General features: G+C 67.3%; 108 protein-coding genes, 4 tRNA genes and 2 rRNA genes (2 of these 114 only partly in view). 56 read left to right on the top strand and 58 right to left on the bottom strand.

Annotated features, from left to right (window positions below; genetic code table 11):
• Both K8P63_RS09995 and K8P63_RS09990 read right to left on the bottom strand, forming a co-directional pair.
• Positions 1-917: the 5' portion of an MdtA/MuxA family multidrug efflux RND transporter periplasmic adaptor subunit gene (locus tag K8P63_RS09995; protein ID WP_223799645.1), read on the bottom strand. 454 nt of this gene lie to the left of the window's left edge; the window shows 917 of its 1,371 coding nt (coding positions 1-917); its start codon is at positions 915-917; its stop codon lies beyond the left edge, outside the window.
• A 174-nt stretch (positions 918-1,091) separates the two neighbouring features.
• Positions 1,092-2,513, bottom strand: a complete 1,422-nt coding sequence (locus K8P63_RS09990; protein ID WP_223799644.1) for a DNA recombination protein RmuC — start codon at positions 2,511-2,513, stop codon at positions 1,092-1,094.
• Positions 2,514-2,634: 121 nt separating this feature from the next.
• On the opposite strand from K8P63_RS09990, the gene K8P63_RS09985 reads away from it, so the two are divergent.
• Both K8P63_RS09985 and K8P63_RS09980 read left to right on the top strand, forming a co-directional pair.
• On the top strand, positions 2,635-3,024 hold the full coding sequence (locus K8P63_RS09985; RefSeq protein WP_223799643.1) for a four-helix bundle copper-binding protein: 390 nt from the start codon (positions 2,635-2,637) through the stop codon (positions 3,022-3,024).
• Between the two features lie 98 nt (positions 3,025-3,122).
• Positions 3,123-3,773, top strand: coding sequence for a PEPxxWA-CTERM sorting domain-containing protein (locus tag K8P63_RS09980; RefSeq protein ID WP_223799642.1), 651 nt, complete (start codon positions 3,123-3,125; stop codon positions 3,771-3,773).
• Positions 3,774-3,830: 57 nt separating this feature from the next.
• On the opposite strand, the gene def is transcribed toward K8P63_RS09980, so the two are convergent.
• The 3 genes from def to recR all read right to left on the bottom strand — a co-directional run bounded on the left by def (position 3,831) and on the right by recR (position 5,441).
• Complete coding sequence (gene def, locus K8P63_RS09975; RefSeq protein WP_223799641.1) at positions 3,831-4,364, bottom strand: peptide deformylase; 534 nt, start codon at positions 4,362-4,364, stop codon at positions 3,831-3,833.
• A gap of 89 nt (positions 4,365-4,453) precedes the next feature.
• Complete coding sequence (locus K8P63_RS09970; RefSeq protein WP_223799640.1) at positions 4,454-4,834, bottom strand: VOC family protein; 381 nt, start codon at positions 4,832-4,834, stop codon at positions 4,454-4,456.
• A gap of 10 nt (positions 4,835-4,844) precedes the next feature.
• Complete coding sequence (recR, locus tag K8P63_RS09965; RefSeq protein ID WP_223799639.1) at positions 4,845-5,441, bottom strand: recombination mediator RecR; 597 nt, start codon at positions 5,439-5,441, stop codon at positions 4,845-4,847.
• Between the two features lie 167 nt (positions 5,442-5,608).
• Here recR and murI point away from each other — a divergent pair, with 167 nt between their 5' ends.
• The 3 genes from murI (at position 5,609) to mscL (ending at position 8,155) form a co-directional block, all read left to right on the top strand.
• Positions 5,609-6,406 carry a glutamate racemase gene (murI, locus tag K8P63_RS09960; protein WP_223799638.1) on the top strand — a complete coding sequence of 266 codons (798 nt, stop codon included), beginning with the start codon at positions 5,609-5,611 and terminating at the stop codon, positions 6,404-6,406.
• 78 nt (positions 6,407-6,484) lie between these two features.
• Complete coding sequence (gene hemA, locus K8P63_RS09955; RefSeq protein WP_223799637.1) at positions 6,485-7,699, top strand: 5-aminolevulinate synthase; 1,215 nt, start codon at positions 6,485-6,487, stop codon at positions 7,697-7,699.
• Positions 7,700-7,714: 15 nt separating this feature from the next.
• Entirely contained in the window at positions 7,715-8,155 is a 441-nt protein-coding gene (mscL, locus tag K8P63_RS09950) for a large conductance mechanosensitive channel protein MscL (RefSeq protein ID WP_223799636.1), read from the top strand.
• A 72-nt stretch (positions 8,156-8,227) separates the two neighbouring features.
• On the opposite strand, the gene K8P63_RS09945 is transcribed toward mscL, so the two are convergent.
• From K8P63_RS09945 to K8P63_RS09925, 5 genes are all read right to left on the bottom strand, one after another.
• Entirely contained in the window at positions 8,228-9,127 is a 900-nt protein-coding gene (locus tag K8P63_RS09945) for a CsgG/HfaB family protein (RefSeq protein ID WP_398288879.1), read from the bottom strand.
• Positions 9,128-9,373: 246 nt separating this feature from the next.
• On the bottom strand, positions 9,374-9,820 hold the full coding sequence (locus K8P63_RS09940) for a DUF1178 family protein (protein WP_223799635.1): 447 nt from the start codon (positions 9,818-9,820) through the stop codon (positions 9,374-9,376).
• Positions 9,817-10,647 carry a carbon-nitrogen hydrolase family protein gene (locus tag K8P63_RS09935; protein ID WP_223799634.1) on the bottom strand — a complete coding sequence of 277 codons (831 nt, stop codon included), beginning with the start codon at positions 10,645-10,647 and terminating at the stop codon, positions 9,817-9,819. The genes K8P63_RS09940 and K8P63_RS09935 overlap by 4 nt, the downstream gene beginning before the upstream one ends.
• The gene (grxC, locus tag K8P63_RS09930) at positions 10,648-10,905 is read right to left on the bottom strand and encodes a glutaredoxin 3 (protein ID WP_223799633.1); all 258 of its coding nucleotides are present in this window, start codon (positions 10,903-10,905) and stop codon (positions 10,648-10,650) included.
• Positions 10,906-10,949: 44 nt separating this feature from the next.
• A complete protein-coding gene (locus K8P63_RS09925; RefSeq protein WP_223799632.1) occupies positions 10,950-11,720 on the bottom strand; it encodes a ComF family protein in 771 nt (256 codons plus the stop codon).
• A gap of 45 nt (positions 11,721-11,765) precedes the next feature.
• Here K8P63_RS09925 and K8P63_RS09920 point away from each other — a divergent pair, with 45 nt between their 5' ends.
• Entirely contained in the window at positions 11,766-12,599 is an 834-nt protein-coding gene (locus K8P63_RS09920; RefSeq protein WP_223799631.1) for a methyltransferase domain-containing protein, read from the top strand.
• Here the strand turns inward: K8P63_RS09920 and K8P63_RS09915 are convergent.
• On the bottom strand, positions 12,579-12,899 hold the full coding sequence (locus tag K8P63_RS09915; RefSeq protein WP_223799630.1) for a hypothetical protein: 321 nt from the start codon (positions 12,897-12,899) through the stop codon (positions 12,579-12,581). The genes K8P63_RS09920 and K8P63_RS09915 overlap by 21 nt on opposite strands.
• A 1-nt stretch (position 12,900) precedes the next feature.
• Between K8P63_RS09915 and K8P63_RS09910 the strand changes: the two genes are divergently transcribed.
• A tRNA-Gly gene (locus K8P63_RS09910) sits at positions 12,901-12,974 on the top strand.
• A gap of 14 nt (positions 12,975-12,988) precedes the next feature.
• Entirely contained in the window at positions 12,989-13,696 is a 708-nt protein-coding gene (locus K8P63_RS09905) for an SDR family NAD(P)-dependent oxidoreductase (protein WP_223799629.1), read from the top strand.
• Positions 13,697-13,706: 10 nt separating this feature from the next.
• Here K8P63_RS09905 and K8P63_RS09900 read toward each other — a convergent pair whose 3' ends face one another.
• The 9 genes from K8P63_RS09900 to K8P63_RS09860 form a co-directional block, all read right to left on the bottom strand.
• Positions 13,707-14,471 (bottom strand): Crp/Fnr family transcriptional regulator, encoded by a 765-nt coding sequence (locus tag K8P63_RS09900; RefSeq protein ID WP_223799628.1) that lies wholly within the window; start codon positions 14,469-14,471, stop codon positions 13,707-13,709.
• A 103-nt stretch (positions 14,472-14,574) separates the two neighbouring features.
• Entirely contained in the window at positions 14,575-15,198 is a 624-nt protein-coding gene (locus K8P63_RS09895) for a tetratricopeptide repeat protein (protein WP_223799627.1), read from the bottom strand.
• On the bottom strand, positions 15,195-15,605 hold the full coding sequence (locus K8P63_RS09890; RefSeq protein ID WP_223799626.1) for a cytochrome c-type biogenesis protein: 411 nt from the start codon (positions 15,603-15,605) through the stop codon (positions 15,195-15,197). The genes K8P63_RS09895 and K8P63_RS09890 overlap by 4 nt, the downstream gene beginning before the upstream one ends.
• Positions 15,602-16,132 (bottom strand): redoxin family protein, encoded by a 531-nt coding sequence (locus tag K8P63_RS09885; RefSeq protein WP_223799625.1) that lies wholly within the window; start codon positions 16,130-16,132, stop codon positions 15,602-15,604. Before K8P63_RS09885 ends, K8P63_RS09890 begins: the two co-directional genes overlap by 4 nt.
• Positions 16,129-18,180, bottom strand: a complete 2,052-nt coding sequence (locus K8P63_RS09880) for a heme lyase CcmF/NrfE family subunit (RefSeq protein WP_223799624.1) — start codon at positions 18,178-18,180, stop codon at positions 16,129-16,131. The genes K8P63_RS09885 and K8P63_RS09880 overlap by 4 nt, the downstream gene beginning before the upstream one ends.
• Positions 18,177-18,611, bottom strand: coding sequence for a cytochrome c maturation protein CcmE (gene ccmE / locus K8P63_RS09875; RefSeq protein ID WP_223799623.1), 435 nt, complete (start codon positions 18,609-18,611; stop codon positions 18,177-18,179). The genes K8P63_RS09880 and ccmE overlap by 4 nt, the downstream gene beginning before the upstream one ends.
• Before the next feature lie 2 nt (positions 18,612-18,613).
• On the bottom strand, positions 18,614-18,763 hold the full coding sequence (locus tag K8P63_RS09870; RefSeq protein WP_223799622.1) for a hypothetical protein: 150 nt from the start codon (positions 18,761-18,763) through the stop codon (positions 18,614-18,616).
• Positions 18,760-19,476: a heme ABC transporter permease CcmC gene (gene ccmC / locus K8P63_RS09865; protein ID WP_223799621.1), complete on the bottom strand. Its 717-nt coding sequence runs from the start codon at positions 19,474-19,476 to the stop codon at positions 18,760-18,762. The genes K8P63_RS09870 and ccmC overlap by 4 nt, the downstream gene beginning before the upstream one ends.
• Before the next feature lie 45 nt (positions 19,477-19,521).
• Positions 19,522-19,598, bottom strand: a tRNA-His gene (locus K8P63_RS09860).
• A 199-nt stretch (positions 19,599-19,797) separates the two neighbouring features.
• Here K8P63_RS09860 and cysT point away from each other — a divergent pair.
• The 3 genes from cysT to K8P63_RS09845 are packed head-to-tail and all read left to right on the top strand — an operon-like array spanning position 19,798 to position 22,570.
• Complete coding sequence (cysT, locus tag K8P63_RS09855; protein ID WP_223799620.1) at positions 19,798-20,616, top strand: sulfate ABC transporter permease subunit CysT; 819 nt, start codon at positions 19,798-19,800, stop codon at positions 20,614-20,616.
• A complete protein-coding gene (gene cysW / locus K8P63_RS09850; RefSeq protein ID WP_223799619.1) occupies positions 20,613-21,539 on the top strand; it encodes a sulfate ABC transporter permease subunit CysW in 927 nt (308 codons plus the stop codon). The genes cysT and cysW overlap by 4 nt, the downstream gene beginning before the upstream one ends.
• Complete coding sequence (locus K8P63_RS09845; RefSeq protein ID WP_223799618.1) at positions 21,536-22,570, top strand: sulfate/molybdate ABC transporter ATP-binding protein; 1,035 nt, start codon at positions 21,536-21,538, stop codon at positions 22,568-22,570. Before cysW ends, K8P63_RS09845 begins: the two co-directional genes overlap by 4 nt.
• A gap of 6 nt (positions 22,571-22,576) precedes the next feature.
• Here the strand turns inward: K8P63_RS09845 and K8P63_RS09840 are convergent, their stop codons facing one another.
• A complete protein-coding gene (locus K8P63_RS09840) occupies positions 22,577-23,155 on the bottom strand; it encodes a PEP-CTERM sorting domain-containing protein (RefSeq protein ID WP_223799617.1) in 579 nt (192 codons plus the stop codon).
• 99 nt (positions 23,156-23,254) lie between these two features.
• The gene (locus K8P63_RS09835) at positions 23,255-24,949 is read right to left on the bottom strand and encodes a thiamine pyrophosphate-binding protein (RefSeq protein ID WP_223799616.1); all 1,695 of its coding nucleotides are present in this window, start codon (positions 24,947-24,949) and stop codon (positions 23,255-23,257) included.
• A gap of 122 nt (positions 24,950-25,071) precedes the next feature.
• Here K8P63_RS09835 and lepB point away from each other — a divergent pair, with 122 nt between their 5' ends.
• From lepB to era, 3 genes are read left to right on the top strand one after another with little or no spacing between them, the layout of a single operon-like run.
• The gene (gene lepB / locus K8P63_RS09830) at positions 25,072-25,839 is read left to right on the top strand and encodes a signal peptidase I (protein WP_223799615.1); all 768 of its coding nucleotides are present in this window, start codon (positions 25,072-25,074) and stop codon (positions 25,837-25,839) included.
• Positions 25,836-26,516, top strand: coding sequence for a ribonuclease III (gene rnc, locus K8P63_RS09825; protein WP_223799614.1), 681 nt, complete (start codon positions 25,836-25,838; stop codon positions 26,514-26,516). The genes lepB and rnc overlap by 4 nt, the downstream gene beginning before the upstream one ends.
• The gene (gene era, locus K8P63_RS09820; protein WP_223799613.1) at positions 26,513-27,406 is read left to right on the top strand and encodes a GTPase Era; all 894 of its coding nucleotides are present in this window, start codon (positions 26,513-26,515) and stop codon (positions 27,404-27,406) included. Before rnc ends, era begins: the two co-directional genes overlap by 4 nt.
• A 115-nt stretch (positions 27,407-27,521) precedes the next feature.
• On the opposite strand, the gene K8P63_RS09815 is transcribed toward era, so the two are convergent.
• The 3 genes from K8P63_RS09815 to K8P63_RS09805 form a co-directional block, all read right to left on the bottom strand.
• The gene (locus tag K8P63_RS09815) at positions 27,522-29,021 is read right to left on the bottom strand and encodes a replicative DNA helicase (protein WP_223799612.1); all 1,500 of its coding nucleotides are present in this window, start codon (positions 29,019-29,021) and stop codon (positions 27,522-27,524) included.
• A 185-nt stretch (positions 29,022-29,206) separates the two neighbouring features.
• Positions 29,207-29,512 (bottom strand): hypothetical protein, encoded by a 306-nt coding sequence (locus tag K8P63_RS09810; protein WP_223799611.1) that lies wholly within the window; start codon positions 29,510-29,512, stop codon positions 29,207-29,209.
• Positions 29,509-30,618 (bottom strand): anhydro-N-acetylmuramic acid kinase, encoded by a 1,110-nt coding sequence (locus K8P63_RS09805; RefSeq protein WP_223799610.1) that lies wholly within the window; start codon positions 30,616-30,618, stop codon positions 29,509-29,511. The genes K8P63_RS09810 and K8P63_RS09805 overlap by 4 nt, the downstream gene beginning before the upstream one ends.
• A 59-nt stretch (positions 30,619-30,677) precedes the next feature.
• Here K8P63_RS09805 and tyrS point away from each other — a divergent pair, with 59 nt between their 5' ends.
• Complete coding sequence (tyrS, locus tag K8P63_RS09800) at positions 30,678-31,907, top strand: tyrosine--tRNA ligase (protein WP_223799609.1); 1,230 nt, start codon at positions 30,678-30,680, stop codon at positions 31,905-31,907.
• A gap of 112 nt (positions 31,908-32,019) precedes the next feature.
• A complete protein-coding gene (locus K8P63_RS09795; protein ID WP_223799608.1) occupies positions 32,020-32,340 on the top strand; it encodes a glycine zipper 2TM domain-containing protein in 321 nt (106 codons plus the stop codon).
• A 5-nt stretch (positions 32,341-32,345) separates the two neighbouring features.
• Here the strand turns inward: K8P63_RS09795 and K8P63_RS09790 are convergent, their stop codons facing one another.
• On the bottom strand, positions 32,346-33,221 hold the full coding sequence (locus tag K8P63_RS09790; protein ID WP_223799607.1) for a PEP-CTERM sorting domain-containing protein: 876 nt from the start codon (positions 33,219-33,221) through the stop codon (positions 32,346-32,348).
• Positions 33,222-33,427: 206 nt separating this feature from the next.
• On the opposite strand from K8P63_RS09790, the gene K8P63_RS09785 reads away from it, so the two are divergent.
• The gene (locus K8P63_RS09785; RefSeq protein WP_223799606.1) at positions 33,428-34,021 is read left to right on the top strand and encodes a DUF2076 domain-containing protein; all 594 of its coding nucleotides are present in this window, start codon (positions 33,428-33,430) and stop codon (positions 34,019-34,021) included.
• A 16-nt stretch (positions 34,022-34,037) separates the two neighbouring features.
• On the opposite strand, the gene K8P63_RS09780 is transcribed toward K8P63_RS09785, so the two are convergent.
• From K8P63_RS09780 to K8P63_RS09760, 5 genes are read right to left on the bottom strand one after another with little or no spacing between them, the layout of a single operon-like run.
• Positions 34,038-35,186, bottom strand: coding sequence for a patatin-like phospholipase family protein (locus tag K8P63_RS09780; protein WP_223799605.1), 1,149 nt, complete (start codon positions 35,184-35,186; stop codon positions 34,038-34,040).
• A gap of 18 nt (positions 35,187-35,204) precedes the next feature.
• A complete protein-coding gene (locus K8P63_RS09775) occupies positions 35,205-35,900 on the bottom strand; it encodes a peptidoglycan recognition protein family protein (protein WP_223799604.1) in 696 nt (231 codons plus the stop codon).
• 12 nt (positions 35,901-35,912) lie between these two features.
• Entirely contained in the window at positions 35,913-36,722 is an 810-nt protein-coding gene (locus K8P63_RS09770) for a hypothetical protein (RefSeq protein ID WP_223799603.1), read from the bottom strand.
• A 23-nt stretch (positions 36,723-36,745) separates the two neighbouring features.
• Positions 36,746-38,428: an MBL fold metallo-hydrolase gene (locus K8P63_RS09765; protein ID WP_223799602.1), complete on the bottom strand. Its 1,683-nt coding sequence runs from the start codon at positions 38,426-38,428 to the stop codon at positions 36,746-36,748.
• Complete coding sequence (locus tag K8P63_RS09760; protein WP_223799601.1) at positions 38,425-40,575, bottom strand: gluzincin family metallopeptidase; 2,151 nt, start codon at positions 40,573-40,575, stop codon at positions 38,425-38,427. Before K8P63_RS09760 ends, K8P63_RS09765 begins: the two co-directional genes overlap by 4 nt.
• 272 nt (positions 40,576-40,847) lie before the next feature.
• On the opposite strand from K8P63_RS09760, the gene K8P63_RS09755 reads away from it, so the two are divergent.
• The 5 genes from K8P63_RS09755 (at position 40,848) to K8P63_RS09735 (ending at position 47,467) form a co-directional block, all read left to right on the top strand.
• Positions 40,848-43,235: a membrane-bound PQQ-dependent dehydrogenase, glucose/quinate/shikimate family gene (locus K8P63_RS09755; protein ID WP_223799600.1), complete on the top strand. Its 2,388-nt coding sequence runs from the start codon at positions 40,848-40,850 to the stop codon at positions 43,233-43,235.
• An 85-nt stretch (positions 43,236-43,320) separates the two neighbouring features.
• Positions 43,321-44,418: an NAD(P)-dependent alcohol dehydrogenase gene (locus K8P63_RS09750; RefSeq protein ID WP_223799599.1), complete on the top strand. Its 1,098-nt coding sequence runs from the start codon at positions 43,321-43,323 to the stop codon at positions 44,416-44,418.
• Positions 44,419-44,421: 3 nt separating this feature from the next.
• Positions 44,422-45,156: an SDR family oxidoreductase gene (locus K8P63_RS09745; RefSeq protein WP_223799598.1), complete on the top strand. Its 735-nt coding sequence runs from the start codon at positions 44,422-44,424 to the stop codon at positions 45,154-45,156.
• A gap of 130 nt (positions 45,157-45,286) precedes the next feature.
• Positions 45,287-46,690 (top strand): aldehyde dehydrogenase family protein, encoded by a 1,404-nt coding sequence (locus K8P63_RS09740; RefSeq protein ID WP_223799597.1) that lies wholly within the window; start codon positions 45,287-45,289, stop codon positions 46,688-46,690.
• A gap of 27 nt (positions 46,691-46,717) precedes the next feature.
• Positions 46,718-47,467: an SDR family NAD(P)-dependent oxidoreductase gene (locus tag K8P63_RS09735; RefSeq protein WP_223799596.1), complete on the top strand. Its 750-nt coding sequence runs from the start codon at positions 46,718-46,720 to the stop codon at positions 47,465-47,467.
• 95 nt (positions 47,468-47,562) lie between these two features.
• Here K8P63_RS09735 and ald read toward each other — a convergent pair whose 3' ends face one another.
• The 4 genes from ald to K8P63_RS09715 all read right to left on the bottom strand — a co-directional run bounded on the left by ald (position 47,563) and on the right by K8P63_RS09715 (position 52,703).
• Positions 47,563-48,678 carry an alanine dehydrogenase gene (gene ald, locus K8P63_RS09730; protein ID WP_223799595.1) on the bottom strand — a complete coding sequence of 372 codons (1,116 nt, stop codon included), beginning with the start codon at positions 48,676-48,678 and terminating at the stop codon, positions 47,563-47,565.
• Positions 48,679-48,785: 107 nt separating this feature from the next.
• Positions 48,786-49,808 (bottom strand): serine hydrolase, encoded by a 1,023-nt coding sequence (locus K8P63_RS09725; protein WP_223799594.1) that lies wholly within the window; start codon positions 49,806-49,808, stop codon positions 48,786-48,788.
• Between the two features lie 106 nt (positions 49,809-49,914).
• Entirely contained in the window at positions 49,915-50,346 is a 432-nt protein-coding gene (locus K8P63_RS09720) for a chemotaxis protein CheW (protein WP_223799593.1), read from the bottom strand.
• Positions 50,343-52,703: a chemotaxis protein CheA gene (locus K8P63_RS09715; protein WP_223799592.1), complete on the bottom strand. Its 2,361-nt coding sequence runs from the start codon at positions 52,701-52,703 to the stop codon at positions 50,343-50,345. The genes K8P63_RS09720 and K8P63_RS09715 overlap by 4 nt, the downstream gene beginning before the upstream one ends.
• Before the next feature lie 257 nt (positions 52,704-52,960).
• Between K8P63_RS09715 and K8P63_RS09710 the strand changes: the two genes are divergently transcribed.
• From K8P63_RS09710 to K8P63_RS09695, 4 genes are read left to right on the top strand one after another with little or no spacing between them, the layout of a single operon-like run.
• Positions 52,961-54,127, top strand: a complete 1,167-nt coding sequence (locus K8P63_RS09710; RefSeq protein WP_223799591.1) for an acyltransferase family protein — start codon at positions 52,961-52,963, stop codon at positions 54,125-54,127.
• Between the two features lie 32 nt (positions 54,128-54,159).
• Positions 54,160-55,080, top strand: coding sequence for an isoaspartyl peptidase/L-asparaginase family protein (locus tag K8P63_RS09705; protein ID WP_223799590.1), 921 nt, complete (start codon positions 54,160-54,162; stop codon positions 55,078-55,080).
• 2 nt (positions 55,081-55,082) lie between these two features.
• Entirely contained in the window at positions 55,083-56,027 is a 945-nt protein-coding gene (locus K8P63_RS09700) for a S1/P1 nuclease (RefSeq protein ID WP_223799589.1), read from the top strand.
• Positions 56,027-56,479 (top strand): hypothetical protein, encoded by a 453-nt coding sequence (locus K8P63_RS09695; RefSeq protein ID WP_223799588.1) that lies wholly within the window; start codon positions 56,027-56,029, stop codon positions 56,477-56,479. Before K8P63_RS09700 ends, K8P63_RS09695 begins: the two co-directional genes overlap by 1 nt.
• 154 nt (positions 56,480-56,633) lie before the next feature.
• On the opposite strand, the gene pal is transcribed toward K8P63_RS09695, so the two are convergent.
• From pal to K8P63_RS09665, 6 genes are read right to left on the bottom strand one after another with little or no spacing between them, the layout of a single operon-like run.
• Positions 56,634-57,158, bottom strand: coding sequence for a peptidoglycan-associated lipoprotein Pal (pal, locus tag K8P63_RS09690; RefSeq protein WP_223799587.1), 525 nt, complete (start codon positions 57,156-57,158; stop codon positions 56,634-56,636).
• 44 nt (positions 57,159-57,202) lie between these two features.
• Positions 57,203-58,534, bottom strand: coding sequence for a Tol-Pal system beta propeller repeat protein TolB (tolB, locus tag K8P63_RS09685; RefSeq protein ID WP_398288877.1), 1,332 nt, complete (start codon positions 58,532-58,534; stop codon positions 57,203-57,205).
• A 44-nt stretch (positions 58,535-58,578) separates the two neighbouring features.
• Positions 58,579-59,472, bottom strand: coding sequence for a hypothetical protein (locus K8P63_RS09680; RefSeq protein ID WP_223799586.1), 894 nt, complete (start codon positions 59,470-59,472; stop codon positions 58,579-58,581).
• A 27-nt stretch (positions 59,473-59,499) separates the two neighbouring features.
• The gene (gene tolR, locus K8P63_RS09675) at positions 59,500-59,943 is read right to left on the bottom strand and encodes a protein TolR (protein ID WP_223799585.1); all 444 of its coding nucleotides are present in this window, start codon (positions 59,941-59,943) and stop codon (positions 59,500-59,502) included.
• A 3-nt stretch (positions 59,944-59,946) separates the two neighbouring features.
• A complete protein-coding gene (gene tolQ, locus K8P63_RS09670) occupies positions 59,947-60,642 on the bottom strand; it encodes a protein TolQ (protein ID WP_223799584.1) in 696 nt (231 codons plus the stop codon).
• A complete protein-coding gene (locus tag K8P63_RS09665) occupies positions 60,639-61,103 on the bottom strand; it encodes a YbgC/FadM family acyl-CoA thioesterase (RefSeq protein WP_223799583.1) in 465 nt (154 codons plus the stop codon). The genes tolQ and K8P63_RS09665 overlap by 4 nt, the downstream gene beginning before the upstream one ends.
• A gap of 252 nt (positions 61,104-61,355) precedes the next feature.
• On the opposite strand from K8P63_RS09665, the gene K8P63_RS09660 reads away from it, so the two are divergent.
• Positions 61,356-64,259: a TonB-dependent receptor plug domain-containing protein gene (locus tag K8P63_RS09660; protein ID WP_223799582.1), complete on the top strand. Its 2,904-nt coding sequence runs from the start codon at positions 61,356-61,358 to the stop codon at positions 64,257-64,259.
• Positions 64,260-64,355: 96 nt separating this feature from the next.
• Here K8P63_RS09660 and clpB read toward each other — a convergent pair whose 3' ends face one another.
• Positions 64,356-66,935 (bottom strand): ATP-dependent chaperone ClpB, encoded by a 2,580-nt coding sequence (gene clpB / locus K8P63_RS09655; protein WP_223799581.1) that lies wholly within the window; start codon positions 66,933-66,935, stop codon positions 64,356-64,358.
• A gap of 120 nt (positions 66,936-67,055) precedes the next feature.
• Here clpB and K8P63_RS09650 point away from each other — a divergent pair, with 120 nt between their 5' ends.
• Entirely contained in the window at positions 67,056-67,358 is a 303-nt protein-coding gene (locus tag K8P63_RS09650) for a hypothetical protein (protein WP_223799580.1), read from the top strand.
• Positions 67,359-67,379: 21 nt separating this feature from the next.
• On the opposite strand, the gene K8P63_RS09645 is transcribed toward K8P63_RS09650, so the two are convergent.
• The 6 genes from K8P63_RS09645 to K8P63_RS09620 all read right to left on the bottom strand — a co-directional run bounded on the left by K8P63_RS09645 (position 67,380) and on the right by K8P63_RS09620 (position 71,876).
• Positions 67,380-68,435 carry a 5-(carboxyamino)imidazole ribonucleotide synthase gene (locus tag K8P63_RS09645; RefSeq protein ID WP_223799579.1) on the bottom strand — a complete coding sequence of 352 codons (1,056 nt, stop codon included), beginning with the start codon at positions 68,433-68,435 and terminating at the stop codon, positions 67,380-67,382.
• Positions 68,432-68,926, bottom strand: a complete 495-nt coding sequence (gene purE / locus K8P63_RS09640; RefSeq protein ID WP_223799578.1) for a 5-(carboxyamino)imidazole ribonucleotide mutase — start codon at positions 68,924-68,926, stop codon at positions 68,432-68,434. The genes K8P63_RS09645 and purE overlap by 4 nt, the downstream gene beginning before the upstream one ends.
• 4 nt (positions 68,927-68,930) lie before the next feature.
• Positions 68,931-69,200 (bottom strand): SWEET family sugar transporter, encoded by a 270-nt coding sequence (locus tag K8P63_RS09635; protein WP_223799577.1) that lies wholly within the window; start codon positions 69,198-69,200, stop codon positions 68,931-68,933.
• A gap of 5 nt (positions 69,201-69,205) precedes the next feature.
• The gene (gpmA, locus tag K8P63_RS09630; protein WP_223799576.1) at positions 69,206-69,892 is read right to left on the bottom strand and encodes a 2,3-diphosphoglycerate-dependent phosphoglycerate mutase; all 687 of its coding nucleotides are present in this window, start codon (positions 69,890-69,892) and stop codon (positions 69,206-69,208) included.
• 159 nt (positions 69,893-70,051) lie between these two features.
• Positions 70,052-71,074, bottom strand: coding sequence for a PEP-CTERM sorting domain-containing protein (locus K8P63_RS09625; protein WP_223799575.1), 1,023 nt, complete (start codon positions 71,072-71,074; stop codon positions 70,052-70,054).
• Positions 71,075-71,249: 175 nt separating this feature from the next.
• On the bottom strand, positions 71,250-71,876 hold the full coding sequence (locus K8P63_RS09620) for a TetR/AcrR family transcriptional regulator (RefSeq protein ID WP_223799574.1): 627 nt from the start codon (positions 71,874-71,876) through the stop codon (positions 71,250-71,252).
• A 48-nt stretch (positions 71,877-71,924) separates the two neighbouring features.
• On the opposite strand from K8P63_RS09620, the gene K8P63_RS09615 reads away from it, so the two are divergent.
• From K8P63_RS09615 to K8P63_RS09595, 5 genes are all read left to right on the top strand, one after another.
• Positions 71,925-72,770, top strand: coding sequence for an oxidoreductase (locus tag K8P63_RS09615; protein ID WP_223799573.1), 846 nt, complete (start codon positions 71,925-71,927; stop codon positions 72,768-72,770).
• Positions 72,771-73,094: 324 nt separating this feature from the next.
• On the top strand, positions 73,095-75,347 hold the full coding sequence (locus K8P63_RS09610) for a transferrin receptor-like dimerization domain-containing protein (RefSeq protein WP_223799572.1): 2,253 nt from the start codon (positions 73,095-73,097) through the stop codon (positions 75,345-75,347).
• A 57-nt stretch (positions 75,348-75,404) separates the two neighbouring features.
• Entirely contained in the window at positions 75,405-75,635 is a 231-nt protein-coding gene (purS, locus tag K8P63_RS09605; RefSeq protein WP_223799571.1) for a phosphoribosylformylglycinamidine synthase subunit PurS, read from the top strand.
• 4 nt (positions 75,636-75,639) lie between these two features.
• Positions 75,640-76,305 carry a phosphoribosylformylglycinamidine synthase subunit PurQ gene (gene purQ, locus K8P63_RS09600; RefSeq protein ID WP_223799570.1) on the top strand — a complete coding sequence of 222 codons (666 nt, stop codon included), beginning with the start codon at positions 75,640-75,642 and terminating at the stop codon, positions 76,303-76,305.
• A complete protein-coding gene (locus tag K8P63_RS09595; protein ID WP_223799569.1) occupies positions 76,302-76,724 on the top strand; it encodes a GFA family protein in 423 nt (140 codons plus the stop codon). The genes purQ and K8P63_RS09595 overlap by 4 nt, the downstream gene beginning before the upstream one ends.
• Positions 76,725-76,733: 9 nt before the next feature.
• Here K8P63_RS09595 and K8P63_RS09590 read toward each other — a convergent pair whose 3' ends face one another.
• Complete coding sequence (locus K8P63_RS09590; protein ID WP_223799568.1) at positions 76,734-77,483, bottom strand: queuosine precursor transporter; 750 nt, start codon at positions 77,481-77,483, stop codon at positions 76,734-76,736.
• A 57-nt stretch (positions 77,484-77,540) separates the two neighbouring features.
• Between K8P63_RS09590 and K8P63_RS09585 the strand changes: the two genes are divergently transcribed.
• The 14 genes from K8P63_RS09585 to K8P63_RS09520 all read left to right on the top strand — a co-directional run bounded on the left by K8P63_RS09585 (position 77,541) and on the right by K8P63_RS09520 (position 89,588).
• A tRNA-Arg gene (locus tag K8P63_RS09585) sits at positions 77,541-77,617 on the top strand.
• A gap of 144 nt (positions 77,618-77,761) precedes the next feature.
• Entirely contained in the window at positions 77,762-77,992 is a 231-nt protein-coding gene (locus K8P63_RS09580) for a hypothetical protein (protein WP_223799567.1), read from the top strand.
• A gap of 103 nt (positions 77,993-78,095) precedes the next feature.
• Positions 78,096-78,566 carry a DUF2721 domain-containing protein gene (locus K8P63_RS09575; protein ID WP_223799566.1) on the top strand — a complete coding sequence of 157 codons (471 nt, stop codon included), beginning with the start codon at positions 78,096-78,098 and terminating at the stop codon, positions 78,564-78,566.
• Positions 78,553-79,167, top strand: a complete 615-nt coding sequence (locus tag K8P63_RS09570; protein ID WP_223799565.1) for a ParB-like protein — start codon at positions 78,553-78,555, stop codon at positions 79,165-79,167. Before K8P63_RS09575 ends, K8P63_RS09570 begins: the two co-directional genes overlap by 14 nt.
• 94 nt (positions 79,168-79,261) lie before the next feature.
• Positions 79,262-80,107, top strand: a complete 846-nt coding sequence (locus K8P63_RS09565) for a LysR substrate-binding domain-containing protein (protein ID WP_223799564.1) — start codon at positions 79,262-79,264, stop codon at positions 80,105-80,107.
• An 86-nt stretch (positions 80,108-80,193) separates the two neighbouring features.
• Positions 80,194-80,877 (top strand): peroxiredoxin-like family protein, encoded by a 684-nt coding sequence (locus K8P63_RS09560; RefSeq protein WP_223799563.1) that lies wholly within the window; start codon positions 80,194-80,196, stop codon positions 80,875-80,877.
• Complete coding sequence (locus K8P63_RS09555; RefSeq protein WP_223799562.1) at positions 80,874-81,809, top strand: ABC transporter substrate-binding protein; 936 nt, start codon at positions 80,874-80,876, stop codon at positions 81,807-81,809. Before K8P63_RS09560 ends, K8P63_RS09555 begins: the two co-directional genes overlap by 4 nt.
• A 186-nt stretch (positions 81,810-81,995) precedes the next feature.
• Positions 81,996-84,329, top strand: coding sequence for a TonB-dependent receptor (locus tag K8P63_RS09550; RefSeq protein ID WP_223799561.1), 2,334 nt, complete (start codon positions 81,996-81,998; stop codon positions 84,327-84,329).
• Between the two features lie 27 nt (positions 84,330-84,356).
• A complete protein-coding gene (locus K8P63_RS09545; protein WP_223799560.1) occupies positions 84,357-85,745 on the top strand; it encodes an LLM class flavin-dependent oxidoreductase in 1,389 nt (462 codons plus the stop codon).
• A gap of 53 nt (positions 85,746-85,798) precedes the next feature.
• Positions 85,799-86,569 carry an ABC transporter permease gene (locus tag K8P63_RS09540; protein ID WP_223799559.1) on the top strand — a complete coding sequence of 257 codons (771 nt, stop codon included), beginning with the start codon at positions 85,799-85,801 and terminating at the stop codon, positions 86,567-86,569.
• 1 nt (position 86,570) lies between these two features.
• A complete protein-coding gene (locus tag K8P63_RS09535; RefSeq protein ID WP_223799558.1) occupies positions 86,571-87,341 on the top strand; it encodes an ABC transporter ATP-binding protein in 771 nt (256 codons plus the stop codon).
• Positions 87,338-87,940 (top strand): cysteine dioxygenase family protein, encoded by a 603-nt coding sequence (locus tag K8P63_RS09530; RefSeq protein ID WP_223799557.1) that lies wholly within the window; start codon positions 87,338-87,340, stop codon positions 87,938-87,940. The genes K8P63_RS09535 and K8P63_RS09530 overlap by 4 nt, the downstream gene beginning before the upstream one ends.
• A 10-nt stretch (positions 87,941-87,950) precedes the next feature.
• Entirely contained in the window at positions 87,951-89,189 is a 1,239-nt protein-coding gene (locus K8P63_RS09525) for a rhodanese-like domain-containing protein (protein ID WP_223799556.1), read from the top strand.
• 117 nt (positions 89,190-89,306) lie between these two features.
• Positions 89,307-89,588 carry a hypothetical protein gene (locus K8P63_RS09520; RefSeq protein WP_223799555.1) on the top strand — a complete coding sequence of 94 codons (282 nt, stop codon included), beginning with the start codon at positions 89,307-89,309 and terminating at the stop codon, positions 89,586-89,588.
• Positions 89,589-89,802: 214 nt separating this feature from the next.
• Here the strand turns inward: K8P63_RS09520 and K8P63_RS09515 are convergent, their stop codons facing one another.
• The 4 genes from K8P63_RS09515 to K8P63_RS09500 form a co-directional block, all read right to left on the bottom strand.
• Positions 89,803-90,696, bottom strand: coding sequence for a 3-hydroxyacyl-CoA dehydrogenase family protein (locus K8P63_RS09515; protein WP_223799554.1), 894 nt, complete (start codon positions 90,694-90,696; stop codon positions 89,803-89,805).
• A gap of 186 nt (positions 90,697-90,882) precedes the next feature.
• Positions 90,883-91,527: an OmpW/AlkL family protein gene (locus K8P63_RS09510; protein ID WP_223799553.1), complete on the bottom strand. Its 645-nt coding sequence runs from the start codon at positions 91,525-91,527 to the stop codon at positions 90,883-90,885.
• A gap of 49 nt (positions 91,528-91,576) precedes the next feature.
• Entirely contained in the window at positions 91,577-92,491 is a 915-nt protein-coding gene (locus tag K8P63_RS09505; protein ID WP_223799552.1) for a hypothetical protein, read from the bottom strand.
• On the bottom strand, positions 92,488-93,459 hold the full coding sequence (locus K8P63_RS09500; RefSeq protein WP_223799551.1) for a 3-hydroxyacyl-CoA dehydrogenase NAD-binding domain-containing protein: 972 nt from the start codon (positions 93,457-93,459) through the stop codon (positions 92,488-92,490). The genes K8P63_RS09505 and K8P63_RS09500 overlap by 4 nt, the downstream gene beginning before the upstream one ends.
• On the opposite strand from K8P63_RS09500, the gene K8P63_RS09495 reads away from it, so the two are divergent.
• From K8P63_RS09495 to K8P63_RS09480, 4 genes are all read left to right on the top strand, one after another.
• The gene (locus K8P63_RS09495) at positions 93,460-95,337 is read left to right on the top strand and encodes an MFS transporter (protein ID WP_223799550.1); all 1,878 of its coding nucleotides are present in this window, start codon (positions 93,460-93,462) and stop codon (positions 95,335-95,337) included. It begins immediately after the preceding gene.
• Positions 95,334-96,452 (top strand): HlyD family secretion protein, encoded by a 1,119-nt coding sequence (locus K8P63_RS09490; protein ID WP_223799549.1) that lies wholly within the window; start codon positions 95,334-95,336, stop codon positions 96,450-96,452. Before K8P63_RS09495 ends, K8P63_RS09490 begins: the two co-directional genes overlap by 4 nt.
• Positions 96,449-97,822 carry an efflux transporter outer membrane subunit gene (locus K8P63_RS09485; RefSeq protein WP_223799548.1) on the top strand — a complete coding sequence of 458 codons (1,374 nt, stop codon included), beginning with the start codon at positions 96,449-96,451 and terminating at the stop codon, positions 97,820-97,822. The genes K8P63_RS09490 and K8P63_RS09485 overlap by 4 nt, the downstream gene beginning before the upstream one ends.
• Positions 97,823-98,079: 257 nt before the next feature.
• Positions 98,080-98,985: an HWE histidine kinase domain-containing protein gene (locus tag K8P63_RS09480; protein WP_223799547.1), complete on the top strand. Its 906-nt coding sequence runs from the start codon at positions 98,080-98,082 to the stop codon at positions 98,983-98,985.
• A gap of 68 nt (positions 98,986-99,053) precedes the next feature.
• On the opposite strand, the gene K8P63_RS09475 is transcribed toward K8P63_RS09480, so the two are convergent.
• Positions 99,054-99,689, bottom strand: coding sequence for a response regulator (locus K8P63_RS09475; RefSeq protein WP_223799546.1), 636 nt, complete (start codon positions 99,687-99,689; stop codon positions 99,054-99,056).
• A complete protein-coding gene (locus tag K8P63_RS09470) occupies positions 99,686-102,691 on the bottom strand; it encodes a sensor histidine kinase (RefSeq protein ID WP_223799545.1) in 3,006 nt (1,001 codons plus the stop codon). The genes K8P63_RS09475 and K8P63_RS09470 overlap by 4 nt, the downstream gene beginning before the upstream one ends.
• A 430-nt stretch (positions 102,692-103,121) precedes the next feature.
• On the opposite strand from K8P63_RS09470, the gene K8P63_RS09465 reads away from it, so the two are divergent.
• From K8P63_RS09465 to K8P63_RS09445, 5 genes are all read left to right on the top strand, one after another.
• A complete protein-coding gene (locus K8P63_RS09465) occupies positions 103,122-104,081 on the top strand; it encodes a helix-turn-helix domain-containing protein (RefSeq protein ID WP_223799544.1) in 960 nt (319 codons plus the stop codon).
• 197 nt (positions 104,082-104,278) lie between these two features.
• The gene (locus K8P63_RS09460) at positions 104,279-105,007 is read left to right on the top strand and encodes an alpha/beta fold hydrolase (protein ID WP_223799543.1); all 729 of its coding nucleotides are present in this window, start codon (positions 104,279-104,281) and stop codon (positions 105,005-105,007) included.
• 75 nt (positions 105,008-105,082) lie between these two features.
• Positions 105,083-105,907 (top strand): enoyl-CoA hydratase/isomerase family protein, encoded by an 825-nt coding sequence (locus tag K8P63_RS09455; protein WP_223799542.1) that lies wholly within the window; start codon positions 105,083-105,085, stop codon positions 105,905-105,907.
• Positions 105,908-106,498: 591 nt separating this feature from the next.
• Positions 106,499-108,964 carry a TonB-dependent receptor gene (locus tag K8P63_RS09450; protein ID WP_223799541.1) on the top strand — a complete coding sequence of 822 codons (2,466 nt, stop codon included), beginning with the start codon at positions 106,499-106,501 and terminating at the stop codon, positions 108,962-108,964.
• Between the two features lie 48 nt (positions 108,965-109,012).
• A complete protein-coding gene (locus K8P63_RS09445; RefSeq protein WP_223799540.1) occupies positions 109,013-109,858 on the top strand; it encodes a tyrosine-protein phosphatase in 846 nt (281 codons plus the stop codon).
• A gap of 143 nt (positions 109,859-110,001) precedes the next feature.
• On the opposite strand, the gene K8P63_RS09440 is transcribed toward K8P63_RS09445, so the two are convergent.
• The 3 genes from K8P63_RS09440 to K8P63_RS09430 all read right to left on the bottom strand — a co-directional run.
• Positions 110,002-110,078 (bottom strand) — tRNA-Met (locus K8P63_RS09440).
• Positions 110,079-110,246: 168 nt separating this feature from the next.
• Positions 110,247-110,361, bottom strand: a 5S ribosomal RNA gene (gene rrf / locus K8P63_RS09435).
• 122 nt (positions 110,362-110,483) lie between these two features.
• Positions 110,484-113,024: ribosomal RNA gene (locus tag K8P63_RS09430) — 23S ribosomal RNA — on the bottom strand (it continues 253 nt past the right edge of the window).

Below are 113,024 nucleotides of genomic sequence, written 5' to 3'. Positions count from 1 at the left end.
TCCGGGTTGGGGAAGCGCGCCTTGGCCTTCACCGTGCCGGTGGTCGCGTCGATCTGGTTGTCGAAGGTGAGGAAGCGGCCCTCGGCCAGAGTGGTGGTGCCGGCCTGATCGGTCGCGGTCACGGCGAGCGTGTCGCCCGCGCGGCGCCGCGCGAGCACGGTCGGCAGGTTGACCTGCGGCAGCGCGAAGGTCACGTCGATCGGCGTCGTCTGGGTGATGACGACGATGCCGGTCGTGTCGCCCGGCGTGACGTAATTGCCGATATCGACCTGGCGCAGGCCGACGCGGCCGGAAACCGGCGAGGTGATCGACGTATATTGCAGGTTGAGCTTCGCGGTGCCGATCGCCGCTTGATCGGCCGCGACCGTGCCCTCGTCCTGCTTGACCGTCGCCGCCTGCGTCTGGACCTGCTGGCGCGCGATCGAATCCTGCGCGAGCAGCGTCTGGTAGCGCTGCAGGTCGACATGCGCGAGATTCAGCACCGCCTGATCGCGCGCCAGATTGGCCTGCGCCTGCGCGAGCGCGAGGCGATAGGGGCGCGGATCGATCTGCGCGAGCAGCTGGCCCTTCGCGACGACCTGGCCCTCGGTGAAGTTGATCGTGAAGATATTGCCCGAAAGCTGCGGGCGGACGGTGGCGGTGACGATCGGCTGCACCGTGCCGATCGCCGACAGCGACACCGGCATGTCGCCCGACACCACCTTGGCGATGCCGACCGTGGCGGAGGGTCGGTTACGACGACCCGTCGCGCCGCCGGCGCCGTCCGCGCTCGAGCTGGAATGCGTGATCGCCCAAAGCAGGGCGAACACCACCACCAGCGCGATGCCCACCAGCAGCGCGTTGCGGCGCGACCGGGGCGAACGCGCGGGCAGCGCTTCCGCGTCCGATACGGTGGGGGCATGATAATGGTCGTTCACGCGCATTCCTCGCCGGAAAGATCCGCTGCTCGGGTATAGCCGACGGCCGACAGACGGCCCAGCTTGCTCCCACATCGGATGCGACGCTTACCGCAGAATGTCAGCGCTGCAATCCGAATGCTGCGCTGCGCAACCGTAATTCGCCGCCGCGCGGCGGCCGATCCTCGCGGTCGGCTATTCGGCGGCCTGCGACAGCAACGGTTCGCCTGCTTCGTCCACCGGCAGCGCGGGCGTGTCGTGGTAGCGCGCAAGTGCTTCGACCGGCGCCACTTCCTCGATCTCGCGGCCGCCAGCCTCGATATTGAGGTCGCGGAACTTGCGCGCGGTAACGAGCGCACGGCTCTCGAAACTGCTCACGAACGCATTGTAGCTGTTGACCGCTGTCGTCAGCCCCCCGCCCACGCGGCGCATCCGCTCGGCCGCGGTCGACAGCCGCTCGTACAATTCCTTGCCCAGCGCGCCGATCTGCGCGGCTTCCTTGGCGAGCTTCTCCTGCCGCCATACCGCGGCGACCGTCCGCGCGATCGCGATCAGGTTGGTCGGCGTCGCCAGCAGCACGCGCTTGTCGAATGCGAAATCCCACAGCGTCGGATCCTGCTCCAGCGCGGCGGCGAGGAAATGCTCGCCCGGCACGAACATCACGACATAATCGGCGCTGTCGGCGAAGCGCGCCTGATAGGCCTTGCCGCCCAGCGTGTTGACGTGCGCGCGCATCGCCGCGGCATGCGCCGCCAGATGCACCGCGCGCTCGCCTTCGTCGATGGCGCCGAACGCATCCTGATAGGCGTTGAGCGACACCTTCGCGTCGATCACCAAAGTGCGCCCGCCGGGTACGCGCACCACCACGTCGGGCCGCAGCCGCCCCTCGTCGCCCTCGACCGACACCTCGGTCCGGAAATCGGCATGATCGGACAGGCCACACGTCTCCAGCACGTTGCGGAGCTGCTGCTCGCCCCAGCGGCCGCGCGCCTTGGGCGCGTTGCGCAGGGCGTTGACCAGCTTGGCAGCCTCGCCCGAAACGCGCTCCTGCCCCTCGCGCATCGACTGGATGAGCCCGGTCAGCGCGCCGAACGAATCGCGGCGCTCGGCCTCGACCTTCGCCACGCCTTCCTCGTAGCGCTTCAACCGCTCGTCGACCGGCTGCAGCAGGGCACCGAGCCGCTCGCCCGACAGCCGCTCCGATTCGGTGAAGCGCTGGTCGGCGCGCTCGAGGAACTGGCGCTGCGCATCGGCCAGCAATTTGCCGCCAATCTCGCTGAACTGCGCCGACAGCGCTTCCTTCTGCTCGACCAGCTCGCGCTGGCGGGCGGTGAAATGGCGTTCGCGCTCCTCTTGCCGGCCGGTAAATTCGCGCAAGGCGGCCTGCGCCTCGTCGCGCTCGCGCGTCACCGCCTCCAGCGTCCGCGTCAGCAGATCGGCCCGCGCCGCCCCCGCCTGCGCCGCCGCGCACGCCGTCTCTGCTGCGCGCGAGCGTTCGTCCAGCCGGTCGCGTTCGCCGCGCAGCAGCGCCGCCGGTCGGCCGCCGAGGATCCAGCCCACGATCAGGCCGACGATCGCCGCCACCAGTGCCATCGCCACTGCCATGCCCGCCGCCATGTCACCTCCCGCCTGAACGAAACAGGAACATAACACGCGAAGCGCATAAGCTCAAGGCCGGATCGCGCGGGAACCGCGCGGCCCGCGCCCCGTTCCGTCGGAAACGATAAAGGAGGATGCCATGCCGATCCGCAAGATGATCGCCGCCCACCCGGACGCGAACGGCCATATCAACGAGCCGCTGGCCGAAGCCATTCGCAGCGCGACCGACTGCGCCGTCACCTGTACCGCCTGCGCCGACGCCTGCCTCGCCGAGCCGATGGACATGCGCCAGTGCATCCGCATGTGTCTCGACTGCGCCGACGTCTGCACCGCCGCGGCCCGCCTCGCCACGCGCCAGACCGGCGACAATCGCGCGGTGTTGGCGACCATCCTGCGCGCCTGCATCGAGGCGTGCGACGCCTGCGCCGCGGAATGCGAGAAGCATGATCACCGCCACTGCCGGCTCTGCGCCGCCGCCTGCCGCACGTGCGCCGACGATTGCCGCGAGGCGCTCGCCGGGCTCGGCTGATACCGAACACCAACGTTAATTTTCGTTAACAATTGTCATCGCAATGACTTGCGCGGCTTCTAGCTCCAACGGCGGTTCAACCATCGTGGAGCTTACCCATGCTGTCCATTCGCCTCGCCGCCGCGGCCGGCCTCGCACTCGCCGCGCTGCCCGCCTCCGCCGCGACCGTCTACGAAAGCGCCAGCTACACCGGCGACGACACCGGCGAATATATCCTGTTCCCGGACGGCACCGACATCATCGGCGCGGTGTTCACGCTGGCCGACCGCACCGACGTGACCGCGATCGGCGCGCAGTTCGGCGGCTATCCGTCGGGCACGATCTTCGGCGCGATCGTCTCGGTCGATCCGACCACCGGCCTGCCGGCCGGCTCGTCGCAGAACCTCGCCGCCACCGCGCTCGGCTCGACGCTCTTCGAAGTGACCGGCGGCACGCACGATCAGGCGGCCGACCTCGCGCTGACGCTCGACGCCGGCACCTATGCGGTGGTGTTCGGCTCCAATCAGTTCGGCGCGACCGGCTATGCCGGCCTCGGCGATCTCAACACGCCGACCGGCGACGGCACGCTCGTCCGCTCCTTCTTCTCGGACGGCTGGGATCTGTTCGATGATAGCGGCGTGCGCGTCTTCGTCGAGGGCAATGCCGTTGCCGCCGTGCCCGAGCCGTCGAGCTGGGCGCTGATGATCGCCGGCTTTGGCCTCGCCGGCGTGGCGCTGCGCCGCCGTCGCGTCACCGTCCGCTTCGCCTGATAAGCAAACGCCGCCGGGGGCGATGCTCCCGGCGGCGTCCGTATCGCTTACCGACGCTCAGGCCGCGTTGCGGGCCCGGCGCGCTTTCTCGAGCTTCTTCAGCACCATCTCGCGCTTCAGCCGCGACAGATGATCGATGAAGAGGATGCCTTCGAGATGGTCCATCTCGTGCTGCAGGCAGGTGGCGAGCATGCCGTCGATCGGCTCGTCATGCGCGACGCCCTGCTCGTCCAGCCAGCGGGCGTGCGTGGTCGCCGGCCGCTCAACCTCGGCAAACTGCTCGGGCACCGACAGGCAGCCCTCATTATAGACCGACAATTCGGTCGACGGCTCGTACAATTCGGGGTTGATGAACACGCGCGGGTTGCGCACCGGCTGGCCGTCCGGCCCCTCGATATCCTGCAAGTCGATCACCAGCAGCCGCTTCGGCACGCCCACCTGGATCGCGGCGAGGCCGATGCCGGGCGCATCGTACATCGTCTCGAACATGTCGGCGATCAGCGTGCGCAGAGCGTCATCCACCGTCTCGACGGGAGTGGACTTCACACGCAGCCGGGGATCCGGCGCCTCGATGATCGAAAGAATGGCCATCGCGCCGATTTAATCGCCGCGGCCCGCCGCTTCAAGCGGAGTGCGTCGATGACAAAGATCGAGCGGACCGGCCTGCCGTCCGCATGCGCTCACACCGCGTCGGCATCATCCTCGTCCTCGGGATCGGGCTCCCACAATTCGAGCGGGTTGCCCTCGGGATCGTGGATACGGGCGAAGCGCCCTACCCCCGGCATGTCCCAATCCGGATTGGTGACGATCTCGATGTCCGCCGCGCGCAGCCGCTCCAACAGGCCGTCGAGATCGTCGACGCGCAGGTTCAGCATCCACTGGCGGTCGGCGGGGAAATAATCGGTATCGGCCTTGAACGGCGCGAAGACCGACGATCCCGCCTCGGTCGCCCAGCGGCCATACTCGCCCGCGCCGACGCCGAGATGCTCGGCATACCAGCGCGCCAGCGCCTCCGGATCGCGCGCACGGAAGAAGAAGCCGCCGATGCCGTTCACGCCCATGTTAGCCCCCTCAGCCGACCGGCCGCCGCGCGCGCAACGCCTGCGCCAACGTGCCCTCGTCGAGATAATCCAGTTCGCCGCCGACGGGAAGGCCGTGGGCAAGCTGCGTCACGCGCACCGGGAAGCGCTCGATCCGCTCGGCGATGTAATGGGCGGTGGTCTGGCCCTCCAACGTGGCATTCATCGCCAGCACGACCTCGTCGATCCCGCCACGCTCGATCCGGCCGACCAGCGCATCGATCGTCAGATCCTCCGGCCGCACGCCTTCGAGTGCCGCGAGCCGCCCCCCGAGCACGTGGAAGCGGCCGGGGAACAGCCGGGTGCGATCCAGCGCCCACAGGTCGGCCACCTCTTCCACCACGCACAGCATCCGTTGGTCGCGGCGCGCATCGGCGCAGATCGCGCACGGATCGCACGTGTCGACATTGCCGCAGGTCGAGCAGGTCGCCAGCCGCTCGCTCACCGCCTCCAGCGCGCGCAGCAGCGGACCGAGCGCCGCCTCGCGCTTCTTGAGGAGGTGCAGCACCGCGCGCCGCGCCGAACGCGGGCCGAGACCGGGAAGGCGGGCGAGCGCCTGCGTCAGCGCATCGATTTCGGGAGAAGCCATTGCATGTCAGATAGGGGTGCTGCGCACGCGCGTCACCCCGGACTCGTTCCGGGGTCCACCGGCCGGCAGGAGCCGGAGGCGGCGGCCCGGACGCTCCGTGGCCCCCGGAACGAGTCCGGGGTGACGGTGCGTTGCGGGTCAGGGCGGCACGCTCTATCGCGACGGCGATGCCCGACGCCCGCCCGCTGCTGCTGTTCGATTCCGGCGTCGGCGGCCTCTCGGTGCTGGCGGAGGTGCGGCAGCGGCTGCCGCAGGCATCGATCGTCTACGTCGCCGACAATGGCGGCTTCCCCTATGGCACGAAGAGCGAGGCCGAGATCGCCGCGCGCGTGCCGGCTTTGCTCGGCCGGCTGGTCGAGCGCTATCGCCCCCGCCTCGTCACGATCGCGTGCAACACCGCCTCGACCATCGCACTGGCGGCGGTGCGCGCGGCGCTCGACCTGCCGATCGTGGGGACGGTGCCGGCGATCAAGCCCGCCGCCGAACGATCGGTCACCCGCGCCATCGGCGTGCTCGGCACCGACGCGACCGTACGCCAGCCCTATGTCGACGATCTGTCGGCGCGCTTCGCCAGCGACTGCCTCGTCGTCCGCCACGGTTCGGCGGCATTGGTCGAGCTGGCCGAGGCGCGCCTGCGCGGACAGCCGACGCCCGACCGCGCCTATTCCGACGTGCTGGACGGCCTGCTCGGCCAGCCGGGCGGCGAGCGGATCGACACGGTCGTGCTCGCCTGCACCCATTTCCCGTTGGTGGCGGACCGGCTGGCCGCGGTGAGCCCGCGCCCGCTCGCCTTCGTCGACGGCGCCGCCGGCATCGCTCGACGCATCGCCTACCTGACCGAGGGGCAGGACTGGCCGGCCGAGTCCCCGCCCGGCCGCGCCGTCTTCACCGCGCCGTTCGATCCACCCCCGGCGCTGCGCGATGCGCTTGCCGCACGCGGGCTGCCGCAGATCGAGTGGCTCTGACGTGCGATGCTTGCCACTGGCCTTTGCCGCCGGGCTTGGCTAAGAAACCGCATTGTTCGAAGCCGAGGTTCGGGGCTCTTGGATTACAACCGTGTGTTCACCGCCGCGATCGATCGGGTCCATGCCGAGGGTCGCTACCGGGTCTTCATCGATATCCTGCGCAACAAGGGCATGTTCCCGAACGCGCGCTGCTTCGCCGGGCATAACGGGCCGAAGCCGATCACGGTGTGGTGCTCGAACGATTATCTGGCGATGGGGCAGAACCCCAAGGTGATCACCGCGATGGAAGAGGCGCTGCACGATGTCGGCGCGGGCTCGGGCGGAACGCGCAACATCGGCGGCAACACGCATTATCACGTCGATCTGGAGGCGGAACTCGCCGACCTCCACGGCAAGGAAGGCGCGCTGCTCTTCACCTCGGGCTACGTCTCGAACGATGCGACCCTGTCGACCCTGGCCAAGGTGCTGCCGGGCTGCGTGATCTTCTCGGACGAGCTGAACCATGCCTCGATGATCGCGGGCATCCGCAATTCGGGCTGCGAGAAGCGCATCTTCCGCCACAACGATCTCGAGCATCTGGAAGACTTGCTGGCGGCCGAGGATATCGACACGCCCAAGCTGATCGCGTTCGAGAGCGTCTATTCGATGGACGGCGACGTCGCGCCGCTCCACGCCATCTGCGACCTTGCCGACAAGTACAAGGCGCTGACCTATTGCGACGAGGTCCACGCCGTCGGCATGTACGGCCCGCGCGGCGGCGGTATCTCCGATCGTGACGACGCGGCCGATCGCATCACCATCATCGAAGGCACGCTCGGCAAGGCGTTCGGCGTGATGGGCGGCTATATCGCGGCCGACCGCACGATCATCGACGTGATCCGCAGCTATGCGCCGGGCTTCATCTTCACCACCTCGCTCTCGCCGGTGCTGGTCGCGGGCGCGCTGGCGAGCGTGCGCCATCTCAAGGCGTCGGCGGTCGAGCGCGAGGGGCAGCAGGCGGCGGCGGCGATGCTCAAGGCGCTGATGGCCGATGCCGGATTGCCGGTGATGCCGTCGACCACGCATATCGTGCCGCTGATGGTCGGCGATCCGGTCAAGGCGAAGCGCGCGAGCGATATCCTGCTCGCCGAATATGGCGTCTACGTGCAGCCGATCAATTATCCGACCGTGCCGCGTGGCACCGAGCGGCTGCGCTTCACGCCGGGCCCGAGCCACAGCGAGCCGATGATGCGCGAGCTGGTGGCCGCCCTGGTCGAAATCTGGAGCCGCATGGAGATGCGGCGCGCGGCATAACAGGAGGAGACGCCGATGCTGAGCGAATTCAAGGCATTCATCGCGCGGGGCAATGTCCTCGATCTGGCGGTGGCGGTCATCATCGGCGCGGCGTTCAACAAGATCGTCACTTCGCTGACCGAAGACATCATCATGCCGATCATCGGCAAGATCTTCGGCGGCCTCGATTTCTCGGGCTATTTCGTCCGGCTCGGCGCGATCCCGGCAGGCTATAGTGGCTCGCCCGACGATTATGCCGCGCTCAAGAAGGCCGGCGTGGCTTTGTTCGGCTATGGCGAGTTCCTGACGCAGGTCGTCAACTTCCTGATCGTCGCCTTCATCATCTTCCTGCTGGTCCGCGCCGTGAACCGCGCCGTCCCGAAGCAGGAGGCGCCGAAGGCCGAACCCGTCACGCCCGAGGACGTGCTGCTGCTCCGCGAGATCCGTGATCAGCTGAAGGCCGGCCCACGCGCCTGAGGCGCGCGCGACGACGCTCACTGAGCCCGTCATCCCGGACTTGATCCGGCATGACGGGCTTAGCTTCCCGCCTCACTGCGTCGGCGCGAGCTTCGTGTTGAGCACCCAGCCGACATTGTCGTTCTCGTCGGCGACCTCCCACCACAGGCCATCCTTCTTGCCGGTCGGGTAGACGATCGCGCCCGGCGGCAACGTGCGCAGGACGGCGCCGGTCGCCGCGGCGGTCTTGCGCATCGCCACCGGCGCGGTCGCGGTGAAGGTCTTGGTCGGCGATGCCTCGGCCGTGCCGGTCGAGCCCGGCTGGAGCAGGCCGAGGTCGGTCACCATCTTCGCATAGGCCTGGATGAAGGCCATCGTCACGATCTTGCCGATGTCGGTATTGTCGTAGCCGCCACCGACCGCGCCGATGCCGCCGCCGAAGAAGCCCGCGCCGCCGCCAGCACCGAACGACAGGCTATTCTTGACGGCATAGCCCTCCTCGGTCTGCACGGTCTCGGTCGTGCGGACGTTGGTGAGCGAGAGGACGGTGTTGGCCTCCATCTTGCGGCTGCCGACGCCGCCCGCCAGCGCGCCGAAGCGGCCGCCGACCAGCCCGCCGAGCGCGCCGCCGACCGCGCTGCCACTGGCATTGCGGTTGGCGGCCTGCACCTCGGCCACCAGCACATAATCCGCCGCCTTGATCTGGCCGACGCCGACATTCGATCCGCGCTGCAGGCCGAGGCCGCCGCCGATATTGCGCTCAAGCTCGGCCGCATGCAGCCCGGTGCCGCGATCGACCAAATTGAAGCAGCCCGACCGCTGGATCAGCACCTTCAACAGCTTCGACGGCGGCGCGAGGCTGAACTGCGTCCAGCCCGACGGGTTGTCGCCATCGGCCACCGAGACGGTGCCCAGCTTACGCGCACAATGCGGCACGTCATTCTCAGCCGCGACCTGCGCCTTCTGCGCGCCCGAGGGCTGCGCTGCCGACAAGGATGCTTCGGGCGCGATCGATAACGCGCCGATAACGAGCAAAGACAGATGATGCTTCACGATCGCCCTCCCCAATCGCGTCGCCTCGGCGTTATTTGCACCGATGCGGCCCCCGCGCATCGAGTATCAGCCGCCGCCTGATCCGCCAAGCCGGATGATCGACAATCACCCCGAAGTCATCACCCAGGCGTCACTTTGATCGCCGCGCGGATCAACTTGGATCATCTTGCCGATAATCCAGCGTTATCAGTGACTCACGTCGGGTGGGACGATCGGCAGCGGCAAAGGCGCGACCGGCACGCCGTCTTCCACCAGCGCCTTGGCTTCGGCGAGTGTCGCCTGGCCGTGGATCGCGCGTTCGGGCGTCTCGCCATCGTGCATCGCGCGCGCTTCCTCGGCGAAGCGGCCGCCGACATGCTCGGATCCCTCGAGCGCCTTGGCCTGCGCCCGCGCGAGCGCCGCCAGCATCGCCTTCATCTCGGCAGGGGCCGGCGCGCCCTTCGCCATCGGTACGGGCCGCGCATTGCTTTTGGCCGGGACGGCGGGCGCCATCGCCGCCTTGCGCACGTCGGCATCGCCGCAGATCGGGCACGAGACGAGCCCGCGCTCGCGCTGCTTGTCATAATCCGCGGTCGAGCCGAACCACGCCTCGAACACATGCTCCTGCGTGCAGGCGAGATCGAACACGATCATGACGTGATCTCGACCGCGCCGATCGGGCGGCGATGCGCGAGGACGGGAATCCGCGTGCGGACCTGATCGATACGCGCCGGATCGAGCGCGACCACCGCCACGCCGGGCGCATCGCCCATGTCGAGCAGCACCTCGCCCCACGGATCGACTGCGAGCGAATGGCCATAGGTCTCGCGCCCATCGGCATGATGTCCGCCCTGCGCCGCGGCGACGACGAACGCCCCCGCCTCGATCGCGCGGGCGCGCAACAGCACGTGCCAGTGCGCCTGGCCGGTCGGCACGGTGAAGGCGGCGGGCAGCGCGAGGATGGTCGCGCCCGCATCGCTCAGCGCGCGAAACAGATCGGGGAAACGCAAATCGTAGCAGATGGCGAGCCCCAGCCGCCCCCACGGCGTATCCACCGCCACCGCGCCCGACCCGCGCACATAGCTCGCCGATTCACGCCAGCTTTCGCCCGTCGGCAGATCGACGTCGAACAGGTGCATCTTGTCGTAGCGCGCGCGGATCGCGCCATCAGCGTCGATCACGAAACCCCGATTGACATAGGGCGCGCCGGCGCCGTCGGCGCGGAGCGCGAGGCTGCCGACATGGACCCACAGGCCGTGGCGCGCCGCCGCCTCGCGCACCGCCGCCAGCGTGACGTCCTCCGCCTCGATCACGATCGCCGCGGCCGCCCGCGCTCGATCGCGATCGAGCAGGTTGCTCATCTCGGGTGTGAACAGCATGTCGGCGCCCTCGCCCGCCGCGCGCTCGACCGCCTCGACCAGCGTGCGCGCGCCGAGCAGCGGATCAGTGCCGGTGCAGGCCTGGAGGATCGCGGCGCGCATTCAGGCGGCGAGCATCGGATCGAGCTTGCCCGCCCGTTCCAACGCCGCCAGATCGTCCGATCCGCCGACATGGGTGTCGCCGATGAAGATCTGCGGCACGGTGGTGCGGCCGTTAACGCGGCCCAGCATCTCGGCACGCTTAGGTCCGCCCATACTGATGTCGTGCTCGACATAGTCGACACCCTTGCCGTCGAGCAGGCGCTTGGCGCGCACGCAATAGGGGCACAGCATCTTGGTGTAGATCTCGACGGTCGGCATGGTCTGCTCCTTCGCGTCTGATCTGTGATCGGCGCATGCCCCTGTCAACGCGGCTCTTCTTCGTCGCGCATTACCCGCGCCCAGCACAGGATGGCGACATGCGCCGCGCCGGCCCGCCGCAGCACGCGCGCGCACGCCTTCACCGTCGCCCCGGTGGTATAGACATCGTCGACCAGCACGACCCGCCGCCCCTTCACCCGCGCGCGCCAGGCAGGGTCCAGCGCGAAGGCGCCGCTCACCGTGCGCGCGCGTGCCGACCGGCCCAATCCGCGCAACGGCGGGGTCGCGCGGGTGCGGCGCAGCAGATCGGGCGCGATCTCTCCCCCGCCTTCGCGCACCAAGGCGCGCGCGATCAGGGCCGCCTGGTTGTAGCCGCGCGACCATAGCCGGCGACGATGGAGCGGCACCGGCGCCACCAGCGTGTCCGGCTCGATCAGATCCGCCGCGCGCCGCCGCATCGCGCGCGCCATCGTCACCGCGACGCCCGGCCGCCGGCCATATTTGAGCTTGAGCGCGAGCGCCCGCGCGATCGGCCCATAGGCGACCGCCGCACGCAGCAGGTCGAACGGTGGCGGATCGGCGAGGCAGGCGCCGCACCGCGCCTCGTCGCCCCACGCTGTCGCCAGCGGCTCGGCGCACTGGCCGCAGGCGGGGCCGCCGAGGAAATCGAGCGACTGCCAGCAGCCGAGGCAGAAGACGTGATCCGCATCGGTGATCGCCCCGCACCCGGCGCAGCGCGGCGGCAGCGCATAGTCGATCGCCGCGCGCAGCGGCCGCGCGGCAAACCGGAGGATTGGGGCGAGCGCGAGCGCCATCGCCCCTTGTCCCTGCGGGTGCGAGCGGGCACAAGCCCGGCGGCGATGGCCACCTCCGAAATCTTCGACCGGCACCTGCGCCGGCTGCGCCGCGACCGCGCCGCGCCGCGCTTCGCCGACCATGCCTTCCTGCGCGATGCGATGATCGAGGGGCTGCTCGACCGGCTTGATCTCGTCACGTGGCCGTTCGCCACCGCGCTCGACCTCGGCTGCGCCGACGGCGCGCTGACGCGGGCGTTGCAGGCGCGCGGGCTCGACGTCGTCGCGTGCGATGCCGGCGCGCGCTTCGCCGAGGCGATCGGCGGCGTCCAGTGCGACGAGGATCGGCTGCCGTTCGAGGAGGGCTCGTTCGACCTGATCGTCTCGGCCGGCGTGCTCGACAGCGTCAACGACCTGCCCGGCGCACTGATCCAGTGCCGCCGCGCGCTGAAGCCCGACGGGCTGTTCCTCGCCGCCTTCACCGGCGCGGGCAGCCTCGCCCGGTTCAAGGCGGCTTTGCTGGCGGCCGATGCCGGCGCGGGCGGCGGCGTACCGCAGCGCGTCCATCCGCAGATCGACGTGCGCGCGGCGGGCGACCTGCTGCTGCGCGCGGGCTTCGTGCTGACCGTGGCGGACAGCGAGACGCTCGACGTGGGCTATCCCGATCCGTTCCGGCTGATGGCCGATCTGCGCGGCATGGCCGGCACGAACCTGCTGTCGGGACAGGCACCCCCATGGCTCGGCCGCCGCCGTCTCGCCGCCTTGGCCGAAGCGTTCGCGACGAACGCCGATGCCGATGGACGGGTGCGCGAACGGTTCGAGATGATGTTCATGACCGGCTGGGCACCTGGCCCACGCGCGCCGGAGAAGCGGACCGTCTCAAACCCCCGCTTCGGTTAGCCGGCGCTCCACCTCGCCCTGATATTCCTTCACGTCCTGATGCTCGCCATTGCGGAACGATATCCGCGTGCCGATGGCGAGCGCCCCTTTCTGCGCGCCATCAGCCGGCACGGGATAGAATTTCAGGATCTCGCGCACGTTGATCGCCACCGGCGCATCGTCGGGGCGGGTGAAGGACACGAACGGCATCGACATCTCCTCTGCGATCACGCGCAACGTACAAGCAAGCGGATCGGGGGCAGACCATGCGCCATTGCCCATGTTGATCGCCGCCGCGAAAGCCGCTACGCGGCGGGCCAAGGCGGGTGTAGCTCAATGGTAGAGCTTTTGCTTCCCAAGCAAGTGACGAGGGTTCGATTCCCTTCACCCGCTCCATAAGGCAGGCCGCATTGTCCTCCATTCCATCCGATCCAGCCATCCTCATCGTCGGCGCGTCGCGCGGGCTTGGCCATGCCATGGCGGCCGAGTTCGTCGCGCGCGGCTGGCATGTGACCGGCACCGTTCGGGGCAGCACCCCAACGCCGCTGCACAATCTGGCCCAGCAGCACCCAGCGCGGGTGGCGATCGAGACGCTCGATATCGACATGCCCGAGCAGATCGCGGCCTTGCGCGATCGTATGTCCGGGCGGTCGTTCGACATGCTGTTCGTCAATGCCGGCACCACCACGCATGACGAGCATGTGCGGATCGGCACCGTCACCACCGACGAGTTCGTGCGGGTGATGACGACCAACGCGCTCGGGCCGATGCGCGTGATCGAGGCGCTGCAGCAGCTGGTCCCCGCAGGCGGACTGATCGGCGCGATGTCGTCGGGCCAGGGCAGCGTCGCCAATAACGAGACCGGGCTGCGCGAGGTCTATCGCGGCAGCAAGGCGGCGCTGAACATGTTCATGCGCAGCTTCGCCGCGCGCGACGCCGCGCCGAAGCGCGCGATGGTGCTGATGGCGCCGGGCTGGATCCGCACCGATCTCGGCGGCGACAAGGCGCCGTACACCATGGAGGAGGCGGTGCCGCAGGTGGTCGACGTGCTGCTTGCCGCACGCGCGATGCCGGGGCTGCGTTATCTGGATCGCTTCGGGCGGACCGTGCCCTGGTAGGAACGCGCACCTAACGCGGGATGCGCTCCGCGTAGAGATAGGTCGGGTCGAACCGGGCGAAGGCGCGCAGATGCGCGACGTCGGGCACCGAGACATAGCCGGCACGGACGATCACCAGCCCGCTCTCGCGCAGCTTGCGCAGCGTGCGGTTGACGTGGATGCCGGTCAGCCCGGTCATGTCGCCGATATCGGCCTGGGTGAGCGCCAGCGGAAAGCCCTGGTCGCTGCCGCCCCCGACGATCGTCAGCCGCATCTGCAGCTCGCACAGCAGATGCGCCACGCGCACCGCCGCCGAATGGCCGAGCCGCCCGGTCCACTCGCGATGCACCGCGGCGTCGATCACGGTCAGCAGCCACAGCAAGCGGGCGAGGTGCGGTTCCTTCTCGGTGATGCGGCGCAGCGCGGCGTGGGGAAACAAAGCGACCTTGACGTCGCTCAGCGCGACCACGTCGTGATCGAGCCGCTTGAGCAGCAGGCTGTGCAGATCGACGAAATCGCCGGCCACGTGCGCCGCGACGATCTGGCGCTTGTCTTCGCCAAGGTAGAATTGCCGGCTGAGCATGCCCTCGAGCAGCAACGTGCTCGATTCGGTGAGCGCCCCGGCGCGGATCAGGACGTCGCCGGGCGGATGAACGCGGACGTCGCCCACTGCCGCCGCCAGCGCGGCACGTTCGCGGGCCGAGACGTCGTCGCGCCGCTCCAGCGCGCGGACGAGCGTGTCGATCGGTTCTTCGGCATCCGTCTGCTCGGCGCGGACATAAAGCGGTGGGGTCATCCGCCGCGAAGCCTTGAATAATCGGGATCTTTCATCGTCTACCCCCGCTACGCCACCGCGACGTGCAGCTTCGCGGAAGATCGCGCGGCGTCAAGTATGCGGATCAACCGGCGGCCCTGATCCGGGCGAGGATGGCAAGCTTCTGCGCCACCAGCGGCCGCCACGGCGCGTCGGCTGGCGAGCGCGCGAGCAGCGCGCGCCACTGCGCCTCGGCCGCGTCGAGATCACCCGACTGGGCATATTCGAGCCCGAGCAGATAGGCCGGCGCGGGGTGACGGGGCGCGATCGCGGCCGCACGATCGAAGGCGTAGCGCGCGGGCGGCGTCACCGAACCGTCGGCATAAGCGACGAGCGCGTTGCCGAGGCCGATCCACAGGGTCATGTTCTGCGGCGCGTGCGCCAGACCGGCGCGCAGCACGGCGATCGCATAGGCGGCATCGCCGTGCCCGATCAGCCCGTCGGCGGCGTCGAGCGCCTGTCCGTCCGGCCCGACCCGATCGAGCCAGGCCCGCCGCTCGGCCGCGAACAGCACGTCGGAGGTGGGATGGTTCGCGCGCGGCGGCGTCGGCCGCCCCGGCAGCGCGGGGCTGCCCTGCCACGCATAGCCCGCCATCGCGAGCAGCAACGCCGCTGCCACCAGCTCGAGGCCGCCGCGCCCCGGCCGCGCGACGAACAGCAGGCCGGCGAGCGTCCCGGCGGCGAGCAGGAAGACGAGCGCCCACGTCATCGGCGGCGACGCCTGCGCAGGCCGGTGCGCGCCACCGCCACGCCGATGGCGAGGAACGCCAGCGGCGCGATCCACAGCGGCCACGTCACCGGCGTCAACGCCGGGCTATAGCTCACCCACGCGCCATAACGCCGCACCAGCCACGCACGGATCGCCTCGGGGCGCTCGCCTGCCGCGATGCGCTGCCGGATCAGGCTGCGCATGTCGCCGGCGAGCTCGGCATTGCTGTCGGCGATCGACTGGCCCTGGCAGACGAGGCAGCGGATCGTCTCCATCAGCGCCGTCGCCGCCGCCTCCTGCCGCGCGTCGGCAAGCTGGACGTCGGCCAGCGGCGCGGCGGGCATATTGCTGTCGGCCAGCACCGGCGTGGCGAACGCGAGCAGCGCGAGGATCAGCGCGCGCCTCATCGTGCTGCCTGCACCGCGGCGATGGTGTCGGCCACGTCCTGCGGGTTGATCGGGCCGATCGTCTGGCGGCGGATCATGCCGCGGCCGTCGACGACGAACGTCTCGGGCACGCCCGACGAGCCGAGCGCCATCTGCACCTGGCTGGCATTGTCCGAGCCAATGCGCGCATAGGGGTTGCCGTAGCGGTGCAGGAAATCGGCCAACGCCTCCGGCCGGTCGCGCACGGCGATGCCGACGATCGGCACGCCCGCGTCGGCAATGGCGCGCAACTGCGGCGCCTCGGCTGCGCACGGCACGCACCAGCTCGCAAAGATGTTGACGAGATGCGGCTTGCCGGCGGCGAGGTCGGCGCTCGCGAGCCCCGGCATGCCCGGCGTGGCGGGCGGCAGGCGGAACGGGGGCACCGCCGCGCCGACCATCTTCGAGGTGATGTTGGTGTCGTCGGGCTTGGCGAGGCCGTAGGTGAGGAAGGCCGCGAGCAGGATGAAGGCGACCAGCGGCGCCCACAGAATCGGGCGGCCGCTCATGCGAACGCCGCCTCGCGCCGCCGCGCGCGGACGTCGCGGGCGACGCGGCCGACCAGGGCCAGCGCCCCGCCCAGCGCGACCAGCGCGCCGCCGAACCAGATCAGCGTCACGAACGGCTTCCACCACAAACGCAGCTGCCAGCGCCCGTCATCGGCCTGCTTGCCGAGCACGGTGTAGAGCTGCCCGTCGAGCACGGTGCGGATCGCACTCTCGCTCGTCTCGGTCGGCGGCGACCAATAGGCACGCGCCTGCGGGCGGAGGAAGGCCGGGTCACCCTGCCCGCGCCGCACCTCGAGCGTCGCCTCCATCGCCTCGTAATTCTCGCCGAAGCTGGGGTCGACGCCAGCGAAGCGGACGCTGTACGGGCCGACCGTCACGGTCTGGCCGACCGATGCCGCGACCAGCCGTTCAACGGTGAAGGCACTGTCGCACGCCATGCCGGCGAGCGCGACGGCGATGCCGAGATGCGCGACCACCATGCCCCAGGTGAAGAGCGGGGTGCGCAGCAGGTTGCGGCGCCAGAGCGGCGCGACGCTCGCCACCGCCGTCCCCGCCGCCACGGCAAGACCGAGCAACGGCAGCAGGCCGATCGACGGCACCAGCAGCCGCAGCGCGACCAGCACCGCCACCAGCAACGCGGCGGCGGGCGCGAGGCGGCGGAGCAAAGGCGCGACATCCTCGCGCCGCCAGCGCATCAGCGGCCCCGCCCCCATCACGATCACCAATAGCAAGGCGAGCGGCCCGACGGCGGCGTTGAAATAAGGCGGCCCGACCGACAGCTTGGTGCCCGACACCGCCTCGACGATCAGCGGATAGAGCGTGCCGACGAGCACGATCCCCAGCACCGCCGTCAGCAGCAGATTGTTGACCACCAGCGCGCCCTCGCGGCTGACCGCATCGAAGCGGTTGCCCTCGCGCACCGTCCCGACGCGCAGCGCGAACAGGGCGAGCGCGCCGCCGATGTAGATCAGCAGCAGCGCCAGCAGGAAGCTGCCGCGCCGCGGATCGACCGCGAAGGCGTGCACGCTCGTCAGGATGCCCGAGCGGACGAGGAAGGTGCCGACCATGCTCATCGAGAAGGCGACCACCGCCAGCATGATCGTCCACGCGCGCAGGCCGTCGCGCGTCGCCAGCACCGTCACCGAATGGAGCAACGCGGTCGCGGCGAGCCACGGCATCAGCGACGCATTCTCGACCGGATCCCAGAACCACCAGCCGCCCCAGCCGAGCTCGTAATAGGCCCAATAGCTGCCCGCCGTGATGCCGAGCGTCAGGAAGATCCACGCCCCCAGCACCCATGGCCGCATCGCGCGGGCGAAGGCGGGACCGACCTCGCGCGTCACGAGCGCGCCGATCGCGAAGGAGAAGGCGACCGATAGCCCGACATAGCCGAGGTAGAGCGTCGGCGGGTGGAAGGCGAGGCCGGGATCCTGCAGCAGCGGGTTCAGCCCCCTGCCCTCCGGCGGCGCCGGATCGAGCCGCGCGAACGGGTTCGAAGCGAACAGCAGGAAAGCGTAGAAGCCGAGCCCGATCGCCGCCTGCCCCCCCAGCGTCGCGATCAGCATGCGCGGCACGAGCCGGCGCTCCAGCAGCGCGACCGCCGCACCGGCGAGGCCGAGGATCGTCACCCACATCAGCATCGAGCCTTCGTGGTTCCCCCACGCGCCGGCGAAGCGGTAGAGCAACGGCTTCTCGCTATTGTCGTTCTCGGCGACGAGAAGCACCGACAGGTCGACGCGCACGAACAGCGCGATCAATGCGGCGAACGCCAGGGCGGTCAGCACCGCCTGCGCCACCGCCACCGGCTGCACGAGCCGGGCGAGGCCCACCTCCTCGACCCCTTCGTCATCCCAGCGCACGCTGGGATCTCGTGAGGAGAGCGCCGCGCCCGCCGCGGGAGATCCCAGCGTGCGCTTGGATGACGGGGATGTGCTGGATGACGGTGAGTTGCGGGATGACGGCCCAAGCACCGCCACCGCCAGCACCAGCTGCAGCGCGCACAGCATCGCCCCCAGCCACAGAGCGGCAAGGCCGGCTTCGGCGATCACTTCTTCAGGCTTTCGGACTTGTGCATCGCGCCGGCGATCTCGGGCGGCATGTAGCGCTCGTCATGCTTGGCGAGGATCGTGTCGGCCACGAACAGCCCGCCCGATTGGAAGCGTCCGTCGGCGACCACGCCCGATCCTTCGCGGAACAAGGCCGGCACGATGCCGGAGAAGCGCACCGGCACGCTCGCAGCACCGTCGGTGACGACGAAGTCGATCGTCACCCCGTCGGCGGCGCGGCGCAGCGACCCCTTGGTCACCATTCCGCCCAGCCGCACCGCGGCGCCGGGCGCGACATGATCCTTCATCACGTCGCTCGGTGTATAGAAATAGGCCGCCTGTTCCTTGAGCGCCGACATGGCGAGCAAGCCGGCGCCGACGATCGCCGCCACGGCCAGCAGCGCCAGCGTCAGGCGCTGATTCTTGGGCTTCATGCTCAGCTTTTTTGACGGCGGTCGAGCGCGTCGGCGCGGGCCTCGGCCCGGCGCAGCGCGGCATAGGCCCAGACGACGAGCGCGACGCTACCACCGATCGCGACGGCATAGGCCGCGGCGACGAACGCCCAGGCGTGCGGGATCGCGCTCATGCCGCCGCCAGTCGCTTCAGCCGCGCCTCGACCTTCGCCTCGGCCAGCAAGGCACGCATCCGCATCAGCACGACACTGCCGAACAGCAAGGAGAAGCCCAGCACCGCCAGCGGCACCGGCCACAGCAGGCTGCGGTCGATCGAGGAGCCGGTCAAACCGATGCTCTCGCCCTGATGCAGCGTCCGCCACCACAGCACCGAGAAGTGGATCACCGGGAGGTTGACCGCGCCCACCAGCCCGAAGATTGCCGAAAGCCGGTCGCCGCCGCTCTGCCGTGCACCGGCATTGGCGAGCGCGATATAAGCGAGATAGAGGAAGAACAGGACCAGCATCGACGTCAGCCGCCCGTCCCACTCCCACCACGTGCCCCAGGTCGGTCGGCCCCAGATCGATCCGGTCAGCAGGCAGATCGCCGCATAGGTCGCGCCGGCCGGCGCGATCGCACGCGCCGCGACCGCGGCCAGCGGATGCCGCCACACCAGCTGCGCGAAGCTCGCCGCGGCGATCCCGCCCCAGCCGGCCATGCCCAGCCACGCGGCGGGAATGTGGATGTAGATGATGCGGACGGTCTCGCCCTGCAGATAATCGGGCGGTGTGACCAGCAGGCCGCCCGCGAGCGCCACCACGACCAGCAGCGCGCCCGACCAGCCGAACCAGGCGGTCAGCGGCCGCGCGAGACGCAGGAAACGGGCGGGGTTGGCGAAACGATGCATGCTCTCCAGCCCCAAATAGTCTATCTGGTAACGGCTGGGAAGCGATGGGGCGATCGACGGGGATTGAACCCGCAACCTCCGGTACCACAAACCGGCGCTCTAACCAATTGAGCTACGATCGCCACATGCGCGCCGCAGGGCGGCTGGCTCCATAGGGGCGGAGCGCACCCCTGGTCAAGGCGTTGCCGGCGCAACGACAAGCGCTGCTTCATCCATCCCAAGCGAAACTGGGCGGCATGCGGGCCGGAACCGGCTAAGGGAGCGAGGACGGGGCCGGAGCGTTGCTTGCCGGCCCCTTGGCTTGTGCGTGGCGGAGACCGGATGCGGAGACGATCGATCCTTCCCGGTTTCGGCCTTACGCTGGGCGTGTCGCTTTTCTATCTGTCGCTGATCGTGCTGGTGCCGCTCTCCACCGTCTTCGCCAAGAGCGCGGGCATGGGCCCAGAGGCGTTCGCCCGCGCCGCGTTCGCGCCGCGCACGCTCGCGGCCTATCGGCTGAGCTTCGGCGCGGCGGCGGCTGCGGCGGCGATCGACATGGCGGCCGGGCTGCTCGTCGCATGGGTATTGGTGCGTTATCGCTTTCCGGGGCGACGGCTCGTCTCGGCGATGGTCGACCTGCCGTTCGCGCTGCCGACCGCGGTCGCCGGCATCGCGCTCACCGCGCTCTATTCGGATACGGGCTGGGTCGGGCGCTGGCTGGCGCCACTCGGCATCAAGGTCGCCTACACCCCGCTCGGCGTGATCGTCGCATTGATCTTCATCGGCCTGCCGTTCATCGTCCGCTCGGTCGAGCCGGTGCTGGCCGATCTCGGCCATGACGTCGAGGAGGCGTCGGCCTCGCTCGGCGCCGGCCGCTTCACCACCTTCCGCCGCGTGATCCTGCCGGCGATCGCCCCGGCCCTTCTCACCGGCTTCGCGCTCGCCTTCGCGCGCGGCATCGGCGAATATGGCTCTGTGATCTTCATCGCCGGCAACATGCCGTTCCACAGCGAGATTGCGCCGCTGCGCATCGTCTCGCAGCTCGAATCGTTCGATTATGCCGGGGCGACCGCGATCGCGGTGGTGATGCTCGCCGTCTCGTTCGGGATGCTGCTGGTCATCAACCTGATCCAGATCTGGTCGCGCGGACGGATGGCATGAACGATCGCGCGATCGGCGAGAGCGGGACGACGCGACGGCTGCTGATCGCCGCCGCCTTGCTGTTCCTGCTGTTCTTCCTGTTGCTGCCCTTGCTCAGCGTCTTCGTGCAGGCGCTGCCGGCTTTGGTCGAGGGGATCGCGCTCGCAAGCGCGCGGCTGGCGCACGGCGCGGTCGGCGATGCGGGCCGCGCGCTCGGCACGGGTTGGCGCGACGCGTGGCGCCTCTATGCCGCCGCGATCACGGCGCCCGATGCGCGCGCGGCGATCCGGCTGACCTTGCTCACCGCCGCCATCGCCGTGCCGCTCAACGTGGTGTTCGGGGTGGCCGCCTCGTGGGCGATCACCAAGTTCGACTTCCGCGGCAAGGGACTGCTCGTCACCCTGATCGATCTGCCGCTGTCGGTGTCGCCGGTGGTGGCGGGCCTGATTTATATATTGATGTTCGGCGCAAACGGCTGGTTCGGCCCCTGGCTGATCCGGCACGATCTGCAGATCGTATTCGCCGTGCCGGGCATCGTGCTGGCCACCACGTTCGTCACCTTCCCGTTCGTCGCGCGCGAATTGATCCCGCTGATGACCGAACAGGGCCGCGATGACGAGGAGGCGGCGCGCGCATTGGGTGCCAGCGGCTGGCAGACCTTCTGGCACGTGACCTTGCCCAATATCCGTTGGGGGCTGCTCTACGGCGTGCTCCTGTGCAATGCCCGCGCCATGGGTGAATTCGGCGCGGTGTCGGTCGTGTCCGGCCACATCAGGGGCGAAACCGACACCATGCCGCTGGAGATCGAGATCCTGTACAACGAATATAACTTCGTCGCGGCCTTCACCATCGCCTCGCTGCTGGCCGCACTGGCGCTGGTGACCTTGGTGCTCAAGAGCCTGCTCGAATGGCGCTACGGCAATGCCGGGGGGGCACGGCATTGACCGCGATCGCCGTCCAGAACGTCGCGCGCCGCTTCGGCCGCTTCGCCGCCTTGACCGGGGTCGATCTCGATATCCGGTCGGGCGAGTTTTTGGCGCTGCTCGGGCCGTCGGGATCGGGCAAGACCACGCTGCTGCGCATCCTCGCCGGCCTCGACTTCGCCGACGAGGGCGCGGTGCTGTTCGACGGCGAGGACGTGTCCGACGTGCCGATCGCCCAGCGCAAGGTGGGCTTCGTCTTCCAGCAATATGCCTTGTTCCGGCACATGACCGTCGCCGACAACATCGCGTTCGGGCTGACCGTGCGCAAGCGGCGCGAGCGCCCGTCCAAGCCCGAGATTCGCGCGCGGGTGGACGAGCTGCTGCGGCTGGTCCAGCTCGAGGGACTGGGCGGGCGCTTTCCGGCGCAATTGTCGGGCGGCCAGCGACAGCGCGTGGCGCTCGCCCGCGCGCTCGCGGTCGAGCCGCGCATCCTGCTGCTCGACGAGCCGTTCGGCGCGCTCGACGCCAAGGTGCGCAAGGATCTGCGCCGCTGGCTGCGCGAGCTGCACGATCGCGTCGGCCTCACCTCGATCTTCGTGACGCACGATCAGGAAGAGGCGATCGAGCTCGCCGACCGCGTGGTGGTGGTCAATCACGGCCGGATCGAACAGGTCGCGACGCCGCAGACGCTCTACGCCGAGCCAGCCTCGGCCTTCGTCTACGATTTCGTTGGCGAATCGAACCAGTTCGCCGTGCAGGTCGAGGGCGGCGGCGTGCTGCGCGACGGCCGCCGCCTGCCGCTGAACGCCGGTACAACCCCGAACGGGGCGGCACGTTTGTTCTTTCGCCCGCACGACGTGCGCGTCGTCGAGGACGGCACCGGCATCTCCGGGCGCGTCACCCACGTCCGCCCGCTCGGCGCGATGCAACGGGTCGAAGCCGAGGTGGCGGGCACCGATCGGCCGCTCGAGCTCGACCTCGCCGACGCCGCGATCCAGCCCGGCGCGGCGATCAGCGTGCTGCCCACCCGCTTCGCTTTGTTCCCCGGCTGAGACGCGTCAGGCGCCGACCGTCGCCAGCCGTGCCCGTCGACGGCTGGCGACCCCGATCAGCCCGAAACCGAGCAACGCCGAAATCCACGATGCCGGCTCCGGAATCGAACCGACGTGTGCGAGCGCAAGCGTCGAAACCGCGCCGGTATAGGCCGCGCCCGGCCCTGCGTCGTAATTCATCTCCAGCGTGCCATAGATAAGCCGCTCAGTGTTGATCATCTGCGTGAGATCCGAACTTTCGAGAGTATCGTCCGGAAAAGCGAGGAAGAGCTGTCCGTCGAATTGCAGGCCGGCGTCCGGCGCCTCCGGCGGATTGTAGGCGTAGATGTAGATCTGCCAGAAATCGCCGGCGTAATCGTCATACGACCAGAGCGTCATGTCGACCGGCTGCGTGGCCGAAGCGATCGTATAGCTCGGCAGGGTCAACAGCAGATCGGAAACCCGGCCGGTCACCGGGTCGAGCGCGAGTGAACCACTGAAGCCGCCCGCGGCCGAAGCACCGGAGAAAGTAAGATCGTAAGGGCTTGCCGTCGCCGGCTGGATGAAGGTGAGCCCGGCCAGCAACGCAACGAGCCACTTCCCCACAAGATATTCTCCCTTTCCCGACCGACACTTGTCGCAGTCGCCGAAGAATAGACGAGAAGTGGAAATTTTAACAAGTGCGGCCAGGCGATCGAGCGACGATCAGCCCCCGGTCAGCTCCAGCATTTTCTCCTTCACCTTGGCGATGCCGAAGCGCCATGCTTGGCCGATCTCGATATGCGGCATGGTCGGGATTTCGGCGGGATCGACCACGGCATGGAGGATCGCCGGCCCCGGCGCGGCGAGGAAGGCGCGCACCGTATCGGCCAGCGTCTCGGGCTGGCGCGCGGTGAAGCCCTCGGCCCCGCAAGCGCGCGCGAAGGCGGCGAAGTCGAGATTGGGGAACATCGCGCCCGGCGCCGCGGGCACGCCCGCCCCCTCCATCTCGAGATGGACGAGGCCCCAGCCGCCATTGTCGTAGACCACGACCTTCACCGGCAATTTATGCTCGACCGTCGTCATGAACTCGCCGAGCAGCATGGTGAAGCCGCCGTCGCCGGCATGGAGCACAACCTGCCGCGTGCGATCGAGCGCCTGGATGCCGTTGGCGATGCCAAGGCCTGTGCCGACCGCGGCATTGTTGAACGATCCGCAATGGCGCTGCGTACCGCGCTGGCGTGTCCAGTTGGCCGCCCACAACGTCACCTCGCCCGTATCGGTGACGATCACCGCGTCGCTGCTCGCATGATCGCTCACCAGCCGCGCGACCGCCTGCGGATGGATCTTGTCGCCGCTGCGCGCGGGATCGGCCTTCTTGTCGAGCATCGCATCCCACGCCGCGCGATCCTTCGCCACGCGATCGAAGAAGCTGCGGTCGGCGCGCTGCGGCAGGCCGTCTAGCAGCATCCGCAACGCCGGTGCGACCGAGCCGACCACGCCCAGTGCGATCGGCGTCCGCCGCCCAAGCGCGTTGGCGCGCTCGTCGATCTGGACCACCTTGCCCTTCTTCGGCAGGAATTCGGAATAGGGATAATCGGTGCCGAGCATCAGCATCAGATCGGCATCGTGGAGCGCATCGACGCCCGGCCGCCCTCCGATCAGCCCGACGCCGCCCATCCAGCGCGGATCGTCATACGGCATGATATCCTTGCCGCGATAGGTGTGGGTCAGCGGCGCGTGCAGCCGGTCGGACAATGCCGCCAGCTCCGCCGCGGCGCCGTGGCAGCCATGGCCGCAGAACACCGCGATCGTCTTCGCCTCGGCGATCATCGCCTGCGCGGTGCCGATGTCGGCGGGCGACGGCGCGATCTCCGGGCGCGGACGCAGGGTGGCAAGGCTCGGCACCGGCCCCGGCGCCTTGGCCGCGAACACGTCGGGCGGCACCGAGAGGTGCGCGACGCCGCGCTCGCCATAAGCGGCGGCGATCGCCTGCTGGAACACCGCCGGCGCCTGCTCGGCGGCGGCGACGAGCTGCGAATAGACCGCGACATCGGCGAATAGGCCGACCGGATCGTCCTCCTGTAGATAATCGGTGCCGCGCTTGGCGGTGGGCACGTGGCCCGAAATGGCGAGCACCGGCGCATGATCCTTGCGCGCCTCGTAGAGGCCGGCGACGAGATGGTTGGCGCCCGGCCCGGTGGTGCCGCAACAGACGCCGAGTTGGCCGGTCAGCTTCGCCTGCCCCGCTGCCGCCAGCGCCGCGCCCTCCTCGTGCCGCACACCGATCCACTGGATGCGCCCGTCGCGGCGCAGCGCATCGGTGAAGGGGTTGAGCGCATCGCCGACGATGCCGAAGATCTGGCGGACGCCGATCCGCGCAAGCGTATCGACCAGCAATTCGGCGACATTCTGGGACATGGATGCGGTTCCTTGTGGGGTGGACGTGCAACGCCCATCCGCCCCGGCGGCTCCGCGCCGGCCGGTGCAGGCAGGCACGCGGCGATTGACGTTCGTGCATCCGCGCGCCCATGGCGGCCGGCATGTCACGCTGGCTGCTGTCGATCCTGGCTGCGATCGTCGCGGTCGTTGCGCTGGTCTCCGCGCTGCGGCTGGTCGCGATCGGCTTCTACTTCATCCCGACCAGCTCGATGCTGCCCGCGCTCGTGCCTGGCGACGTCGTGCTCGCCGACACATGGCGCTTCCGCCACGCGCACACGCTGCCGGCGCGCGGCGACATCGTCATCTTCCGCGCGCCGCCCTCCGGCCGGCGGACCTATATCAAGCGCGTGATCGGCCTGCCGGGCGACCTCGTGGCGATGGACGATGGCGTGCCGTGGGTGAACGGGCGGCCGCTGCCCCGCTGGCGTGTCGCCGATCTGCTGGTGGCCACCAGCCCGCGCACGCCGTGCGATCCGCCGCGGGGCAGCGACGTGCGGCGCGAGGGCAATGCCTGCCGCTATCCGCGCTTCCGCGAGATGCTGCCCGGCGGCCGGATGGTCGACGTGCTCGATTTGGGCCGGACGCGCAGTGATTTCCTGACCCCGCGCCGCGTGCCGGAGGGCCATCTGTTCTTGCTCGGCGACAATCGCGACCTCTCCGCGGACAGCCGCTTTCCCGCGCGCGAGGGCGGTGGCGTCGGCATGGTGCCCCTCTCCGCTTTGGTCGGCCGCGGCGAACTGGTGGCGGCATCCAGCGACGGCAGCGCGCGCACGGGAAGGCCGGCCACGTGGTGGCGCGCCGAACGATGGGACAGGATCGGACTTGCCTTTTTGAAGGGCGACGCGGACTCGGCTAGGGCGACGCGATGACAGCCCCGTCCGACATCGCCGCGTGGGTGGCGACCGCCTTCGATCACCAGCCGCGCGACCCCAAGCTCTTCGCGCGCGCACTGACGCATGGCAGCCATGGCGGCGGCGAAAGCTACGAGCGGCTGGAATTCCTCGGCGACCGCGTGCTGGGCCTCGTCGTGGCGACCTGGCTGTACGAGCGTTTCCCGACCGAGCCCGAAGGCTCGTTATCCGCGCGCTTCAACGCGATCGTCAGCCGCGAATCCTGCGCCGTCGTCGGCCGCACGATCGGCGTGCCCGCGTGGCTGATCCTCGGCAAGCAGGCGCGCGACGATGGCGCGCAGATGTCGGACAATGTCGTCGGCGACGCGGTCGAGGCGTTGCTCGGCGCGCTCTATCTCGAGGCCGGGCTCGACGCCGCGACCGCTTTCGTCCGCCGCGCGTTCGACGATCGGCTCGATGCGCGCAGCGAGGCGCCCAAGCATCCCAAGTCGGCGCTGCAGGAATGGGCCGCAGCGCATCACTGCCGCCCGCCCGTCTACAGCGTCGTCGCGCGCAGCGGGCCGCACCACGCGCCGAGCTTCACGATACAGGTCGAGGTCGGCGGCAAGGCCGGCGGCAGCGCCACCGCGGACGGGTCGTCCAAACAGGAGGCGGAGAAAGCCGCCGCCGCCGCTTTGTTGGAGAAATTGGCATGACCGAGCGCTGTGGCCTGATCGCGATCGTGGGCGCGCCGAATGCCGGCAAGTCGACGCTGGTCAACGCCCTGGTCGGCCAGAAGGTGGCGATCGTCAGCCCCAAGGCGCAGACCACGCGCGTGCGGCTGATGGGCATCGCGCTGGAAGGCGAGGCGCAATTGCTGCTGGTCGACACGCCCGGCATCTTCGATCCCAAGCGCCGGCTCGACCGGGCGATGGTCGCCGCCGCATGGGGCGGCGCCGAGGGTGCCGACCTGATCGCGCTGGTGATCGACGCCAAGGCGCCGGGCGGCGCGCGACTCGATGCGTTGCTCGAGACGCTGGCGGCGCGGCACGAGCCCAAGGTGGTGATCCTCAACAAGGTCGACATCGCCACCAAGGAGCCGATGCTGGTGCTTGCGAGCAAGCTGCAGCAAGTGCTTGATCCGCAAGCGATCTACTTCGTGTCGGCGGCGACCGGCGACGGCGTGGCGGATCTCAAGGCACGGCTGGCCGCGGCGATGCCGGACGGGCCGTGGCACTTCCCCGAGGATCAGGTGTCCGACGCGACCGAGCGGATGCAGGCCGCCGAGGTGACGCGCGAGCAGCTCTACCTCCAGCTTCACGCCGAGCTGCCTTACGCAAGCGCGGTCGAGACCGAGAAATATGAGGAGCGCCGTGACGGATCGGTCGCGATCCACCAGCAGATCCTGGTTGCACGCGACACGCAGAAGGCGATCATCCTCGGCGCGAAAGGCAGTCGCCTCAAGGAGATAGGCTCGCGCGCGCGCACCGCGCTGGAGGAATTGATGGGCCGCAAGGTCCACTTGTTCCTGCACGTCAAGGTGTCGCCGAAGTGGGAGGAGGATCGCGGCCTGTATCGCGAGATCGGGCTGGACTGGGTGGAGTAAGGGCTGCTCCCCGCCCCTCCGTCATCCCAGCGAAGGCTGGGATCTCGTGAGGCGGAGCGCAGCGCCTTCCTTCGGGAGATCCCAGCCTTCGCTGGGATGACGGGAACGGACTGCCCTACCCCGGATAATCGTCCGCCAGATCGCTGAACTTCGTGATCCGGTTCTCGAACTTCAGCTTCACCTTGCCGGTGGCGCCATGGCGCTGCTTGGCGATGATGAGCTCGGCGACGCCGAAGGCGCGCTCCATGTCGCGCATCCACTGGTCGTGGGTCTCGAACGCCTTCGCGTCGTCGCCGTCGCCCGGCCGCTTGGGCTCGCGCGACGCGACATAATATTCCTCGCGATAGACGAACCAGACCATGTCGGCATCCTGCTCGATCGAGCCGGATTCGCGCAGATCCGAGAGCTGCGGGCGCTTGTCCTCGCGCTGCTCGACCGCGCGGCTGAGCTGCGAGAGCGCCATCACCGGCAGCGACAATTCCTTGGCGAGCTGCTTCAGGCCGCGGCTGATCTCCGAGATTTCCTGCACGCGATTCTCGCCCGACGCCTTCGCAGATCCTTGCAGGAGCTGGAGGTAATCCACGACGATGAAACCGATATTCCGCTGGCGCTTGAGCCGGCGCGCGCGCGTGCGCAGCGCGGCGATCGTCAGTCCGGGCGTGTCGTCGATATAGAGCGGCAGGCTTTCCAGCTCGGCGGCGGCGCGCGCGAGGTTGCGGAAATCGACCTGGCTGATCTTGCCCATGCGGAGATTCTCGGAGCTGATGCCCGATTGCTCCGACAGGATACGCGTGGCGAGCTGGTCCGCCGACATTTCGAGGCTGAAGAACGCCACCGCCGCGCCGACCGACTTTTCCGCCGGGATGCCGTCTTCCTTGTCGCGGATCAGGCGTCGCGCCGCGTTGAACGCGATGTTGGTGGCGAGCGAGGTCTTGCCCATGCCGGGGCGCCCGGCGAGGATGATGAGATCCGAGCCGTGCAGGCCGCCCATCTTGCTGTTGACGCTGTCGAGGCCGGTAGTGATGCCCGAGACGTGGCCGCCGGAGTTGAGCGCGCGCTCGGCCTGCTCGACCGCCATGCGCGTGGCCTGGCCGAAGCTCTTGACGCTGCCCTGCTCGCCCCCCTCCTCTGCCACGCGATAGAGCGCGACCTCGGCCTCCTCGATCTGCCCCTTGGGGTCGACGCTCTCGGAGGTGTCGACCGCTTTCTCGACCATGTCGCGGCCGACGCCGATCAGCGCGCGCAGCAAGGCGAGGTCGTAGATCTGCGCCGCGAAATCGCGCGCGCCGATCAGCGCGGCCCCCGATCCGGTAAGCTGCGCGAGATAGGCCGGGCCGCCGCGCCCCTTCAATTCCTCGTCGCCGTCGAACATCGGCTTCAGCGTGACCGGATTGGCGATCATGTTGCGATCGACCAGCCGCAGGATCGCCTCGTAGATGCGGCCGTGCACCGGCTCGTGGAAATGGTCGGTGCGCAGCTTGATCTGCACATCCTCGACCAAGCGGTTGTCGATCATCAGCGCGCCGAGCAACGCCGCCTCCGCCTCCAGATTATGGGGCAAGGCAGGGGCCGCGCCGTCGGCCGGCGCGGGCATGAGTCGGATCGGTTCGGGCATCCTCCCTTATCCGCCGAGGCGGCCGCGGGCTCAACCCGGCGGCGTCAAAACAACCGGGGGCGGATGTGTGGACAAGTCGGCCGAGCGATCAGCGCCCCGCATGCGTTCCTGCGAAAGCAGGAACCCAAAACCGCTTAACTTCGCGCGTGCAGCTCTCGGCTCCTGCCTGCGCAGGAGCACCGAGATCATCGCGCCGACCAGCCCTTCGCTTCGGCCACCTCGGCATTGTGGGTGCGACGGTCGTAGAGGCACAACATCGTGCCGCGCGCGCCTTTCATGAACGCCTGGCGGTAGACCCCCGTGACGAGGATCGCGTCGCGGCCGATCGCGTCGCTGAAGCCGACCGGCGCCGAGGCCGTCGCCGCGCGCAGCCCGGCGGCACGGATGCAGGCGGCGCGACCGGCCGCGTTCGATGCGCGCCAGCTCGCCTCGGTCGAGGCGGAGGCGGCGGTGGCGAGGAGCGCCAGACATGCGAAAGCCGGAAATCTCATGCCGCGCGCTCCCTTGGCCGACGGAGTACCCCGCCCGACAACGGATGCGGCGCGCCGGTGGTGCCGGGAAAGCTGATCGGCAGCCCGGCGAGCGTACGCACCGCCATGTAGGCGAAGCCCTCCGCCTCGGTCGCGTCGCCGTTCCAGCCGATCGCCTCGATCGGCTCGGCGGGCAAGCCGCAAGCGTCGGCGAGCATCGCCATCAGCGTCGGATTGTGGCGTCCACCGCCCGCCACGATGAGCCGCCGTGCCGGCTCGGGCAGCAGCCGCAGCGCCAGCGCGACTGTCTCGGCGGTGAAGCGGGTAAGCGTCGCCGCACCGTCCGCCGCCGCCAGTCCGCGCACCGGGCCGAGATCGAAATCGCCGCGGTCGAGCGACTTGGGCGGCGGCAGGTCGAACCATGGATTGTCGAGCATGGCGTCGAGGATCGTCGCGTCGACACGCCCCTGCGCGGCGAGCGCACCGCCTGCATCGAAGCGCGCGCCGTTCGCCTGCGCCACCCAATCGTCGATCAGACCGTTGGCCGGCCCGGTATCGAACGCGATCAGTTCGTCCCCTTCACCGATCCAGGTGACATTGCCGACCCCGCCGAGGTTGAGCACCGCGATCGGCCTCGGCAGCGATGCACATAAAGCACGATGGTAGACCGGCAGCAGCGGTGCGCCCTGGCCGCCCGCCGCGACGTCGGCCGAGCGGAGATCGTTGACGACGGCGATGCCGGTCGCCTCGGCCAGCCGCGCACCATCACCGATCTGCCACGTCCAGCCACGGTCAGGGCGGTGCGCGATCGTCTGGCCGTGAAAGCCGATCACGGCGATCTCGTCCGCGCTCCGGCCCGCCTGCGCCAGCAGCGCGTCGACCGCCACGGCATGCAGCGCGGTCAGCCGCGCTTCGGCGCGCGCGATCACGGGCTCCGCGCCAGGACGGGGCATCGTCAGCGCGAGGCGCGCCGCCTCGGCCAGCAGCGCCCGATCGGCATCGGCATAGGCCGCGCCGTGGAAAGCGAGCGGGCGGACATGATCGCGCCCGTCGGTCTCGATCAGCGCGGCGTCGATCCCGTCGAGCGAGGTGCCGGACATCAGCCCGATTGCGAGGACAGCAGTCATGGCGCCATCTAACCGTCATGGTGGATGGCGGGCAACACACATGCTAGGCGCGCGCCATCATGAGCGCGTTCCGATCCGATCTCCTCGCCACGCTGTCCGCGCGCGGCTACATCCACCAGCTGACCGACGCCGACGCGCTCGACGCGCTCGCGATGAAGGCGGTGGTGCCGGGCTATATCGGCTTCGATCCGACCGCGCCGTCGCTCCATGTCGGCCATCTCGTGTCGATCATGATGCTGCGCCGGCTGCAGCAGGCGGGGCACAAGCCGATCGTCGTGATGGGCGGCGGCACCGGCAAGATCGGCGACCCGAGCTTCAAGGACGAGGCGCGCAAGCTGCTGACCGAGGAGGTGCTGGCCGCCAACATCGCCTCGATCCGGCGCGTGTTCGAACGCTTCCTCACGTTCGGTGATGGGCCGACCGACGCGATCATGGTCGACAATGCCGAGTGGCTCGACAAGCTGGAATATATTCCGTTCCTGCGCACGGTCGGCCAGCATTTCTCGATCAACCGGATGCTGAGCTTCGACTCGGTCAAGCTGCGGCTCGATCGCGAACAGTCGCTGTCCTTCCTCGAATTCAACTACATGATCCTGCAGGCCTACGACTTCCTCGAACTGTCGCGCCGCGCCGGCTGCCGGCTGCAGATGGGCGGATCGGATCAGTGGGGCAATATCGTCAACGGCGTCGAGCTGGCGCGGCGCATCGACGGCACCCACGTCTTCGGGCTGACGACGCCTTTGCTCACCAATGCCGACGGCAGCAAGATGGGCAAGACGGTCGGCGGCGCGGTGTGGCTGAACGAGGATCAGCTGCCGGCCTACGATTACTGGCAGTTCTGGCGGAACACGCATGACGACGATGTCGGCCTGCGGCTGCGCCTGTTCACCGATCTGCCGCTGGACGAGATCGCCCGGCTGGAGGCGCTGGAGGGCGCGGGCATCAACGATGCCAAGATCGTGCTGGCGACCGAGGCGACCGCGCTCTGCCGCGGCCGCGCCGCCGCGACGCAGGCAGCTGCCACCGCCGCCGAGACCTTCGCCGGGGGCGCGGGCGACGATCTGCCGCGGCTGCGCGTCGACGAAGGCCGCATCCCGATCGTGATCGCGCTGACCGTGATGGGCTTCGCGCAATCGAACGGCGAGGCGCGCCGCAAGATCGCGGAGGGCGCGGTGCGGCTCAACGACATCGCAATCAAGGACGATCGCTACGAGATCGTGCTCGATCAGGATGCGCCGGTGAAGCTCAGCCTGGGCAAGAAGCGGCACGCATTGCTCGAACGCGCCTGAGCCGCACGGCGCCGACCTGAACGGCGGCTGCCGATCGCGTTCGATACGCATTCACCGGGAACCAAGTAGCTGCGTGAAGCCTTACGGCGACGCAACGAACATGGAGAGTAGGATGCGTAACAAGATCGCCCTCGCCGCGCTGGCGGCCACGCTCGCAACGCCGGTGGCGCTGCCCACCGCCGCGGTCGCCCAGCGCTACGATTCGCACGGCCATCGCGTCTATCACGGCAATGGCGGCCGCTATCGCTATCACTGCAAGCGCAGCAGCGGCACGACCGGGACAATCGCTGGTGCGGTCGGCGGCGGCCTGGCCGGCAATCTGCTCGGCGGCGGCACGGTCGGCACGCTCATCGGCGCCGGCGGCGGCGCCCTGCTTGGCCGACACCTCGACAAGCGCCACGACGCCGCGCAGAACCGCCGCAACGGCTGCTGACGCGATCAGGCGGCGGCGGCGCGACCCCGACGACGCGCCGCTGCGCCCACGGCTCCGAACCCGATCAGCGCGAGCAGCCACGTCGTGGGCTCCATCACGGGGCTGACGGTCAGGTGGGTCGCGTCGAGGATGACGAACGCATCGGCATTGGACGTCTCGGTTCCGCCGGCGAATATGTCGTCCTGCACGGTGATGAAGCCACGGCTGGCGGGCGGCCCCGCCGGATCCGAGGATGATGGCAAATCGATCGACAGCGGCTCGCGGAAGTCGGTCGAGGTGAACAAAGTCGAGAACAGACGGAAGTCGATCTCGTAGCTGAGGAAGGGATTGCTCCCGTCCGCAAGCGACTCGGAGCGGAGCAACGTCGCGTCCAGCTCCAGCGAATCGTCCTGGAAGAAGCCGGTGTGCAGGCCCGAATAATATTTGGTCACCTGACCGCCGAGCGAGCGGATGGTGGTGGTGGCGTCCGGTCGCGGCGCGACGTCGGGATAAATCGAGGGCACGCCGAATGTCACGCCGCCGACGGTGACCGCCGCCGAGATGAAGGTCGGCGCGATCGGGCCGCAGGTCGGCGCGCTCGCCGTGCAGCCCGAGGCCCCCGACGCGATCGATCCGGGGGCGAGCATCGACGGCCCGCCCGGCCCGCCAATCTCCACGCCCGAATAATCATAGAATGTCGTCGGATTGGCATCATCGATGACGAAGGTGGCGGTGAAGCCGTCACCGTTCATAACACCGGGGCCGAAGATCTTCGCCGGATCCTGGCTGAAGCCGCTCAGATCGACCGTGCCGGTGACGACGTAATTATAGAGCGCCGCCTGCGATGGCAGCGCCACCGAGCAGGCCAATAGCGGCACAAGCGCGAGCCTTAGACGCCGCATTGCCGTTTCTCCTCACCCCGTCACGGCGATGATCTGGTCGGCCATCGTCCGGGCATGATCCTTATAGCGGCGATCCGCCGCGCCCGCACCCGGAAACAGGCGTGCCGGACATATTTTTCCAACCGTTTCGCATGATGCGTCGTCGCCCGTCAGCGACGGTTCACACGCGCTGGTGCAGGGACGCCGTCGATTTGCTGGAGGCGATGATGACACCCGACGAACGTGCGCTGCTGAGCCGCTTCTTCGACGATTTGAACACCGTGCGCGGCGTGCAGAAGGATAGCGAGGCCGATGCCCTGATCCATCAGGCGCTGTCGGCCAATCCCGACGCAGCCTACGTGCTGGTCCAGCACGCGATCGTCGCCGATCAGTCGCTGCACGCGGCGCAGGCGCGCATTGCCGATCTGGAGAACCAGCTGCGTAACGCCCAGCCGGCGCCGGCCGCGAGCAGCTTCCTGCCGCAGTCGGGGGCATGGGGCCAGCGGCCGGCCGCCGCGCCGGCTTACGCCCCGGCGCCGCAGGATTACGAGCCTATGCCGCCGCAGCAGCGGCCGGGCATGTTCTCGGCCAATAGCGGGCTCGGCAGCTTCCTCCGCAGCGCGGGCACGACCGCGGCGGGCGTCGCCGGCGGCGAGATGCTGTTCAGCGGCCTGTCCGACATGTTCGGCGGCCATCGCGGCGGCGGCATGTTCGGCGGCGGCCAGAATGACGACCGTCCGGAGGAGGTCGTCGTCAACAATTACTATGACGACGATGGCGGCTCCAACGATGGCGGATCGGACGACCAGAGCAACTGGTAACCGGCCGCGCCGTCGCTCACACCCCGCTCGCGTAGGGATAATGTCCCTTCGCGAGCCCGGGGTCGACATGCGTGCGGATCGCGGCGCCGCAGACAGCATAGCCCCAGTTGATGAGCCGCTCCTGCAGCACGCCGTCCATCGCCGCGAGCCGGGTCGCGACGGCGGCGAGCTCCTGGGTCTTCGCCGCCGGCGCAGCAAGCGCCGGATCGGCCCCGGCAAAATCGGAGGCGAGCGACCTGATGCTCCAATAGGCGCCGAGGCGATGTTCGGCTGACCCTTCGGACGCGAGATAGCTGCCGATCAGCTGGCGCTTGCGGAGCGAGCGCACCTGATTGTCGACCAGATCGAAGATCCGCATCGACCCGCGGCCCCAGTCGCCGTGCGGATCGGCATCGGGCGCGACCTTCGCCCCGGCATCGCTGACCAGCACGGTGTTGTAGCGCTTCCACACCGTCTCCAGCCCGAGATTGTCGTAGATGCCGCCGTCGCCCAGCACGGCCTGTTTCTTGAAGCCGGGATCGGTCACGTCGGCGCCGCCGGCATCCCACACCTGATCGGCCGCCAGATCGATCGTCACCGGCGACAGCACCGGCGGGAAAGCCGAGGAGGCGGCGACCGCGGTGGCGAGATCGAGCGTGGGCGACACGATCCGCCCGACGCGCCAGTCGCCCATATATGGCTTGGAGAAGCGCCACAGCGCGCCGGTCTGGATGCTCGTCGCGTTGAAGATGAAGCGCGGCGCGTCGGGCAGATCCTGCAGCGTGGCATGGCCGCAGATGTAACGTCGATAGGCCCCTGCCACCCGATCCGAGACCGATCCCGGCAGCAGCAGGCCGCCGAGCACGGCGCCGACATCCACCGTATGCCCGGCCAACGCGCGCACCTTGTCGACGAAGCGCGCCACGAAGACCTCGCGGGCCGGATTGGCGACGATATCCGGCCACGCGATCGCCAGCGCAGCCGACGTGATCGAGCCCCCCGACACGCTGGAGATGCGCGCCACCTTTTCGAGCAGGCCGGCCTCGTGCAGCCGCCACAGCGTGCCGACGTGAAACAGCATCGCACGATAGCCGCCCCCCGACAGGCAGAGGCCGATGCCGTCCTGCGGCGCGCCGTCGTCCGCGTCGGTGGTCGGGTTGGTCGGTTGCAGCGGCAGATCGGCCATGTCTCGTCCCTCGCCTTCTCAGTTTCGATCGGCGTCGTCGGCCGCGAAGCTCTCATGGTCGACGATGACCTCGGGCTTCACCGCCTCGTCGATGCCCAGCACCGGATGATCGCGCAGCGCCTTCACCGCCGGATCCTGCGGATTGGCGAGCTTGCCCGTGGCGTCGAACTGGGCGGCCAGCACATAAGCCGACTCCAACGCGTCGAACGCCGGATCCCAATGGACGTTGTTGGGCACATGGCAGTGGCCGTAATGCCCGCCCTTCGCGTCCCAGATCGCCTGGTCGCGGGTGTGATGGCCGGCATCGCTGCCGTTCACCGGTGGCGGCGGCGCGCCCATCGGCCACGCGGGCGGGATGGCGTGCTGCTGCTCGATCCAGCGGCAGAGCCGCGCGAGGTTGAACAAGGCGGTGCGATCCTTGGGCTTGCCGGCGAAGGCCACCAGCTCGATCTGCACTGCCGAATCGCGGTTGGTTTCGGGCGTGCCGGCCGGATGCCGCAGCGCGCGCGCCGCCTGTCCCGTGTCGATATGCTGATAGATCTTGGTGTTCGAGACGGTGAAGTGCGGATCGGACCTGTTGGCCTTGAACGCCGAGAAGGCGCCGTCCGCGCTCGATCCCTCGGTCGTGTGATGGACGATCTTGAACGGGCCGCCGGTATAGGAGCCGCTGCTGCCCGAAATGGGCATCCACTCGGCGAAGGGGCATCGCGCCATGCTGTTTTCTCCTCAGGTCGTGGGGGTCGGCGTGGGCGGCGTGCCGATGTCGAGCGCATCGACGTAGCTGGCCATGAACGGCAGCACCTTGGCCTTGATCTGCGGCGCCAGCGCCTGGATCGCCATGCGGTTGAGCGACAGCCGGCCGAGGCTGCGCCGCAGCAACGTGTGGTCGTTGTGCAGCTTGAAGAACAGGATCTGCGTCACTTGCGCATCGGCGTTCAGCCCGAACGCCATCGCCTCCGCCAGCAGGCCGCCATTGCCGGCATCGTGGATGGCGGTGAACTGGACGCGCCCGATCTTCGCATGCTGGGTCTGGCGCTTGAACAGGGTGATGAACGGTGAAGCCGCGTCCATCGTCTGCAGGCTGACCAGGGCGAGCTTGACGAGCTCCAGCGCGGCGGGTGCCACCGGCCCCAGAAAGGCGCTGACGACGTCGAGGATCGCCTGATGGACCTCCAGCCCGTCCTGGCCGAGCTGGTAGCTGGCGGTATCGCGCTCCTGCACCACCCAGCCGAGATGCGCGAGCACGCTGAAATAGCTGTCGAACCACGCCATCGGATCGGCATCGGCGCTGGTCGCCTTGTCCGCCGCGAGCTGGGCGAGCAAGGCGCAGTTCGACGCGGCCTCGCGGAAATCGGCCTCGACGCCGGTATCGAATGAGACGACGTCCGACCCGACCAGCACCGATTGCTGCTTAGCCGCATCGAAGACGAGATCGGGCGGCGCGACATCGTCTGCCGGCAGCGCGAACTCCCCGAAGTCGAGCCGGGCGACGAATGCGCGCGCCACATCCAGCGCGAAACTTTCATGAAGGTCCATGGCATCTGTCCTCGTGAGAAACGTCAGATCATCTGCAGCTCGACATAGATCGGCTCGCCATTGACCACCGGCCCGTAGCTGATCCGGCTGGCGAAGCTCGCCGCCTGCGACTGGTAGGGTGCGGTGTCGGGATCGTCGGCCCAGGCGCGGTCGCCGCGCAGCAGCCGGCCGTCGCAATGCGCGATGAGTTGCGTCTTCACGTCGGGATTCGGCATCTGCCAGCCTTTCTTGCCGGCCGCCTCTTCCTCGACGGTCGAGCACATCGCGGCCAGATCGGCATGGGTCATCAATTCGAGCCCCTTGCCGCGCAGCGTCGCATTGTGGCTGCCGTGATGCCCGACCTTGTACAGGCGGGTGCGGTTGAGGATGTCGGCGGCGGTCAGCGGCGGCGCGGTGCCGATCGCATAGGTCTGATTGTGCCACGACAGCCAGTTGCCGACCTGCGCGTCGGCGGCGAACAGCATGAAGCTGCCTTCGTCGTCGGGCAGCTGGAAGGCGAGGACCAGGCTGGTATTGTTGGTGTCGCTGTCGAGATCGAGCGCCAGCGACGACGCAGCCTCGGTCCACGCGCCGTCGATCCGGCGAAAGCGCTGGTCGCGCGGATCCGGCACTTTCCGGTCCGGCACGTCCTCCGGCTTGGCGGGGGCGCCGGCCGGCACGAAATAATAGCGGTCGTACAGCCATCCGGCATCGGTCTGGGTCCGCGCCTCGGGCGTCGCATCGCCCGCGGCAAGCACCGCCGCCATCGACGTTCCCGCCCAGTAACGGTGCGCGAACGGCGACGACCGGGCGAGGTCCGCCGCATCCCCCTTGGCCGGCACCTCATCGGCGGCCGGCAGGAACCAGTGCGACAGGCTCTGCACGGCAGGCGGACTGTTCCACGCTTTCACAGGTGGCGCGTCCGACGGCGCCGGGCCGGCGAGATAGGTCTCCTTGGCACTGGGCGTCGGCAGGTCTTTCGACAGCAATGCCCAGTCGCGCGGTGGCCCCAGCACCGCGACGGTAAGCGGCGCGGCGCCGGGGGTCTGCACGATCTCGCCGGGCGAGCAGTAGCGGATCTTGCCGGCCTTCTGCTTGATCGCGTCGAAGATGCGGCTCATCGTCAGGCGCGGCGCGCCGTCGAGGCCGAGCCCGTCGTCCTCGATCGGGCCGATGAAGCCCGCATAAGCCGCCAGTTCGTCGCGCAGCGGCGCCAGCGACCGGCCATCGTCGGGCGTGCCCTCGGCCAGCGCGGAGGCGCCATTGCCGTTGCCGAGCCCGGCGACCAGCTTCACGAGCGCGGTCTTGCGCGAATCCAGCCGCGCATTGATCGCCTTGGCGTCCTTGTCGTCGGGATCCTCGGTCCACCCCATCCATAGTTCGCCGAACGCAAGCTTAGCGTCGAACAGGATGTCCTTGGCCTGGATGAAGCCGCCGACATGGTCGAAATGCTGATGGGTGACGACCAGCAGGTCGATGAACGCGTCGCACCCCGCCGGCTTGTCGCCGCCGCCGGTGCTGCACGTCTCCACGATATGCTGGGCGACCGCACGGATGCGATCCTGCCCCGACGGCCGCTTGCCTTCGGTCGCACCAAGCCCCTGCAGGATGCCGCAGTCGATCAGGATGCGGCGCTCGATGCCGCCTTCCTCCTGCACCCGGATCAGGAAGCAGTCGCCCAGCAGGTTGCGGTACATCCGCACGATGATGCTTGCGATGCCGGTCATCCGCATGCCCGATGCACGAGCGCGAACGGCTCGCTGTTCGAGGGATCGTCGCGGCCGGCGAAGCTGAAGGCGCTCGGATCGCCGAGCAGGAAGCCGCGTTGCCGCTCCAGCCGTTTCTGGTCGTCGATATTCTTGTGGATGATCCGCAAGACCTTGCCGCTGCTGAGATCGACATGGATCGTGGCGCCGCCGCGAAAGATGAAATCGGGTTTTTGCCAGAGCGGATCGTCGTCGCCCATCTGCCCGGCGTCGCAGCGGTCCTGATCGGCCTGGAGGTAGTAACCGCGCCGCCGCTGCGCGACCTGGACGATCAGCTGCTGGAGCAGCTTGCCGTCGGCCGTGTGGCGGCGCGAGATGCGCGCGCTGTGGATCTCGACGCTCGGCGCGCCGCGCAGGCGGAACACCGACGGCTTCGCCCCGGTGGCGAGCGACAGGCCGAGCGCGCTACCCCATATCGCCTGATCTTCGGGCATCAATTCCTTCGTCAGCCAGCCATGCAGCAGCGCTGCGTTGAACCGGGCGATGAACAGCGACAGGTCGCGCAAATTGGCCTTCGGGATCTTCGCCTCGGCCCCGTCCGGCCGGTCGCCGGCCCCCTTGGCGGTATCCTCCTTGTTCAGATAATGCCGGATGCCGGGGAATTCGGCGACGGTCTCCCTCAGCACATAATCCGACAGCGACTGCACCTCGGAATTGTTGATCGTCATGCTCTCGAAGAAGACGCCGAGCTGCAGGCGGCCGAGCACGCCGGCGAACGACGCGTCCAGCACCGAGCTGGACGCCGCGCAGGCTGCGCCGTCGGCGACCGGGCCGCCGGCCGGCCCGTGATCGGCGAGGAAGCTCTCGGTCGGCTCCCACAACAGGCTGTCGGTCGAGCTGAAGCTCGCGCCGCGCACCCGGATGCCGCGCTTGCGGAACGCCTCGGCGAAGGCGACGCGGTAATTGTCGGGATCGCGCGGATCGAGATCGACGTCGGCGGTGATGATCGCGCGCAGGAACTCACCGAAAGTCACGTCGATCGGCGGAAGATAATCCAGCCCGCGGATGCACAGATCCAGCACATGGCTGCCGACCATACACGCTTCGATCGTCAGCCGCTGGGCGAGCTCGGCGGGCAGATCGGGCGTGCCGCGCGTCCATCCGCTCAACCGGAACAGGTCGGCGGTCTTGCGCTCGAACATCGTCACGAACGTGTCGAACACCGCCGCGACGAGGATCTGTCCGCGCATGTGCGGCTCGGTCACCGCGGCGTTGCGGTCGGGGTCGAGCGGTGTGCCCGCCGCGAGCGCCGCCTCCTCGTCGCGGACCATGCCGAGCGCGAACCGCAGCGGCCCTTCGCGGCCGGTCCCGCGCCCGAACTGCTGGGCGAGCCCGGTCAGCAGCCCCTCGGCGCGGAGCGACCCGCCATAGCGGACCATCTCATGCCGAACGACGCCGCCGACGGTGAAATGCTGGAGCAACGCGACGATGTCGGCGAACGCTTCGTGGAAGGCGAGGCTGTCGGCATTGCTCGACTCGATCGAGCGCGGCCACATGCCGTGCAGGATGGCGTGGGTCGTCTCGTGCGCGACGATGTCCTGCGACAATGCGGTGAATACCCAGCCGCCGCCGGTGCCGTCACTGGCCGGATCGCCGCGAAAATAGCCGAACAGCAGCGACGCCTTCTGCGGGCTGTAATAAGCATTCCGCTCGCGCATCGCGTGCGGGTAGATACGCAGCCGACGCACCGGCCGGCGAAACGGGATCGGATGATCGGGCGATCCCGGCTTTTCGCGCATGAATAGAACCGGCCGCCCGAGCGCACGCTCGAAGATGCGGATCGCCTTCATCGCGACCGCGAACGCCATCTGCTGATGGAATTGCGGATTGCCGTCGGACGGCGCCAGTCCCTCGGACGCGAGCATGCGCGCATCATTGAGGTCGAGAGGTGGATAGAAACAGCCGCTGGCCGGATCGAAATCGACGACTTCGATATATTCGTTGGTCGGCCCGAGCGTGATCGGGTCTTCCCATTCCTCTTCCCACGGCAACTCAATGAAGGCGTCGTTGATGACCGCGGTCTCAAGCTCGATCGATGCCTGCGGATCGAATGCGAACACGCGCAGCTTACGACTTGGCGGATCGGGTATCAGCCGAGATTTCAGCATCAGGCGATCCCCCCGGAAGCCTTTATGTCATTCATTATTATCGCCGTTAACCATCTCATTATCTTCCGGTGATTGCAAGCGCCGTTCGGATAGACTGAACGGCATCCGCTTCTAATCCCGCGCATGCCCAAGTTTTTGTCGGGTCGCCGGAGATGCCCGCCCGGCCCGGCTATGCCCGTTTGGATGACGCCCTAAAAAAGCCGGCCGTGATCGGACCCGAGCGGCGTCGCATCTCGTTCATCGCGCAACATGCACTCACGAGGGGCTTCTTCATGCGCGATCGCTTGCTGAGCGTGCCCGGGATAACCGGCATCGCGGTCGCGTTGATCGGCATCGTGCTTGCGATCGGGGGCGCCGAGCTGCTCCATCTCGGCGGAACGCTCTATTACCTCGTCACCGGCGTGCTGCTGACCGTCTCGGGCGGGCTGATCGTGCTGCGGCGCGCGCTCGGTATCTGGGTCTATGCCGCCGTGATCGCGCTGACCCTGCTGTGGTCACTTTACGAGGTTCAGCTCGACGGCTGGGCGCTGGTGCCGCGGCTGATCGCGCCGGCGGTGCTGGGCATCTGGATCGCGCTGCCGTGGGTGGCCGGGCGGCTCGGTATCGCGCCGCGCTTGCGCTGGGGCGGTGCCGCGATCTTCGCGGGGCTGATCGCGTTCGTGTTCGTCGCGGGCTGGGCGACCACCGCGCTCCGCTGGCATCGCGACGGCGAGATCGCCGCCGCCGTGCCGGTGCCCGCGCCCGATTTCGGCGTCGCGCCGGGCGACTGGCGCTATTACGGGCGCACCGCCGCTGGCGAGCGTTACTCGCCGCTGGCCGAGATCACGCCCGACAATGTCGCCAAGCTGCAGGTTGCGTGGACCTTCCACACCGGCGACCTGCCCCAGCCGGGCGAAAATGCGCACGGCCACGAATTCAACTTCGAGGCGACACCGATCAAGGTCGGCGACACGATGTATCTGTGCACGCCGCACCGCGACATCGTCGCGCTCGATCCGGTAACGGGCCAGCAGCGTTGGCGCTTCCATCCGCAGAACGATACCAAGCCGAACATCTATCTCGCGTGCCGCGGCGTCGCTTATGCGACCGTCACGGCACCGGGCGATACCTGCCCCGAACGGATCATCTCGACCACCGCCGACGCGCGCCTGTTCGCGCTCGACGCACGCACCGGCAAGCTCTGCCCCAGCTTCGGGCAGAACGGTTTCGTCGACCTGCGCCAGGGGATGGGCGTGGTGCCGCCGGGCTTCCACTTCATCAGCTCGCAGCCGATGATCGCGCACGGCAAGATCATGCTGTCGGGCTGGGTCTATGACAACCAGACCGAGGGCGAGCCCTCGGGCGTGATCCGCGCCTTCGACGCCACCACCGGCCAGCTTGCCTGGGCGTGGGATCTCGGCCGCGCCGACCCGACCGCGCCGCTGAAGCCGGGCGAGATCTTCACGCGCGGCACCCCCAATGGCTGGGGCGCCTATACCGCCGACGACAAGCTCGGCATGGTCTATGTGCCGCTGGGCAACGCCACGCCCGATTATTGGGGCGCGCACCGGCGGCCAAGCGACGAGCAATATAGCTCGTCGATCGTCGCGCTCGACATCGATACCGGTCGCGAGCGCTGGCACTTCCAGACCGTCCACCACGACGTATGGGATTTTGACGTGCCGATCGCGGGCAGCCTGGTCGACCTGCCCGACGGCACGCCCGCGCTGATCCAGACGACCAAGCACGGCCAGCTCTTCCTGCTCGACCGGCGCAACGGCCACCCGATCGCGCAGGTGGACGAGAAAAAGGTGCCGCAGAACGGTTTGCCCGGCGATCGCCTCTCGCCGACCCAGCCGATGTCGGTCGGCATGCCGAGCCTGACCCCGGCCACCTTGCGCCCGCAGGATACGTGGGGCGCAACGCCGATCGACCAGATGCTGTGCCGGATCGAACTCGCCGGCAGCCGCAACGAAGGGCTGTTCACCCCGCCCTCGATCAAGCCGACGATCGTCTATCCGGCGTTCGACGGCGTGATCGACTGGCACGGCGGCACGATCGATCCGGCGCGCCACCTGTTCATCGCCAACACCAGCTATATCCCGTTCGTCGCGACCGCGACGGCGCACGACGAGGCGATCAAGAAGGGCCTGATCTATCCGTGGGCCGGCTGGGCGAGCGGCCAGCCCTATCCGCAGCCACCCGAATTCGCCAACGGCCCCGAATATGGCACGCCGTGGGAGGTGACGGTCAAGCCGTGGCTCAACCTGCTCGGTGCGCCGTGCATGCGGCCGGCCTGGGGCAAGATGGTCGCGATCGACCTCGCCACGCGCAAGATCGTGTGGGAGCGTCCGGTCGGCACGACGCGCGACATGGGGCTGTTCGGCACGCACACCGATCTGCCGTTGCCGACCGGCATCTTCAACATCGGCGGCAACACCGTCACCGCCGGCGGACTGATCTTCGTCGGCGCCTATGCCGACGATTACATCCGCGCGATCGACGAGCGCAGCGGCAAGATCCTGTGGCGCGCCCGCCTGCCCGCCGGTGGGCAGGCGACCCCCGCGGTCTATCAGGGCCGCGACGGGCGTGAATATGTCGTGATCGCGGCCGGCGGCCATGGCGGGCTCGGCACGCGCAACGGCGATGCGGTGATCGCCTATGCGGTGCCCCGCCGCTAGCGACCGACGCGATCGCCGGAAAGACATCGGCTGCCGCGCGTTATGTGCGGCAGCCTCTCAAACCCCTGCTCCCAAAGGACTTTCCATGACGATCAAGGCGATCGGCTATGCCGCCAACCATTCCTTCTCGCGCCTGAAGCCGCTGGCGTTCGAACGCGAGGACGCCGGGCCGGGCGAGGTCGAGATCGAGATCCTCTATTGCGGCGTGTGCCATTCCGACGTCCATCAGGCGGAGAATGACTGGGGCAACACCGTCTATCCGTGCATGCCGGGCCACGAGATCGTCGGCCGCGTCACGCGCACCGGCACCGGCGTCACCCTTCATGCGGTAGGCGACCTGGTCGGCGTCGGCTGCATGATCGACAGCTGTCGCGAATGCGCGCCCTGCGAGGCGCACGAAGAGCAATATTGCGAGGGCCCGAACAGCTGGCTCGCCACCTATAACGGCCCGATGGTGCCGGCCGCCAAGGCCGGCGGCAACATGTATGGCCGCGACAACAGCTATGGCGGCTATTCCAACGTCGTCGTCGTGAAGGAGGATTTCGTCCTCAAGGTGCCGGCGACGTTGCCGATCGAGGCGGCCGCGCCGATTTTGTGCGCGGGGGTGACGACCTATTCGCCGCTCAGGCATTGGGGCGTGAAGCCGGGCCACAAGGTGGGCGTGGTCGGGTTTGGCGGCCTCGGCGACATGGCGGTCAAGCTGGCGCGCGCGATGGGCGCGGAAGTGACGGTGTTCACCACCACGCCGGAGAAGGCCGATGCGGCGCGCGCGCTCGGCGCCGCCGCCGTGCTGGAGGGCGACAAGCAGGCCTACAAGACGCTCGAGCGCCATTTCGACCTGATCCTCTCGACCATTCCCGAGAAGCATCGCGTCGACCCGTTCGTGCCGCTGCTCGCGCATGGCGCCACCTTCGTCGCGGTGGGCGCGCTGACGCCGATGCCGGGCTGGAACCATCAGGCGCTGGTGATGGGGCGCAAGTCGATCGCGGGCTCGCTGATCGGCTCGATCGCCGAGACGCAGGACGTGCTCGATTTCTGCGCCGAGCACGGCATCGCGCCCGACGTCGAGGTCATCCCGATCCAGCAGGTCAACGAGGCGTACAAGAAGATGAAGGCAGGCGAGGTCCGCTTCCGCTATGTCATCGACATTGCCAGCCTGAAACCGGAACTCGAGGAGGCCTGAACCATGCAGATGCAGGATCTTTCCGGCCGCGTCGCGGTCGTCACCGGCGCGTCGAGCGGCATCGGCGTCGCCACCGCGCGGCTGCTGGTGGAGGAAGGCGTCTCGGTCGTGCTCGCCGCGCGCCGTGCCGACAAGATCGCGGCACTCGCCGCCGAGCTGGGCGACAAAGCGGTGGCGATCACCGCCGATGTCGGCGACGCGGGCCAGGTCGATGCCCTGTTCGCGCAGGTGCGCGAGCGGTTCGGCGGGCTCGATCTGCTGTTCAACAATGCCGGCGTCGGCATCAACGGCCCGTTCGCCGATACCAGGCCCGAGGACTGGCGCACCCAGATCGATGCCAACCTCTACGGCGTGCTGAATTGCACGCATGCCGCAATCCCGCTGCTGCGCGGGCGGCCGGGGGCGATGATCTCGTCGGTGTCGAGCGTCGGCGGGCGCTACGGCATCGCCGGCTGGTCGGTCTACAACGCCACCAAGTTCGCCGTGGTCGGCTTCCACGACGCGCTGCGCAAGGAACTGGCCGCCGACGGCATCCGCGTCTCGGTGATCGAGCCGGGCGCGGTGTGGACCGAATGGGGCGACAACGTGCCCGAGGAGCAGATGCGCAAGCGCCGCGAGGAGATCGACGCGCTCCAGCCTGAGGATATCGCGCAGGCATTGGTCTACGCTTTCGCCCAGCCGCCGCGCGTGCTGGTGGAGGAGATCCTGATCCGTCCGGTCAAGCAGGTCGCACCCTGATCGCACTCATTCGCCGGTAGGGCCGACGCGGGCGCAAAATATCCTTGCCCTGAAAGGCCTCAGGGCAGAACAGGTGCGCATTCCGGGGCGCCCCCGCGCCTGCCCGACACGAACGAAGAGGTGATACGCGATGGCCGATGTCTCCATGCTGATCGACGGCGCGCTGGTCGACGGGGAGCGCGATATCGATGTCGTCAACCCTGCGCTGGCCGAGCCGTTCGCGACCGCGCCGGTGCCGTCCGACGCGCAGCTCGATCAGGCGGTGGCAGCCGCCAAGGCGGCCTATCCGGCGTGGGCGGCGACTTCGGTCGCCGAGCGCGAGGCGGCGCTGCACGCCTGCGGCGACATCCTCGAGGCAAATGCCGACATGCTCGCGCGCATCCTGACGCAGGAACAGGGCAAGCCGCTCGTCAACGCGCTGCGCGAGGTCAACGGCTCCGCCGCCACCTTCCGCCGCGCCTCGGGCAAGGCGCTCGCCGACCGCACGAGCGAGGATGCCGACGGCCGCCGCATTGTCCAGCGCCGCCGCCCGCTGGGCGTGGTGGTGACGATTGTCGCGTGGAACTTCCCGCTGTCGATGATGGTCGGCAAGATCGCCGCCGCGCTCGTCGCCGGCAACACCGTCGTCGCCAAGCCGGCGCCGACCACCCCGCTCACCACGCTGCGCGCGGCGATGCTGATCGCCGAAGCGTTGCCCAAGGGCGTGCTCAACGTCGTCGGCGACGACGGCACGGTCGGGCCGAAGCTCACCTCGCATCCCGACGTGCGCCGCATCAGCTTCACCGGCTCGACCGCGACCGGCCGCAAGGTGATGGCGAACGCCGCCGACACGCTCAAGCGCCTGACGCTGGAGCTGGGCGGCAACGACGCCGCCTTGGTGCTGGACGACTGCAACCCCAAGGAGGTCGCCGGCGGCCTGTTCACCGGCGCGTTCGGCAATAGCGGCCAGATCTGCGTCGCGATCAAGCGCGCCTACGTGCCCGATGCGCTCTACGACGACGTCTGCGACGAGCTGGCGACGCTGTGCGAGGGCGCGATCGTCGGCGACGGGCTGGAGCAGGGCACGCAGTTCGGCCCGCTGCAGAACAAGGCGCAGTTCGATCGCGTGCGCGGCCTGATCGACGATGCCGCCCAGCACGGCACGATCATGGGCGACAGCGGCACCCTGCCCGAGCATGGCTATTTCATCCGCCCGCAGATCGTGCGCGACATCAGCGACGGCACGCGGCTGGTCGACGAGGAGCAGTTCGGCCCGGTGCTGCCGGTGATCCGCTACGAGGATCCCGAGGATGCGCTCGCGCGCGCCAACGCCTCGCCCTACGGCCTCGGCGGTTCGGTGTGGTCGACCAATCCCGAGCGCGCGCGCAGCTTCGCCGAGCGGATGGAGAGCGGATCGGTGTGGATCAACCGCCATCCCGACCTCGCCCACCACATTCCGTTCGCGGGCGCCAACCAGTCGGGCTTCGGCGTCGAATATGCCGACGAGGGGCTGGAGGAGTTCACCCAGATCCAGGTCATCACCGCGCGGGTGTAAGGCGGCGCACAAGCGACGGAGCGTAGCATGAAGACGGCGATCGTGACCGGGGCGACCTCCGGCATCGGCGAGGCGACCACGCGTGCGCTGGTGGGCGCCGGCTGGCAGGTGATCGCGACCGGCCGTCGCGCCGATCGCCTCGCACCGCTGGCCGCGGAACTGGGCGAGCGGGTCCACACCGCCGCGTTCGACATTCGCGACGCGGCGGCGCTGGATGTGGCGCTCGACGCCTTGCCCGATCGCTTTAGCGGCATCGACCTGCTGGTCAACAATGCCGGGCTCGCGCTCGGCACGGTGCCGGCGCAGGCGGCGAAGCTCGACGACTGGCGGACGATGATCGACACCAACGTCACCGCGCTGGTGACGGTCACGCACCGGTTGCTGCCGGGGCTGATCGAGCGCAAGGGGGCGATCGTCAACCTCGCCTCGGTCGCGGGCACCTATCCGTACACCGGCGGCAACGTCTATGGCGGCACCAAGGCGTTCGTGCGGCAGCTCACGCTCAACCTGCGCGCGGATCTGCATGGCACCGGGGTGCGGGTCAGTTCGATCGAGCCGGGCATGGTCGAAACCGAATTCACGCTCGTTCGCACCGGCGGCGACCAGTCCGCCTCCGACACGCTCTACGCCGGCTCCGATCCGATGACCGCCGAGGACATCGCCGCGACGATCCTGTGGATCGCCGCGCTGCCGCCGCATCTCAACGTCAACACGCTCGAGATCATGCCGGTCAGCCAGTCCTTCGCCGGCTTCCAGGTGGCGCGCACGAAACAATAGCAGTCCGTCATCCCGGACTTGATCCGGGATCCCGCTTCTTCTTCGGATTGCAAGCAGCGGGGCCCCGGATCAAGTCCGGGGCGACGATGAAGCAGTCAGGCCAGCGCGTCGGTCGGCGGCACGAACGGCTTGCCCAGCGCCTCGGCGACGGCGGGGTGCGTCACCTTGCCCTCGCAAACGTTGAGCCCCGCCAGCAGGTGCGGATCGCGCTGGAGTGCCGCCTTCCAGCCGAGATTGGCGATGCGCAGCGCGTGCGGCAGCGTCACGTTGTTGAGCGCGTAGGTGCTCGTCCGCGCCACCGCGCCGGGCATGTTGGCGACGCAATAATGCACCACGCCGTCGACGATGTAGGTCGGCTCGGCATGCGTGGTCGGGCGGCTCGTCTCGAAGCAGCCGCCCTGATCGATCGCGACGTCGACCAGCACCGCGCCGCGCTTCATGTCCTTGAGCATCGCGGCGTTCACCAGCTTCGGTGCCGCCGCGCCCGCGACCAGCACGGCGCCGATCACCAGATCGGCCTCGGTGACGCTCTCAGCGACGTTGGCGCTGTTGGCAAAGCGCGTCTTGGCGCGCGATTCAAAGTGGATGCCCAGCCGCTCCAGCACTTCGGGGCTGCGATCGAGGATCACGACGTCGGCGCCGAGCCCGACCGCCATCTGCGCTGCGTTGAAGCCGACCACGCCGCCGCCGAGCACCGCGACCTTCGCCGGCAGCACGCCCGGCACGCCGCCCAGCAGCACGCCGCGCCCGCCATGCGCCTTCTCGAGCGCGGTCGCGCCCGCCTGGATCGACATGCGGCCGGCGACCTGGCTCATCGGCTTCAGCAGCGGCAACGCGCCATGCGCGTCGGTCACCGTCTCATAGGCGATGCAGATCGCGCCCGAGCGAAGCAGATCCTCCGCTTGTTCCGGATCGGGCGCGAGATGGAGGTAGGTGTAGAGGATCTGGCCGGGGCGCAGCATCGCGCGCTCGGCCGGCTGCGGCTCCTTGACCTTCACGATCATGTCGGCCTGCGCAAACACCTCGGCCGCAGTGGCGATCACCTCGGCGCCCGCGCGGCGATAATCGTCGTCGCTGGCGCCGATGCCCTCCCCGGCCCCACTCTCGACCAGCGTGCGATGCCCGTTCGCGGCCATCTCGCGCGCGCTTTCGGGCGTCAGCCCGACGCGATATTCGTGCGTCTTAACCTCGCGAACCGTACCGACGATCATGCCACTCATCCTTTTCCGATCAGGCGTACGGGCAATAGCCGCTCCTTCACCGCCTGTCCGTCGTGAAACGGCGACGGGGCCGGTTTGGTGCCCGCAACCCGCGCGCCTCACATCGGCGCGCTGGTCGTGCCGCCCGATGCCGCGCCGAAATGGTCGTAGAGCATTCGCGAGAGCTGCGCGATCTTGCGATCGTGCGCGCGCGGGCCGCCGCGGCCGGTCTCGAAGATCGCCACCGCCAGTGCGTGCCCGTTGGGCAGGCCGACGATGCCGACGTCATCGGTGACGCCGTTCATCGTGCCGGTCTTGTGCGCCACCGGCGTGCCGGCCGGCAGCAGCCCACGGATGCGCCCCGGGCCGGTGCGGCAGCGCGCCATAACCTCGAACAGATAATCGGTGCGCTGACGATCGAGCAGTTCGCCGCCGCGCAGCTTGACGAGCAACGCCGCCATCGCCTCGGGCGTCGAGCTGTCGCGCTTGTCGCCGGCGGGGGCCGCGCGCGGCACCGAGACGGTGATCCAGTGGCGATGCCGCCCACGCCCGACGCGCATCCGCTTGCGCACTTCATGATCGCGCAGCAATTCGGCGATCGAGCGGTCGACGCGCTGGCCGCTGATCCCCGCCGCCGTCAGCCAGTTGCCGAGCGCGCGCGTGCCGCCGATCGCGGCAAGCAAGGTGTCGGCCGCACTGTTGTCGCTGCGCGTGAGCATCAGGTCGAGCAGCTCGGCACCCGAACGCCGCCCGCCGAACAGCCGCATGTCGCCCAGCCCGCGCGCGAAGCGTCGCTCGTGCGCCGACAGCCCGTAGCGTTCGTCGAGCGACAGCCGGCCATGCTGAACCCCGTCGAGAAAGGCGGCAGCGATGGCGACCTTCACCGTGCTCGCCATCGGGAATTGCTGGTCGCCATTGACCGAGACCATCGTGCCGGTGGTGAGATCGATCGCGGCGAGCCCGACCCGCGTGCCGCTGCCGCGCGCCTCGGCATCCAGCCGCGATTTCAGGATCGCCAATGTCGGTTCGGTCCGCGCGAGCGCCGGCGGATCGAGCCGGCTATGCTCGGCCAGGTCGTTCGTCCCATCGGCCTGCGCACCCACGCCCACGGCCGCCAACACGGCCAGCAGCAATCCCTTCACACGCCCTCCGCTCAAGCGGTCCATGATCCGGTGCGACGACGCCGGCCGCAAGCCCGCGCATCCCCGCACGTCGCAGCGCAGCGTCGGATCGGCGCACCACGCGCGATCAGGCGGCCGAGCGCTCCTCGCCGGCGATCAAGGCGATCGGATCGACCAGCAGCAGCGCCTGTCCCTCATGACGGATCGTGCCGAGCGCGACGCGTCGCCAGCCCGGCTCCAGCACCGACGGGCAGGCCGCCGGGGGCAGCGCCTCGACCACGTCCTCGACCTCGTCGACCAGCAGCGCATAGCTGTGGCCGTCGCTCTCGACGATCACCGCCGTGCCGATGCCGGTGCACACGATCCGGCCGAGCCCGAGCGCGGCACGGCTGTCGATCACCGTCAGCACGCGGCTGCGCAACGCGAACAGGCCGGCGATGTGCGGCGCGACGCGGGGCACCGGCGCGACCTGGTCCACCTCGACCACCGACCCGACCGCGACCGTGGGGAGCGCCACCCGTTCGTCGGCGATGCGGGCGATCAGGAACAGGCCGATCATGCGTGCTTCCTCGCGCGGGCGTGACGATCGAGCGCGCTCAGCAGCCCGGCGCGATCGTAGCGATAGACGCTGCCGTCGGCCGGCGCGGGCTCCTCGCGCGTGCTGCGCAGACGCACCAGCGGCGCATCGACCCCGGCCGGCGCGGCCCCGCTTGCGATTACGACCGCGACGCGTTCGCCCGATGCCGGGGCGCCATGCGAGACGCGATAGCCCGCAGCACGCAGCAACGGCGCCATCACGGCGCGCGCCCAGGCATCGTCGGCGTCGGCGAGCAGGCAGAGCGGCGGTGCGCCGTCCGCATCGTTCAGGCTGCCGGCCGCCACCTCGCCATGCGCCTGCGCGAACAGCCAGAAGGGATCGAGCAATTCGATCGGCAGACCATCGCGCAGCAGCACGCCGGCAATCGGGCCGTCCGCCGCTGCGGGGGCGTAGTCGATCGGCAGATCCTCGACGTCGATCACGCGGTCGATCGCATAGGCCAGGCTGGCCGCATCGCCGCCGACATGAAGCACGCGCATCCGCTCGTGCGACGGCAACGGGCCGGCGGCGTGAAAGGAGATCAGCCGGCCGTCATGCGCCAGCAGCCGCGATCCGCCGCTCTCGACCACGCCGGCGGTCGCCACGTCCTCGATCCGCTGAACCAGCGAGAGGCGAATCGCGCGGTGGGCGCCATCCAGATCGACGAACAGCAAGGTCGGCAACAAATCGGCCGTCGCGTCCGCAACCGCCGTCTCGATCACGGCCGGCTGCTCCTCGATGCCGGCGAGCGTCGCGATCCCCGCCACATCGAGCAGCAGCATCGGCCGGCTATTGTCGGGCAAGGTGGTGCCGGCATAGACGCCGCTCGCCATCAGGGCCGGCGCCGCCGGCTTGACCACCAGTTCCTCGTGATCGTGCACCGCCGTCACGCCCAGCGCGTAATGCGCGCCGCCGCCGGCGTGCAGGATCGCGAGCAGGGGTGGCGCGGCATCGCTGTCGGCCAGCCCCATGAAGGCGGCGAGATCGACGATCGGCAGGCGCGTGCCACGGATGCAGGCAACCAGGCCGCCGCCGATCCGCTCGATCGTGACCGCCGCATTGTCGCTGCGGACGATCTCGTCGATCGCCGAGCGCGGGATGGCGAAGTGGACGCCGGCGCTGCTGATGGTGAGCGCCGGGATGATGGTGAGCGTCAGCGGCACGCGCATGACGATGCGCAGCCCCTCGCCGGTGCGGCTCTCGACGTCGATCTTGCCGCCGATCCGCTCGACGTTGGCGCGCACCACGTCCATGCCGACGCCGCGACCGGAGATGCTCGTCACCTTGGCGGCGGTCGACAGGCCGGGCGAAAAGATCAGGTCGAGCTCGGCTTCGCGCGACATCGCCGCGGCCTGCTCGGGCGTGACCAGGCCAGCGGCGATCGCGCGCTCGACCACCTTGCCGGCGTCGATGCCGCGCCCGTCGTCGGAGATTTCGATCAATATCTGGTTGCCGGACTGGCGGGCGCCGACGCGCAGCCGCCCCGTCTCGGGCTTGCCCACGGCCAGCCGCTGTGGGGGAAATTCGATGCCGTGGTCGATCGAATTTCGCACGATGTGGGTCAGCGGATCGCGGATCATCTCGATCATCTCGCGATCCAGCTCGACGTCGCCGCCGTCCACGTCCAGCGTGACCATCTTGCCGAGCTCGCTGGCGAGGTCGCGCACCAGCCGCGGCAGCGCGGCGAACAGATTGTCGATCCGCGCCATGCGCGTGCGCGTGATCGCGTCGCGCATCTCGCCGACGCATTGCGACAGCCGATCGAACGCCGCGTCGCCTTCCTGCCCTGCAAGATCCGAGCGGAGGCAGCGGCCGAGTTCGTTGCGCGCCAGCACCATGTCGGACACGCTCGCCATCATCCGGTCGAGCAGGCCCACGGGCAGGCGGATGCTGCGCGCCACCGTCCGCGCCGGCAGGCCGTGCGCCGCTTCGAGCGACGGCTTGGGGGCGTTCGGCGCGGCAGCAATATCGGCGTGAGGCGCCAGCGCCGCGATCAGCGCGCCCTCGATCGCTTCGGGCAGATCTTCCTTGGTTTCGAGCGCCTCGTTCAGTTCGCCGATGCGATCGATGACCGCCAGCACCGCGCTCACCAGCGCCGCATCGGGCACGCGCGCGCCCGAACGCACTTCGGCCAGAGCATCCTCGGCGGCATGGCTCAGCCGCAGCAGGCGCGGCAGATCGAGGAAGCCGCAGCTTCCCTTGACGGTGTGGACGAAGCGGAAGATCGAATCGAGCCGGGTACGGTCGGCCGGGTCAGCCTCCCACGCCACGATCTCGCCGGCAATGCCTTCGAGCGTGTCGCGCGTCTCAGCGATGAAGTCGATGAGCAGATCGTCCACGGGCGCCTTTCCAGCCGTCTCGGAACGGCGATCTGGCATAAGCAGGGTAAAGAAGTGCCTAACCAGCCGCCGATGCGGCGCCGGTGACGCACGGCTCACCCCGGACCTGTTCCGGGGTCCACCACGCGGCAGGCGCGCCCCGAGCGAAGCGACCGAAGGCCGTCAAGGAAAGCTGGATCCCGGATCAAGTCCGGAATGACGAGAGAGTTAGAGCGCGGGAAGCCGGAACAAGATCCGCGAAACGACGCTGAGGCGTCATGTCGCCGCCCGTCCCCGCCAGCCCGATCGCGCGTCATGTCGAGCTCGACTGGCTGCGGATCGGCGCGTTCGGGCTGCTGATCCTCTATCATATCGGTCTCTATTTCGGGCCGTGGGGCTGGCATATCGACGCGCCGCACCCGCTCGCCTGGCTGGTCTACCCGCTGCTCGCGCTCAATCCGTGGCGGATGACTTTGCTGTTCCTGGTGTCGGGCTATGCCGCGCGCGCGGTGCTGGCACGCGGCACGGCGGCCAGCTTCCTGCGCTCGCGCGCGGTGCGGCTGCTACTGCCGCTCGCCTTCGGCGTGCTGGTGGTGATGGCGCCGCAGCCGTGGGTCGAGCGGATGAACGGCGGCACCTATCATGGCGGCCTGCTGCATTACTGGCTGCACGATTATCTCGGCGCGATCGACGGCACCACGCCGAGCCTCGATAACCTTTGGTTCGTGGCCTATATCTGGGCCTATTCGCTGGTGATCGGGATCGCCGACGCGACGCTGCCGCCCGATCGGAGCGCCGCCTTGCAGCGCGGCTTCGACCAAATCTTCACCGGCTGGCGCGCGCTGGCGATCCCGATCCTGTGGCTGCTCGTGCTGCGGCTGATCCTGTTCCCGACGATGATGCCGACCAATCGGCTGTTCACCGATATCAACGGCCACCTCGCCTACCTCCCCGCCTTCCTGTTCGGCTTCGCGCTCGCCGGCTCGCCGGCGGTGCGTGCGGGCATCGCCGCGCTGGGTCGGCCGGCGGCCTTGCTGACGCTGGCGGCCTATGCGGCGATGGCGTTCGCCCATCTGCTCACCGGCGCCGACCCGGCGACCGGCTCGCCCGCCTTCGTCGCGATGCGGGTCGCCGCCGCGATCATGAGCTGGAGCACCAACATCCTGCTGCTGGCGCTGGCCGAGCGCATCGTCGGCGGATCGGGGCGCTGGCGGCGCACACTGAACGAGGCGGTGTTCCCCTCCTACATCGTCCACCAGACCGCGATCGTCCTGATCGCGTGGAGCATTCGCCCGCTGGCGCTGCCCAATCTCGCGCAGTTCGCGCTGATCCTGCCCGGCACGATCGCCGCCTGCGCCTTGTTCTACCTGATCGGCAAGGCGTCGGGTCCGTTCCGCCCCTTGTTCGGCCTCGCGCCGCTTCCCGCCGCGCGCGGCAGCGGCTAGGCACCGCCGCGAACCGACCGCCGAGGAGCGCGATGACACAGGACTGGACGCTCGTGATCCATGGCGGATCGGGCAGCATGACGCGCGCCAATCTCGGGCCAGACGGCGACGCCGCCGGCCGGGCAGGCCTCGCCGCGGCGCTGGAAGCCGGCTCCGCGATCCTGCGCGACGGCGGCAGCGCGCTCGACGCGGTCGAGGCGGCGGTGCGGGTGCTGGAAGAGGATCCGCACTTCAACGCGGGGCGCGGCTCGGTCTTCTCGTGGGACGGCGTGAACGAGCTCGACGCCGCGATTATGGACGGGCGCACCCGCGACGCCGGCGCGGTGACCGGCGTCACCACGACGCGCGCGCCGGTGTCGCTCGCCCGCGCGGTGCTGGCGGACGGGCGCCACGTGCTGCTGTCAGGCGCGGGCGCGGACGGCTTCGCGCGCACCGCCGGGCTGGAGCAGGTCGCGCCCGACTGGTTCGCCATCCCCGAACGCCGCCGCCAGCTCGACGAGATCAAGGCGGGCGGCGGGTTCGATGCCGACATGAAATATGGCACGGTCGGCGCGGTCGCGCGCGACCGGCACGGCCATGTCGCCGCCGCCACCTCGACCGGCGGGCTCACCGCCAAGCGCTGGGGCCGGATCGGCGACACGCCGCTGATCGGCGCGGGCACCTATGCCGACGATCGCGCCGCCGCAATCTCCTGCACCGGCGCGGGCGAGGTGTTCATCCGCGCCGCGGCCGCGCACGAAATCGCCGCGCGCGTGCGGATTGGCGGCGCGCTCGCGGTCGACGCCGCCGGCGAGGTGATCGCCGACATCGGCGCGCTCGGCGGCAAGGGCGGCACGATCGTCGTCGGCTCCGACGGCAGCGGCGGCTGGGCGTTCAACACGCCGGCCATGTATCGCGCCATCGCCCGGTCGGGCGACGAACCGCGCATCGCCATCTATGGCGACGAGGAGTGAGCATGATCCCCGCACATGATCGATCCGCTCTGCGGCGCTTGCTCCGGCTCGATCGCCTGCTGCTGATGTTGGTGGCGCTGCTTGCGCTTCCCTCCCCCGCCGCCGCGTGGTGGGAATATGGCCACGAGACCGTCGCGACGATCGCGATGAGCCAGGTCAAGCCGACCACCCGCGCCTCGATCGACTGGCTGCTCAAGCGGCAGGCGGTGCTGGAGACGCCCACCTGTCCTGCCCACACGATCGAGCAGGCATCGGTCTGGCCCGACTGCATCAAGACGCTCGGCGACCGCTTCAGCTATGCGTACAACTGGCATTTCCAGGACGTCGAGCTGTGCAAGAGCTTCTCGACCAGGGAGCCGTGCGCCAACGGCAATTGCGTGTCGGCGCAGATCGCGCGCGCGCAGCGGATGCTCGCCGATCGCAAGCTGCCGCCGCGCGACCGGCTGATGGCGCTTGCCTTCATCGTCCATTTCGTCGGCGACCTGCACCAGCCGCTGCACGGTGTCGAGCATGAGGGCGATCAGGGCGGCAACAAGGTCAAGGCGAGCTACGGCGCGGTGCCACACACCAACCTCCACTCGATCTGGGACGGGCTGCTGGCCGAACGCGCCATCTCGACCCCGCCTGAGGGCGCGGCCGGCATCCTCGCCTCGGTCCCCGTCGCCGATCGCGCCGCGCTCGCCGCCGGCACGCTCGACGACTGGGGCCGCGAAAGCTGGGAGGCGGCCAAGCGCGACGTCTATGGCAGCGTGATCGCCGATCCCTGCGCCGAGCCGCCCGTGCGGCAGGTGAAGCTGGACGAACCCACGATCGAGCGGCTGATCCCGATGGTCCGCATGCAGGTGGCAAAGGGCGGCCTCCGCCTCGCCCGTCTGCTCGACGAGGCGCTCGACGGCGACCATCCCGAGGTCGCGCACCCGCCGCGCAAGCCGCGTTCGGAGGGCTGATGCGCTACTTCCTCGATACCGAGTTCAACGGCTTCGGCGGCGCCTTGCTCAGCCTCGCTCTGGTGCCGGAGGATGGCGGCGACGATTTTTATGTCGTGCTGCCGCTGGAGGAGCCGGCGCATCCATGGGTCGGGCGCCACGTGCTGCCCTATCTCAAGAGCGTGCCGCCGATGCTGTACAACCAGCTCGATCGCGTCGCGGCGGGGCACGACGTCGCCGCTTATCTGCGCACCGATCCCGATCCTGAGATCGTCGCCGACTGGCCCGAGGATATCGCCTTGTTCTGCCGGCTGCTGCTGACCGCCGAGACCGAGATCGTCGACGTCGCCAGCCTGCGCTTCCGCTTCATGCGGACGCCCGGCTTCTCGACCGCGCGCAACAGCCAGGTGCCCCACAATGCGCTGCACGACGCGCGCGCATTGCGGGATCACGTACTGGGAGCCGAACAGTGAGCGGTGACGCGCGTCTCCGTTCATCCTGAGGAGCCATTGAGCTCGTCGAAATGACGTCTCGAAGGACACGCGCCGGTTGCACATATCCTTCGAGACGGGCCTTCGACTGCGCTCAGTCCCTCCTCAGGACGAACGGTTTGGGCAGGGCTCGCCTTTACTGGGGCACCACCGTCACGGCGCGGCGGTTCTGCGCCCACGAGGCTTCGTCGGAGCCGGTCGCGACCGGACGTTCCTTGCCGTAGCTGATCACGCTGATCCGCGCGGGCGAGACGCCGGCATTGACCAAGAAGTTCTTGGCCGAATTGGCGCGGCGGTCGCCCAGCGCGAGGTTGTACTCGCGCGTGCCGCGCTCGTCGCAATGGCCTTCGATCGTGACGCGCACGTTGGGGAATTTGCGCAGCCACGCCGACTGCTTGGTCAGGATCGACTGCGCCTCGCTGTCGACGTCGGAGCTGTCGGTGGCGAAATTCACCGTGTCGCTGCCGGACTGGGCGATGAAATCGGCACGCGAGCCGGGGACGGTCGTGGTGCCGACACCCGAATCGCTGGGCGGCGGCGGGGGTGCGGGCGTGTTGCTGGTGGGCGGCGGCGGCGGCAGCTGTGCCGGCGGCTTCTTGGCGCAGCCCGCGACGGCGAGCAGCGCCACCGTGGTCAGCAGCATCCGGTTGGTCTTGAGCATCATTCGCACTCCTCTGCTTTGCGGCTTTGTTTAGGCAGTTTATTTCAGGGCAGCAACGGTCCCCATGCCGGGTCCGATCCGTCCAGCGGCGTCGGGATGTGGCGCTCGTTGACGCCGGTCAGGTCGACCAACCACAATTCGGCCTTGCCCGACCCTTGGGCAGTCCGGAAGAACATGAGCACGCGGCCGTTGGGGGCCCACGTCGGGCCCTCGTCCTGCCAGCCGTTGGTAAGATCCTTGGCGTTCGATCCGTCAGCGCCCATCACGCCGACCGAGAAGCGGCCGCCGGTATGGGTGTAGGCGATCAGGTCGCCGCGCGGGCTCCACACCGGCGTGGCATAACGGCCGCCGCCATAGCTGATGCGATGCTGGTTCGATCCATCGGCATTCATCACGTAGATTTGCTGACCGCCCGAACGATCGCTCTCGAACACGATCTTCGACCCGTCGGGCGAATAGCTGCCGCCGGTATCGATGCCGGGGGACGTGGTCAGGCGGTGCGGCGTGCCGCCGCTCGCCGGCACCGAATAGATGTCGCAATTGCCGTTGACGATCATCGAGAACAGGATCGTGCGTCCATCGGGCGAGAAGCGCGGCGCGAAGGTGGTGTAGGGCTGGTTGACGACCAGATGCTTCCGCCCCGAGCCGATCTCGTAGACGTAGACGCGCGGCTGGTCGTTCTCGAACGACATGAACACGATCTCCTGCCGCCCCGGCGCGAAGCGCGGCGTCAGCACGAGGCTCTGGCCATTGGTGATGAAGCGGTGGTTGGCACCATCCTGATCCATGATCGCCAGCCGCTTGGTGCGGTTCTTCTTCGGCCCGCTCTCGGAGACGTACATCACCTGGCTGTCGAAATAGGGGCCCTCGCCGGTCAGGCGGGTATAGACCGTATCCGAGCATTTGTGCGCCGCGCGGCGCCACTCACCCGGCTTCACGACGAAGCCCTGCCGCGTCAGCTCGGTCTTGGAAAAGACATCGTAGAGATAGCAGCCGACCGTCAGCGTGCCGTCGCCGTTCGCCTGAACGAAGCCCTGCACCAGCGCCTGCGCGCCGGTAGGCAGCCACGCGCCATAATCGGGCGCCTGCACCTGCGGGAAGCCGACCGGGCGGAGCTGTCCCGCCGGCAGCGGATTGAACAGGCCGCTATTCTTCAGGTCGTTGGTGACGATCTGCGCCACCTGCCGGCCCAGCGCATCGGTGCCCCCCGCCGGCGTGTCGGCCGCGGCCGGCGTCGGCATGTCGGGGATCGCGATCGGCATCGGCTGCGAGATGCCGCCGGTGATATCGACGCGCAGAGGTGCCGCGGCGGCAGCCGCAGGCGGCGGGGCCGGCGGCGGCGTCTGCGCGTGCAGCGGCGCGCGGCCCATGCCCATCAGCAGCACGGCGCCGCAGGCGGCGGTCAGGAACTTGGCCTTGGTCATTGCATCTGCCCCGGAGTGAAGCCCATGGTTATGTTCTCCCACCCGCCGCTGTACATCTCGGCGGGTAATTTGAGTGGCGCGCAACGCAGGATAGCGCGACGGCTCACTTCGATCATCTGTTTGGCGTAGGCACGGTTGCCGTCATTGACCCCCTGCTGCTCGACCAGCTGCGGCGCGCCAGCGACCGATCCGTCGGGGTTGAAGCGGAGCTGCAGCACGGTCACGATCTGCATCGCCGGCGTTCCGCCCAGGCCGCCGAGATCGTAGCAGGGCTGGACCTGGCGCTTGATGGCGGCGGCGAGGCCGTTCATCGCCGCGTCGTTGATCGAGGCGCGCGCCTTCTCGCCCTTGCCCGCCGAGGCTGACAGCACGCCCTTGAGGAAATCGGGGCCGAGCTTCGCACCGGCGGCGCGTTCGCTCTTGGCGGCGCTCGCCTGCTCGCTCTTGGCGCTGGAGCGCACATCCTTGAGGATGTCGGTCAGCGACTTGGCCGGCGCCGGCTTGGCCGCCGGCTTTTCGGGCGCCTTCTGCGGCTTGGCCGGCTCGGGCTTCGGGGGCACCGGCTTAGGCGGCGGCACGTCCGATTTGGGCTCGGGCGGCTTGACCGGCGCGGGCTTGGGCGGGGGAGCGGGGGTCGGCTGTTGCGCAGGCGGCGGGGGCGCCTCGGCGGGAGGACCGGCCTCGGGCGCCTCCGCCTGTTGCGGCGCTTCGGTCGCGGGCTCGGGCGCGGCGGACTTGAGCCCGACCGCGTCGACCAGCTGCACGTCCATCACGTCCTGCACCGGCTTCACCGGCGGCACCCGCCACGCGAGACCGATCGACAGCGCGGCCAGCAATGCAAGATGGCCGACCGCCGCGACGGCGAGCCCGGCACGATCAGCCCGGTCCATGTCCGGCCTGCAGCGGAAGGGCGAGGCTCACTTGCCGCCCTCGGTGGCGTTGGTGAGCAGCGCCACGCGGGTGAGGCCGGCGCGGCTCAGCTCGCCCATCACCTGCATCACCCGCCCGTAATCCAAGGAGCGGTCGGCGCGCAGGTAGATTTGCGGCGCGTCGGCGCCCTTGCCCTTGGCGGCGATCGCGGCGAGGCGATCGGGCAGCGCCCCCATCGCCAGCTCGGCATCGTCGACGAACAATTTGCCGTCGGCCGACAGGCTGATCTGGACCGGCTTCTGCGGCTGGTCGAGCGGCTTGGCGCGGCTGTCGGGCAAGTTCACCGGCACGCCGGCGACCAGCAGCGGCGCCGTCACCATGAAGATGATCAGCAGCACCAGCATCACGTCAACCAAAGGCGTGACGTTGATCTCCGCCATCGGCGCGCGCCGGCGGCCGTGGCCGCGCCGCGGGGCTGGCCCCATCGCCATCGATCAGCGCTCCGCGTCCAGCTCGCGGCTGAGGTCCGCGTGGAGCGTCTCGGCGAAGCGCATCAGCCCGGATTCGATCTTGTCGAGCCGGTGGGTCATGCGATTGTAGCCGATCACCGCCGGGATGGCCGCGAACAGGCCGAGCGCGGTGGCGAACAACGCCTCGGCGATGCCCGGCGCCACCGCGCCGAAGCTGGTATTCTGCGACGCCGCGATATCGGCGAACGAGCGCATGATGCCCCATACCGTGCCGAACAGGCCGACGAACGGCGACACGCTGCCGATCGTCGCGAGCAGGTTGAGCCGATCGGACAGGCGCTCGGTCTCGGCCGAGGCGGTGGTGGCCATCACCGCGGCGATGCGCGCGCGCGCCGCATCGGGATCGACCTTCTTGGCGGAGGTCGAGCGGCGCCATTCGAGCATTCCGGCGGTGAAGATCCGCGCGGCCGGCACCTCGGATTTGGTCTCGGCCGCATAGAGCTTGTCGATATCGGGCGCGCGGGAGAAATCGCGCGCGAACGCCTCGCTGCGATTCTGTGCCGAACGCAGCACCGCGCCGCGGCCGATGATGATCGTCCACGTCAGCAGGCTGGCCAGGATCAGCCCGGCCATCACGACCTTCACGACGATATCGGCGTGAAGGAACAGGGCGATCGGCGAGATCGCCGCGCTATTGGTGGTGACGCTCAATCCGTTCATTCGCCTGCCTGCGCTCCCCTGATCGCCATATAGGCCTTCACCCAGGCCTCGGGCTGCCGGCGCGGCCGGCCGTCGGGCCCGACGAACACGACCGTTACCCGGCCCGAGGCGACTTCCTGCCCATCGCGCATGACTGCCTGCTGAATGACGAGCGCCGAATTGCGCACCTCCTCCAGCCGGCTGACGACGACCAGCGCGTCGCCAAGCAATGCGGGCGCCGAATAGCGCAGGTCGACATGGCCGACGACATAGCCGCCCTCGCCTGCACGCAGCGTCGCGACATGATCGATGCCGAGCAGCGCGAGCATGTCGCCGCGCGCGCGCTCGAAGTAGCGCAGGTGGTTGGCATGGTATACGATCCCGGCGGCGTCGGTATCCTCATAATAGATACGCAGTGCGAAACGATGTGCCCCGTCGGCAAAGCGGCCGGCATAGGGCTGGTCGGAAAGATCTTCAGCCATCGTCTCGCCCTAGCCTCCACTCGTCGCGCCGAAAAGCGGCGAGTTGTGTGCGGTGCAGCATATTTTAGCGGAACCTTGCTGCCGAAACGGCGTTCCCGCGCGCCCGACCGGCCAAATTGTTGCAATCGCGCGACAGTTTGTTGCCCGATCGTTTCCGTTCGTCGCTTGCGGCTTCCAAAGTTCCGCCGCTTGTCGGATTTCGGGGGCCATCCATCGCGCTCCAACGGCGCGAAAGACGACAGGATTTACAATATGATCGATGGTTTTCACAGCTTCAGGCGCTCGCTCGGCGGGTGTGCGGCGCTTGCCGCGCTGACCACCGGCCTGATCGCCGCTCCCGCAAGTGCACAAGGCGTTCCGCTCGGCGGCCAGGCGCAGGAATCGGTTCCGAACACGGGCGGAACCGGCGCGCCGTCCGCGCCCGAGACAAACGGCGAGATCGTGGTCACCGGCTCGCGCATCGCGCGCCCCGACCTCGTCGCGTCGAGCCCGGTCGCGGTCATCAACCCCGCCGCGATCCGCGCCAGCAACACCGTCACGGTCGAGCAGATCCTGACGGTCAACCCGCAGTTCGTCGCGAACGGCACCTCGGCCTCGAACAATCCGGGCGACGGCGCGGCGACGATCGATCTGCGCGGCCTCGGCGCCAACCGCACGCTGGTGCTGATCGACGGCAAGCGCGCGCCGGCCTACGACACGACCGGCGCGGTCGACGTGAACACCATCCCCGTCGCGCTCATCAAGCGCATCGACGTGCTGACCGGCGGCGCGTCGGCGGTGTACGGATCGGACGCGATTGCGGGCGTCGTCAACTTCGTGCTGGACGACGAATTCACCGGGCTGCGCGCCGACGCCAGCAACCAGGTTTCGGGCCAGGGCGACGGCATGACCCGCGACTTCAGCCTTACCGGCGGCATGAAGCTGGGCGATCGCGGCAACATCGTCGCATCGGCCAATTATTCGAAGCGCGCCGGCGTGTTCTATTCGGCGCGGCCGCATAACGCGAACGCCGTCAGCTCGAGCGACCTGCAGACCAGCGCCGGCTCGTCCAACGCCAACCCCACCGTGTTCGACCTGGGCGACGGCAGCGAAGTGCAGGTGACGCCGACCGGCGCGCTGACGCCGAACCTGAACCTCTACAACTTCACGCCGGTCAATTACGCGCAGCTACCGTTCGAGCGCTACAGCGGCACCGTGATGGGCAAGTACAAGCTCACCGACGGCATCGAAGCCTATGCGCGCGGCACCTATGAGCATGTGAAGGTGGTGACGACGCTCGCCCCGACCGCGACCGCCGGCTACACCTTCAACATCGACCCGTCGAACCCGTTCCTGACGGCCGACGAGCGCACCGCCTTCTTCGGTCCGGGCGCGGTCATCAACGACGGCTCGGGCGTCGCCGACGATCCCACCGCGCGCGCCGGCACCTCGGTGATCGGCATCCGCCGCCGCGTCACCGAAACGGGTGGCCGCGTCGAGGATCACACGACCAATTACTATCAGGGCGTCGCTGGCCTGCGCGGCGACCTCGGCTCGTGGAAGTGGGATGTTTCCGGCCAGTATGGCGAGGTCCGGCGTCACGAAGTCCTGAAGAACGATCTGTCCTACTCGGCGCTCGCGCAGGCGCTGGACGTCGTGAGCGGCCCGAACGGCGCGCAATGCTTCGACCCGACCGGCGGATGCGTGCCGCTCAACCTGTTCAATGCCGGCACCATTCCGGCCAACCAGCTCGCCTTCGTGCTGCGGAACGCGGTGCAGGATACCAAGACGACCCAGATCGTCGCGGGCGGCAACATCGCCGGCGACGTCGGCTTCCTGCAGAGCCCGTTCGCCGACAAGCCGGCGGCGGTATCGATCGGCGTCGAATATCGGCGTGAGAAGGCGGTCACCACCGTCAGCGACGATTACGCATCGGGCGACCTGATCTATTACGGCCAGGGCCAGAATATCGGCGGCAAGTACGACACGAAGGAGGCCTATATCGAGGCCAAGATGCCGATCGTGCAGGATCGGCCCTTCATCCACGCGCTCGATGTCGAAGGCGGCTTCCGCTATTCGGATTACTCGACCGTCGGCGCCGTCTACACCTACAAGGGTGGCGGCGACTACAGCCCGGTCGATGGCCTGCGCTTCCGCGGCATCTACCAGCGCGCGGTGCGCGCGCCGAACGTCTACGAGCTCTACTCGCCCGTGGTCGGCGGCACCGGCAGCCTCAACAACGATCCCTGCACCGGCAACAACGTCAGCTCGACCATCCGCGCGATCTGTATCGCGCAGGGCGCGCCGGCGAGCGCGTTCAACGGTGCGGTCAGCAGCGTTCCCAATCCGATTTCGGGCCAGATCAACGTCTTCACCGGCGGCAATCCGAACCTGAAGGCGGAGAAGACCGACACGTTCACGGTCGGCATGGTCGTCAACCCGGTGCGCTTCCGCGCCTTCACGCTGTCGGTCGACTATTACAACATCCGCATCGGCAACGCCGTGTCGGTCGTGCCGCCGTCGATCACGGTCAACCAGTGCTACAATGTCGACCAGAATGCGGCGAGCGCAGCCTGCTCGGGCATCCACCGCAACACGCTCAACGGGTCGCTCTCGGGCAACCTGATCTACGGCGTGCCGGAGGTGCTGGGCAACGTCGCGGTCATCAAGACCGACGGCATCGACGTGTCGGTCGGCTATCATGGCGGCAACATGGACCGCTTCAACTATGCTCTGTCGTTCTCGGGCACCTACGTCCGCAACTACAAGCAGCAGAGCGATCCGACCTCGGCGACGATCCAGTGCGCCGGCAAGTTCGGTTCGGCGTGCAACCCGCTCGAGCCGTTGCCCAAGTGGAAGCACGTCGCCGACCTGAACCTCGGCTACGGCTCGTTCAACCTGCTGTCGCGCTGGCGCTTCCTGGGCGCGGTGCACGAGGATGTCGGCACCGACATCCTGCGGTCGCGCATTCCGACGATCAGCTATTTCGACGAGACCGCGAGCGTCACGGTCAACAAGAACCTCGACTTCCGGCTCGGCATCCAGAACATGTTCAACAAGAAGTCGCCGATCGTCGGCGACACGGTCGGCTCGGACGTGAATGCCGGTTCGACCTTCCCGAACACCTACGACGTGATCGGGCGGACCTTCTTCGCGGGCGTGTCGGTCAAGATCTGACCGGCATCCCGACGCAAGTCGGACATGTAGCAAAAGGGCCCGGAGCAGAGATGCTCCGGGCCCTTTCTTTTGCCGTTCACTCCGAACGGAGCGTCGTTACGCCACGTGCAGCGCGAGCTTGCCGTCGGCGTCGGTCACGGTGACGACCGATCCGTCGGGCACCTCGCCGCGCAGGATCGCCTCCGCGAGCGGATCCTGCAGATATTTCTGCACCGCGCGTTTCAGCGGTCGCGCGCCGTAAACCGGGTCGTAACCCACGCGGCCGAGCCAGTCGCGCGCCTCGTCGCTCAGGCTGAGCGCGATCTTGCGGTCCTTCAGCAGCCGCTGGACGCGGCCGATCTGGATGTCGACGATCGGGCCCATATGGCTCTGGCCCAGACGGTGGAACAGGATGATCTCGTCCAGCCGGTTCAGGAATTCGGGCCGGAAATGCCCGCGCACGACCTCCATCACCTGCGGCTCGACCGTCTCGGCCGGCACGTCGTCGGGCAGGCTCGCCAGATATTGCGAGCCGAGGTTCGACGTCAGGATGATGAGCGTGTTGGTGAAATCCACCGTGCGCCCCTGCCCGTCGGTCAGCCGCCCGTCGTCGAGCACCTGCAGCAGGACGTTGAAGACGTCGCCATGCGCCTTCTCCACCTCGTCGAACAGGATCACCTGATACGGCCGGCGCCGCACCGCCTCGGTCAGCACGCCGCCCTCCTCATAGCCGACATAGCCCGGCGGGGCACCGATCAGGCGGGCGACGGCGTGCTTCTCCATGAACTCGCTCATGTCGATGCGCACCATCGCGCTGTCGTCGTCGAACAGGAAGCCGGCCAGCGCCTTGGTCAGCTCGGTCTTGCCGACGCCGGTCGGGCCGAGGAACAGGAAGCTGCCCAGCGGCCGGTTCGGATCCTGCAGCCCGGCGCGCGCGCGCCGCACCGCGCGGCTGACCGCCGCGACCGCATCCTGCTGGCCGATGACGCGCTTGCCCAGCACCTCTTCCATGCGGATCAGCTTTTCGCGCTCGCCCTGCAGCATCCGCTCGACCGGCACGCCGGTCCAGCGGCTGACGATGCCGGCGATATCCTCGCTGGTCACCTCCTCGCGCACCATCGCGCCCTGCGCGGCGGACTGCGCCTCGGCGAGCTGCTTCTCCAGCGCGGGGATCGTGCCATAGGAAAGCTCGCCGGCGCGGGTCCAGTCGCCGCCGCGCTGCGCCTGATCGAGCGCCACGCGCGCCTGGTCGAGCTGCTCCTTGATCCGCGTCTCGGCGTTGAGCTTTTCCTTCTCCGCCTGCCAGCGCTGGGTCAGTTCGGCCGACTGCTGCTCGAGCTGGGCGAGATCGTAGTCGAGGCTGCCGAGCCGGTCGCGCGACGCCTGATCGGTCTCGCGGGTCAGCGCCTCGCGCTCGATCTTCATCCGCATGATGCGGCGGTCGAGCGCCTCGATCTCCTCGGGCTTGCTCTCCACCTCCATCCGCAGCCGCGACGCGGCCTCGTCCATCAGGTCGATCGCCTTGTCGGGCAGGAAGCGGTCGGTGATGTAGCGGTTCGACAGGGTCGCCGCCGCGACGATCGCGCCGTCGGCGATGCGCACGCCGTGGTGCAGCTCGTATTTCTCCTTCAGCCCGCGCAGGATCGAGATCGTATCCTCGACCGTCGGCTCGCCGACGAACACCGGCTGGAACCGCCGCTGGAGCGCGGGATCCTTCTCGACATACTTCCGATATTCGTCGAGCGTGGTCGCGCCGATGCAGTGCAGCTCGCCGCGCGCCAAGGCGGGCTTGAGCAGGTTGCCCGCGTCCATCGCGCCTTCGGATTTACCCGCGCCGACCAGCGTGTGCATCTCGTCGATGAACAGCACGATATGCCCGTCGGCCTGCTTCACCTCGTCGAGCACGCCTTTCAGCCGCTCCTCGAACTCGCCGCGATACTTCGCGCCAGCAATCAGGCTGCCCATGTCGAGCGCCATCAGCTTGCGGTCCTTGAGGCCGTCGGGCACGTCGCCATTGGCGATGCGCAACGCGAGGCCTTCGGCGATCGCGGTCTTGCCGGTGCCGGGCTCGCCGATCAGCACGGGATTGTTCTTGGTGCGCCGGGCGAGGATCTGGATGGTGCGGCGAATCTCCTCGTCGCGACCGATCACCGGGTCGAGCTTGCCTTCGCGCGCCGCCTCGGTGAGGTCGCGCGCGAACTTCTTGAGCGCGTCGTAGCGGTCCTCGGCCGAGGCGGTGTCGGCGGAGCGGCCGCCGCGTAGCTCGTTGATCGCAGCGTTGATCGCCTCGGGCTTTACCCCTGCCGCCTGCAGCGCCTTGCCGGCGGGGGTGTTGAGGGACAGCGCGAGCGCGAGCAGCATGCGCTCGACCGTGACGAAGCTGTCGCCGGCCTTCTGCGCGACCTGCTCGGCCTGATCCAGCACACGCACCAGATCGTTGTTCATGCCCGGCTGCGCCTGCGCGCCCGAGCCCGATACGGCCGGGATCTTGGCGAGCGCGAGGTCGGTCTCGCTCAGCGCGCGCCGCGGATCGCCGCCGGCTTTCTGGATCAGCCCGGACGCCATGCCCTGCTCGTCCTCGAGCAACGCCTTCAACAGATGCTCGGGCGTGATGCCCTGGTGGCTCATGCGGATCGCAACGGTCTGTGCGGCCTGGAGAAAGCCCTTCGCGCGATCGGTGAATTTGTCGAAGTTCAAGGTCGTCTCCCTCTCCTACCGGGGCGATATGGTGTGATATTTATACAACACAAGTGCCCTGCCCTTGATCTTTGCCGCCACAGCCGCGAGAGCCCGGCGACGAATTGGAGGAGAGACAGGATGGCCGGCATCGACGGCAAGTGGGAATGTTCGGTCGAGACGCCGATGGGCGATCAGGCGTTCGTGCTGACGGTGGTCACGGCGGGCGACCGCTTCTCCGGCTCGGTGTCGGGCGCGATCGGTGCCAAGGAGATCGACGATGGCGATGTCGACGGCGACACGATCCGCTGGTCGATGTCGGTGCCCAAGCCGATGCCGGTGACGCTCACCTGCCAGGCGACCGCCGAGGGCGACACCATCAGCGGCAAGATGAAGGCCGGCATCTTCGGCAGCTTCGCGCTGACGGGCACCCGCGCCGGCTGAGCCGGCTGAACCGGACGCGCGTCACAGCACCCGCGTCACATGCCCCATCTTGCGGCCGGGCCGCGCGCCGCTCTTGCCATAGAGATGGAGGTGCGCGCGGTCGTCGCGCAGGATCTCGGCCCAGCGATCCGCCTGCGTGCCGATCAGGTTGCGCATCTCCGCCCCCCGCCCGACCAAGGCGGTCGATCCCAACGGCAGCCCGCAGATCGCGCGGATATGGTTCTCGAACTGCGATGTCACCGCGCCCTCGATCGTCCAGTGGCCGCTATTGTGGACGCGCGGCGCCATCTCGTTGAACACCGGCCCGTCGGGCGCGGCGAAGAATTCGCAGGCGAGCACGCCGACATAGCCGAGCGCATCGGCGATCCGCCGCGCCTGATCGGTCGCCGCCGCCGCCTGCCGCGCGACGATGCCGCCGGGCGGCACGGTCGAGCGGGCGAGAATGCCGTCCTCATGCTCGTTGGTGGCGGCGTCCCACACGGCGATCTCGCCCTCCAGCCCGCGCGCCAGCAGGATCGAGAATTCGGCCTCGAAGCCAACCATCGCCTCCAGCACCGACGGTGCCTCGCCGACCGCGGCCCACGCCGCCGCGGCGCGTTCGGGATCGAGGATGCGCGCCTGGCCCTTGCCGTCATAGCCCATGCGCCGCGTCTTCAGGATTGCGGGCGCGCCGACGATGCGCAGCCCCTCGGCAAGGTCGGCGAGGCTGTCGACCGGCCAGAATGGCGCCGGCCGCCCGCCGAGCGCCTCGACGAAGCTCTTCTCGGTCACTCGATCCTGCGCGACCTCGAGCGCGCGCGCATTCGGGTGAACGCCGGGCAGCCCGGCGATGCCGGATACGTCGACATTCTCGAACTCGTAGGTGATTACGTCGACCTGATTGGCGAAGGCGCGCACCGCATCCGCATCGCCATAATGGCCGTGCGTCCAGCGCGCCGCCACCTCCATCGCCGGGCCGCTCGTGCCCGGCGCGTAGATATGGGTGCGGTAGCCGAGGTTTGCGGCGGCGATCGCCAGCATGCGGCCGAGCTGGCCGCCGCCGAGGATGCCCACGGTCGAACCGGGAGGGATCGTCATTCGGGTGCTTCGTCGACCGCCGCGGTCTGGGCCGCGCGCCACGCGTCCACGCGCCCGGCGAGCGCATCGTCATCGAGCGCGAGGATCTGCGCCGCGAGCAGCCCGGCATTGATCGCGCCCGCCTTGCCGATCGCCAGCGTGCCCACCGGCACGCCGCCGGGCATCTGCACGATCGACAGCAGGCTATCGAGCCCCGACAGCGCGCTCGACTGCACCGGCACGCCCAGCACCGGCAGCCGCGTCATCGCCGCGACCATCCCCGGCAGGTGCGCCGCACCGCCCGCGCCGGCGACGACCACCTTCAGCCCGCGATCGACCGCGCCGGTGGCGTAGGCGACGAGACGGTCGGGGGTGCGATGCGCGGAGACGACCTTGGTCTCGTGCGGCACGCCCAGCGCGTCGAGCGTCGCGGCGGCGTGGCGCATCGTCTCCCAGTCCGAGCGCGACCCCATGATGATGCCGACCAGCGGCGCGCGTCCGTCATTGGCCATCGGATTACAACGCCGTCGCGAAGGTGATGCCGCCCAGCACGACGCCGGGAATGTTCGCCAGCACGATCGGCCAGTCGCGCAGGCCGCGCACCCAGCCGTACGACACCCACAGCGCGCAGCAGAGGCAAGTCGCCGCCGGCAGGATCATCGATCCCTTCTCGCCGTGCAGGTTGCGCACGATCTGGTCGATGAACGAGAAATACATGACGAGCGACCCGACGGTCGCGGCCCAGCCCAGCGAGGCGATGGGCGGTCGAGGTGCAACCTCCGGCATGATGCTCAGCGCTCGCTCAGATAATAACGGTCGGTGGCGGCAAGATCGTCGTCCAGTTCGTAGACGATCGGCTGGCCGGTCGGGATTTCGAGCGAGGCGATTTCCGCATCCGAGATACCCGACAGATGCTTCACCAGCGCGCGCAGCGAATTGCCATGCGCCGAGATCAGCACGCGCTTGCCCGCCTTGAGTTCCGGCGCGATCCGCCCGTCCCAATAAGGCAGGACGCGCGCGATCGTATCCTTCAGGCTCTCGGCCGAGGGAATGGCGATGCCGGCATAGCGGCGATCACCCGACAGGTCGAACGGGCCGCCCTGCTCCATCGGCGGCGGCGGCACGTCGAACGAGCGACGCCAGATCTTGACCTGCTCGTCACCATGCCGCGCCGCGGTCTCCGCCTTGTCGAGCCCGGTGAGCCCGCCATAATGGCGCTCGTTGAGCTGCCAGTCCTTCTCGACCGGCAGCCACAGCCGACCCATCGCCTCCAGCGCCAGATTGAGCGTCTTGATCGCGCGGGTCTGCAGGCTGGTGAAGCACAGGTCGAAATCCAGCCCCTTCGCCGCCAGCAATTCGCCCGCCGCCTGCGCCTCGGCGATGCCCTGCTCGGTCAGGTTGACGTCCCACCAGCCGGTGAAACGGTTCTCCAGGTTCCAGGCGGACTGGCCATGACGGATAAGGACGAGCGTCGGCATGCGGCGATGGGCTCCGAATGGTTTCGCCTGCCTTAGCGACGGCCGTCGCGCGCGTCATCCTGTTAACGAGGGAGATTTGCGCGCGATCATGGCATCATGCACCGATGGCGCACGGCCGACGGAACGTCCGTTACCGGGGCTGGTGTCGGAGTGGCGGCCTCAGGCGAACCGCAGCGCGGCAGCCTGGCCCTGCCGGCGACGCATGGCAAAGCCGACTGCGCCCGCGCCGAGCATCACCATGCCCCACGTCCCCGGCTCAGGCACCGACGACGACGCCGCGTCCGGCGTGGTCGCGGCGATGCTGACGAGGCTGCCGCCGAGCAAACTGGCGTCGACCGGTGCGATCGAGGTCGGCGTGTAGCCGCTGGGCGACGCGAACGGATCCTGCGTCAGGTCGTAGGCGAGGAACTCTTCGTTCACCCCGCGCTGGCTCAGGGCGTAGAGCGTGCTGCCCGAAATCGCGATCGAGACGAGGCTGCCACCGAGCAGGCTGGCATCGACGGGGGCGATCGAGGTCGGCGCGTAGCCGCTGGGCGATGCGAACGGATCCTGCGTCAGGTCGTAGGTCAGGAATTCCTCGTTCACCCCGCGCTGACTCAGGGCGTAGAGCGTGCTGCCCGAAATCGCGATCGACACCAGGCTGCCGCCGAGCAGGCTGGCATCGACCGGTGCGATCGAGGTCGGCGTGTAGCCGCTGGGCGACGCGAACGGATCCTGCGTCAGGTCGTAGGTCAGGAACTCTTCGCTCGTCCCGCGCTGGCTCAAGGCATAGAGCGTGTTGCCCGAAATCGCGATCGAGATGAGGCTGCCACCGAGCAGGCTGGCATCGACCGGCGCGATCGAGGTCGGCGCGTAGCCGCTGGGCGACGCGAACGGATCCTGCGTCAGGTCGTAGGCGAGGAACTCTTCGTTCACCCCGCGCTGGCTCAAGGCGTAGAGCGTGTTGCCCGTAATCGCGATCGAGACGAGGCTGCCGCCGAGCAGGCTGGCGTCGGCGGGGGCGATCGATGTCGGCGTATAGCCGCTGGGCGATGCGAACGGATCCTGCGTCAGGTCGTAAGCCAGAAATTCGTCGGATGTCGATCGCTGGCTCAGCGCGTAAAGCGTTGGCGCTGCGGCCTGAACTGCCAAGGGAGCGAACAGCATTCCGGCAGCTGCCGCGACTTCAAGCCACTTAAACAAGGCCCCCTCCTTGCTTTGCCGATACGGATAATCTTCTCGCCATCGACCGAGCAGATGTCAAGCTGAACTTTACCACCCCAATTCGAGATCTTGGCGAATTTCCCTCGTAATTTCAAATCGCGACGGATTGGATTTGGCGAGCACCCGCTGGTCGAGCGACCAATGATACGGCGGCTCAGGACGGGGGGTCAGAGGAAAGCTGCAATTCGGTGAAGCCGCGGAGCAGCGTGATCGCGATGTCCCGCGCATTTGCCCCCAAAGCCTCGTCCGGCAGCTCGCCGGCCGTCCAGAAGGACAGCGCGCCACGGAACGCGATGGCGAGTTGCCCCGGCAAACAGCTCAAGGCCCGCTCGCGCGCGCCTTCCGGCAGCCCTTCACCCGCGCTCAATGCCAACGTCCACAGCGCCGTCGAATGCTGCAAGGCCTTTGCCGGGGCCGCCCCGGACGTCCCGATCCATCCCATCACCGCCCGGTTCACGCCGGGTTCCTCCAGCATCACCGCCACTGCCATATCGATGGCCAGCAGCACGCGGCCGGCGGCATCCGGCGGCGGCGACGCCTCGGCATATCGCTGTGCCATCGTGTCGATCCTGCGCTCGGACAGCGCGTGCATGATCGCGGCCTTGCTGCCGAACTGGTTGAAGGGGGTCGCGAAGCTGACGCCCGCCTCGGCGGCCAGATCCCGCATCGAGAAATCGGCCCTGCCGTTGCGCAGCAGCCGTTCGGCGGCATCGATCACGCGCTGGCGAACGGCGCCTCCCCGCTCGCTTCCGGCCGACAGCCTGCTCTTGTCAGATCGCATCCGCTATCTATATCATGATATAGTTATTCATCCACTCCGGAGTACCGCATGACCGCTCCCTCACCCAAGACCTTCCTCATCACCGGCGTCAGCTCGGGGCTGGGACATGCCTTTGCCGAAGGCGCGCTGGAGGCCGGGCATCGCGTGATCGGCACGGTGAGGAAGGCCGCCGACGCCGATGCGTTCGCGGCACTCGCACCCGACCGGGCTCATCCTCTGATGCTCGACGTGACCGACTTCGCATCGATCCCGGCCGCCGTGGCGGATGCCGAGCAGCAGGCCGGGCCGGTGGACGTCTTGGTGAACAATGCCGGCTACGGCCACGAAGGCGTGCTGGAGGAATCCTCGATGGACGATCTCCACCGCCAGTTCGCCGCCAACGTGTTCGGGCCCGTCGCGATGACCAAGGCAGTGCTGCCCGGAATGCGCGAGCGACGCTACGGCCGGATCATCAACGTCACATCCATGGGCGGTTTCATCACCATGCCGGGGATCAGCTTCTATTGCGGCAGCAAGTTCGCATTGGAGGGCATCTCCGAAGCGCTCGGCAAGGAGGTCGCGAGCTTCGGCATATATGTGACGGCGCTGGCCCCCGGACAATTCCGCACCGATTGGGCGGGCCGCTCGATGGATCGCACGCCGCGCAGCATCGCCGATTACGATGCGGTGATGGACCCGATCCGCGCGGCGCGGCTGGCAAAGAGCGGCAACCAGCCGGGCGATCCGGCGCGAGCCGCGCAGGCATTGCTTGCTTTGGTCGACGCCGAGAAGCCGCCGGCGCGTCTGTTCCTAGGCGCCGATGCCCTCGGGCTCGTCAACGACAAGCTCGACGCGATGAGGTCCGAAATCGCGGATTGGGACACGCTGTCGCGCTCGACCAGCTTCCCGCAATAAACCGCATAGGGGCAGCCAGGTGCAGTGGGCGCTGCATCCGGCTGCTGTCGGTCGAAGCCAATCTTGACAAACTGGAACATATCGAGTACAATCGCGCGGCCGGCAACTTAGTCGCCGCTTGCTCTTTCGATCGTGGATGACGCCTGCTTTCTGGCCTCGGCCGCCGGCCATGGGGGGGGTGATCCACCCCCCACTTAGTGTCACCTTTGTCACCTTGCGCGCATTTTTCGCCGCACGAATCGCGCCGTCGAATCCGACCGCCGCATCCTATTGCAACGGCCCACCGGCTGGCGCAGGTTCCGCGCCGACCAAAAGGGGAATTTGATGCGATATTCGGGACGGATCTGGGCCGGGGCGTGCATGCTTGCGCTGGCGACGGGCGCGATCGCCAAGCCGATGAGCCAGCAGGAGGTCGAAGCGGCGTTCGATGCGCGCATCGATCCGGCCGATCTGCAGCTATGGCTGAAGGATCTGTCGTCCGCGCCGAACAATGTCGGATCGCCGCACGACAAGGCCAATGCCGATTACATGCTCCGCCTGTTCAAGTCGTGGGGCTGGGACGCGCATATCGAGACCTTCTCGATCCTCTACCCCAAGCCCATCTCGACCACGATCGAGATGATCGCGCCCGACGCGGTGAAGCTGGGCGGGCAGGAACCGCCGATCGCCGGCGACGAGACCTCGACCAACACCGCCGATGCGCTGCCGCCCTATGTCGCCTATCAGGGCGACGGCGACGTCACCGCCGACCTCGTCTACGTCAATTACGGCATGCCCGAGGATTATGACGCGCTCGCTCGGCGCGGCATCGACGTGCGCGGCAAGATCGTGATCGCGCGTTACGGATCGGGCTGGCGCGGGCTCAAGCCCAAGCTGGCGCAGGATCATGGCGCGGCCGGCTGCATCATCTATTCCGACCCGGCCGAGGACGGCTACGCCAAGGACGACGTCTACCCCAAGGGCGGCATGCGTCCGCCCGAAAGCGTGCAGCGCGGCTCGGTGATGGACATGCCGATCTACCCCGGCGATCCGCTCACCCCCGGCGTCGGCGCCACCCCCGGCGCCAAGCGGCTGACGCGCGCCGAGGCGACCACGATCCTCAAGATCCCGGCGCTGCCGATGTCGTGGGGCGATGCGCAGAAGCTGCTGGCGAAGCTCGGCGGCCCGGCCGTTCCCGGCGGCTGGCAGGGTGCCTTGCCCTTCACCTATCACACCGGCGGCGAAGGCGGGGTGAAAGTGCATCTGGCGGTCAAGTCGGACTGGAAGATGACCGACATCTACGACGTGGTCGCGACGATGAAGGGCTCGACCTATCCCGACGAATGGGTGGTGCGCGGCAACCACCATGACGGCTGGGTGATGGGCGCCAACGATCCGCTGTCGGGCAATGTCGCGATGATGGGCGAGATGAAGGCGCTGGGCGCGCTCGCCAAGCAGGGCTGGCGGCCGAAGCGCACGCTCGTCTACGCCAGCTGGGACGGCGAGGAGCCGAGCCTGCTCGGCTCGACCGAATGGGCCGAGACGCATGCCGACGAGCTCAAGGCCAAGGGCGTCATCTACATCAACTCGGACAATAGCGAGCGCGGCTTCTTCCACGCCGAGGGCAGCCACGATTTCCAGCATATGGTGACCGGCATCGCCGCCGACGTCGCCGATCCGGAGACCGGCGCCACCATCCTCAAGCGCTCGCGCGCCGCGACCTTGGTCGGCGCCTATGAGACCAAGGGTGGCCGCAACCGCGACGCCGCCGCCGTCGCCGCGGCGGAAAAGGGCGGCGACCTGCCGCTCGGCGCGCTGGGCTCGGGCTCGGATTATTCGGCCTATCTCCAGCATCTCGGCCTGCCCGCGCTCGATCTCGGCTTCGGTGGCGAGGGCGAATCCGGTGGCGTCTACCACTCGCTCTACGACAGCTATCACCACCTCGTGACGTTCGACGATCCGGGCCTGAAATATGGCGCTGCGCTGGCGAAGGTGGCGGGACGCGCCGTGCTGCGCGTGGCCGACGCCGACACGCCGCCGATGCGCTTCGGCGACTTCGCCGACACGGTCGCGACCTATCTGGACGAGGTGAAGAAGCTCGCCGACAGCCAGCGCGAGAAGGACGGCAAGTTCGCCAAATTGCTCGGCGACGACAGCTTCCGCCTCGCCGGCGATCCGCTCAAGCCGGTCGCGCCGCCCGCGCCGGTCAGCGCCACCACGCCGACGATCGACATGGCCGCGCTCGATGCGGCGGTGGCGAAGCTCAAGGCGAGCGCGACCGCGTTCGACAGCGCCTATGCCGATCTCGGCGCGAAGATCGCGCCGGCGCAGCGCACGAAGCTCAACGGCCAGCTGCGCTCGATCGACCAGCTGCTGCTCGACGCGCGCGGCCTGCCCGGCCGCCCGTGGTATCGCCACATGATCTACGCGCCCGGCCGCTTCACCGGATATGGCGCGAAGACCCTGCCCGGCGTGCGCGAGGCGATCGAGGAGCGGCGCTTCGCCGACGCGACCACCTATGTCGGCATCACCGCCAAAGCGATCGACGCCTACGCCGCCCGGCTCGATCAGGCGCGCGCGACGTTGATGATGCGCTGACCCTTGCCCGCTCCGGCTCGTGGCGTCATAGGGGCGCGCAAGCCGGAGCAGCATCCAATGAAGACCCGCATCTACGTCACCCTGAAGAACGGCGTGCTCGATCCGCAGGGCAAGGCGATCCATCACGCGCTCGAAGGGCTCGGCTTTGCCGGCGTCGAGGGCGTGCGCCAGGGCAAGCTGATCGAGCTCGACCATGCCGATGACGTGAGCGACGCAGACCTCGACGCCATGTGCCGCAAGCTGCTCGCCAACACGGTCATCGAGAATTACCGCATCGAACGGGGGTGAAGCCATGAAGTCCGCCGTCATCGTCTTTCCGGGTTCGAACTGCGACCGCGATCTCGCGGTGGCGCTGCGCGACGTGACCGGATCGGAACCGGCGATGCTGTGGCACCGCGAGACCGCGCTGCCCGACGGCATCGACATCGTGGCGGTGCCCGGCGGCTTCTCCTACGGCGACTATCTGCGCTCGGGCGCGATGGCGGCCCGCTCGCCCGTCATGCGCGCGGTGGCCGAGGCGGCGGAGCGCGGCGTGCCCGTGCTGGGCGTGTGCAACGGCTTCCAGGTGCTGACCGAGGCGGGGCTGCTGCCGGGCGCGCTGATGCGCAATGCCGGCCTCAACTTCGTCTGCCGCACCATTGCGCTGAAGGTGGAGAACGCCCAGTCGATCTTCACCAGCGGCTATGCCGCCGGCGAGGAGATCCGCATCCCGGTCGCGCATCATGACGGCAACTTCACCGCCGACGAAGGCACGCTCGACCGGCTGGAAGGCGAAGGCCGCGTGGCATTCCGCTATGCCGAGCCGGTCAACGGCTCGGCGCGCGGCATCGCCGGCATCGTCAACGCCGCCGGCAACGTCATCGGCATGATGCCGCACCCCGAACGCATGATCGGGCCCGAACATGGCGGCAGCGACGGCCGCCGCCTGTTCGAGGGGCTGCTGGAAGCGGTCGGGTGACCGACGGCCGCCTCGCCGGCGGCTGTCTCTGCGGCGCCGTCCGCTTCGCCAGCGACGCGCGCCCGATCACGGTGCGCCATTGCTGGTGCCGCGACTGCCAGCACGTCTCGGGCGGCGCGGGCACGATCAACGTCTTCCTGCCGAGCGACACGGTGATGGTCGAGGGTGCGGTACGCTGGTTCGACAGCGTGGCGGACAGCGGCACGCCGCTCTCGCGCGGCTTCTGCGCCACCTGCGGTTCGCCGCTCTTCACCCAGTCGCATGCACGCCGCCACCTGATCGGCATCCGCGTCGGCGCGTTCGACGATCCGGCACCGCACGCGCCGGCAATGGCGATCTGGACGATCTCCGCGCCCGACTGGGCGACGATCGACCCGGAATTGCCGCGGGTCGAACGCCAGCCACCGCCGGCCGCCTGAGCGCGCGCCCTAGACGCGCGTCCGGAACGGCGTGAAGTTCGTGCCGGTGTCGAACACGTCGATCCCCTCGGCGCGCTTGAGGAAGCCCACCACCGCATAGGTGACCGGGGTCAGCACCACCTCCCACGTCACCTTCAGCACCCATTGCGTGAGCAGCACGCGCACCACCAGCGCCGGCGTCCAGCCATGCGCGCCCCAGAATGCGAGCGGGTAGAAGATCAGGCTGTCCACCCCGTCCCCCACCAAGGTCGAGCCGATCGTGCGCGTCCACAGCCAGCGGCCGCGCGTCCACACCTTCATCCGTGCCATGACGTAGCTGTTGGCGAACTCGCCCACGCAGAACGCCGTCATCGAGGCGAAGACGATGCGCGGCACCTGCCCGAACACCGCCTCATAGGCCACCTGCCCGCCCCAATCCGGTGCGGGCGGCAGCGCCACCACCACGAAGCTCATGAACGCCATGAACAGCAAGGCTGCGAAGCCCGCCCAGATGCAGCGCCGCGCGCGCGCATAGCCATAGACCTCGGTCAGCACGTCGCCGAGAACATAGCCGATCGGGAAGAACAGGATGCCCGCGCCGAACGGCCAAGGGCCGATGCCGGGCAATGTCACCACCGCTACCTTGCCCGCGCCGATTACGTTGGACAGCAGCAAAATGGTGACGAACGCCGCCATCACGAAGTCGAACCAGCGCAACGATCGTCCGCCCAGCGCATCCGCCGTCACCGCCCGCTGGCCGCCCAAAGTGATATCATCCATGGCCGGGCAGACTATTGGCTTTCCCGCCCCGCGCAATCCACGCTATCGCGCGCTCGGGCGCCCGTAGCTCAGCTGGATAGAGCACATGCCTTCTAAGCCTGTGGTCGCTGGTTCGAATCCAGCCGGGCGCGCCATTCCATTTGTTGGTCGTAGCCGTTTTCGGCAGGAGGCCGGGGGAGCGGAACGGCGTGACTGTTGCCCGTTCCGGTCGGGGCGAAGCCGGCGGGGCATAGCCATTTGGCATGGAAAGGTGCAGATCATGCCTCAAGGAGAATCCCATGTTTAAAAAGACTTCGTTGCTGATCGTCGCCGTGGCGCTGCTTCCTGCGCCCGTTCTGGCGAAGGGCTGCCTCAAGGGCGCGGCCGTTGGCGGCGTCGGCGGCCATTTCGTCGGCAAGGGTCATGCGGTCGCGGGTGCTGCGATCGGCTGCGCGGTCGGGCATCACCGCGCCACGGTCGCCGCCCGGCAGCAGGCCGCCGCGCAACAGCCCGTGCCGCCGAAAAGGTAGCACCACCCGTGCCCGCCCCGCCGGCCGCCGCACCGGACGCGGGGCGGCCGGCGGACACACCGTGTATGGATGATCGGTTTGACCGGCCGAGCGTTACGGAGCGGTGATAGACTCCTCGCTCAACAACGCCGCGCATGTCGTGCAGCTGGCCCTGACGCCGATCTTCCTGCTGACGGGGCTCGCCTCGCTGCTGAACGTGTTCACCACCCGCCTGGGGCGCGTCGCCGACCGGGTGGACAGATTGGCCGAGGATGCAGAGGCGCATCCCAGGCAATTGCACGTTCTGAAGATGCGATCGCGCGCGCTCGACGTCGCGGTGATCCTGGTCACCACGGCCGGCGGGCTCACCTGCTGCGCGGCTCTCACCTTGTTCTTCGGCGCGCTCAGGGATGCGAGCGGCGGCTTGCTGCTGTTCGCGCTGTTCGGGGGCGCCCTCCTCTTCTCGGTTTTGGCGTTGGCGGCGTTCGCGTTCGAGACGCTCCTGTCCGGTCGATCGATGCGGGAGCAGGCCGAAGGCGGATCGGGCGAGGACGCCCGGCCGAGCGCGATAGGAACGTCACATGCTGGATCGTGAACCGCTGCTTCATCCCGTCGCGATCGACGGGTTGCGGCCGACGCAGATGACCGTGGGCTACCGCGAGGTCGCGCGTAAGCGCCACGAGTGGCGCGATCGTGCGGCCAAGGACGGGCCCGATTATCTCGGTCGGCACATGATCCCGGCCGTGATCGGGCCCAAGGGTCGTTACTGGATCATCGACAACCACCATCTCTGCCGCGCCCTCCATGACGAAGGCGTCGAGCAGATCCTCGTCCGCGTCGTCGCCAATCTTTCGTCGCTGGGGGGGCGTCAGTTCCGGACGTTCATGGACAATCGCAACTGGCTGCATCCGTTCGATCACAAGGGGCGCCGCCAGCTGGTTTCGCGCATCCCCAAGCGGATCGATCGCCTCCACGACGACCCTTATCGGTCGCTGGCCGGCGAATTGCGGCGGGCCGGCGGCTGCGCCAAGGACGACACGCCCTATTCCGAATTCCTGTGGGCCGACTATCTGCGCCGCAAGATCGACCTCGACCTGGTGTGCGAGGCGTTCGACGACGCCGTCGAACGTGCGCTGAAACTGTCGCACGGCGGCGACGCCAGCTACCTGCCCGGCTGGGCAGGCGCCCACGAATAGGCCGCACCCGCACGACCCCGGCTGCAAACGTCAGGTTACAAGCGACCAAGTTTTCGCTGCTCGTCAATTCCTATTATTGGAATAGGAGTGCGGCGTGCCCGTCAATCTTCCGACCAATGTGCTGCGCAGCTTCGTAGCGATCGTCGACACCGGCTCGATGCTGCAGGCGGCGGGCCAGGTGCTGGTTACGCAGTCGGCGCTCAGCCTTCAGGTTCGCAAGCTCGAGGAACTGCTCCAGCAGACGCTGTTCCATCGCGATGGCCGCCGCCTCTCGCTGACCCCCGCGGGCGAACTCCTGCTCGACTATGCCCGCCGCGTGCTCGCGCTCCACGACGAGGCGGTGAGCGCCGTCGGCTCGGGCCAGTTCACCAGCCCCGTCCGGATCGGGATGGTTCAGGACTTTGCCGAAGCTCTGCTGGCTGGTGTTCTCGCGCAATTTGCCGAGCTCCATCCCGATGCTCAGGTCTTTGCGCGCGTCGCAGGCACCGCCGATCTGCTCGGCCTGCTCGACCGCGACCAGCTCGATATCGTGGTCGGCTATGCCCCTGCCGACGCCGAGGATGCGGTCTCGATCGCTCCGATGGCGTGGTATGGCAGCGAGGGCGCGGCGCGGCGCGCAATTCTCCCGCTCGCCGTGCTGGAGACGCCGTGCCGGTTTCGCGAGGCGGCGATCGGCGCGCTCGATGCCGCCGGCCGACCCTGGCGGATCGCAATCGAGACACCGAACCTGTCGACGTTGCGCGCTGCCGTCGACAGCGGGCTGGGGCTCACCTGCCGGACGTCGCTATTCTCGAGCGATCCACCGCTCGTCGATCCGTCGCTTCCGGCCTTGCCCGCGGTCGCCTCGATCCTGCGGAGCAGCACCGCCAGCGACACGGCGATGCGGCGCCTGCTGGAGCTTAGCCGTGCGGTGATCGCGGGCGGCGAGAGGCGCTTATGAGCCACGATCATCGATCGCGACTCCTTCTCGTTGGTCGCGATTTTGCTGCGATCCTAGCGTTCGGCCGAACCGTCCGGAGAGTTTGCATGTCCGATATATCCCCGCTCGCGTCGGCCTTTGCGGCGCTTCAGAAGGAGCGCGCCGCAAGCTGGTCCGCCGAGGCGCTTGCCGCCGGAGCGGCGCAGCGTCGCGCCCTCGTCGAGGCATTCGATCCGGCGCGCGCCGTGCAGGTCGGCGACAGACTGCCCGATGCACGGCTCATCGATGTCGCCGGCGGCGACACGAGCCTCGGCGCGGTCGTCGCCAACGGTCCGGCCGTGCTGATCCTCTTCCGCTACGCCGGCTGCCCGGCCGACAATATCGCGCTGCCAATCTATGATCGCGACCTCGTCGACGCTCTTTCGGCCCAGGGGGTGCCGCTCGTCGCGATCAGCCCGCAGATCCCGGAGCGACTGGCGGGGATCCGCGACCGGCACCAGCTGAAGCTGACCGTCGCCAGCGATCCCGACAATCGCCTCGCCGGTGCGCTCGGGCTGGTCTTCACGCCGCTGCAGACGCCCGCGCCCCCGCCCTCCGGGTGGATCGGCGAGGTCACGGGCACCGGTACGTGGGAACTGCCGCTGACGAGCGTGCTGATCGTCGACGCGAAGCGCGCCGTGCGCTTCGTCGCCGTCAGTCCCGACTGGCTCGACCGGATCGAGCCCGGCGCCGTGCGCGCTGCGCTCGATGCCGTGCTGGACGGATCGGCATCCGAGCGGGCTGCCGCATGACGCTGCTCGACCGCCGCCATTTACTCGGCGCCGGGCTCGCCGGTGTGGTCGCGGCGTGCAGCCGGTCGGCGACGGCGGATCCGGCGATCCTGCTCGTCGGCGATCAGCGCGGCGGTCAAAAGGTCGTCCTCGAGGCGACCCACGCTTTGCGCGACCTGCCGTACCGGATCGAATGGGCCTCGTTCCCCAACGCCGCGCCGGTACTCGAGGCGTTGAACGCCGGTGCGATCGATGTCGGGTTCGGGGGCGATGCCGCCTTCATCTTCGCGATCGGCACGGGCGCGAAGGTCAAGGCGATCGGCGCGCAACGCTACGAGGGGCCGGGCCCCGTCCTCGTTGTGCGCGGGGACTCGCATGTCCGCACGATCGACCAGATTGCCGGGCTTCGGATCGCGACGCCGCGCGGATCGGTCGCGCACAATCTGATCCTGGCCGCGCTCGAACAGCAAGGCAGGCCGCTCGACGCGGTGCGCTTCGCCTTCATGTCGCCGCAGGATGGGCAGGCGGCCTTGCAGGGCGGTTCGGTCGACGGCTGGGCGATCTGGGATCCGAACGCCACGCTGGCCGTCCGTGGGGGCGCACGCGTCGTCGAGGGCAGCGTCGGTCTCGTTCCATCCTATGCGCTGCTGTTCGCGCGTGACGGCGCGCTCGACCTCAAGCACGCCGATCTTGCGGACTATCACCGCCGGATCGACGCCGGCTGGCAATGGGGCGCCGACCATCGCGACGCCTATGCCGCTCTGCTCGAAAAGGAAACCGGCGTCGCGGCCGACGTCTGGCGCGAAGTGGGACAGCGCACCAAGCGGCTGCCCGCGCCGATCGACGACCGGCTGATCTCGGATCAGCAGAAGACGGCCGATCGCTATCTCCGCGCCGGACTGCTCGATCACAAGATCGACGTGCGCGCTGGCTTCTACGCGCACCTATCGTGATACATAAGCATATCTCATAGTTTAGTGATTATATAAATAAGCACTAAAACTTTAGACCGTTGATCAATAGCTTTGTTACGCAAGACAATGGCCTGATCTAGAAGCATCTCAATATTGAAAGGGGTGTTCATGGATCTGGTCTACGAATTGTCGAGGCGCCGCGTTATACTGGTGAGCGGAGTTGCGATGCTGGCTCTTTCGTCTGAAGCCTATGCGGAACCGGCCGCTGCAGCAGCCGCGCCGAGCGTCGAGGCGCCGGCGGACGCGGACGTCGGCGAGATCACCGTGACAGCCCGCTATCGCCAGGAAAGCGCGCAGAAGGTGCCGATCGGCATCACGGCGCTGTCGGCCAGCACGCTCGCCGAGCAGGGCGCGTTCAACCTCAAGCAGGTCGTCCAGCAGCTGCCGAGCCTCAACATCCAGGGTTATAGCGGGCGCAACCAGACGATCACGATCCGCGGCATCGGCACCAATGCCGGCGGCACCAACGACGGTCTCGAACAGGGCGTCGGTCTCTATGTCGACGGCGTTTATCGCCCGCGCACCGGATCGGTCATCACCGACCTGATCGACATCGACAGCATCCAGTTGCTGCGCGGGCCGCAGGGCACGCTGTTCGGCAAGAACACCGTTGCCGGCGCGATCGACATCCGCACGCGCGAGCCGACCTTCACGCCCGAAGCGAAGGCGGAGCTCACCTACGGCAATTACAATTATCTGCGCGGCTACGTCTCGCTGGATTCCAAGATCAACGACACGCTCGCCTTCCGCGTCTCATATCTGCGCACGCAGCGCGACGGCCTGATATACAACACCACCTACCATCAGGATTGGGACAATCTGAACAACAATTCGGCACGGGTCGATCTGTTGTGGAAGCCGGCGCCGAACTTCAAGCTTCGCCTGACGGGCGACTACAGCATCCAGACGGGCAACGTCGGCTTCCAGAGCATCGCCGCCATCCTGCCGACGACGCTCGCCAACGGTACGCAGGTGCGCGGTTTCTACCGGCGCGCCGCCGACATCGGCTATACGCCGCTGCCGGTGGATCCGTTCGCGCGGCGGACGGACATCGACAGCTCGCAATATGACAAGATGCCGAGCTGGGGCATCCAGGCGCGGGCCGACTGGACGCTTTCCGGCGGCACCACGCTGACCTCGATCAGCGCCTATCGTCGCTGGAAATGGATCCCCAATTTCGACGGCGACCAGCTCGGCGCCAACATCTCCACCGCCTCGAACGTCGCGACGGATCAACAGCAGTTCAGCCAGGAGCTGAGGCTTGCCTCCCCCGGCAACGAGACGATCGACTACACCGCCGGGCTTTATTATTTCTGGCAGAAAGCGGACGATACGCAGATCACCGGCTATGGCCGTGATGCCGCGACCTGGCTGACGACGCCGAACACGCCGACCGCGGCCGTGTCGACCCTGCCAAGCGCCGCGTTGAACGGGCTCTATGCCTATGCCCACATCGTGCCGGCGACCTACAGCTATGCGAGCTACGGGCAGGCGACGTGGAACATCTCGCCCAGCCTTCGCCTGACCGGCGGCCTGCGCTTCACCTACGAACACAAGACCGGGCTCTACGACGCGACGTCGGGCGGCACGGTCGCGCCGATCGCGAGCTTCGACCCGGCGATCCAGGCAACCGTCGCCGCGCGTCGCGCCGCGCTCGCGCCCACCGGCTCCTACAATGCCTCGAAGGACACGAAGAACGTCTCGGGCACGCTGGTTGCAGCCTACGACCTGAGCCCGGATCTTCACAGCTACGCGTCTTTCTCGCGCGGCTACAAGTCGCCGGGAATCAACCTCGTTGCTCGGTCGAACGGCATCGACATCTTCGTGAAACCGGAAAAGGTCGACGATTACGAGATCGGACTGAAGAGCCGGCTGTTCGGCGGCAAGATCGAGCTAAATCTCGATCTCTTCTGGAGCGAGGACTCCAACTATCAGGCCAACTATATCAATTATGCGGTCACGCCGGTCGTCAGTTACATCACCAATGTCGGCAAGCTGCGCACGCGCGGCGTCGAGGTCGACGCACGCGCCAATCCCGCCCGCGGCCTGACGCTGACCGCGTCGGGCGCCTATGACGACGCCCGCTACGTCAGCTATCGCAACGCGCCGGCGCCCTACCTCCTGAGCTATCTGAGTTCGGTCGATCTTTCGGGACGACCCGCGTCGGGGGCGCCGAAGTGGGCGGTGACCGGCACCGCCGAATATACCCGTCAGGCGGGCAGTCTCGAAGCCTATGTCGGCGGCGACGCCAGCTATCGCTCAGGCTTCTATGCTGCGGTGAATCTCGATCCGCTCTCGCGCGTCGCAGGCTACGCGCTGCTGGGCGCACACCTGGGCCTGCGCCAGCCCGACGCGCGCTGGGACGTGTCGCTGTGGGTCCGCAACCTGACCGACAAGAACTACTTCAACACCAAGTCGATCAGCACGGCCTACGGCACCGTGCTCGCGGCGCTCGGCGAGCCCCGTACCTTCGGCGTCACCCTACGCGGCAAACTCTAAGCTCTTTGACGAAGAGGAGTATCTCCCATGTCCAACTCGAAGCCCAGGCGTCAGCTCAAATTCGGTGTCGTTCCCACCGGCGTCGGCGGCCCCGGCGAACATAACCGCTGGCTCGATCCTGAGATTCCGGCCGATGCCAGCGTCGACATCGACTGGTATATCGACGTCGCGCGGCAGGCCGAGGCGGCCAAGTTCGATCTCGTCTTCATCGTCGACAGCCAGTTCATCACGCCGCACTCGCCGCCGCATTATCTCAACCGGCTCGAGCCGCTGACCCTGCTCTCGGCGCTGGCGGTCGCGACCAGCCGGATCGGCCTCGTCGGTACGGCGACGACCTCGTACAACGATCCCTACAATCTCGCGCGGCGCCTCGCCTCGCTCGATCTCATCAGCCGTGGCCGCGCCGGCTGGAACGTCGTGACGAGCGGCGATGCCGGCACGGCGGGCAATTACGGCAAGGACGAGCATTACGATTATGCCACGCGCTATGCGCGGGCGCATGAATATCTGGATGTCACGCGCGGTCTGTGGCGCTCCTACGAGGACGGCGCGCTCGTCCGCGATCGCGCGACCGGCGTCTTCCTCGATCCGACGAAGTTGCATGCGCTGAACCACAAGGGCGAGTTCTTCTCGGTCGTCGGGCCGCTCAATATCCAGCGCTCGCCGCAGGGCGAGCCGGTGATCTTCCAGGCCGGCGACAGCGAGCAGGGGCGCGACCTCGGTGCCGCGATCGCGGACGGCATCTTCACCCATGCCCAGACCGTCGAACAGGGACGGGCCTTCTATGACGACATCAAGGGCCGTGCGGCGAAGCTGGGGCGCGATCCGGATCAGATCGTCATCCTGCCGGGCACGAACGTCACGATCGGCGACACCGACGAGAATGCGCGCGAGATCGCGCGCCACTGGCACGCCCAGGATCATTCGTTCGTACAGGCATTGGGCGAGCTCGGCCGGTCGTTCGGCTGGCACGATTTCAGTCAATATGAACTCGATGCGCCGTTCCCGACCGAAGCACTCGAACATGCCCGGCGCAGCTTCTTCACCAACGCCAAGAAGGTCACGGATCACGCCGCCGCGCAGGGCCTGACGCTGCGGCAGGTCGTGGAGAACAGCCGCACCCTGCGTGCGAGCCCGTTCGTCGGATCGGCCGAGACGGTAGCGAACGAGATTGCGCGCTGGTTCGAGGCACGCGCATTCGACGGCCTGAACATCTATGCCGGCCATCCCAGCCAGTTCCGCCGCTTCACGGGCGAGGTCATCCCGCTTCTTCAGGAGCGCGGACTGTTCCGCACCGATTACGAGGCGGACACACTGCGCGGGAATCTCGGCCTGACGATCCCGGCCAACCGGCGCGACGGCGGCGCAGGGGATGCCGCCACGCTTCATCCGGCGCTCGACGCGGTCGCAGCCTGACCTGGGGGCGGGCGCCCGCACGTCCGCCCGACCTATTCTGGGAGATATCGTCGATGCCACCCAAACGCGACATCCTGCAGGCGCGCTGGCTTTCGCCCGTCGTCCTGCTCATCCTGTGGGAACTGGCCTCGCGTGCGGGCATCATCCCCGACCGCGTTCTCGCGGCCCCATCGTCGGTGCTGCGGAGCCTGCTCGCCATGACCGCATCGGGCGAGCTTCCGCTGAACCTGATCATATCGCTGCGGCGAGCGGCGTTAGGCTTCGCGATCGGCACCGGCCTCGGGGTCGGGCTTGCGCTCGTCGCCGGCCTGTGGCGGCGTGGCGACGCGCTCATCGACCCGCTCGTCCAGATCAAGCGGACGCTGCCCGTCGTCGCCCTGACGCCGCTCTTCATCATCTGGTTCGGGATCGGCGAGACGACCAAGATCGCGCTGATCGCCTTCGCCAGCCTGCTTCCCGTCTACATCAACCTCTACCAGGGCATTCGCGGCATCGACGTCCGTCTCGTCGATGCCGCGCGGAGCTTCGGGCTCGGGCGTGGGGCCTTGGTCGCGCACGTGATCCTGCCGGGCGCCCTGCCCTCATTACTGACCGGGCTGCGCTACAGCCTGTCGGTGTCGGTATTGATGCTGGTGATTGCCGAGCAGGTGAATGCGAGCGCGGGACTGGGATTCCTGATCCTGAACGCGCGCGACGCGATGCGGACCGACATCATCGTCGTCTGCCTGATGGTGTACGCACTGCTGGGGCTCGCCGGCGACAGCCTGATCCGGGCGATCGAGACCCGCGCGCTCGCCTGGCGCCCGACCTTCGTGGAGGCATGACATGAGCGAGCTCTTCAGGATTTCGCTGACCGTCGTCCCCGATCCCGAGCCGGTCGTGCGGCTGCGAGGTTTCTCGCGCGCGTTCGGCGAGGCGCGCGTGCTGGACGATCTCGACCTCGAGATCGCTCCGGGCGAGTTCGTGGCGCTGCTGGGTCGTTCGGGCTCGGGCAAAACGACCTTGCTGCGCACGCTTGCCGGGCTCGACCCGACCGGCGGTCAGCAGGTCCGGCTGCCCGCCTCGCGCGCGACGGTGTTTCAGGATGCGCGGCTGCTGCCCTGGAAGCGCGTGTGGCAGAACGTCGTGCTGGGCCTTGGCGGGCGCACCGGGCGTGACGTCGCCGCAGCAGCGCTCGAAGAGGTCGAACTCGTCCATCGCATCGATGCGTGGCCGCTGACGCTATCGGGGGGAGAGGCGCAGCGCGCCTCGCTGGCGCGCGCCCTCATCCGCAAACCCGAACTCCTGCTTCTGGACGAGCCATTCGCCGCGCTCGACGCGTTGACACGGATCCGCATGCACGCGCTTGTGCTGTCGCTCTGGCAGCAGCACCGCCCCGCGGTCCTGCTCGTCACCCACGACGTCGAGGAAGCGATGGCGCTCGCCGACCGCATCCTCGTCCTCGATCGCGGCCGGATCGCCGCGGAGGAGCGGATCACGGCACCGCGCGGAAATCGGAGTAACGTGGTGAGAAGCCTGCGCGCATCGTTGCTCGGCCATCTCGGCCTTCAGACGGAGAGCGGAGTCTATGCCGATCTGATCGGGCGCCAGCCGTGACCCGTCCTGTCGAAAGACTGAGGGATGGAGATCTCCACGATCGGCTCTCGCCGCTGCGGCGCTTCATATCCGACTTCACCGAACTGGTGGACGGGGTTTCGGATAAGGAGGCCTTGCTCGATCACGGCGGCAGACTGCTCGGCGAATTACTCGCCGCCGAGGGCTGGCTGCCGGAAAGCCATGCCCGGCCGGACCCGGATCGCTACCGCCAATATCTGCTCTACGCTGATCCTGCGGGCCGTTTCTCCGTGGTGAGCTTCGTGTGGGGGCCGGGACAGGCAACCCCGGTCCACGATCACACTGTCTGGGGGTTGGTCGGCGTGCTCAGCGGCGCGGAAATCTCCGAACGCTTCGCGATCGCGGACGGGGAATTGCGGTCGCTGGGCAAGGAACGGCTCGGGACCGGCGCGATCGACCGGCTCGATCCGGCGGCCGGCGACATCCATCGTGTCAGCAACGCCTATGACGACGCAGTCTCGATCAGCATCCATGTCTACGGCGCCGACATCGGCACGGTCGAGCGCTCGATCTACGATATGAAGGGGCAAGCGCGTCCCTTCGTCTCGGCCTACGCGCCCGCTCCCGATCTCCCATTCTGACGAGTATCGCATGACCAGAACCATCAGTGCGTCCGCCGTGCGGCGCTTCTTCCTCTTCGGCCAAGAGATCGCACTGCTCGATCTGCGCGTCGAAGCAGCGTTCGCGACCGGCCATCCGCTGTTCGCAGCCAACCTTTCGGCAGCACGGATCGGAGACGAGGCGCGCATCCGACTGCCGCGGCGCGATGTGCCGATCGTGCTCTTCGACGATGGCGAGGGGCTGGTCGATCGGGCTGCCGATGCCTTCGCGCGGCTGGGCTTCAGCGATGTGTGGGCGCTGGAGGATGATCTCGATGGCTGGCGCAAAGCGGGCTACGAACTCTTCCAGGACGTGAACAGCTATTCCAAGGCGTTCGGCGAGCTGGTCGAAGCACGACGGCACACGCCCTCGCTGGCAGCCGAGGATGTCGCGGCGCTGATCGACGAAAAGGCCGACATCGCGATCGTCGACGCCCGGCGTCCATCCGAATATGCCACCATGAACATCCCCGGATCGACCAGCGTGCCCGGTGCGGAACTGGTGCTTCGCGCAGACACCGTTGCGCCGGATCCCGACACGACGATCATCGTCAATTGCGCCGGCCGGACGCGTTCGATCATCGGCGCGCAGTCGTTGATCAATGCGGGGCTGCCCAACCGTGTCGTCGCGCTACGGAACGGCACGATCGGCTGGACCCTGGCCGGGCAGGCATTGGAGCATGGGTCCGATCGCCACGCGGGACCAGCCGGGCGCAGCGAGAGCTTCGGCCGCGCGCGCGCCGTCGCCTATCGCTCCGGCGTTCGCCATGTTCGGCCAGACGATGCCAATGCGTTGCGCGAAGACGAAAGTCGGACGCTCTATCGCTTCGACGTGCGCACCGAAGAGGAATATGCCGCGGGCCACATTCAGGGCTTTCGCCATTACCCCGGCGGCCAGTTGGTCCAGGAAACCGACATGGCCGCGCCGGTGCGAGGCGCGCGCATCCTGCTCGCCGACGATCTCGGCGCGCGTGCCGACATGACCGCGTCATGGCTCGCCCAGATGGGATGGGAGGTCTACGTTCTCGAGGGAGGATTCGACGGCAGCCTGGGCACGCTCGAGCGCGGCGCGCAACCGGCGCTTCCGCCGATCGCGGCGGCGGAACGCTACAAGCGGCCCTATGAGGGCACCGACAACGCCACCACCGCGATGCAGGCCTATCTCGACTGGGAATATGGCCTGGTCGGACAACTCGAGCGGGACGGCACGCACGGCTTCTTCGTCATCTAGCACTCCGAGGTCCGGCGACCGACGTCGCGCGTGTCGCCATCCTTGCCTTGTCCATAAAAAGTGCCTTCGCGCGAGACGATGCGCTGCGGGGCTTGGCGTGCGCTATACGGCTTCCGCATGGCCAAGAAGCGACGATACCTCACCGCGACGACCGCCGACGGTTACGTAAAGACGATCGGTCCAACCGCGAGCCCGTTCACGCATTATTGGCGGATCGTCGCGTACCTCGAGAACGGCCGGACCGAGGTTTTCTGGGGGCATACGAGATCGCTCGGCGAAGCAACCGGCAAGACGGCCGCGACAGCCGATGCAGCGCGCCAGCGTGGCTGGCAGCGTTATGATTTCGAAGTGGTCGAACTCGTGGAGTCGGCCACACCGCCGACGAAACACTCGAGTTGATCGCGCAGAACTGGCACATAATCCTGGCTTCACGCTCGCAGCATCCGATGTACGGACACGTAGCCATTGAGGGGAGTGACGCGCCAGACGAGGGGGCCGGGTGCTGCATCCGCCGAGCAATCGACTTGGAGCACGTCACGAGGCCGCGGCGGATCGCAGGCCAGCGCGGCGTGGACGATGGGCGTCGTGTAGCGTCGAACGTCGCCGCGCTGGGCTAGGAGGCTGCCCCGCCTGCCCCGGCAGGCGCGTCATAGTCATCGTAGAAGCCGTGCCCAGTCTTCACGCCCAGCCGGCCTTTCTCCACGTAGCGCTTGAGCAAATCCCGCGGCGCCTCGGGCAAGCCCGGCCGGGTCTGCGCATAATGCTCTTCGATCGCGAGCACGACGTCCAGGCCGACCTGATCCATGTTGCGGAAGGGCCCGAAGCTGCCGCCGACGATGAGATTGAACAGCGTGTCGAGTTCCTCGGGCGTGGTGACGCCTTCGGCGACCACCTCGAGCGACTCCCGTTTGATGGCGGCCCATACGCGATTGAAAATCAGCCCGACGCTCTCTTTCCGCACCTGGAACGGGATCACGCCATAAAGCGGCAGCTGCCTCATGAGCAATTGAACGATCGCGTCGTCGGTCTTGTCCGATGCCATCACTTCGACCGGCAGCACGCGCGGGGGCATATAAAAATGCGTCGTCAGTACGCGCTCGACGTTTCGCACGTCCGCGATGAGTTCGCCGCTCGGATATGATGAGGAATTGCTGGCGATGATCGCGTCGCCGGGCGCGAGCTTGTCGAGGTTCGCGAGGACGCTACGCTTAAGGTTCGGAATTTCCGGCACGGCTTCGATGATCAGCCACGCATCCTCAACTGCCGTCGGAAGATCGCTCGTGGCGACGAGCGGGCCTGCACGCCCGTTCGCAATCGTCGGAAGCAGCGCCGGGAGCGCGCCGCCGATGTAATCGACGGCCTGTTGCGCGGACGCGGGACGCGTATCGTACAGTCTCACCTCGGCGCCTTGAGTACAAAGCATCAGCCCGATCCTGCGCCCCAACGTTCCGGCCCCGATGATGGCAATCGGGCGCGTTGCGATATTGTCCGGAATCAGTGCCGCCACGACATTCCCCTGACCAAAAGCATGCGACGCGTTACCGTCGCGAAAAGTGAAGACGGGCTTCGGGCCACGACGTGGCCCGAAGCCGGCTTTGACTGTGGCGGTATCGATCGTTTCAAACGGCGTGACGATGGAGGATTGACTGCATTTTGATCAAAGCCGCGCGATCCGCTCGATCACGACGAATATTCAAAAGCCGTGGGAAATACCGCCGGAGAGGACAAGCGGATCGAGCCGGATCCTGGCTTCGATCGGCGCCGCGCCGAGCAGCGCCGTCGCTCGCGTCCTCAGGTGCGCCTTCTTGACGTCGACGAACACGCCCCAGCGTGGCGACACGGCGAACTCGGTGCCGCCCTGGACGGCCACGCCCACGCTGTCGTGCACGTCGAGCTGCCGGACTGCATCGTCCTTGTTCTTGAAGATGAGCAGGAACACGGGGCCGGCGCCGATATAAGGCTTCAGCCGGCCGAGCCCACCGAAATGATAATGACCGCTGATGACCACCGGCCCGTATCGGATGCGGCCAAGCGATCCGAGCGGCTGCAGCGATCCGACGCCATCGACGGTCGCGACCGGGGGAAAACCGCCGGTGGCCGATAGCCCCCAGTGTCTCCACCGATAACCGGCTTCCGCGATGAACGTCTCGTTCGCGGCGATACTCACCGAAGCCTTGGGAATGACCGATGCCCCGCTTCTGATGACCGCGCCTTCATTGAACAGCAACGCGCCCGCGCCGAGGTGGACGTACCACCCCCGGTCGGTCTGTGGATCAGGTGCCACTGCTGCCGCGTCGCTCGCGAACGACGCCGCGATCAGGCAGACGCCGGACAACACTTTTCCATGCAACCGGCTGCTGCACGATCGCGGACAGGGCATGGCGCGATCACGCCTTGAGGTAGGCGATGCCCGTCAGCGGGCCATGTCCTTCATATATAACGGATCCATCATCAGGACTTTCGAGGCTCACGACCCGCACGATGCCGCCGAGATCGCTGACGAAGACGCGCTTGCCGACTTGGTCGATGGCAAGGCCGATCCCTTCCTTGAGCCCGGAAAGAATGATTTCCGGTTCGAGCGGACGCCCGGCGTCGAACGCGACACGGTTCAGCGTGTTACCGGCGGGCGGTGATCCGCGGTCGGTCCAGTAAAGCTGGCTCTTCTCCGCATGCCATTCGAGATCGATCGGCTCCGGAAGGGTCTCGAAGAGGAGCTCGACATCGGGGCGGTTGGCGGGATCCGCGCCGGCCGGCATCTTCAGTCCCGCGCGGAAAATCCGCCCCTCATTTCCGTCGGGGCGCCCTTTCTGCGTCCAGTAGATGAACCCGTTCTCGGTATCGAGCGCCAGGCCGACGCAATGGCGTCGGCGGTCCCGACGATCGATGTCGCCCGAGCCGGTCTGGATCAGCGTCGTGACGTCGGACCCGTCGGTGCGCGCGCGCATGACACGCATCCCCTCGCGATCCGACCAGTAGATGAGCCCCTTCCCCGCATCGCATTGCATCTGCTTCGGCGTGAAGGTGCCTCCCTTCGGTATGATGACTGCGCGATCGCTGCCGTCGTAATTGACCCGCTCGATCATGCCGTCATTCTGATTGAAGTCTTCGCCGTCATGAGCACTGCCCATGTAGGTCCAGAAGATGTGCCGGTTGATGGGATCGAGACCGATGCCGTCCGGAACGACGCCAAGGTCTGCGACGAGGGTCTGGATATCCCCACCGTCCGGCGCGATCGACACCATCCGCGACGGGTGGCCGAGATTGAGGAGAAGCAGCCGGTCTGACGCACCCATGATCGTCATCCTTCGTGCGATGCGCGGTCGATCCCCGCGAGGCCGTTGATCACCGCGATCTCCTTCGCATCGCGCGTTTCCGCGAGATCCTTGAAGGCCGATTTCCCATAGGTTGCATCGACCTGCGCGATCAGAAGGGCCTTGGTCGCTTCGTCCAGCTTCGGCTGGCCGAGGACTTTCCAGGACGCCTCGGTGGGTGGACCGAACTGCTCGAGAAAGTGGCGAAGCCCACCAGCCCCTCCTCCGAGATGGAAGGAGAGGAAGGGTCCGGATGTCGCCCAGCGGATACCGAGCGAGTTGGTCATGATGTCGTCGAGCTCATCCAGCTCGACCACGCCCTCGCTTACGAGATAGACCGACTCTCGAAAGATCGCCGCCTGTAGCCGATTGGCGACGAAGCCGGTAACTTCCTTCCTGATCTCGCGCGGAACCTTGCCGACACTCTGGTAGAATTCGAGGGCCTTCGCCGTCACGGCGGGATCGGTGGCAAGCGTCGGCACGATTTCGACCAGCGGCATCAGGTGGGGCGGATTGAAGGGATGCCCGATGATCAGCCGGGCCTTGTCGGTCATCTGATCGGACTGAACGGATGCGGGGATCGTCGAACTCGACGAACAGAGGAGCGCGTCTTTCGGCGCCGCCTCCTCGACCAGCTTCCAGAGCGAGCGCTTGAAGTCCAGCCGTTCCGGCCCGCATTCCTGGACAATGTCGGCGTCCGCAACCGCAGAGGCCGTATCGCTGCCGAAGGACAGATTTGCGGTCAGGTCGGCCGTGTCGTAGCCCATCGCAGCGAGCGAGGGGATTGCGGTCTCGATCGTTGCCTTGACCTTGGTCTCGATGGCCGGGTCGGGATCGCTGATGATGACCTTCAACCCGTTGGCGAGGAACAGCGCCGCCCACGAGGCGCCTATGACGCCGCCGCCGATGATGGCTGCACGCTTTCCGCCCTGGATGGGGTCCTGTTTGGCCGTCGTCATGTGGAAGTCTCCGAACAACGCGGCGCGGTTGCGACTGTCGGGCGCAACGCCGCTTCTGAAGCGTTCGATCTAACCGCGCCGCGCCAGCCGATCTTCTCCGAACCGCGCGGATTTGTTCAAATGGGCGGTTATCCCGGCTGCGCGATCAACGGGCATTTGTCTATTCGCAGGCCGTTTTGCCCGTTTGCCTCACAAAGCCGACGGATGTTCGGCTTCGTCGTTGTGCTGCAGGAACGACGAGCCCTAGTTAAGACTATGGCGGCGTCGTTCTTCCAAGACGAGGACATCAATTATCCTCCCGAATATCGACCGGCCTTTCCGGGCGGACCGGGGCATCCGCCGCATCCCCGCATGCGTCGATACGCCTATCTGGCGGTCGGCGTGGCGCTCGCGCTGACATCCGGGCTGGGCAACACGCTGATACAGGACAATCAGGGCCAGCTTCTGGGAGCGCTGGGCGCCGAAGCGAACGAGATTGCGTGGGTGCCGACCGCCTATGTCATGAGCTTCGCCACGATGAACCTCCTGCTGGTGCGGTTCCGCCAGCAATTCGGCCTGCGGCTCTACGCGCTGATCTCGCTCGTCCTTTTCACGATGTTCACTGCGGCTCATGCCTTCGTGACCGGGGTCGGTGGCGCGATCTTCATTCATGCTCTTGCGGGTTTTTCGGGTGCGTCGCTGCTCGCGCTGTCGATCTATTATGTCATGGAGTTCATGGCATCGGCGCATGCCTCGAAAGCCGCCGTCCTGAGCCTTTCGCTGTCGCAGGTGCCGATCGCGATGTCCCGCCTGATCGATCCGGAGAAACTCGCGTTCGGCGACTGGCAGGCGCTCTACGTGATGGAATTGGGCATCGCCCTAATGTGCCTGGTTGCGGTCCTCTGGCTGCGCCTGCCGCCGGGCGTCCGATCGCAGGCATTCGAGCCGCTCGACTTCATCGCCTATCCGCTCCTCGCCGGCGGAATGGCGCTGGTCATCGCGGTCATCGGGATGGGACGCTACGAATGGTGGACGGACCATGACTGGCTGGGCTGGGCGCTGGTGGCGGCGATCCCCATGCTGACTGTCGCCGTTTATATCGAGGCTCATCGCACGCGTCCGCTGCTCGACGTCCGATGGCTCTATCGCAACGAGCTTCTGCGCTTCGGCCTCGTCGTCATCATCCTTCGGATCGTGCTGGCAGAGCAGTCGCTGGTCTTTGGTTTTCTCGCCGGTGCGGGCATCCTCAACGACGAGCTGGTCACCTTCTGCGCGGCGCTGAGCCTTTCCGCGATCGCGGGTGCGGTCACATCCGCCATGGTTTTCGAGCAGAAGCGCATTCTGGCGATGGGGGTGGTCGCGTTTGCGCTGATCGCGGTGGCGGCTGCAATGGATTGCTCGCTGACCAGCCTTACCCGGGCGCCGCAGCTCTACGCGACCCAGATGACGATCTCGTTCGCGACGACGTTTGCGATCGGCCCGACCCTGGTGTTCGCCCAGGTTCCCGTCGCCCGCGCGCACGGCACGACGCTGACCTCTTATGTCGTCCTGTTCGCGATCGCACAGAATGTCGGTGGGCTGGCCGGCATCTCGCTGTTGGGATCGCTGCAGACTATCTTCGAGAAGGCCAATTCGGTCGCCCTGATCGATCGGGTCCGGGCGTTCGACCCGGTGGTTCAGGCCCGCATCGTCGCCGGTGGGGGCGGCGAACATGGCGTGGCCGCGCTTCAGGCGGCGATGTCGCACGAGGCCGGTACGCTCGCCTACGGAAATGTCTTCGGCGTCGTCGCGCTGATCGCCGCCGCGGTCGCGGTCTACATGTTGACCCGCCTGCTGTTCTGGCCGCCCGCATCTCTTCCGTCGTCGCCCCCCTCCCCTCCTGCGCTGGTGCATTCATGACCGACGTCGGCCCTGCGCCCCCGGCCGCGTCGGTCACTCCCGCGCGGTTCTGGCAGATCCCGCAGCCCGCATGGCCGGTGCGCATCCTCTTCGTCGCTGTGGCGATCACCGGAATTCTGCTGGTGCTGGCAGCGTGGCGCCTGCCGCCGTTCGGGAGCGGATCGCAGCGCACGGAGGACGCCTACGTTCAAGGCCATACGACGGTGATCGCACCCCAGGTGGCCGGCTATGTCTGGCGGGTTCACGTCGACGATTTTGCCGTGGTCCGGGCCGGACAGATCCTCGCCGAGATCGATCCGCGGCCATTCCAGCAGCGCGTCGAGCAGGCACGCGCCAATCTCGACGCCAAGCTCGCCGAACTCAAGAACAACCGCCAGCGGCTCGCCGAAGGCCTCTCCCAGGTGCGCGTTCAGGAGGCGACGATCGCAAGTGCGGTCGCAAAGCAGGTCCAGGCCGTGCGCTACGCACAGCGCTCCGCCGATCTCGTGAAGCAGGGCGCGCTATCGCAGCGCGAGCGCGAAAGCGACGAGGCGACGCTTGCGGGTTCGGATGCGGCGGTCGCACAGGCGAAGGCGGCGCGCGACAGCGCGATCGAGCAAGTGAAGGCGGTCCGGGTGAACGAGGCCGCGCTCGTGGCCGATGCCGAGGCGGCCCGAGCGCAGTTGCACCAGGCCGCGATCGACCTTGGCTATACGACGCTGCGCGCGCCGCAGGACGGCTCCCTAAGCGAAGTCGTCGTTCGCATAGGGCAGTTTGCGGCGGCCGGAACGCCGTTCATGTATCTCGTTCCGGCGCAGCGCTGGGTGATCGCCAATTTCAAGGAAGCGCAGACCCGCCACATGGCTGTCGGCCAGCCCGCTTGGTTCGCCGTGGACGCGCTTGGCGGCCTGCGCTTCCGTGGACATATCGAGCGGATCGCGCCGGCGACCGGCGCACAGTTCAGTGCGCTCAAACCCGACAATGCCACCGGAAATTTCACGAAGGTGCCGCAACGGATTCCGGTCCGGATCGCCATCGACGCAGGCCAGCCGCAGGCGGCTCGCCTGGGGCCCGGCATGTCGGTCGAGGCCCATGTCGATATATTTTCGGGCAGCCGGGCCGGACGGGCAATATGAGGCCGGCCGGCGCGATGACCGCGCTCGCTGCCTTGGCCGTGTCGGCATGCGCGGGCCCTCGCCCGCCGATACCGCCGGCCGCGTCGCTGTCCCCGCCTGCCGCTTGGCGACACACGCCAGCCAACGACGCCGCCATCGACCGGCAATGGTGGCAGGCCTTTGGTGATCCCGTGCTGTCCGAACTGGTGGAGCGCGCGCGTGCTCACAATACGGACATCGCGATGGCCGCGACGCGGGTCGCCGAAGCCCGAGGCGCGGTGCGATCGGCCCGCGAGGCGCGCATTCCCGAAATCGATGCCCAGGCAGGCGGAAGTTACGCACGGACGGTGACGCTGGGGATACCTGTCGACGCGCTCGGCACCGTCGATGGCGTCAGCGCATCGTGGGATCTGGACCTGTTCGGTCGCCTCGCCAATGCGAGTGCGGCCGCCCGTGCCGAGCTGCTCGCCTCGCGTGCTTCCTACGATGCGGTCCTCCTGTCGATCAGCAGCGCCACCGCGGAAACATATATCGAGCTGGTCGGCGCCGATGAACGCCTGACGGTGCTGCTCGAGACGTTGAAGTCGCGGTCCCGCTCGCTCGACCTTGCACGCAAGCTTCGCGGCGGCGGTTATTCCTCCGATCTCGAGCTGCGGCAGGCGGAGGGCGAATATCGCGCGACCAGCGCCATGGTGCCGCAGGAGCGCCTTGCGATCACGCGGCTCGAAAATGCGCTCAGCATCCTCGTCGGCGATGCGCCTGCCGACGTTGGCAGGGCACCCGGTGGACTCGCGGGATTGAAATTGCCCGTCATTCCGGTGGCGTTGCCGTCCAGCCTGCTGCGCCGACGCCCGGATGTGGTCGCGGCAGAGGATATGCTGGTCGCGGCGGATCGCTCGCTCGACAGCGTGCGCGCCTCGATGATGCCCGACTTCTCGCTGGCCGCCAGCGGCAGTCTGCTTGCGGCCAACGTTCTCCCACAGCCCTTCGGGCTGTTCAATCTGGCCGGGGGTGCCATCGCGCCGTTGCTCGGCGCCGGGCGGCACAAGGGTGAGATGGAATCGGCGGCAGCGCGCCGCGATCGTGCCGCCTTTGCCTATCGCAATACGACGTTGACGGCGCTCCGCGAGGTCGAAGACGATATGGCTGCCCTGCAACGCCTGGGCGAACAGCGTCAGGAACTGATCGCGCAGGTCGATGCCAACGCCGGAGCACTCCGGATTTCCAGCTTACGTTATGCGCGCGGTTATGCATCCTTTTTGAACCAGCTGGATGCCGAGAGGCAGCTGCTGGCGGCGCGGCTCGCGCTCGCACAGGCCGACACCGATCGGCTTGCGGCGAGCGTTCAACTCTATCGCGCGCTCGGTGGCGGCTGGATGGACAGCGGCTAATTCGCGTCGCTTCTTGCGAAGCCAATGCGGACGATAGCGCCTCATCGTCTGCCAATCACGCGTGGCCAGATCAACCGAACATCAGCCGTCTGTGAAGATTAGAAGCGGTCCTTTCAATCATACCATAGCGAGCCGTGCAAAGCCGGCAGCCCAGTGCAGAGCGCGCGCTCCGCCCCGCAGGGCCCAACGAGGTGAAATCCATGGCCGAGCCACCGCCAAACCCCGCTCGCCGGCCCGTTCGCGATGCCGGGAGGGCCTTGATCGCGCTGACCGTCGGCAGGCCGGTCATCCTCGGAGTTGGATTGGCTGTAGCCGGCGCCTTGGCGGCAACGGGGCTTGGCAGGGAGCTTGGTCCCGAACGGATGACATTCCTGTTCGCCGCCGCCGCGACGGCGGTCCTGTCGGGCATCGCAGCCTTCGGGTGGGGAAAAGTGGTGATGTTCGAGGGACGGAGGCGGGAACAGGACTTGTCGAGAACGGTGCATGCGCTGCGCGAGCGGGACAGCGAAGCGAGCCGACATGCCGCCAGTCTCGCCTTGTTGAATCAAGAACTGGCGCATCGTTACAAGAACTTTCTGGCCGTCGTTCAGATGATCGCGGAACGTACCCTCGCTCAGGCGTCGGACCTCGATACCGCACGCCTGGCGCTGTCCGATCGGATTGCCGCGCTGGGGGCGACCGCCACGATCCTCGCGGCGCCCGATTGTGAGGCAGCCCTCCTTGAAACGGTGGCGCGTACCATGATCTCGCCACATGATCCCGACGGCACGCGGATCGTGTGTTCCGGACCGCCGATCATGCTGCCGTCCTCGATGGTGCTCGGCATGGCGCTCGCGCTCCACGAGCTCGCCACCAATGCGGTCAAATATGGCGCCCTTTCATCGCCGACCGGGCGCATCGACGTCCGGTGGTCGGTCCAGCGCAATGTCTACGAAAACGATGATGCACGTTGGGAGGACGTCCTGTGCTTCTCGTGGCGGGAGGCGGGTGGCCCCGTCGTGACCCCGCCCACGCGACAGGGCTTCGGCAGCCTGCTCATCAAGCGCGCCGTAAATTCCTATTTTTCGGGATCCGGAAACCTCGATTTCGCACCGGAAGGGCTAGTCTTTTCGATGGAAGCCCCACTGCCGGCCGCCTTCGAGACCTCCATGCTGTCTGAGTGACGCTCGATCCGAACCCGGATAGCCTGTTGCCGCCGGGATTGCATTTTGAGGTCATGATCCACCAGAGATCAAAGCTCGATTATGCCACGTCGTGCTGCGACGACGACGGCGTGGGTGCGGTCGGTCGCGCTGAGCTTCAGCGCAATGTTCTTCATGTGCGATTTCACCGTTTCTTCCGACAGCGAAAGCGCGTGGGCTATTCGCTTGTTGGAATTACCGCCGGCGACGAGCTGCAGGACTGCAATCTCGCGCGCTGTGAGCGGTTCGTCGATTGCCCCCAGCGCCAGCGCCGACGCGACCTCTGGGTGAAGATAACGATGCCCGCGATGCACCTCGCGGATGGTGCTGACCAGCTCGCGCCGCAGGCTGCTTTTGAGCAGATAGCCGACCGCCCCCGCTTTCATGGCGCGCATGGCCTGGGCATCGCCGGCATAGGTTGTGAGCACCACGATGCGGGCTTGCGGGAATTCAGCCCGGATCGCGCCGAGCGCTTCGAGCCCGCCCATCTCCGGCATCTGCAGGTCCATCAGCGACACGTCGGGTCGCCAGCGGCGATACCCCTCGATCGCTTCGGGCCCATTGCTGGCCTCCCCGACCAGCGAGAGATCGGGCTGCGGCTCGAGCACCGCGGCGACACCCTCGCGGAGCAAGGGATGATCATCGACAACCATCACCCTGATCGGGCCGGGCCGTCCGTCGCTCATGCCAGCGCTTCCATGTTCGACAGGCCGAAGAGCGATCTTATCCGCCGAAGCGGGCTGGACGGATAAGCCACGCTTGCAGGCACCGTCACGGTAACGCAGGTTCCTCGCCGGCCGGCATTCGCCCCCAGATACAACGAACCCGCGACGCGGCGGGCGCGCTCGTGCATGCCGGCAATACCGAAATGCCGATTGTCATCGGGCGCCACGCGTCCGAGGTTGATACCGCGCCCGTCGTCGACGATCGCGAGCGTGAGCCGGGCACGCCCGTAATCGATGACGACATCGACCGCGTCGGCCTGGGCATGGCGGACGACGTTCGACAGGGCTTCGCTCGCGATGGCGGTCAACTCCTCCTGCACGGTCGGATCGATGGTCCGCGCCGTACCTTCCTCGCGAACCACGACCGACAGGCCAGCGGCGGCATCCAAATTATCCGCCACCTCGAGCAAGGACGAGCTCAGATCGCCCGTGCGCATAACCGATCTGAGACCGTGCACCCGCTCGCGCCCTTCCAGCAGCAGTTCCTCGGCGCGATCCAGTGCCGTCTCCATCAATTGCCCCGGAACCTGATCGCTCGGCAGGCGGTCGGCGATGCCCTGAAAGCGCAGAATGAGCCCCTGCACGCCCTGAAGCAGCGTGTCGTGCAATTCGCGGGCGATGCGCTCGCGCTCGGCAAGGCGCGCATCGAGCCGCGCCTTGAGCCGGCGCGTGATATTGTTCAGCCGGATCCTGTAAAACAGCCAGGCAAGCAGGAGCGCCGCCCCCGCGCATAGAAGCTTGAAGACGAAGGACTGGACGAACGTGGGCGGCAGGGTGAACCGGATAGCGGCACCGGCCCTGTTCCAGACGCCGTCCTCATTGGCCGCGATGACTGCAAACCGATATGAGCCGGGCGCGAGGTTGGAATAGAAGGCCTGGCGCCGGGCGCCGGGATCGACCCAATGTTCGTCCACGCCTTCAAGCCGATAGCGCAGCGCCACGCGCTCGGGAACGGCGAGGCTCAGCGCGGTAAAATCGAGTTCGAGGTTCTTCGTGCCGCGCCGCAGCGCGATTGCCGCTGGATCCGAAGTTACGACTCCGTCGGCCACCAATCTGGTGATCGCGACGGGCGGCGGAAGATCGTTGTGATGAAGGTTTGCCGGGTCGATCCAGACGATGCCGCTGGTCGTCATGAACCAGATTCGTCCATCGCCACCGACAGCGGCGCCATTGTCGGCATAATCGAGATAGTTGAACCCCTGCAGACCATCCAGGGCATTGAAGATCTGCGGACGCAGAACGGTGCCCGGATGATCGAATGCACGCTGGATGTCTGCCGTCCGCAGCCGCAGGATTCCCGAGGTCGATTGCAGCCATGTATCGCCGCTTGGCGTCTCGACGATTCCGGTCACATGCTGAAGCCAGGGATAAGCCGATCCGAGCAAGTCGATACGTCGGCCACGTATGCGCGCGAGGCCGTTCACCCCTCCGACGAGCATATCATCCGAGCTGCGATAAATCGGCCCTGTCCTGCCGCCCGGGATCTGGTTGAACGGCCAGATCATCGACGGCGCCGACGCGTCTTGACGCATCAGCCCCTGGTTTTCGTAGAACAGCGCCGGCCGGCCCTGCGCATCGAATGAGAATCTGGTCACGAACGTATGGCTCTTGCTCGTCGGCGCCTGCGCCCAGCCGCCGGACGTGCGCCGGAACAGATTTCCCCAAGTGCTCAGGAACCAGGGCTGGCCGTCTCGATCGGCTTCGCAATGCATGTAGCCCCGGTCGGCGGGGGGGATTGCGTCGTGGAAGCGTCCGTCGTGCTGGACATGGAAGGTATCGAGGTCACCGACCCATATGTCTCCGCCCGCGCCTTCGCAGATACCCATGGGGTTTTTCAGGTGCTGAAGGACCGCCTTCGGTGATCCGCCCGGTTCAGCCTTATAAAGCGTTTCGCTGTCGGCGACGTAGATCGTCCCTTCATGGTCGGCGAACAGGGCGTACCCCAATGCCGACCGCGTCGACACCGCGGTTTCGAGCACGACGTTTGCGGGGCGAAACCGATCGAGGCCGCCCGACGTCCCGATCCAGATGGATCCTTCGTGATCTTCAAAGATCGCGCGAACCGCGTCCGACGACAGGCCCTGCATCGATGTGTAGTGCTCGACGGTCGCGCTGGAAGACCTACCGGCCCCGGGCTCTCCCACTCGAAACACCCCGTGCGCCTGGGTGCTGCCCCACACGTCACCGGACCGATCAGCGATGACACGAAGCACGCTCTCGCCGGCGGCGGACTGGATCGGGATTATGTCCGCCCCCGATGCCTTCGCGATGGCGGTCAGGCCGCGGCCATGACTGTTGGTCGCGGCCCACAAGGTGCCGCGCTTATCCTCGACAAGGCTGGTGAACATATTTCCGGGATTTGGGGCGATATAGCTGAACCGATCCTGCCCGCTGCGGAGCACGTAGACCGCTTTCTGGGTCAGAACCCAGAACGAACCGTCGTGCGCCAGCAATAGCGCCAAAGCATATTTACCGGAGAGTTGGGCATCGAACTGCGTCCAGCGCCCATGATAGAGCCGCAGAACCTGTAGATCGGGGGCGGCGCTCCGCACCCAGAGGCCACCGCCGCGATCCTCCACCATCTCTTCGATACGCTTCGCGCGGGAGCTGGGGGTGACGTCGGCCTGTTGAGCTCCCCGACGCACCAGCACGTGCCCGTTGAGCAGACCGATGAACAAGCGACCGTCGCGCGTGGCCGCCAATGCCGTGACGCTCGTTTCCGGCCCAACCATCGCGACACGCTCGAACCTTCGCCCGTCGAAACGATAAAGCCCGGTGATCGAGCCGATCCAGAGAAACCCGTCGGTTGTCTGCGCCAATGCCTGGATACCCGCCGGGGCGCCGTTGTCGGCGGTCCAGCGTGTATGTTTCATCTGCTCGAGTGTGCGAAACGTCGGCGCGGTTGTGGCACCCGTCAGGAACAGTAACGCGGGGAGGCACAGCCAGCAGACGGTCTTTTTCAACGCGTTACCCCATCGCTCCCAAAAGAATGGCAGCGTGCCACCCTTCTATTGACGCCCTGGGTGCTTCGTAAGACCCCCAAACGGGTCAGTCGACGGTCCCCTGATCGTGGGGCGCGCCCAGCAGGTGCGGGTGGCCAGATGCGCGCGCGGCGCGGTGCATTCCTCAAATCGGTGACCGCTCAATCCCCCGATCCGGGCTGTTGGCAAACGAGCGCGCCTGCAAACAGCAGGGCCCGAAACGCTAGTGGAACGACTTCCGCTCGCTGCTCCGGGAGCGCTGCCATGGTTCAGATACCGCCCAGCGTGCTGCGAGATGGTTCCAGAGCATCCGGCCCGATCCGATCCCACGGCCGCAGCGAGTGGGGAAACCCGGCGCGACCGCCACGCTCCACTTTACCGCGCCGCTTCCGCTCGACGGCCGAGGCGTGACATGGCCACGCTGGCCCCTCTCAGCCGCGGCGATGTTTCAGGCCGCTCCGACCCGTTCTTGTCGGGCTATCGGGTCGATGCCGGATGTCATCGCCGCCTGCGCAGCACCGAACTTGCCCAACTGGGCGAAAGCGCCGACGTCGCGCTTAGGGTCGTCCGCGACCGTTTCGATGAAACCGGTTCGGAGGCTTTCATCAGTTTCGGCAATCACGACGCCGACGCCGCGCGCTTGCTCCTGGCCGACACGCCCACCTCGACCTTTGTTCGCGACGGACAGACCCGGATCGTCGCGCCGCGCAAGGCATGGCACACGAGCGTCGAGGATCTGCGGCCCAGCCTGCACTGGCGGGCGGATCACGCGCTGGATCTCCTCAGCTTCGTGGTGCCGAAGGCGGCACTGGACCGATGGGCGGACGAGGCCGGCGTCCGGCCGGTCCCGGGCCTGATGCATCAGGCGAACAAGCACCTTGCCGACGAAGTTATCGCCGGGTTCGGCCAGGCAATCCTACCCTGCCTCGATCGCCCGGACACCGCGCCGCGCCTGTTCGTCGACCAGGTATTGCACGCCATGTGCGGGTATCTGGCCCGCACCTACGGCGCGGCGCAGCCGGCCCAGCACAAGGGCGGCCTCGCGCCTTGGCAGGAGCGCCGGGCGAAGGAACTGATTGCGGCCAACCTCGACAATCAGCTGTCCTTGCACGCGCTTGCGACCGAGTGCCGGCTTTCGATTTCGCATTTCACCAAGGCATTCAAGACGTCGCTCGGCCAGAGTCCGCACCAGTGGCTGCTCGAGCGGCGGATCGAACATGCGAAGACGCTGCTCGTGACCACGGAGCTCGCGCTCTCCGAGGTCGCGACCACCTGCGGCTTCGCTGATCAGAGCCATTTCAGCCGCGCTTTTTCGCGACGCGCGGGTTGGTCGCCCGGCGCGTGGCGCAGAGCGCATTCGAATCTGTCCTGACAGGCGCCGCGCTGGTGCGGCGCGTCGGACCAAGCCGACGCCTTTCCAAGCGTGATGAACGATTGCCCTAGGAAGAGACAAATCGTCCGCCGATCCGACAAGCCCCGATCAATTGGCAAGTCTAGACCGCGTCGAGACGGACAACGGAGAAACGTATGACCAAAAAGGCAATTCGAGCACGTGGCCGATTGGGCCTCATGACCGCTTCGATGGTCGCAGCCGCCGCGCTGACACCAGCGGGCGCTTCAGCCGCCGTGAAGTCGGTCGTCCTCGTCCACGGCGCCTTTGCCGACGGCTCGGGATGGAAGCCCGTTGCCGAGATCCTGGAGCGAGATGGTTACACGGTGTGGATCGTGCAGGAGCCGGAGACGACGCTGGCCGAAGACGTCGCGGCGACCAAGCACATTCTCAACAAAGCCGGCCCGTCCGTGCTGGTCGGCCACAGCTATGGCGGTGTCGTCATCACCGAAGCGGGCGATCACGAGTCCGCGCGCGCGCTCGTCTACATAGCGGCGTTCCAGCCGGATGTCGGTGAGAGTGCGGGTGCGCTCGCGACCAAGACGCCCGCCGCGAGCAAGGCGATCGCGCCGATCGGCGGCGGTTTCCTGTGGGTCGATCCGGCCAGCTTTGCCGCCGACTTTGCGGGAGATCTCCCGAAGGCGACCGCCGCGTTCATGGCGATCTCCCAGGTACCGATCACGGCGAGCGCGTTCGGTGCGCCGGTGTCGGTCGCGGCATGGAAGTCGAAGCCGTCCTATGCGGCGGTGGCGGTCAATGATCGCATGATCAATCCGGATCTCGAACGGTCGATGTATGCGCGCTCGCATGCGACGACGATCGAACTGCCCGGGGCCCACACGATCTACGTCTCGCAAGCGCAGAGCGTCGCGAAGCTGATCGAAAAGGCGGCCGCCGCGGCCAACTGATGCCGACCGATGGATGCCGATAGCGGCGCGATGACCGTCGGTCATTCCCTACAGGATCAGATGGCGGAGACTCAGGTGGCCGACGATTACGAAACGCTCGACCTCCACGCCGATGGCGCAATCCTGTTCGTTACGATCAACGCGCCGCCGATGAATCTGCTGGGCCCCGAATTGGTCCGTGATCTGGTATCCATCATCGAGATTCTCGATCGTGGAGAACCCTACAAGGTCGCGGTCTTCCGCAGCGCCGACCCCGATTATTTCATCGCGCACGTCGACGTCACCAAGATCGCCGCCTACCGGCAGGAGGCCGCCCGGCTGACGGGCGAAGCCTCGATCGCGCTTCTGTTTCGCCGGCTGGCGGAAACCAAGGCGGTGACGATCGCGCAGATCGAGGCGCGCGCGCGAGGCGCCGGCAACGAGTTCATCCTGAATTGCGACATGCGATTCGCCGCACGCGGACGGGCGGTGTTCTCGCAGAACGAAGGCGCGTTCGGTCTTGTCCCCGGCGGCGGCGGCGCCCAGCATCTCGTTCGCATGCTGGGCCGCGGGCGGGCGTTCGAGGTCATGCTGAGCGCGGAGGATTACGACGCCGAACTCGCCGAACATTATGGCTGGATCAATCGCAGCTTCGAACCTGCAAAGCTCGCGCCCTTCGTGGAGGCGCTCGCCGCGCGTATCGCGACGTTGCCGGCATCGGGTGCGCGCGCCATCAAGGACCGCGTCAACGCAATTTCCCTCGCGTCCGTCGAAGAGTTTAGGCGGGATTCCGATCTGTTCGGCGAAGGCGCGCGAACCCCGGAAGTACAGCAGCGTATCCGCACCGCGATCGAGCGCGGATTTCAATCCCGCGACGCCGAAATCGATGCCTCCCGCATCCTTGGCAGTCTCGACAATTGAGAAGGGATGCGGCCTACCGAGGGCTATAATAAAGACCGCCGACAAGTTCGCCGGCGGTAGCCTCCGGGTTGCCAGTGCCCCTTGGCACATTTCGGCATGATGTCTGCTATACGACGACAGTAAGCCTTACGGCTTGCTGCGGGCGAAGCTGACTGGCGCGCTATTTTGGCGCCAATCGCACGAAGCTGACACGCGTCAACGGCGTTTCGGTCCGACGAGCGCGGCCAAGGTCGATCCAGCCGACGGAGCCGTAGAAATCCTGCCGGGAGGGGAGACGTTGCATGGCCAACCTCGACATTGCAGCCCTGCGCGGGGAGCACGAAGCATCTGAAAATCGGGCCGAATTGCAGCCGTGACATTCAGCGCTTCCCCGTGATCGAAGCTGTTCGCCGAACCTACCAGAACATCACAATCGTTTCGGCCCTAGTCCATTGTTCGATTTTTCTCGAAAACCACCTATCATCATCAAAAATAACCGTTTTTTTTGAGCGCTGGAAAGATGCTCGATTGTCTTTTATTTGCAGCGCTTATGTTTCGAGTCTGTAACATAACGTTACTACCCTCCTTTCATATCACCAAAGGGGGTTTTAGATGGTTTCGAAACGCGTCTCCGCGCGCCATTTGCTGTGTGCTACCGCGATGTTTGGCTTGGCCGCTCTGCCGGCTTATGCCGCCGATCCCGTTCCAGCTGACCCGGCGCCTGCGCAGGAGCAGGATGCGAGCGGCGCGCTCGCCGAGATCGTCGTCACAGCCCAGAAACGGGAGGAGAATCTCCAGAAGACACCGATCTCGATCTCGGTGATGAAGCCGGCAGATATCCAGAATAGGCACATCCAGTCGCTGCTCGATCTGCAGGATGGCTCGATCCCGTCGCTGCGCGTGCTCCCCTTCTCCGGCCGCAACTTCAGCTTGGTTCTCAACATCCGTGGCGTTGGCGTGCTGGGCGATTCCAACCAGCCGGCACGCGATCCCGGCGTGGGCGTCTACATCGACGGCGTTTATCTCGGCCGTCCGCAGGGTCTGAACGGCGCGCTCTACGATCTCGAGAGCATCGAAGTGCTAAAGGGGCCGCAGGGTACTTTGTTCGGCCGCAACACCGAGGGCGGCGCGCTCAACATCGTCACCAAAAAGCCGACCGGCAAGTTCGGCCTCTCGGTCACCGCCGGTGCGGGCAATTACGGCAGCTACGAAACCGAGGTCCACGCCGATCTCCCGGAATGGCACAATTTCAGCCTGAAGGTGGACGGGCTGATCACCTCGCGCGGCGGCACCGTGAAGAACACGATGCCCGGCCAGGCCGATTTCAACGGCTATGACCGGCGTGGCGCGCGCATGCAGCTGAAATGGCAGCCCTCGCCCGATTTCAACGCGCTCTACGCCTACGATAATATTTATGACTCGACGACGGTCGGCTATGAGCAGCGCGTGTCGGTCGGCACGGCGTTCGTGCCGGCGGCGGCGCTCCAGCCCAAGCGCGCCGACACCGTGGCGTACGGGATCCCGCTGCAGGACAGCATCGGCCACCAGAACGGCCACACGCTGACCATGACGTGGAACGCGGCGTCGCACCTGACGCTGAAGTCGATCTCGTCCTACCGCGAGCTGACGCAGAGCCAATATGATGGCGGCGGCATGGCCGGCGGCAATTACGTGACCACCGCCGCGCCGAACGGGCTGGCACAGCATGACAACACGTCCGACCGCTACAGCCTCGCGAATTTCCAGCAATATCAGTATAGCCAGGAACTGCAGGCGATCGGCGACATCGGCGATCACCTCAAATTCGTGATCGGCGGCCTCGCCTATCACGAGCATGTCCGCGATCAGGCGCAGGCGTTCAACACCGGCTATTTCAACAGCGCGGGCCAGTGGATCGTCGAATTTCCACAGACGGGCAATTTGATGAACCTCAACGGCCAGACGGCCGTGACGAACGCCGTGGACCCGCTCTTCCCCTATGTCGGCGTCGACCGCGCCAGCATCGCCAAGACGACCAGCTACGGCATCTTCGGTCAGGCGACCTGGAACCCGGCTTTGCTGGAGGATCGCCTACACCTCACGGGTGGCCTGCGTTGGACCGACGACAAGAAGTCGGGCACGTTGCTCATCACCAACAACTTCGCGCCGGTGAACTCGAACGGCACCTTCGCGCCGATCAGCTTCAAATCCGAGTGGAAGCGGGTCGATCCAATGGTCAACCTCGCGGTCGATCTGTCGCGCGATATCCAGGCCTATGGCAAATGGAGCACCGGCTACAAATCGGGCGGCGCCAACTCGCGTTCGCTCAATTATCGCGCCTTCGATCCCGAATCGGTGTCGATGTTCGAAGTGGGCTTCAAGAGCGAGTTCCTCGACCATCATGTGCGCCTGAACGTCGCCGGCTATACCGGTGTGTACAAGGATCAGCAGGTCGATTTCAGCGTTCCGTATTTCTGCTTCAGCGGAACCGGCGCGGTGATCGCCTGCCCGGGCGCCGCGGTCACCACCCGGACGACGACCAACACCTACAACACGCCCAAGCACGGCAAGGTCAGCGGCGTCGAGACCGAGCTCACGCTGGCGCCATTCCGCGGCCTGACGCTGAACGGCTCCTATACCTACGCCTATATCCGCGTGGGCGCTGCGGTGGATCCCTTCTGCGAATTGCTTGCGGGCGGCGGTTGCGCGATCGATCTGACGCCCCGTGCGCAGCAGGCAGTCCTGACCCCGAAGCACAGCCTGTCGGGTCAGATCGACTATGAATATCCGCTGCCCGACGTCACGCTACGCGGTCACATCGACGGCGCCTGGGATTCGGGTTCGTACAACAGCAGCACGCCCAACGCGGTCGGTGTTCCCAACCCGCTCAGCCAGTCGGGCGTGGTCATCAACACGCGGCTCTCGGTCGGCGACATCGATCTGGGTGCGTCGGGCGCGAAGCTGACGCTTTCATTCTGGGTGCGCAATCTGTTCAACGAGCAGCATCTCGTCGCGCGCACCTACACGGCCGGCACGGGCTATTACGGCTATTTCAACGATCCCCGCACCTTCGGCGGGCAGGCCAACATCCGGTTCTGACGCGCCATGATCGACGGCCGGCCGCATCACGCAGAAAAGGGGATCTCAATGCGTTACGCCCTTTCGCTTCTCCTCCTGTCTACGGCGCAGCCGGTCGTCGCTCAAGGGCTCGCGCCCGTCGCCGTCTCCGCACCTCACGAGCGGCAACTGCCTTTGCAGGGCGGCCGCAATTTCAGAGACATCGGCGGATATCGTGCCGCCGATGGTCGCACCGTAAAATGGGGTCTTCTATACCGTTCGGGATCGATGCACGGCCTGACCGAGGCCGACTATCGCGCGCTGGAGGCGCGAAATATCCGTGTGGTCTGCGATTTCCGCGATACGCAGGAGCGCGCTGGCGAGCCGGTATCATGGCCCTCGCCCGGCGCCCCGAAGGTATTGAGCACCGATTACGAGCTCGACCGCCATTTCTTGCCCGCCGGCGATCCCAAGAATTGGACAGCTGAACAGGCACGATCGGCGATGACGGAGTCCTATCCCCGGCTTCTCACGCAGTTCAACGCTCAATACCGGCGCATGTTTGCGGAATTGTTGGCGGGACATGCGCCGCTTGCTTTCAACTGCACGGCCGGAAAGGATCGCACCGGGATTGCCGCCGCCCTGCTGCTGACCGCGCTTGGCGTTCCGCGCTCGATGGTGATCGACGATTATCTGCTCACCAACCGCTATCTCGACGTGCGCAGTCTGAGCCAAGGCCCTGCCTCGCCCGCCAATCCCCTGGCAAGCATGTCGCCGGACGCCGCCAGGACGCTGGGTGCAGCGGATCGCCATTATATCGAAGCTGTTTTCGCGATTATGGACGCGCATGTCGGCGGCGCCACGGGCTACCTGCGCGACGAGCTCGGCCTCTCTCGCAATGACTTGGTCAAGCTGCGGAATCTTTATCTAGCGTGAGCGCCGGTCGCGTATATCTCGGCGCGAAGACCTATCAATGGCTTTCAGTCGATCGCCATCGGAAACCCGGGCCTGGACCCCGGACGCAAAAAACCGCCGCAGGGGGTTATCCTGGGCGGTTATGGTTTGGGTGGGTTGTGTGTTGGTTGCGGGGACAGGATTTGAACCTGTGACCTTCAGGTTATGAGCCTGACGAGCTACCGGGCTGCTCCACCCCGCGACAACTGGTGTTGGCCCCGGGCCTGGATCCCGGACCGAAGGTCCGCAAGGCCGACCGGCCGTCCGAGCTTATGCGAGGATAGCCAAAGCCGCGGATGCGGCTGCCGGCGCCTGAGGCGCAAAAGGTAACATTGTGAATGGGTTAATCAGCGTTCGCGCCGGCTTCAAAGCCTGGCGGCGACCTACTCTTCCATCGCTTAAGCGATAGTACCATCGGCGCTGTCTGGTTTCACGGCCGAGTTCGGGATGGGATCGGGTGGGTCACAGACGCTAAGGCCACCAAGCTATGGGGCCGGCGCGGATGCTGATGGGTCAGAAATCGATGCGTGCACACTAACACTATGCCGAGCCGAACCACGTGATCGCCGACAATGCTGCGGACAGCCCTGTCATTGATGGTGGAACTCTCAAGCGCGAATAGGACAATTAGTATCGGTTAGCTCCATGGGTTACCCCACTTCCACATCCGATCTATCAAGGTCGTGGTCTTCGACCGTCCTAAGATATCTTATCTCGAGGGGAGCTTCCCGCTTAGATGCTTTCAGCGGTTATCTCGTCCGTACATAGCTACCCTGCTGCGCTCTTGGCAGAACGACAGGTGCACCAGAGGTACGTTCATCCCGGTCCTCTCGTACTAGGGACAAGTCCTCTCAAATATCGACGCCCACGGCAGATAGGGACCAAACTGTCTCGCGACGTTCTGAACCCAGCTCACGTACCACTTTAATTGGCGAACAGCCAAACCCTTGGGACCTGCTCCAGCCCCAGGATGTGATGAGCCGACATCGAGGTGCCAAACAACCCCGTCGATATGAGCTCTTGGGGGTTATCAGCCTGTTATCCCCGGCGTACCTTTTATCCGTTGAGCGATGGCCCTTCCACGAGGGACCACCGGATCACTATGACCGACTTTCGTCTCTGCTCGACTTGTCAGTCTCGCAGTCAGGCTGGCTTATGCCATTGCACTCTAACAGCCGGTTTCCAACCGGCCTGAGCCAACCTTCGCGCGCCTCCGTTACTCTTTGGGAGGCGACCGCCCCAGTCAAACTACCCGCCACAGAGGGTCCCTGATCCAGTTTCATGGATCGAGGTTAGACATCAGAAAACAACAGGGTGGTATTTCACCTATGGCTCCACCAGATCTGGCGACCTGGCTTCAAAGCCTCCCACCTATGCTACACAGTTCTTTCCTAATGCCACTCTGAAGCTGCAGTAAAGGTGCACGGGGTCTTTCCGTCTAACCGCGGGTACTCCGCATCTTCACGGAGAATTCAATTTCGCTGAGCATGTTCTGGAGACAGTGGGGAAGTCGTTACGCCATTCGTGCAGGTCGGAACTTACCCGACAAGGAATTTCGCTACCTTAGGACCGTTATAGTTACGGCCGCCGTTTACCGGGGCTTCATTTCGATGCTTGCACATCTCCACTTAACCTTCCGGCACCGGGCAGGCGTCAGACCCTATACGTCGTCTTGAAGCCGACTTAGCAGAGCCCTGTGTTTTTGCTAAACAGTCGCTACCCCCTGGCCTGTGCCCCCCAACAGAGCTTGCGCTTAGTTGGGGCCTCCTTCTTCCGAAGGTACGGAGGCAATTTGCCGAGTTCCTTCAGAACACTTCTCTCAAGCGCCTTGGTATACTCTACCAGACCACCTGTGTCGGTTTCGGGTACGGTCTATACGGTGGGGCTATTTCCTGGAACCACTTCGAAGCCCATCCAATCCGATAAGGATGAACAACACACGTGATCCGTCACACACCACCAGGCCCACGAATATTAACGTGGTTCCCATCGACTACCCCCTTCGGGCTCGTCTTAGGGGCCGGCTCACCCTGCGCGGATTAGCCTTGCGCAGGAACCCTTGGTCTTTCGGCGACAGGGCATCTCACCCTGTTTATCGCTACTCATGTCTGCATTCGCACTTCCGATACCTCCACGGCCCATTACCAGACCGCTTCACAGGCTTACGGAACGCTCCGCTACCGCGTGGATAAATCCACACCCAAAGCTTCGGTGTATCACTTGAGCCCCGTTACATCTTCGCCGCAGGAACCCTTGATTAGACCAGTGAGCTGTTACGCTTTCTTTAAAGGATGGCTGCTTCTAAGCCAACCTCCTGGTTGTTTTGGGATTCCCACATGCTTTCCCACTTAGTGATAACTTGGGGACCTTAGCTGTTGGTCAGGGCTGTTTCCCTCTCGACGACGGACCTTAGCACCCGCCGTCTGTCTCCCGAGCTGCACTCGTTGGTATTCGGAGTTTGGTTAGGATCGGTAGGTCTCGCGACCCCCTTGCCCATCCAGTGCTCTACCCCCAACGGTGATCACTCGAGGCACTACCTCAATAGTTTTCGCGGAGAACCAGCTATTTCCCGGCTTGATTGGCCTTTCACCCCTAAACACAACTCATCCGGTAACTTTTCAACGTTAATCGGTTCGGACCTCCAGTGGGTGTTACCCCACCTTCATCCTGGTCATGCCTAGATCGCCGGGTTTCGGGTCTAATCCATCAAACTCAGTCGCCCTATTCAGACTCGCTTTCGCTGCGCCTACACCTAACGGCTTAAGCTTGCTTGATAGATTAAGTCACAGACCCATTATGCAAGAGGTACGCTGTCAGGCCTCTAGGACCCTCCAACTGCTTGTAGGCATTCGGTTTCAGGTACTGTTTCACTCCCCTCATCGGGGTGCTTTTCACCTTTCCCTCACGGTACTTGTTCGCTATCGGTCATGCACGAGTATTTAGGCTTAGAGGGTGGTCCCCCTATGTTCAGACAGGATTACACGTGTCCCGCCCTACTCAAGTCCGGTAACATCACTTTCGCATACGGGGCTGTCACCCGCTATGGCCACTCTTTCCAAAGTGTTCTGCTAGTTGAATTACCGGCACTGGCCTGGTCCGCGTTCGCTCGCCACTACTAACGGAATCTCGGTTGATGTCTTTTCCTCCG

Source organism: Sphingomonas nostoxanthinifaciens, assembly GCF_019930585.1.
GTDB classification, from domain to species: domain Bacteria; phylum Pseudomonadota; class Alphaproteobacteria; order Sphingomonadales; family Sphingomonadaceae; genus Sphingomonas_I; species Sphingomonas_I nostoxanthinifaciens.
The sequence above is the reverse complement of the archived record's forward strand: the minus strand, read 5'-3'. Positions and strand labels throughout refer to the sequence as shown.

Bases quoted from the DNA above. Each gene is read 5' to 3' on its own strand.
- K8P63_RS09990 (WP_223799644.1), bottom strand. From the start codon at position 2,513: ATGGCGGCGGGCATGGCAGTGGCGATGGCACTGGTGGCGGCGATCGTC.
- K8P63_RS09985 (WP_223799643.1), top strand. From the start codon at position 2,635: ATGCCGATCCGCAAGATGATCGCCGCCCACCCGGACGCGAACGGCCAT.
- K8P63_RS09980 (WP_223799642.1), top strand. From the start codon at position 3,123: ATGCTGTCCATTCGCCTCGCCGCCGCGGCCGGCCTCGCACTCGCCGCG.
- def (WP_223799641.1), bottom strand. From the start codon at position 4,364: ATGGCCATTCTTTCGATCATCGAGGCGCCGGATCCCCGGCTGCGTGTG.
- K8P63_RS09970 (WP_223799640.1), bottom strand. From the start codon at position 4,834: ATGGGCGTGAACGGCATCGGCGGCTTCTTCTTCCGTGCGCGCGATCCG.
- recR (WP_223799639.1), bottom strand. From the start codon at position 5,441: ATGGCTTCTCCCGAAATCGATGCGCTGACGCAGGCGCTCGCCCGCCTT.
- murI (WP_223799638.1), top strand. From the start codon at position 5,609: ATGCCCGACGCCCGCCCGCTGCTGCTGTTCGATTCCGGCGTCGGCGGC.
- mscL (WP_223799636.1), top strand. From the start codon at position 7,715: ATGCTGAGCGAATTCAAGGCATTCATCGCGCGGGGCAATGTCCTCGAT.
- K8P63_RS09940 (WP_223799635.1), bottom strand. From the start codon at position 9,820: ATGATCGTGTTCGATCTCGCCTGCACGCAGGAGCATGTGTTCGAGGCG.
- K8P63_RS09935 (WP_223799634.1), bottom strand. From the start codon at position 10,647: ATGCGCGCCGCGATCCTCCAGGCCTGCACCGGCACTGATCCGCTGCTC.
- grxC (WP_223799633.1), bottom strand. From the start codon at position 10,905: ATGCCGACCGTCGAGATCTACACCAAGATGCTGTGCCCCTATTGCGTG.
- K8P63_RS09925 (WP_223799632.1), bottom strand. From the start codon at position 11,720: ATGGCGCTCGCGCTCGCCCCAATCCTCCGGTTTGCCGCGCGGCCGCTG.
- K8P63_RS09920 (WP_223799631.1), top strand. From the start codon at position 11,766: ATGGCCACCTCCGAAATCTTCGACCGGCACCTGCGCCGGCTGCGCCGC.
- K8P63_RS09900 (WP_223799628.1), bottom strand. From the start codon at position 14,471: ATGACCCCACCGCTTTATGTCCGCGCCGAGCAGACGGATGCCGAAGAA.
- K8P63_RS09895 (WP_223799627.1), bottom strand. From the start codon at position 15,198: ATGACGTGGGCGCTCGTCTTCCTGCTCGCCGCCGGGACGCTCGCCGGC.
- K8P63_RS09890 (WP_223799626.1), bottom strand. From the start codon at position 15,605: ATGAGGCGCGCGCTGATCCTCGCGCTGCTCGCGTTCGCCACGCCGGTG.
- K8P63_RS09885 (WP_223799625.1), bottom strand. From the start codon at position 16,132: ATGAGCGGCCGCCCGATTCTGTGGGCGCCGCTGGTCGCCTTCATCCTG.
- ccmE (WP_223799623.1), bottom strand. From the start codon at position 18,611: ATGAAGCCCAAGAATCAGCGCCTGACGCTGGCGCTGCTGGCCGTGGCG.
- K8P63_RS09870 (WP_223799622.1), bottom strand. From the start codon at position 18,763: ATGAGCGCGATCCCGCACGCCTGGGCGTTCGTCGCCGCGGCCTATGCC.
- ccmC (WP_223799621.1), bottom strand. From the start codon at position 19,476: ATGCATCGTTTCGCCAACCCCGCCCGTTTCCTGCGTCTCGCGCGGCCG.
- cysT (WP_223799620.1), top strand. From the start codon at position 19,798: ATGCGGAGACGATCGATCCTTCCCGGTTTCGGCCTTACGCTGGGCGTG.
- cysW (WP_223799619.1), top strand. From the start codon at position 20,613: ATGAACGATCGCGCGATCGGCGAGAGCGGGACGACGCGACGGCTGCTG.
- K8P63_RS09835 (WP_223799616.1), bottom strand. From the start codon at position 24,949: ATGTCCCAGAATGTCGCCGAATTGCTGGTCGATACGCTTGCGCGGATC.
- lepB (WP_223799615.1), top strand. From the start codon at position 25,072: ATGTCACGCTGGCTGCTGTCGATCCTGGCTGCGATCGTCGCGGTCGTT.
- rnc (WP_223799614.1), top strand. From the start codon at position 25,836: ATGACAGCCCCGTCCGACATCGCCGCGTGGGTGGCGACCGCCTTCGAT.
- era (WP_223799613.1), top strand. From the start codon at position 26,513: ATGACCGAGCGCTGTGGCCTGATCGCGATCGTGGGCGCGCCGAATGCC.
- K8P63_RS09815 (WP_223799612.1), bottom strand. From the start codon at position 29,021: ATGCCCGAACCGATCCGACTCATGCCCGCGCCGGCCGACGGCGCGGCC.
- K8P63_RS09810 (WP_223799611.1), bottom strand. From the start codon at position 29,512: ATGAGATTTCCGGCTTTCGCATGTCTGGCGCTCCTCGCCACCGCCGCC.
- K8P63_RS09805 (WP_223799610.1), bottom strand. From the start codon at position 30,618: ATGACTGCTGTCCTCGCAATCGGGCTGATGTCCGGCACCTCGCTCGAC.
- tyrS (WP_223799609.1), top strand. From the start codon at position 30,678: ATGAGCGCGTTCCGATCCGATCTCCTCGCCACGCTGTCCGCGCGCGGC.
- K8P63_RS09795 (WP_223799608.1), top strand. From the start codon at position 32,020: ATGCGTAACAAGATCGCCCTCGCCGCGCTGGCGGCCACGCTCGCAACG.
- K8P63_RS09790 (WP_223799607.1), bottom strand. From the start codon at position 33,221: ATGCGGCGTCTAAGGCTCGCGCTTGTGCCGCTATTGGCCTGCTCGGTG.
- K8P63_RS09785 (WP_223799606.1), top strand. From the start codon at position 33,428: ATGACACCCGACGAACGTGCGCTGCTGAGCCGCTTCTTCGACGATTTG.
- K8P63_RS09780 (WP_223799605.1), bottom strand. From the start codon at position 35,186: ATGGCCGATCTGCCGCTGCAACCGACCAACCCGACCACCGACGCGGAC.
- K8P63_RS09775 (WP_223799604.1), bottom strand. From the start codon at position 35,900: ATGGCGCGATGCCCCTTCGCCGAGTGGATGCCCATTTCGGGCAGCAGC.
- K8P63_RS09770 (WP_223799603.1), bottom strand. From the start codon at position 36,722: ATGGACCTTCATGAAAGTTTCGCGCTGGATGTGGCGCGCGCATTCGTC.
- K8P63_RS09765 (WP_223799602.1), bottom strand. From the start codon at position 38,428: ATGACCGGCATCGCAAGCATCATCGTGCGGATGTACCGCAACCTGCTG.
- K8P63_RS09760 (WP_223799601.1), bottom strand. From the start codon at position 40,575: ATGCTGAAATCTCGGCTGATACCCGATCCGCCAAGTCGTAAGCTGCGC.
- K8P63_RS09755 (WP_223799600.1), top strand. From the start codon at position 40,848: ATGCGCGATCGCTTGCTGAGCGTGCCCGGGATAACCGGCATCGCGGTC.
- K8P63_RS09750 (WP_223799599.1), top strand. From the start codon at position 43,321: ATGACGATCAAGGCGATCGGCTATGCCGCCAACCATTCCTTCTCGCGC.
- K8P63_RS09745 (WP_223799598.1), top strand. From the start codon at position 44,422: ATGCAGATGCAGGATCTTTCCGGCCGCGTCGCGGTCGTCACCGGCGCG.
- K8P63_RS09740 (WP_223799597.1), top strand. From the start codon at position 45,287: ATGGCCGATGTCTCCATGCTGATCGACGGCGCGCTGGTCGACGGGGAG.
- K8P63_RS09735 (WP_223799596.1), top strand. From the start codon at position 46,718: ATGAAGACGGCGATCGTGACCGGGGCGACCTCCGGCATCGGCGAGGCG.
- ald (WP_223799595.1), bottom strand. From the start codon at position 48,678: ATGATCGTCGGTACGGTTCGCGAGGTTAAGACGCACGAATATCGCGTC.
- K8P63_RS09720 (WP_223799593.1), bottom strand. From the start codon at position 50,346: ATGATCGGCCTGTTCCTGATCGCCCGCATCGCCGACGAACGGGTGGCG.
- K8P63_RS09710 (WP_223799591.1), top strand. From the start codon at position 52,961: ATGTCGCCGCCCGTCCCCGCCAGCCCGATCGCGCGTCATGTCGAGCTC.
- K8P63_RS09705 (WP_223799590.1), top strand. From the start codon at position 54,160: ATGACACAGGACTGGACGCTCGTGATCCATGGCGGATCGGGCAGCATG.
- K8P63_RS09700 (WP_223799589.1), top strand. From the start codon at position 55,083: ATGATCCCCGCACATGATCGATCCGCTCTGCGGCGCTTGCTCCGGCTC.
- K8P63_RS09695 (WP_223799588.1), top strand. From the start codon at position 56,027: ATGCGCTACTTCCTCGATACCGAGTTCAACGGCTTCGGCGGCGCCTTG.
- pal (WP_223799587.1), bottom strand. From the start codon at position 57,158: ATGCTCAAGACCAACCGGATGCTGCTGACCACGGTGGCGCTGCTCGCC.
- tolB (WP_398288877.1), bottom strand. From the start codon at position 58,534: ATGGGCATGGGCCGCGCGCCGCTGCACGCGCAGACGCCGCCGCCGGCC.
- K8P63_RS09680 (WP_223799586.1), bottom strand. From the start codon at position 59,472: ATGGACCGGGCTGATCGTGCCGGGCTCGCCGTCGCGGCGGTCGGCCAT.
- tolR (WP_223799585.1), bottom strand. From the start codon at position 59,943: ATGGCGATGGGGCCAGCCCCGCGGCGCGGCCACGGCCGCCGGCGCGCG.
- tolQ (WP_223799584.1), bottom strand. From the start codon at position 60,642: ATGAACGGATTGAGCGTCACCACCAATAGCGCGGCGATCTCGCCGATC.
- K8P63_RS09665 (WP_223799583.1), bottom strand. From the start codon at position 61,103: ATGGCTGAAGATCTTTCCGACCAGCCCTATGCCGGCCGCTTTGCCGAC.
- K8P63_RS09660 (WP_223799582.1), top strand. From the start codon at position 61,356: ATGATCGATGGTTTTCACAGCTTCAGGCGCTCGCTCGGCGGGTGTGCG.
- K8P63_RS09650 (WP_223799580.1), top strand. From the start codon at position 67,056: ATGGCCGGCATCGACGGCAAGTGGGAATGTTCGGTCGAGACGCCGATG.
- K8P63_RS09645 (WP_223799579.1), bottom strand. From the start codon at position 68,435: ATGACGATCCCTCCCGGTTCGACCGTGGGCATCCTCGGCGGCGGCCAG.
- purE (WP_223799578.1), bottom strand. From the start codon at position 68,926: ATGGCCAATGACGGACGCGCGCCGCTGGTCGGCATCATCATGGGGTCG.
- K8P63_RS09635 (WP_223799577.1), bottom strand. From the start codon at position 69,200: ATGCCGGAGGTTGCACCTCGACCGCCCATCGCCTCGCTGGGCTGGGCC.
- gpmA (WP_223799576.1), bottom strand. From the start codon at position 69,892: ATGCCGACGCTCGTCCTTATCCGTCATGGCCAGTCCGCCTGGAACCTG.
- K8P63_RS09620 (WP_223799574.1), bottom strand. From the start codon at position 71,876: ATGCGATCTGACAAGAGCAGGCTGTCGGCCGGAAGCGAGCGGGGAGGC.
- K8P63_RS09615 (WP_223799573.1), top strand. From the start codon at position 71,925: ATGACCGCTCCCTCACCCAAGACCTTCCTCATCACCGGCGTCAGCTCG.
- K8P63_RS09610 (WP_223799572.1), top strand. From the start codon at position 73,095: ATGCGATATTCGGGACGGATCTGGGCCGGGGCGTGCATGCTTGCGCTG.
- purS (WP_223799571.1), top strand. From the start codon at position 75,405: ATGAAGACCCGCATCTACGTCACCCTGAAGAACGGCGTGCTCGATCCG.
- purQ (WP_223799570.1), top strand. From the start codon at position 75,640: ATGAAGTCCGCCGTCATCGTCTTTCCGGGTTCGAACTGCGACCGCGAT.
- K8P63_RS09590 (WP_223799568.1), bottom strand. From the start codon at position 77,483: ATGGATGATATCACTTTGGGCGGCCAGCGGGCGGTGACGGCGGATGCG.
- K8P63_RS09580 (WP_223799567.1), top strand. From the start codon at position 77,762: ATGTTTAAAAAGACTTCGTTGCTGATCGTCGCCGTGGCGCTGCTTCCT.
- K8P63_RS09570 (WP_223799565.1), top strand. From the start codon at position 78,553: ATGCTGGATCGTGAACCGCTGCTTCATCCCGTCGCGATCGACGGGTTG.
- K8P63_RS09560 (WP_223799563.1), top strand. From the start codon at position 80,194: ATGTCCGATATATCCCCGCTCGCGTCGGCCTTTGCGGCGCTTCAGAAG.
- K8P63_RS09555 (WP_223799562.1), top strand. From the start codon at position 80,874: ATGACGCTGCTCGACCGCCGCCATTTACTCGGCGCCGGGCTCGCCGGT.
- K8P63_RS09550 (WP_223799561.1), top strand. From the start codon at position 81,996: ATGCTGGCTCTTTCGTCTGAAGCCTATGCGGAACCGGCCGCTGCAGCA.
- K8P63_RS09545 (WP_223799560.1), top strand. From the start codon at position 84,357: ATGTCCAACTCGAAGCCCAGGCGTCAGCTCAAATTCGGTGTCGTTCCC.
- K8P63_RS09540 (WP_223799559.1), top strand. From the start codon at position 85,799: ATGCCACCCAAACGCGACATCCTGCAGGCGCGCTGGCTTTCGCCCGTC.
- K8P63_RS09535 (WP_223799558.1), top strand. From the start codon at position 86,571: ATGAGCGAGCTCTTCAGGATTTCGCTGACCGTCGTCCCCGATCCCGAG.
- K8P63_RS09525 (WP_223799556.1), top strand. From the start codon at position 87,951: ATGACCAGAACCATCAGTGCGTCCGCCGTGCGGCGCTTCTTCCTCTTC.
- K8P63_RS09520 (WP_223799555.1), top strand. From the start codon at position 89,307: ATGGCCAAGAAGCGACGATACCTCACCGCGACGACCGCCGACGGTTAC.
- K8P63_RS09505 (WP_223799552.1), bottom strand. From the start codon at position 92,491: ATGACGATCATGGGTGCGTCAGACCGGCTGCTTCTCCTCAATCTCGGC.
- K8P63_RS09500 (WP_223799551.1), bottom strand. From the start codon at position 93,459: ATGACGACGGCCAAACAGGACCCCATCCAGGGCGGAAAGCGTGCAGCC.
- K8P63_RS09490 (WP_223799549.1), top strand. From the start codon at position 95,334: ATGACCGACGTCGGCCCTGCGCCCCCGGCCGCGTCGGTCACTCCCGCG.
- K8P63_RS09485 (WP_223799548.1), top strand. From the start codon at position 96,449: ATGAGGCCGGCCGGCGCGATGACCGCGCTCGCTGCCTTGGCCGTGTCG.
- K8P63_RS09475 (WP_223799546.1), bottom strand. From the start codon at position 99,689: ATGAGCGACGGACGGCCCGGCCCGATCAGGGTGATGGTTGTCGATGAT.
- K8P63_RS09465 (WP_223799544.1), top strand. From the start codon at position 103,122: ATGGCCACGCTGGCCCCTCTCAGCCGCGGCGATGTTTCAGGCCGCTCC.
- K8P63_RS09460 (WP_223799543.1), top strand. From the start codon at position 104,279: ATGACCGCTTCGATGGTCGCAGCCGCCGCGCTGACACCAGCGGGCGCT.
- K8P63_RS09450 (WP_223799541.1), top strand. From the start codon at position 106,499: ATGGTTTCGAAACGCGTCTCCGCGCGCCATTTGCTGTGTGCTACCGCG.
- K8P63_RS09445 (WP_223799540.1), top strand. From the start codon at position 109,013: ATGCGTTACGCCCTTTCGCTTCTCCTCCTGTCTACGGCGCAGCCGGTC.